At 57.9% G+C, this 112,559-nt stretch carries 113 protein-coding genes and 1 tRNA gene (2 of these 114 only partly in view); 54 read left to right on the forward strand and 60 right to left on the reverse strand.

Annotation, left to right across the window (positions count from 1 at the left end; all coding sequences use genetic code 11):
- The 8 genes from ACR0NN_RS00280 to ACR0NN_RS00315 form a co-directional block, all read right to left on the reverse strand.
- Nucleotides 1-157: the 5' end (the start) of a 2'-deoxycytidine 5'-triphosphate deaminase gene (locus ACR0NN_RS00280; RefSeq protein ID WP_170718574.1), read on the reverse strand. Its footprint begins 923 nt before the window's first position; only the first 157 of its 1,080 coding nucleotides appear in the window; it begins with the start codon at nt 155-157; its stop codon lies off the left edge, out of view.
- Nucleotides 158-218: 61 nt separating this feature from the next.
- Nucleotides 219-295, reverse strand: a tRNA-Pro gene (locus ACR0NN_RS00285).
- 61 nt (nt 296-356) lie between these two features.
- Nucleotides 357-947: a MerR family transcriptional regulator gene (locus tag ACR0NN_RS00290; protein ID WP_170718576.1), complete on the reverse strand. Its 591-nt coding sequence runs from the start codon at nt 945-947 to the stop codon at nt 357-359.
- Between the two features lie 18 nt (nt 948-965).
- Nucleotides 966-1,268, reverse strand: a complete 303-nt coding sequence (ihfA, locus tag ACR0NN_RS00295) for an integration host factor subunit alpha (RefSeq protein ID WP_008755922.1) — start codon at nt 1,266-1,268, stop codon at nt 966-968.
- A 96-nt stretch (nt 1,269-1,364) separates the two neighbouring features.
- Nucleotides 1,365-2,336, reverse strand: a complete 972-nt coding sequence (locus ACR0NN_RS00300; protein WP_170718578.1) for a beta-ketoacyl-ACP synthase III — start codon at nt 2,334-2,336, stop codon at nt 1,365-1,367.
- A gap of 24 nt (nt 2,337-2,360) precedes the next feature.
- Nucleotides 2,361-3,446, reverse strand: a complete 1,086-nt coding sequence (plsX, locus tag ACR0NN_RS00305) for a phosphate acyltransferase PlsX (protein WP_170683563.1) — start codon at nt 3,444-3,446, stop codon at nt 2,361-2,363.
- A gap of 24 nt (nt 3,447-3,470) precedes the next feature.
- Entirely contained in the window at nt 3,471-3,677 is a 207-nt protein-coding gene (rpmF, locus tag ACR0NN_RS00310; RefSeq protein ID WP_170683564.1) for a 50S ribosomal protein L32, read from the reverse strand.
- A gap of 205 nt (nt 3,678-3,882) precedes the next feature.
- The gene (locus tag ACR0NN_RS00315; protein ID WP_170718580.1) at nt 3,883-4,419 is read right to left on the reverse strand and encodes a DUF177 domain-containing protein; all 537 of its coding nucleotides are present in this window, start codon (nt 4,417-4,419) and stop codon (nt 3,883-3,885) included.
- Between the two features lie 83 nt (nt 4,420-4,502).
- Here ACR0NN_RS00315 and ACR0NN_RS00320 point away from each other — a divergent pair, with 83 nt between their 5' ends.
- The 3 genes from ACR0NN_RS00320 (at nt 4,503) to ACR0NN_RS00330 (ending at nt 7,665) form a co-directional block, all read left to right on the forward strand.
- Nucleotides 4,503-4,979, forward strand: a complete 477-nt coding sequence (locus tag ACR0NN_RS00320) for an outer membrane protein assembly factor BamE (protein WP_170683566.1) — start codon at nt 4,503-4,505, stop codon at nt 4,977-4,979.
- 84 nt (nt 4,980-5,063) lie between these two features.
- Entirely contained in the window at nt 5,064-5,798 is a 735-nt protein-coding gene (locus ACR0NN_RS00325) for a GNAT family N-acyltransferase (RefSeq protein WP_170718582.1), read from the forward strand.
- Between the two features lie 52 nt (nt 5,799-5,850).
- Entirely contained in the window at nt 5,851-7,665 is a 1,815-nt protein-coding gene (locus ACR0NN_RS00330; protein WP_480683681.1) for an ABC-F family ATP-binding cassette domain-containing protein, read from the forward strand.
- A 273-nt stretch (nt 7,666-7,938) separates the two neighbouring features.
- Here ACR0NN_RS00330 and ACR0NN_RS00335 read toward each other — a convergent pair whose 3' ends face one another.
- The 6 genes from ACR0NN_RS00335 to ACR0NN_RS00360 form a co-directional block, all read right to left on the reverse strand.
- The gene (locus tag ACR0NN_RS00335) at nt 7,939-9,384 is read right to left on the reverse strand and encodes an adenylate/guanylate cyclase domain-containing protein (protein ID WP_170718584.1); all 1,446 of its coding nucleotides are present in this window, start codon (nt 9,382-9,384) and stop codon (nt 7,939-7,941) included.
- 357 nt (nt 9,385-9,741) lie between these two features.
- Nucleotides 9,742-10,296 carry a sugar O-acetyltransferase gene (locus tag ACR0NN_RS00340; RefSeq protein WP_170718586.1) on the reverse strand — a complete coding sequence of 185 codons (555 nt, stop codon included), beginning with the start codon at nt 10,294-10,296 and terminating at the stop codon, nt 9,742-9,744.
- Nucleotides 10,297-10,306: 10 nt separating this feature from the next.
- Complete coding sequence (locus ACR0NN_RS00345; protein ID WP_170718588.1) at nt 10,307-11,062, reverse strand: SDR family NAD(P)-dependent oxidoreductase; 756 nt, start codon at nt 11,060-11,062, stop codon at nt 10,307-10,309.
- 182 nt (nt 11,063-11,244) lie between these two features.
- The gene (locus ACR0NN_RS00350) at nt 11,245-11,802 is read right to left on the reverse strand and encodes a hypothetical protein (protein WP_170718590.1); all 558 of its coding nucleotides are present in this window, start codon (nt 11,800-11,802) and stop codon (nt 11,245-11,247) included.
- Between the two features lie 277 nt (nt 11,803-12,079).
- Nucleotides 12,080-13,330 carry a tyrosine--tRNA ligase gene (gene tyrS, locus ACR0NN_RS00355; RefSeq protein WP_170720141.1) on the reverse strand — a complete coding sequence of 417 codons (1,251 nt, stop codon included), beginning with the start codon at nt 13,328-13,330 and terminating at the stop codon, nt 12,080-12,082.
- A 298-nt stretch (nt 13,331-13,628) separates the two neighbouring features.
- Nucleotides 13,629-14,708, reverse strand: coding sequence for a Hint domain-containing protein (locus ACR0NN_RS00360; protein WP_170718592.1), 1,080 nt, complete (start codon nt 14,706-14,708; stop codon nt 13,629-13,631).
- Nucleotides 14,709-15,310: 602 nt separating this feature from the next.
- On the opposite strand from ACR0NN_RS00360, the gene ACR0NN_RS00365 reads away from it, so the two are divergent.
- A complete protein-coding gene (locus tag ACR0NN_RS00365) occupies nt 15,311-16,438 on the forward strand; it encodes an anhydro-N-acetylmuramic acid kinase (protein ID WP_170720143.1) in 1,128 nt (375 codons plus the stop codon).
- Nucleotides 16,439-16,502: 64 nt separating this feature from the next.
- Here ACR0NN_RS00365 and ACR0NN_RS00370 read toward each other — a convergent pair whose 3' ends face one another.
- The gene (locus ACR0NN_RS00370) at nt 16,503-17,393 is read right to left on the reverse strand and encodes a fatty acid desaturase (RefSeq protein WP_170718594.1); all 891 of its coding nucleotides are present in this window, start codon (nt 17,391-17,393) and stop codon (nt 16,503-16,505) included.
- A gap of 4 nt (nt 17,394-17,397) precedes the next feature.
- On the reverse strand, nt 17,398-17,817 hold the full coding sequence (locus tag ACR0NN_RS00375) for a cupin domain-containing protein (RefSeq protein ID WP_170718596.1): 420 nt from the start codon (nt 17,815-17,817) through the stop codon (nt 17,398-17,400).
- Nucleotides 17,818-17,903: 86 nt separating this feature from the next.
- Here ACR0NN_RS00375 and ACR0NN_RS00380 point away from each other — a divergent pair, with 86 nt between their 5' ends.
- From ACR0NN_RS00380 to ACR0NN_RS00405, 6 genes are all read left to right on the forward strand, one after another.
- Entirely contained in the window at nt 17,904-19,322 is a 1,419-nt protein-coding gene (locus ACR0NN_RS00380) for a protein adenylyltransferase SelO (protein WP_170718600.1), read from the forward strand.
- A 202-nt stretch (nt 19,323-19,524) separates the two neighbouring features.
- Nucleotides 19,525-20,229 (forward strand): endonuclease/exonuclease/phosphatase family protein, encoded by a 705-nt coding sequence (locus ACR0NN_RS00385; RefSeq protein WP_170718602.1) that lies wholly within the window; start codon nt 19,525-19,527, stop codon nt 20,227-20,229.
- Nucleotides 20,230-20,300: 71 nt separating this feature from the next.
- A complete protein-coding gene (locus ACR0NN_RS00390) occupies nt 20,301-20,714 on the forward strand; it encodes a Fur family transcriptional regulator (RefSeq protein WP_170683579.1) in 414 nt (137 codons plus the stop codon).
- A 131-nt stretch (nt 20,715-20,845) separates the two neighbouring features.
- Entirely contained in the window at nt 20,846-21,724 is an 879-nt protein-coding gene (locus ACR0NN_RS00395; RefSeq protein ID WP_170683580.1) for a DMT family transporter, read from the forward strand.
- A 135-nt stretch (nt 21,725-21,859) separates the two neighbouring features.
- Nucleotides 21,860-23,137 carry a phosphopyruvate hydratase gene (gene eno, locus ACR0NN_RS00400; RefSeq protein WP_170683581.1) on the forward strand — a complete coding sequence of 426 codons (1,278 nt, stop codon included), beginning with the start codon at nt 21,860-21,862 and terminating at the stop codon, nt 23,135-23,137.
- Nucleotides 23,138-23,430: 293 nt separating this feature from the next.
- Nucleotides 23,431-24,132 carry a hypothetical protein gene (locus tag ACR0NN_RS00405; RefSeq protein WP_170718604.1) on the forward strand — a complete coding sequence of 234 codons (702 nt, stop codon included), beginning with the start codon at nt 23,431-23,433 and terminating at the stop codon, nt 24,130-24,132.
- 79 nt (nt 24,133-24,211) lie between these two features.
- Here ACR0NN_RS00405 and ACR0NN_RS00410 read toward each other — a convergent pair whose 3' ends face one another.
- On the reverse strand, nt 24,212-25,492 hold the full coding sequence (locus ACR0NN_RS00410; protein ID WP_170718610.1) for a serine hydrolase domain-containing protein: 1,281 nt from the start codon (nt 25,490-25,492) through the stop codon (nt 24,212-24,214).
- 790 nt (nt 25,493-26,282) lie between these two features.
- Between ACR0NN_RS00410 and ACR0NN_RS00415 the strand changes: the two genes are divergently transcribed.
- Together ACR0NN_RS00415 and ACR0NN_RS00420 are read left to right on the forward strand one after the other, a co-directional pair.
- Nucleotides 26,283-26,600, forward strand: coding sequence for a hypothetical protein (locus tag ACR0NN_RS00415; RefSeq protein ID WP_170718613.1), 318 nt, complete (start codon nt 26,283-26,285; stop codon nt 26,598-26,600).
- A 101-nt stretch (nt 26,601-26,701) separates the two neighbouring features.
- Nucleotides 26,702-26,869, forward strand: a complete 168-nt coding sequence (locus ACR0NN_RS00420) for a hypothetical protein (protein ID WP_170683600.1) — start codon at nt 26,702-26,704, stop codon at nt 26,867-26,869.
- On the opposite strand, the gene ACR0NN_RS00425 is transcribed toward ACR0NN_RS00420, so the two are convergent.
- The 3 genes from ACR0NN_RS00425 to mazG all read right to left on the reverse strand — a co-directional run bounded on the left by ACR0NN_RS00425 (nt 26,866) and on the right by mazG (nt 29,171).
- A complete protein-coding gene (locus tag ACR0NN_RS00425) occupies nt 26,866-27,315 on the reverse strand; it encodes a GNAT family N-acetyltransferase (RefSeq protein ID WP_170718615.1) in 450 nt (149 codons plus the stop codon). The genes ACR0NN_RS00420 and ACR0NN_RS00425 overlap by 4 nt on opposite strands.
- The gene (locus ACR0NN_RS00430) at nt 27,312-28,250 is read right to left on the reverse strand and encodes a nucleoside hydrolase (protein WP_170718618.1); all 939 of its coding nucleotides are present in this window, start codon (nt 28,248-28,250) and stop codon (nt 27,312-27,314) included. Before ACR0NN_RS00430 ends, ACR0NN_RS00425 begins: the two co-directional genes overlap by 4 nt.
- Nucleotides 28,251-28,313: 63 nt before the next feature.
- Nucleotides 28,314-29,171 carry a nucleoside triphosphate pyrophosphohydrolase gene (gene mazG, locus ACR0NN_RS00435; protein ID WP_170720145.1) on the reverse strand — a complete coding sequence of 286 codons (858 nt, stop codon included), beginning with the start codon at nt 29,169-29,171 and terminating at the stop codon, nt 28,314-28,316.
- A 66-nt stretch (nt 29,172-29,237) separates the two neighbouring features.
- Here mazG and ACR0NN_RS00440 point away from each other — a divergent pair, with 66 nt between their 5' ends.
- The 4 genes from ACR0NN_RS00440 to ACR0NN_RS00455 are packed head-to-tail and all read left to right on the forward strand — an operon-like array spanning nt 29,238 to nt 32,848.
- Entirely contained in the window at nt 29,238-30,401 is a 1,164-nt protein-coding gene (locus tag ACR0NN_RS00440) for a M20 aminoacylase family protein (protein ID WP_170718621.1), read from the forward strand.
- Nucleotides 30,402-30,413: 12 nt separating this feature from the next.
- The gene (speB, locus tag ACR0NN_RS00445) at nt 30,414-31,382 is read left to right on the forward strand and encodes an agmatinase (RefSeq protein WP_170540230.1); all 969 of its coding nucleotides are present in this window, start codon (nt 30,414-30,416) and stop codon (nt 31,380-31,382) included.
- A 59-nt stretch (nt 31,383-31,441) separates the two neighbouring features.
- Nucleotides 31,442-32,389 (forward strand): agmatinase, encoded by a 948-nt coding sequence (speB, locus tag ACR0NN_RS00450; protein ID WP_170718625.1) that lies wholly within the window; start codon nt 31,442-31,444, stop codon nt 32,387-32,389.
- Nucleotides 32,390-32,446: 57 nt separating this feature from the next.
- On the forward strand, nt 32,447-32,848 hold the full coding sequence (locus tag ACR0NN_RS00455; RefSeq protein ID WP_170718627.1) for a DUF1499 domain-containing protein: 402 nt from the start codon (nt 32,447-32,449) through the stop codon (nt 32,846-32,848).
- Here the strand turns inward: ACR0NN_RS00455 and ACR0NN_RS00460 are convergent.
- Complete coding sequence (locus ACR0NN_RS00460; RefSeq protein ID WP_170683607.1) at nt 32,774-33,076, reverse strand: hypothetical protein; 303 nt, start codon at nt 33,074-33,076, stop codon at nt 32,774-32,776. The genes ACR0NN_RS00455 and ACR0NN_RS00460 overlap by 75 nt on opposite strands.
- Before the next feature lie 62 nt (nt 33,077-33,138).
- Between ACR0NN_RS00460 and prfA the strand changes: the two genes are divergently transcribed.
- From prfA to ACR0NN_RS00475, 3 genes are all read left to right on the forward strand, one after another.
- Complete coding sequence (gene prfA / locus ACR0NN_RS00465) at nt 33,139-34,194, forward strand: peptide chain release factor 1 (protein ID WP_170720147.1); 1,056 nt, start codon at nt 33,139-33,141, stop codon at nt 34,192-34,194.
- Nucleotides 34,191-35,048, forward strand: coding sequence for a peptide chain release factor N(5)-glutamine methyltransferase (prmC, locus tag ACR0NN_RS00470; protein WP_170718629.1), 858 nt, complete (start codon nt 34,191-34,193; stop codon nt 35,046-35,048). The genes prfA and prmC overlap by 4 nt, the downstream gene beginning before the upstream one ends.
- Before the next feature lie 228 nt (nt 35,049-35,276).
- Nucleotides 35,277-35,855 carry a DUF4167 domain-containing protein gene (locus tag ACR0NN_RS00475; protein WP_170718636.1) on the forward strand — a complete coding sequence of 193 codons (579 nt, stop codon included), beginning with the start codon at nt 35,277-35,279 and terminating at the stop codon, nt 35,853-35,855.
- Between the two features lie 59 nt (nt 35,856-35,914).
- Here the strand turns inward: ACR0NN_RS00475 and rsmA are convergent, their stop codons facing one another.
- The 5 genes from rsmA to lptG form a co-directional block, all read right to left on the reverse strand.
- The gene (gene rsmA / locus ACR0NN_RS00480; RefSeq protein WP_170718638.1) at nt 35,915-36,757 is read right to left on the reverse strand and encodes a 16S rRNA (adenine(1518)-N(6)/adenine(1519)-N(6))-dimethyltransferase RsmA; all 843 of its coding nucleotides are present in this window, start codon (nt 36,755-36,757) and stop codon (nt 35,915-35,917) included.
- A gap of 81 nt (nt 36,758-36,838) precedes the next feature.
- The gene (gene pdxA, locus ACR0NN_RS00485) at nt 36,839-37,804 is read right to left on the reverse strand and encodes a 4-hydroxythreonine-4-phosphate dehydrogenase PdxA (RefSeq protein ID WP_170718643.1); all 966 of its coding nucleotides are present in this window, start codon (nt 37,802-37,804) and stop codon (nt 36,839-36,841) included.
- Nucleotides 37,801-39,054 (reverse strand): peptidylprolyl isomerase, encoded by a 1,254-nt coding sequence (locus tag ACR0NN_RS00490; protein ID WP_170718645.1) that lies wholly within the window; start codon nt 39,052-39,054, stop codon nt 37,801-37,803. Before ACR0NN_RS00490 ends, pdxA begins: the two co-directional genes overlap by 4 nt.
- Nucleotides 39,045-41,210: an LPS assembly protein LptD gene (locus ACR0NN_RS00495; protein WP_170718647.1), complete on the reverse strand. Its 2,166-nt coding sequence runs from the start codon at nt 41,208-41,210 to the stop codon at nt 39,045-39,047. The genes ACR0NN_RS00490 and ACR0NN_RS00495 overlap by 10 nt, the downstream gene beginning before the upstream one ends.
- The gene (lptG, locus tag ACR0NN_RS00500) at nt 41,210-42,310 is read right to left on the reverse strand and encodes an LPS export ABC transporter permease LptG (protein ID WP_170684220.1); all 1,101 of its coding nucleotides are present in this window, start codon (nt 42,308-42,310) and stop codon (nt 41,210-41,212) included. Before lptG ends, ACR0NN_RS00495 begins: the two co-directional genes overlap by 1 nt.
- 220 nt (nt 42,311-42,530) lie before the next feature.
- Here lptG and ACR0NN_RS00505 point away from each other — a divergent pair, with 220 nt between their 5' ends.
- The 3 genes from ACR0NN_RS00505 to ACR0NN_RS00515 are packed head-to-tail and all read left to right on the forward strand — an operon-like array spanning nt 42,531 to nt 45,539.
- A complete protein-coding gene (locus ACR0NN_RS00505) occupies nt 42,531-43,997 on the forward strand; it encodes a leucyl aminopeptidase (RefSeq protein WP_170718649.1) in 1,467 nt (488 codons plus the stop codon).
- Nucleotides 43,998-44,003: 6 nt separating this feature from the next.
- Nucleotides 44,004-44,462, forward strand: a complete 459-nt coding sequence (locus tag ACR0NN_RS00510) for a DNA polymerase III subunit chi (protein ID WP_170718652.1) — start codon at nt 44,004-44,006, stop codon at nt 44,460-44,462.
- Nucleotides 44,463-44,492: 30 nt separating this feature from the next.
- Nucleotides 44,493-45,539: an aldo/keto reductase gene (locus ACR0NN_RS00515; protein WP_170718654.1), complete on the forward strand. Its 1,047-nt coding sequence runs from the start codon at nt 44,493-44,495 to the stop codon at nt 45,537-45,539.
- A gap of 75 nt (nt 45,540-45,614) precedes the next feature.
- On the opposite strand, the gene ACR0NN_RS00520 is transcribed toward ACR0NN_RS00515, so the two are convergent.
- On the reverse strand, nt 45,615-46,601 hold the full coding sequence (locus tag ACR0NN_RS00520) for a GlxA family transcriptional regulator (RefSeq protein WP_170718656.1): 987 nt from the start codon (nt 46,599-46,601) through the stop codon (nt 45,615-45,617).
- 132 nt (nt 46,602-46,733) lie between these two features.
- Here ACR0NN_RS00520 and bcoG point away from each other — a divergent pair, with 132 nt between their 5' ends.
- Nucleotides 46,734-47,651: a 3-dehydrocarnitine:acetyl-CoA trimethylamine transferase BcoG gene (gene bcoG / locus ACR0NN_RS00525; protein ID WP_170718658.1), complete on the forward strand. Its 918-nt coding sequence runs from the start codon at nt 46,734-46,736 to the stop codon at nt 47,649-47,651.
- A 63-nt stretch (nt 47,652-47,714) separates the two neighbouring features.
- The gene (locus ACR0NN_RS00530; RefSeq protein ID WP_480683691.1) at nt 47,715-49,196 is read left to right on the forward strand and encodes a carnitine 3-dehydrogenase; all 1,482 of its coding nucleotides are present in this window, start codon (nt 47,715-47,717) and stop codon (nt 49,194-49,196) included.
- A gap of 66 nt (nt 49,197-49,262) precedes the next feature.
- On the opposite strand, the gene ACR0NN_RS00535 is transcribed toward ACR0NN_RS00530, so the two are convergent.
- Both ACR0NN_RS00535 and ACR0NN_RS00540 read right to left on the reverse strand, forming a co-directional pair.
- Nucleotides 49,263-49,445 (reverse strand): hypothetical protein, encoded by a 183-nt coding sequence (locus ACR0NN_RS00535; RefSeq protein ID WP_008756037.1) that lies wholly within the window; start codon nt 49,443-49,445, stop codon nt 49,263-49,265.
- A gap of 76 nt (nt 49,446-49,521) precedes the next feature.
- The gene (locus ACR0NN_RS00540; RefSeq protein WP_170718663.1) at nt 49,522-50,388 is read right to left on the reverse strand and encodes a helix-turn-helix domain-containing protein; all 867 of its coding nucleotides are present in this window, start codon (nt 50,386-50,388) and stop codon (nt 49,522-49,524) included.
- Between the two features lie 107 nt (nt 50,389-50,495).
- Here ACR0NN_RS00540 and ACR0NN_RS00545 point away from each other — a divergent pair, with 107 nt between their 5' ends.
- Genes ACR0NN_RS00545 through ACR0NN_RS00555 form a run of 3 tightly spaced genes read left to right on the forward strand, consistent with a single transcriptional unit; the run spans nt 50,496 to nt 52,518 of the window.
- Nucleotides 50,496-50,699, forward strand: a complete 204-nt coding sequence (locus ACR0NN_RS00545; RefSeq protein WP_170683622.1) for a DUF2061 domain-containing protein — start codon at nt 50,496-50,498, stop codon at nt 50,697-50,699.
- Entirely contained in the window at nt 50,692-51,594 is a 903-nt protein-coding gene (locus ACR0NN_RS00550) for a fatty acid desaturase (RefSeq protein ID WP_170718666.1), read from the forward strand. Before ACR0NN_RS00545 ends, ACR0NN_RS00550 begins: the two co-directional genes overlap by 8 nt.
- Before the next feature lie 21 nt (nt 51,595-51,615).
- On the forward strand, nt 51,616-52,518 hold the full coding sequence (locus ACR0NN_RS00555) for an EamA family transporter (RefSeq protein WP_170718668.1): 903 nt from the start codon (nt 51,616-51,618) through the stop codon (nt 52,516-52,518).
- Here the strand turns inward: ACR0NN_RS00555 and ACR0NN_RS00560 are convergent.
- The 3 genes from ACR0NN_RS00560 to ACR0NN_RS00570 form a co-directional block, all read right to left on the reverse strand.
- Nucleotides 52,515-53,867 (reverse strand): DEAD/DEAH box helicase, encoded by a 1,353-nt coding sequence (locus ACR0NN_RS00560; RefSeq protein ID WP_170718669.1) that lies wholly within the window; start codon nt 53,865-53,867, stop codon nt 52,515-52,517. The genes ACR0NN_RS00555 and ACR0NN_RS00560 overlap by 4 nt on opposite strands.
- 183 nt (nt 53,868-54,050) lie before the next feature.
- Entirely contained in the window at nt 54,051-54,956 is a 906-nt protein-coding gene (locus ACR0NN_RS00565) for a glycosyltransferase family 2 protein (protein ID WP_480683693.1), read from the reverse strand.
- A gap of 41 nt (nt 54,957-54,997) precedes the next feature.
- A complete protein-coding gene (locus ACR0NN_RS00570; RefSeq protein ID WP_170718674.1) occupies nt 54,998-56,602 on the reverse strand; it encodes a peptide chain release factor 3 in 1,605 nt (534 codons plus the stop codon).
- A gap of 109 nt (nt 56,603-56,711) precedes the next feature.
- Between ACR0NN_RS00570 and ACR0NN_RS00575 the strand changes: the two genes are divergently transcribed.
- The 8 genes from ACR0NN_RS00575 (at nt 56,712) to ACR0NN_RS00610 (ending at nt 64,120) form a co-directional block, all read left to right on the forward strand.
- Nucleotides 56,712-57,074, forward strand: a complete 363-nt coding sequence (locus ACR0NN_RS00575) for a nuclear transport factor 2 family protein (RefSeq protein WP_170718676.1) — start codon at nt 56,712-56,714, stop codon at nt 57,072-57,074.
- A gap of 71 nt (nt 57,075-57,145) precedes the next feature.
- Nucleotides 57,146-57,925, forward strand: coding sequence for an SDR family oxidoreductase (locus ACR0NN_RS00580; RefSeq protein ID WP_170718684.1), 780 nt, complete (start codon nt 57,146-57,148; stop codon nt 57,923-57,925).
- 2 nt (nt 57,926-57,927) lie between these two features.
- Entirely contained in the window at nt 57,928-59,040 is a 1,113-nt protein-coding gene (locus ACR0NN_RS00585; protein WP_170718686.1) for a hypothetical protein, read from the forward strand.
- Nucleotides 59,041-59,136: 96 nt separating this feature from the next.
- Nucleotides 59,137-60,183 (forward strand): methyltransferase domain-containing protein, encoded by a 1,047-nt coding sequence (locus tag ACR0NN_RS00590; RefSeq protein ID WP_170718689.1) that lies wholly within the window; start codon nt 59,137-59,139, stop codon nt 60,181-60,183.
- Nucleotides 60,184-60,263: 80 nt separating this feature from the next.
- Nucleotides 60,264-61,349 (forward strand): ABC transporter ATP-binding protein, encoded by a 1,086-nt coding sequence (locus tag ACR0NN_RS00595; protein WP_170718691.1) that lies wholly within the window; start codon nt 60,264-60,266, stop codon nt 61,347-61,349.
- Nucleotides 61,350-61,468: 119 nt separating this feature from the next.
- On the forward strand, nt 61,469-62,251 hold the full coding sequence (gene surE / locus ACR0NN_RS00600; RefSeq protein ID WP_170718693.1) for a 5'/3'-nucleotidase SurE: 783 nt from the start codon (nt 61,469-61,471) through the stop codon (nt 62,249-62,251).
- The gene (locus ACR0NN_RS00605) at nt 62,248-62,898 is read left to right on the forward strand and encodes a protein-L-isoaspartate(D-aspartate) O-methyltransferase (RefSeq protein WP_170718695.1); all 651 of its coding nucleotides are present in this window, start codon (nt 62,248-62,250) and stop codon (nt 62,896-62,898) included. Before surE ends, ACR0NN_RS00605 begins: the two co-directional genes overlap by 4 nt.
- 58 nt (nt 62,899-62,956) lie before the next feature.
- Entirely contained in the window at nt 62,957-64,120 is a 1,164-nt protein-coding gene (locus tag ACR0NN_RS00610) for a peptidoglycan DD-metalloendopeptidase family protein (protein ID WP_170718697.1), read from the forward strand.
- 63 nt (nt 64,121-64,183) lie between these two features.
- Here ACR0NN_RS00610 and ACR0NN_RS00615 read toward each other — a convergent pair whose 3' ends face one another.
- Nucleotides 64,184-64,855 carry a helix-turn-helix transcriptional regulator gene (locus tag ACR0NN_RS00615; protein ID WP_480683697.1) on the reverse strand — a complete coding sequence of 224 codons (672 nt, stop codon included), beginning with the start codon at nt 64,853-64,855 and terminating at the stop codon, nt 64,184-64,186.
- Between the two features lie 21 nt (nt 64,856-64,876).
- On the reverse strand, nt 64,877-65,182 hold the full coding sequence (locus ACR0NN_RS00620) for a hypothetical protein (RefSeq protein WP_170718702.1): 306 nt from the start codon (nt 65,180-65,182) through the stop codon (nt 64,877-64,879).
- 220 nt (nt 65,183-65,402) lie between these two features.
- On the opposite strand from ACR0NN_RS00620, the gene ACR0NN_RS00625 reads away from it, so the two are divergent.
- The 4 genes from ACR0NN_RS00625 (at nt 65,403) to ACR0NN_RS00640 (ending at nt 67,919) form a co-directional block, all read left to right on the forward strand.
- Entirely contained in the window at nt 65,403-65,618 is a 216-nt protein-coding gene (locus ACR0NN_RS00625) for a twin-arginine translocase TatA/TatE family subunit (RefSeq protein WP_010440381.1), read from the forward strand.
- Nucleotides 65,619-65,624: 6 nt separating this feature from the next.
- On the forward strand, nt 65,625-66,083 hold the full coding sequence (gene tatB / locus ACR0NN_RS00630; RefSeq protein WP_170718705.1) for a Sec-independent protein translocase protein TatB: 459 nt from the start codon (nt 65,625-65,627) through the stop codon (nt 66,081-66,083).
- On the forward strand, nt 66,080-66,961 hold the full coding sequence (gene tatC, locus ACR0NN_RS00635) for a twin-arginine translocase subunit TatC (RefSeq protein WP_170718708.1): 882 nt from the start codon (nt 66,080-66,082) through the stop codon (nt 66,959-66,961). Before tatB ends, tatC begins: the two co-directional genes overlap by 4 nt.
- Before the next feature lie 115 nt (nt 66,962-67,076).
- Nucleotides 67,077-67,919 (forward strand): ATP-binding protein, encoded by an 843-nt coding sequence (locus ACR0NN_RS00640; protein ID WP_170718710.1) that lies wholly within the window; start codon nt 67,077-67,079, stop codon nt 67,917-67,919.
- A 34-nt stretch (nt 67,920-67,953) separates the two neighbouring features.
- Here ACR0NN_RS00640 and ACR0NN_RS00645 read toward each other — a convergent pair whose 3' ends face one another.
- From ACR0NN_RS00645 to ACR0NN_RS00675, 7 genes are all read right to left on the reverse strand, one after another.
- A complete protein-coding gene (locus tag ACR0NN_RS00645) occupies nt 67,954-68,598 on the reverse strand; it encodes an SDR family NAD(P)-dependent oxidoreductase (protein ID WP_170718712.1) in 645 nt (214 codons plus the stop codon).
- Nucleotides 68,599-68,640: 42 nt separating this feature from the next.
- The gene (locus ACR0NN_RS00650) at nt 68,641-68,889 is read right to left on the reverse strand and encodes a hypothetical protein (RefSeq protein ID WP_170718715.1); all 249 of its coding nucleotides are present in this window, start codon (nt 68,887-68,889) and stop codon (nt 68,641-68,643) included.
- 240 nt (nt 68,890-69,129) lie between these two features.
- Nucleotides 69,130-70,650 carry an amidophosphoribosyltransferase gene (purF, locus tag ACR0NN_RS00655; RefSeq protein ID WP_170718716.1) on the reverse strand — a complete coding sequence of 507 codons (1,521 nt, stop codon included), beginning with the start codon at nt 70,648-70,650 and terminating at the stop codon, nt 69,130-69,132.
- A gap of 643 nt (nt 70,651-71,293) precedes the next feature.
- A complete protein-coding gene (locus tag ACR0NN_RS00660) occupies nt 71,294-71,866 on the reverse strand; it encodes a CvpA family protein (protein ID WP_170718718.1) in 573 nt (190 codons plus the stop codon).
- 40 nt (nt 71,867-71,906) lie between these two features.
- Nucleotides 71,907-73,271 carry a DNA repair protein RadA gene (radA, locus tag ACR0NN_RS00665; protein WP_170718720.1) on the reverse strand — a complete coding sequence of 455 codons (1,365 nt, stop codon included), beginning with the start codon at nt 73,269-73,271 and terminating at the stop codon, nt 71,907-71,909.
- A 121-nt stretch (nt 73,272-73,392) separates the two neighbouring features.
- Nucleotides 73,393-74,169 (reverse strand): DNA repair protein, encoded by a 777-nt coding sequence (locus ACR0NN_RS00670; RefSeq protein WP_170718722.1) that lies wholly within the window; start codon nt 74,167-74,169, stop codon nt 73,393-73,395.
- Between the two features lie 148 nt (nt 74,170-74,317).
- On the reverse strand, nt 74,318-74,770 hold the full coding sequence (locus ACR0NN_RS00675) for a paraquat-inducible protein A (RefSeq protein WP_170718724.1): 453 nt from the start codon (nt 74,768-74,770) through the stop codon (nt 74,318-74,320).
- A 104-nt stretch (nt 74,771-74,874) separates the two neighbouring features.
- Between ACR0NN_RS00675 and ACR0NN_RS00680 the strand changes: the two genes are divergently transcribed.
- A complete protein-coding gene (locus ACR0NN_RS00680) occupies nt 74,875-75,303 on the forward strand; it encodes an acyl-CoA thioesterase (protein WP_170718726.1) in 429 nt (142 codons plus the stop codon).
- Here the strand turns inward: ACR0NN_RS00680 and ACR0NN_RS00685 are convergent.
- Genes ACR0NN_RS00685 through alr form a run of 3 tightly spaced genes read right to left on the reverse strand, consistent with a single transcriptional unit; the run spans nt 75,300 to nt 77,856 of the window.
- Nucleotides 75,300-76,046, reverse strand: coding sequence for an ATP-binding cassette domain-containing protein (locus ACR0NN_RS00685; protein ID WP_170718728.1), 747 nt, complete (start codon nt 76,044-76,046; stop codon nt 75,300-75,302). The two genes, ACR0NN_RS00680 and ACR0NN_RS00685, sit on opposite strands and share 4 nt — an antisense overlap.
- Nucleotides 76,043-76,825 (reverse strand): MlaE family ABC transporter permease, encoded by a 783-nt coding sequence (locus ACR0NN_RS00690; RefSeq protein WP_170718730.1) that lies wholly within the window; start codon nt 76,823-76,825, stop codon nt 76,043-76,045. The genes ACR0NN_RS00685 and ACR0NN_RS00690 overlap by 4 nt, the downstream gene beginning before the upstream one ends.
- Entirely contained in the window at nt 76,822-77,856 is a 1,035-nt protein-coding gene (gene alr, locus ACR0NN_RS00695) for an alanine racemase (RefSeq protein ID WP_170718733.1), read from the reverse strand. Before alr ends, ACR0NN_RS00690 begins: the two co-directional genes overlap by 4 nt.
- Nucleotides 77,857-78,107: 251 nt before the next feature.
- Here alr and ACR0NN_RS00700 point away from each other — a divergent pair, with 251 nt between their 5' ends.
- Complete coding sequence (locus tag ACR0NN_RS00700) at nt 78,108-78,647, forward strand: GNAT family N-acetyltransferase (protein ID WP_170718734.1); 540 nt, start codon at nt 78,108-78,110, stop codon at nt 78,645-78,647.
- Nucleotides 78,648-78,650: 3 nt separating this feature from the next.
- On the opposite strand, the gene ACR0NN_RS00705 is transcribed toward ACR0NN_RS00700, so the two are convergent.
- The 6 genes from ACR0NN_RS00705 to ACR0NN_RS00730 form a co-directional block, all read right to left on the reverse strand.
- The gene (locus tag ACR0NN_RS00705; RefSeq protein WP_170718736.1) at nt 78,651-80,141 is read right to left on the reverse strand and encodes a replicative DNA helicase; all 1,491 of its coding nucleotides are present in this window, start codon (nt 80,139-80,141) and stop codon (nt 78,651-78,653) included.
- 201 nt (nt 80,142-80,342) lie between these two features.
- Nucleotides 80,343-81,020, reverse strand: coding sequence for an orotate phosphoribosyltransferase (locus ACR0NN_RS00710; RefSeq protein ID WP_170718738.1), 678 nt, complete (start codon nt 81,018-81,020; stop codon nt 80,343-80,345).
- Nucleotides 81,021-81,160: 140 nt separating this feature from the next.
- Entirely contained in the window at nt 81,161-82,342 is a 1,182-nt protein-coding gene (locus ACR0NN_RS00715; RefSeq protein ID WP_170718743.1) for an ammonium transporter, read from the reverse strand.
- 186 nt (nt 82,343-82,528) lie between these two features.
- The gene (locus ACR0NN_RS00720) at nt 82,529-83,005 is read right to left on the reverse strand and encodes a CinA family protein (RefSeq protein ID WP_170718745.1); all 477 of its coding nucleotides are present in this window, start codon (nt 83,003-83,005) and stop codon (nt 82,529-82,531) included.
- Nucleotides 83,002-83,499, reverse strand: a complete 498-nt coding sequence (locus ACR0NN_RS00725; protein WP_170718747.1) for a phosphatidylglycerophosphatase A family protein — start codon at nt 83,497-83,499, stop codon at nt 83,002-83,004. Before ACR0NN_RS00725 ends, ACR0NN_RS00720 begins: the two co-directional genes overlap by 4 nt.
- On the reverse strand, nt 83,496-84,626 hold the full coding sequence (locus ACR0NN_RS00730; protein WP_170718749.1) for a bifunctional 2-C-methyl-D-erythritol 4-phosphate cytidylyltransferase/2-C-methyl-D-erythritol 2,4-cyclodiphosphate synthase: 1,131 nt from the start codon (nt 84,624-84,626) through the stop codon (nt 83,496-83,498). The genes ACR0NN_RS00725 and ACR0NN_RS00730 overlap by 4 nt, the downstream gene beginning before the upstream one ends.
- Nucleotides 84,627-84,805: 179 nt before the next feature.
- On the opposite strand from ACR0NN_RS00730, the gene dusB reads away from it, so the two are divergent.
- The 7 genes from dusB to ACR0NN_RS00765 all read left to right on the forward strand — a co-directional run bounded on the left by dusB (nt 84,806) and on the right by ACR0NN_RS00765 (nt 93,850).
- Nucleotides 84,806-85,789, forward strand: coding sequence for a tRNA dihydrouridine synthase DusB (gene dusB, locus ACR0NN_RS00735; protein ID WP_480683705.1), 984 nt, complete (start codon nt 84,806-84,808; stop codon nt 85,787-85,789).
- Nucleotides 85,786-86,865 (forward strand): ATP-binding protein, encoded by a 1,080-nt coding sequence (locus ACR0NN_RS00740; RefSeq protein WP_170718756.1) that lies wholly within the window; start codon nt 85,786-85,788, stop codon nt 86,863-86,865. The genes dusB and ACR0NN_RS00740 overlap by 4 nt, the downstream gene beginning before the upstream one ends.
- Entirely contained in the window at nt 86,865-88,232 is a 1,368-nt protein-coding gene (locus tag ACR0NN_RS00745; RefSeq protein WP_170683659.1) for a sigma-54-dependent transcriptional regulator, read from the forward strand. The genes ACR0NN_RS00740 and ACR0NN_RS00745 overlap by 1 nt, the downstream gene beginning before the upstream one ends.
- 162 nt (nt 88,233-88,394) lie before the next feature.
- A complete protein-coding gene (locus ACR0NN_RS00750; protein ID WP_480683983.1) occupies nt 88,395-90,620 on the forward strand; it encodes a sensor histidine kinase NtrY-like in 2,226 nt (741 codons plus the stop codon).
- Nucleotides 90,617-92,026 (forward strand): nitrogen assimilation response regulator NtrX, encoded by a 1,410-nt coding sequence (gene ntrX / locus ACR0NN_RS00755; RefSeq protein WP_170718761.1) that lies wholly within the window; start codon nt 90,617-90,619, stop codon nt 92,024-92,026. Before ACR0NN_RS00750 ends, ntrX begins: the two co-directional genes overlap by 4 nt.
- Complete coding sequence (locus ACR0NN_RS00760) at nt 92,023-92,613, forward strand: helix-turn-helix domain-containing protein (RefSeq protein ID WP_170718763.1); 591 nt, start codon at nt 92,023-92,025, stop codon at nt 92,611-92,613. Before ntrX ends, ACR0NN_RS00760 begins: the two co-directional genes overlap by 4 nt.
- A gap of 43 nt (nt 92,614-92,656) precedes the next feature.
- Complete coding sequence (locus tag ACR0NN_RS00765; RefSeq protein ID WP_170718765.1) at nt 92,657-93,850, forward strand: MFS transporter; 1,194 nt, start codon at nt 92,657-92,659, stop codon at nt 93,848-93,850.
- Here the strand turns inward: ACR0NN_RS00765 and ACR0NN_RS00770 are convergent.
- Nucleotides 93,815-94,294 carry a hypothetical protein gene (locus ACR0NN_RS00770; protein ID WP_480683708.1) on the reverse strand — a complete coding sequence of 160 codons (480 nt, stop codon included), beginning with the start codon at nt 94,292-94,294 and terminating at the stop codon, nt 93,815-93,817. The genes ACR0NN_RS00765 and ACR0NN_RS00770 overlap by 36 nt on opposite strands.
- 96 nt (nt 94,295-94,390) lie before the next feature.
- Here ACR0NN_RS00770 and trkA point away from each other — a divergent pair, with 96 nt between their 5' ends.
- The 4 genes from trkA (at nt 94,391) to hflX (ending at nt 98,950) form a co-directional block, all read left to right on the forward strand.
- Nucleotides 94,391-95,767 carry a Trk system potassium transporter TrkA gene (gene trkA, locus ACR0NN_RS00775; RefSeq protein WP_170683665.1) on the forward strand — a complete coding sequence of 459 codons (1,377 nt, stop codon included), beginning with the start codon at nt 94,391-94,393 and terminating at the stop codon, nt 95,765-95,767.
- Nucleotides 95,767-97,308 (forward strand): TrkH family potassium uptake protein, encoded by a 1,542-nt coding sequence (locus tag ACR0NN_RS00780; protein ID WP_170718770.1) that lies wholly within the window; start codon nt 95,767-95,769, stop codon nt 97,306-97,308. The genes trkA and ACR0NN_RS00780 overlap by 1 nt, the downstream gene beginning before the upstream one ends.
- Nucleotides 97,309-97,439: 131 nt before the next feature.
- Nucleotides 97,440-97,679 carry an RNA chaperone Hfq gene (gene hfq, locus ACR0NN_RS00785; protein WP_005982826.1) on the forward strand — a complete coding sequence of 80 codons (240 nt, stop codon included), beginning with the start codon at nt 97,440-97,442 and terminating at the stop codon, nt 97,677-97,679.
- The gene (gene hflX / locus ACR0NN_RS00790; protein WP_480683710.1) at nt 97,679-98,950 is read left to right on the forward strand and encodes a GTPase HflX; all 1,272 of its coding nucleotides are present in this window, start codon (nt 97,679-97,681) and stop codon (nt 98,948-98,950) included. Before hfq ends, hflX begins: the two co-directional genes overlap by 1 nt.
- On the opposite strand, the gene ACR0NN_RS00795 is transcribed toward hflX, so the two are convergent.
- From ACR0NN_RS00795 to hemB, 4 genes are all read right to left on the reverse strand, one after another.
- Nucleotides 98,947-99,342: a nuclear transport factor 2 family protein gene (locus ACR0NN_RS00795; RefSeq protein ID WP_170683668.1), complete on the reverse strand. Its 396-nt coding sequence runs from the start codon at nt 99,340-99,342 to the stop codon at nt 98,947-98,949. The two genes, hflX and ACR0NN_RS00795, sit on opposite strands and share 4 nt — an antisense overlap.
- A gap of 103 nt (nt 99,343-99,445) precedes the next feature.
- Nucleotides 99,446-101,908 (reverse strand): penicillin acylase family protein, encoded by a 2,463-nt coding sequence (locus ACR0NN_RS00800; RefSeq protein ID WP_170718774.1) that lies wholly within the window; start codon nt 101,906-101,908, stop codon nt 99,446-99,448.
- Nucleotides 101,909-102,070: 162 nt separating this feature from the next.
- Complete coding sequence (locus tag ACR0NN_RS00805; protein WP_170718776.1) at nt 102,071-102,643, reverse strand: YSC84-related protein; 573 nt, start codon at nt 102,641-102,643, stop codon at nt 102,071-102,073.
- 143 nt (nt 102,644-102,786) lie between these two features.
- On the reverse strand, nt 102,787-103,785 hold the full coding sequence (gene hemB, locus ACR0NN_RS00810) for a porphobilinogen synthase (protein WP_170718779.1): 999 nt from the start codon (nt 103,783-103,785) through the stop codon (nt 102,787-102,789).
- Nucleotides 103,786-103,905: 120 nt separating this feature from the next.
- Between hemB and ACR0NN_RS00815 the strand changes: the two genes are divergently transcribed.
- Both ACR0NN_RS00815 and mfd read left to right on the forward strand, forming a co-directional pair.
- Complete coding sequence (locus tag ACR0NN_RS00815) at nt 103,906-104,433, forward strand: component of SufBCD complex (RefSeq protein WP_170718781.1); 528 nt, start codon at nt 103,906-103,908, stop codon at nt 104,431-104,433.
- Nucleotides 104,434-104,451: 18 nt separating this feature from the next.
- Nucleotides 104,452-107,907, forward strand: coding sequence for a transcription-repair coupling factor (gene mfd / locus ACR0NN_RS00820; protein ID WP_170718783.1), 3,456 nt, complete (start codon nt 104,452-104,454; stop codon nt 107,905-107,907).
- Here mfd and ACR0NN_RS00825 read toward each other — a convergent pair.
- From ACR0NN_RS00825 to ACR0NN_RS00845, 5 genes are all read right to left on the reverse strand, one after another.
- Nucleotides 107,904-108,581 carry an SH3 domain-containing protein gene (locus tag ACR0NN_RS00825; RefSeq protein WP_170718784.1) on the reverse strand — a complete coding sequence of 226 codons (678 nt, stop codon included), beginning with the start codon at nt 108,579-108,581 and terminating at the stop codon, nt 107,904-107,906. The two genes, mfd and ACR0NN_RS00825, sit on opposite strands and share 4 nt — an antisense overlap.
- Nucleotides 108,578-110,242 carry a tetratricopeptide repeat protein gene (locus ACR0NN_RS00830; protein WP_170718786.1) on the reverse strand — a complete coding sequence of 555 codons (1,665 nt, stop codon included), beginning with the start codon at nt 110,240-110,242 and terminating at the stop codon, nt 108,578-108,580. Before ACR0NN_RS00830 ends, ACR0NN_RS00825 begins: the two co-directional genes overlap by 4 nt.
- 58 nt (nt 110,243-110,300) lie before the next feature.
- Nucleotides 110,301-111,509, reverse strand: a complete 1,209-nt coding sequence (locus ACR0NN_RS00835) for a multidrug effflux MFS transporter (RefSeq protein WP_170683676.1) — start codon at nt 111,507-111,509, stop codon at nt 110,301-110,303.
- A 73-nt stretch (nt 111,510-111,582) separates the two neighbouring features.
- Nucleotides 111,583-112,242, reverse strand: coding sequence for a DsbA family oxidoreductase (locus ACR0NN_RS00840; RefSeq protein ID WP_170683677.1), 660 nt, complete (start codon nt 112,240-112,242; stop codon nt 111,583-111,585).
- Nucleotides 112,239-112,559, reverse strand: the 3' end of a protein-coding gene (locus ACR0NN_RS00845; RefSeq protein WP_170718788.1) for a class I adenylate-forming enzyme family protein. 1,197 nt of this gene lie beyond the right edge of the window; only the last 321 of its 1,518 coding nucleotides appear in the window; the start codon falls outside the window, past its right edge — the gene reads right to left on this strand; its stop codon occupies nt 112,239-112,241. The genes ACR0NN_RS00840 and ACR0NN_RS00845 overlap by 4 nt, the downstream gene beginning before the upstream one ends.

Raw genomic sequence — 112,559 nt, forward strand, 5'->3', positions numbered from 1 at the left:
CCGCCAGAAACGATGCGCGCACCCGGTAAGCAACTGTTCCTAAACGCAGATCAAGGCTGGCCGGTTGGACCTGAGCGGGGATGACATCGGGGCTGGCCGCGATCTCGCCACGTGCGATCATCGCTTCCAGTTGCTGGTTCGGGCATACACCTGTCATCTCGATCCCCTCTGCTGCCAGAGCGGGATCTGGCCTATGTGCCACAAACGTCGGTGTGATTTGGTCGGGCTAGCAGGACTCGAACCTGCGACCTTCCGTCCCCCAGACGGACGCGCTACCAGGCTGCGCCATAGCCCGACGTTGAGGTGTTCATAAAGACTTTCCCGGCGGGGGCAAGAGGAAATCATCGCCTTTTTTGCTATCCCGCCGTGTGGTGTTCGACGCGATCCAGCCACCTGCGCAGGTCCTTGGCGATGGGTGCAATCTGGTGCAACAGCTCATCGTCATATTCGTCACGATTCCATGCCAGTGAGGCAATGCCGCCCATCAGCGGGGCTGCATCCAGCTCGGCCGGTATCGGTTTGGGTTCGGGGGCAGCGACAGGTTTCGGAACCTCTGGGGCAGGGGATTGAGCGGGCACGCCCAGATCCATATCGATCTGGTTTGCGGATGGTTCGGGCGTTGCGGCGAACGGCACCACGGTGTCGTCGATACTGGGCGCAGGAGCATTTTCATCCAGACTGGGCGACAGCGACGCAACATGCGCGACGCCTTGTTCCCGAAGGATACGCTGAACACCTTTGATGGTTATCCCATCCTCGTGCAGCAGCTTCTTGATACCGCCCAGCAGACGCATATCATTGGGGCGATAATATCGCCGCCCACCGGCACGTTTTACGGGTTTGACCTGCGTGAACCGGCTTTCCCAAAAGCGCAGGACATGCGCCTGAACTCCGAGCCAGTCCGCAACTTCACTGATGGTGCGAAAGGCATCGGGGGACTTACTCATAACCTGGACGTCCTGAACTTACTTGCGGTTCCCGGCTGCAACGCGATCCTTCATCAGGTGCGATGGGCGGAAGGTCAGCACGCGGCGCGGCTGGATCGGAACCTCTTCACCGGTTTTGGGGTTACGACCGATACGGGCGGTTTTGTCCCGAACACTGAATGTGCCAAAAGACGAAATCTTGACCTGCTCGCCACGCACCAGCGCGTCGGACATATGGTTCAGAACGCTTTCGACCAGTTGCGCACTTTCGTTGCGTGACAGGCCAACCTCACGAAAGACGGCCTCGCTCAGATCCATTCGGGTCAGTGTTTTGTCGCCCATGCTTTTTCCTCTGTTGATGATAAAGCATATGGCGATGCGAAATTCGCTGTCAATATCAATGAATTGCAGGCGGCTTTGTAAGCCGGTTTGTGCCGGTCACCAGCGCAGGGCAACTGCACCCCATGCCAGGCCCCCGCCAATTGCTTCGGTCACGATCAGATCGCCTTGTTTGATCTGGCCATTTTGTTTGCCTACGGACAAGGCCAGGGGGATCGATGCCGCCGAGGTGTTTCCATGGTCCTGCACGGTGACAACGACATTCTCCATCGGCAGGCCCATTTTCTTGGCGGTGCCCTGAATAATACGGATATTGGCCTGATGTGGCACAATCCAGTCGACATCGGCACTGGTCAAGCCTGCACGCTCCAGCGCCACTTCGGCGGTTTTGGCCAGTTTCTCGACAGCGTGACGGAAGACCTGATTGCCTTGCATCCGCAGATGGCCGGTGGATTGCGTCGACACTCCGCCATCAACATAGAGCAGGTCTTTATACCGACCGTCCGAGTTCAGATCGGTGGAGAGAATTCCACGATCGTCAGAGGTGCCTTGGCCCTCTTGTTCTTCTAGGACCAACGCGCCCGCGCCATCGCCAAATAGCACACAGGTCGACCGGTCGGTCCAATCCATGATTCGCGAAAAGGTCTCGGCCCCGATCACCAGCACGCGCTTGGCCTGGCCCGACAGGATCAGCGCATTGGCATTGCTCAGCGCAAAAACGAATCCGGCGCAGACGGCCTGAACATCAAAAGCAAAGCCTTTGGTCATGCCTAAACGGGCCTGGACCATGGTGGCTGCCGAGGGAAAGGTCAGATCAGCGGTCGAGGTTGCCAGTACAATCGCGTCGATGTCATCAGCGGTGAGCCCGGCATCTGCCAATGCAGCTTCGGCTGCTTTGGTGGCCAGATCAGATGTCGTTTCATCCTCGGCTGCAAAATGCCGCCGTTCGATCCCAGACCGCGTTCGAATCCATTCGTCCGTCGTATCCAGCGTTTTTTCGAACTCGGCATTCGGTACAACGCGTTCTGGCAAATAATGCCCGACACCTACAACAACTGAGCGGCCTGCCATGCTGGGGTACTGCCTTTTTTGTTATTATTCCGATTGAGACACGGAATGCGCCGCATCTTGTGCAAGTGCGGCTGTTGATGCAACCCGTGCCGCCAATTTTTCGGAGAAACCGGATTCAGCCAGTGTGAAAGCCAGTTTGACCGCTGCGGAAACGCCGGTTGCGTCCGCTCCGCCATGGGATTTCACCACGGTTCCATTAAGCCCGAGGAACACGCCGCCATTGACGCGGCGCGGATCGATCCGCTTTTTCAGACGGTTTAACGAAGTGATCGCAAGGATCGAGGCCAGACGAGATAGCGGAGAGTATTTGAACGCCTCGCGTAACAAATCCCCGATCAGGTTCGCGGTGCCTTCACCGGTTTTGATGGCGACATTGCCAGTAAAGCCGTCGGTTACGATCACATCGGCTTTGTCACCGGGGATATCGCTGCCTTCGACAAATCCCACGAATTCGAAATTCGCCTGATCAGCAAAGTCCGAAATCATCGCATGGGCTTCTTTCAGCTCGGCGCGGCCCTTGTGTTCTTCGGTACCGACATTCAGCAACCCGATCCGGGGGCGGCTGAGCGCCATACCATTGCGCGCGTAGGACGCCCCCATCAGAGCGTATTGCAGCAGGTCCTTGGCGTCTGCGCGCACATCGGCGCCTACGTCCAGCATCACATTGAATCCGTGCGGGTTGCGTGACGGCCACAGGATCGCGATGGCAGGGCGGTTCACGCCGGGCAGCTTGCGCAGCCGCAACATGGACATGGCCATCAGCGCGCCCGTATTGCCGCAGGACACCGCGCCATGTGCTTCACCAGCGCGCACCGCTTCCAGCGCTGACCACATCGAGGTGTTTTTGCCGCTGCGCACAACCTGGCTGGGCTTGTCCTCCATCGTGACGACATCGGGGCAATCACGAAAAACGACGCGCCCATCAAGGACACGCCGTTTGGCAACCAGCTTGCGCAATTCCTGTTCCTGACCGTGCAGGATGAACCCGATCTTGGGGTTCTTGTCCGCCGATTTGGCAATACCCGCCACAACGACGGCAGGGCCCGAATCTCCGCCCATAGCGTCAACCGAGATGATAATCCGTCCGGTCTGCGTAGGCTGATCCGTCATGCCTTGGCCTGCGTCCAATCAGGCTTAGGCCGCGTCTTCGTCCAGGTCGATTTCGTCGGCCTGAGCGATGACTTCACGATCATCATAGTGGCCGCAGGACGGGCAAACGTGATGCGGGCGACGCAGTTCACCGCAGTTCGGGCATTCGTTCGGGTTTGCAGCAACCAGAGCGTCGTGTGCGCGGCGGTTGTTGCGACGCGACTTGGAAACTTTGTTCTGTTGGACGGCCATGGTCTCAACCTTTGTCTGATATGGGCCCACAGATTCGCTGCCGGCCGGGTTACGTTCTTTGTTTTCTCGTGGTTTGACGCGCGTTTAAGGGGCTTGCCCCGCAATGTCCAACCCAAAATCCAATGAGCGCGCGAAAATACTGCGATTCTCGTCATGTTCAAGCGGTTTTTCTGACGGCTTGCTATGACAGGAAATCCAATGCCTGTCACTCGTCTTTTTTCATCGCATCTCGCAGCCCGGCCAGCCCCGCGAAGGGTTTCACATCCTCATCAGTCAGCGCCTGTTTTCCCGGTTCGGTATAGTCTGCTTGACCCAGTTCAGCGCCGTCCTTGCGCGGATATTGGGGCAGGGCCAGTGAAAGGGCCTCGATCATGACCAGCGCGGGATCAATCTCAGGGCCAAGCGGTTCGGTCTCGTCACCTTCGGGGATCTCGAATTCGGGCTCGTCCGGATCGCTCCAATCAGCCAGATAAATGCGACTCACCGGGACATCAATGCGCGTAGTTACCGGCTCAAGCGTGACAACACAGGGTTGGATCACTGTCGCGCCCAGTTTTCCGCTTAGCGCCCAGTCACGCTTGCCTTGTGCCTGTAGTTCGCCAACAAAGCTCAGTTTGCGCAATCCCAGCAAGCCCAACTCGTTTTTGATCGCGTCCAACGCCTCGCCGGTAGGGCGCAGATCAAACGGGGTCGGAGCGTTCTGCGGCAGATCGGCGACCCGCAAAGATGTCTGGTTGCTCATTCGTGAGGTTTCCTGTGTTGAACCGGAGCCTTGGTTTCTGTAATCGGATAGGGTCCGCAAGGGGCCAAGGCAAGAGGGTGTGCATGTTGAAAGGTCTGAACAGGTTTAAGCCGGCGTCCAAAACGCTAGTATTTATGGCCTGTCTGGTGGTCGCTGGCGCATGTTCACCGATCTTCAAGAATCATGGCTACATCCCGCCGCCAGAGGATCTGGCCAAAATCCAGGTCGGTGTCGACACACGTGACAGCGTTGAGGAGGCCATCGGCGCACCCACAGCATCGGGCGTCGTGCGGGATTCGGGGTATTACTACGTTGCCTCGCGCGTCCGCCATTATGGGCCGAAACGCCCCGAGGTCGTTTCACGCGAACTGGTCGCGATCAGCTTCGATCAACGCGGCGTTGTGCGGAATATCGAAAGGTTCGGTCTCGAAGATGGCTACGTCATCACGCTGGATCGCCGCGTGACCGATTCCAACGTTGAAGACAAAGGCTTCTTGCGTCAGCTGCTTGGCAATATCGGCAACTTCAACCCGGCGAATATTCCAGGTGCAAGCAACTAACGCGCTTAAACCTCTTGCAGTGGTCACAGGACAGTCGCACATTCTGTTGTAGTGACCGGTCAGCAACCGCAGGAGGATGCGACCATGGCTGTTTTGTTGAACAAGGGCCGCTATCGGGCCCGCTTGGCAGAGTCTCGGCAAGATGTGGCGGCTGCGCAAGCCTTGCGAACCCTCGCCTTTGGTACAGACGGTCTGGATAGTGATGCCTTTGATGACCGCTGCAGCCACGTATTAATCGAAGATATGAAAGTCGGCGGTGCTTTGGTCTGCTGTTTTCGTATGCTGAAAATGCAAGCTGGCACGGAAATCGGGCGCAGCTACTCGGCCCAGTTCTATGATCTGTCCGCGCTGCGTGATTTTGCCGGACCAATGGTTGAGATGGGCCGGTTCTGTATCCACCCGCACTACAATGATCCAGACATCCTGCGGGTCGCCTGGGGGGCGATGACAGCATATGTCGATCAGAACGACGTTAAGATGCTGTTTGGATGTTCGTCCTTTGCTGGAACCGAAACCGCTGACTATCTGGATGCGTTCGCCATCCTCAAGCACCGGCATCTTGCGCCAAAGCGATGGCTGCCACGGGTAAAGGCGCCCGATGTTTTTCGATTTGCCGCACGGTTGCGCAGACGCCCCAATGTAAAACAGGCGATGCTACGGATGCCGCCCTTGCTGCGCACCTATCTGATGATGGGCGGCTGGGTCAGTGATCACGCAGTGGTCGATCGGCATATGAACACGCTGCACGTCTTCACCGGTCTTGAGATCGGAGCGATTCCCGACGAACGCAAACGCCTCTTGCGCGCGGTTGCCGGGTAGAGCGCGGCTTATGGGCGTTGACGCGTTGCCCCAGCCGGTTTAGCTGGCGGGCATGGCGAGAATTCCTTTGTTGCAGATGTCCGGTATCTCTCTGACTTTCGGAGGTGATCCGGTGTTTTCTGGTCTGGACCTAGTGGTTCAGCCCGGCGATCGTGTTGCGCTGGTTGGGCGGAACGGATCGGGTAAATCCACATTGATGAAAGTGATGGCCGGGTTGGTTGAGGCCGATCAGGGTGATATCGTGATCCCTCCAGGTAAATCAGTGGGTTACATGGAGCAGGATCCTGATATGCAGGGGTTCGCGACGCTGGGCGACTATGCATCAAGCGGGTTGGAGCCGGGGGAGCTCTATAAAGTCGAACGTGCTGGCGAAGGCCTGAAATTCGATCCCGCGCGTGCGGTTGAAACTGCGTCTGGGGGCGAGCGGCGGCGGGCGGCATTGGCGAAACTGATGGCCGAGGCTCCGGACCTGATGCTTCTGGACGAGCCGACCAACCATCTTGATATCGAGGCGATTGCTTGGCTTGAACGTGAGCTGGGCTCGACGCGTGCAGCCTATGTGCTCATTTCGCATGACCGAGCTTTCCTGCGGGCGCTGACCCGCGCGACGCTGTGGATCGATCGCGGCGTTGTAAGGCGGCAGGAACAGGGGTTTGAGGCCTTTGAAAGCTGGCGCGACAAGGTCTGGGAAGAAGAAGATCAGCAGCGCCACAAGCTGAATCGCCTGATCAAATCCGAGGCTCGTTGGGCGGTCGAAGGCATCAGCGCGCGCCGCAAACGTAACCAGGGCCGGGTGCGGGCATTACAGGCGCTGCGTGCCGAGCGGGCAGCACAGATCAAGCGCCAAGGTTCTGCAGCTATGGCTTTGGAATCTGGTCCAAAATCAGGTCGGAAGGTGATTGAGGCCAAAGGCGTATCCAAGGCGTTCGGATCGCAGCAGATTGTGCGCAATTTCGACCTTTTGGTACAACGCGGAGACCGCGTGGCCTTTGTCGGACCGAACGGTGTGGGCAAGACCACACTGCTTAAAATGCTGCTGGGCCAGGTCGAACCCGAAGAGGGCTCAGTGGTGCTGGGCACTAATCTTGAGATTGCCGTGTTCGATCAGGCGCGTGCACAGCTGGACCCGGAAATGAGCCTGTGGGACAGCCTGACGGGTGATTCCGAGATGCGGGTCTCAGGAAAGGCCGATCAGGTGATGGTGGGTGGGCAGCCCAAGCATGTCGTGGGCTATCTCAAGGAGTTTCTGTTTGACGACGCGCAGGCAAGAGCGGCTGTTAAGTCCTTGTCTGGTGGGGAAAAAGCGCGGCTGCTGTTGGCGAAGCTGATGGCGAAATCCTCGAACCTGTTGGTGCTGGACGAACCGACGAACGATCTGGATGTCGAGACGTTGGACCTGTTGCAGGAACTGCTGGACGACTATGACGGAACTGTTCTGCTGGTCAGCCACGACCGGGATTTTCTGGATCGCGTCGCCACAACGACGATCGCCATGGAGGGCAATGGGCGCGCAACCGTTTATGCCGGTGGCTGGACCGATTACATCACGCAGCGCGGTGAAATAGATCAGAAAAAAGCTGAAAAAGCAAAGCCTTCGAAGCCGAAGGTAAAGCAAGAGGCGAAGGCGAAAGCGGGGCTCTCATTCTCGGAAAAACACCGGCTTGAGAAACTGCCTGCCGAAATTGAGCGGCTGGAAGCCGAGATCGCCAAGCTTGAAGAACTGATGTCTGATCCTGAGCTGTTCACGCGTGAGCCTGTCAAATTCCAAAAGGCAACAGATGCGCTGGTGGAACGGCAGGAAAAGCTGTCGGCGGCCGAGGAAGAGTGGTTGCTGCTAGAAGAAAAGGCCGAAGCCGGTTCTGTCTGAGTTGTACACTCGTAAAAGGCTGGTTTGCATGAGTTGTACAAAACTGAGACACCTGATTTGGGCCCGATTTGTTAATCACTCTAAGCTCATTCGATAAATGTTGGTTGGCTGGTAGCAGGAGAGATCGTGAATTGACTTGGTGCCGGTGGTCGGGCGAACGCACAATCGCGTCACGAGCTGATCCTTAACAGTTTTCCGACAAAAATTATTTTAGCTGTGGGTGCCGGATATCGTGAGCACGGTGAAATGTTGCGAAAATCTTTACCGTGAGCCCTAAGCTGCCATTAGTCTTCCATTCAACCACCACGTCTCCACCTCGCCCATTCCCTTAAATTCGACGGTACCTCGTGGTTCGAACTCATATTCTTCCGCAAGCTCTTTCATAACGGCCGACGTCACCTGAATACGGCCAGGCTCTCCGTTGCTTTCCATCCTTGAAGCCGAATTTACCGTATCTCCCCAGACATCGTAGAATGGTTTTCTGTGTCCTATGACGCCTGCAACCACGGGTCCTGCATGCAGCCCGATGCGTATCTGGAGCCCCTCAGCGAAGTCGCGCGACATCTGGGCCACGGTTCTTTGCATGTCCAAGGCCATTTCGGCGACACGGTGCACGGGATCGTTGCAAGGATTCGGCATTCCTGCCGCCACCATATATGCATCTCCAATAGTTTTGACTTTCTCCAGACCGTGCTTTTCAGCGAGTAAATCAAATGCGCTGAAAATCTTGTTCAGGAACGCCACTATGTCCTCTGGCGAGAGCTTTGCAGCCCTTGGGGTAAAATCCACAATATCGGCGAACAATATGGCGACCTGCGGGAGTTTATCTGCGATTGTACCGCTGGGTTCTGCCTTCAGCCGTGCTGCGACATCTTCAGGCAGAAGGTTGTACAACAGCGCTTCGGAACGAGCATGTTCGGCTTCCAGCTCCACGCGTTGAGCCTCGACTTTGCCGTAGAGGTTTCCCAGACGCGCGCTGGCAATGTTTACGTTGTTGGCAAGTTCACCAAGTTCATCGCGATTTGGGACTGCGACGCGCGCATCAAAGTCCCCACCAGCAACTATACCTAGCGCCTTGCCAATATGCCGGACTGGCCAGATCAGAGAGGAAGAAAGGGAATAGCCGAGCAGCAATGCCAAACCTATGGCGACAAGCGCGGCGGAGAGGACATTCTGACGAGAGGTCTGGAAGGCTTCGGCTGTCGTCCTGGCGCTAAAAGCCATATCCCGTTCAATGTCCTGAACAACGGTGTACACGTCTCGCTGGATCTCGCGCAGAGGCTCAAACAGGTGTTCCATGGCGTAAGGTGCCGCCATCGGTCTACCATTTTCTCTGCGCAAGCGCTGGGTCTCGGCGGCAAACGGAATGAGGTTCTCGAGGTTGGCCTGCAATTGTGCAATGAGTTCCGCGTCTTGCATGCCAGGCTGTCCAAATTTCCGCGACCCTCTGGTTGCGAATAATCGAAGACCCTCAAGACGGTCGATAACTGGAGCGTTGAAGAAAGTTCCCATACTTCCACCAGTTTCCTGGGGCACGTACTGACCTATTGTCAGGGCGACGAGGTCTCCGACATAGGCGTGGATTTGGTTGAAATACTCGATGCGTTCCTGGTTTCGGATCATAGATTCGGTGCGGGTGTTAGCCTGTTGCAAAGAATTCAGGCCAAAGAGCGCAAGCCCGACAAGCAGGCATGTTATTCCCAAAAACGCGATCAGCAATTTGGACCGAACAGACAACCCGATTGAAGCAACGCTTCGAGTAAGGATGTTGGGCTGTTCGGACATTGTAAAAATTGTTCCTCTAACACAAAAAAAGAAACAGCATTGTCATCAACTATGCACTGCCGGTCAAAATTCTCAAACTGCGTAAACTCTTTGCGCACCAGCAAGCTGCGAACAAATTGCTAAAGCGCAATGTCGCTGAGAAACTGGCTTTGTCCCGCTAATGGCGAATTTCAATGAGAAGGCAAATCGGATTCTTTCGTGATCCGAGTTGTTTGACGCAGGATAACGCTGCTCAACGGACTTAGCGCCCGGAGAGGACGAAAACGCGCCGTAACTGACACAAGGCAGTGGCTACGTGTCGGTTCCGATCGCGTGCGCCGGTTTGCCTACAACGGTCTCTCCGGCAGGAACGTCTTTGGTGACCACGCTTCCAGCGCCGACGATGGCGCGGTCTCCGATTTTGACGCCGGGCATGATGATCGCACCGCCACCGATCCAGACGTTTTCACCGATTGTCACCGGGTAGTCGATCTCCAGCCCCTGGGCACGCAGCTCTGGGTCTTTGGCGTGTTGGGCGCAGTAGATTTGCACCGTAGGACCAAGCATCGAGTCGCTGCCGATGTGGACAGGCGCGGTGTCGAGGATGACACAGCCCGCATTCAGATACACTCGATCGCCCAGCGTCAGGTTCATCCCGTAGGCGCAGTGGAAGGGGGCCTCGACATAACAATTCTGCCCGATACCCGCGAAAAGCGACGCCAGTTCGGGCGCAATTGCCCCTCGGTCATCGGGTGGACAGGTGTTATGGGCATGAACCGCGCGGCGCGCCTTCATGCGCAGCACTTCCAGCTCCGGGTCGATGCAGCAATACCATTCGCCCGCCGCCATTTTCTGCAACTCGGTCATAAAATCCGTCTTAGCGCATGCGCAGGGCACCGTCGATACGGATGACCTCTCCGTTCAGGTAACCCATTTCGACGATGAACCCGGCCAGACGCCCGTATTCCTTTGGATCGCCCAATCGGGCAGGGTTGGGGACGTCGGCGGCAAGCTGTTGCTGCACCTCTTCGGGCAGTCCGGCCAGCATCGGGGTCATGAATATGCCCGGTGCGATGGCCATGACGCGGATACCGGTCGAGGCCAGATCGCGCGCCATGGGCAGCGTCATGCCAACCACACCGCCCTTGGAAGCAGCATAAGCCGCTTGACCCTTTTGCCCGTCAAAAGCGGCGATCGAGGCGGTGTTGATGATCACACCGCGCGCGCCATCCGGTTCGGGATCGTTCTTGGCCATTTCGGCAGCGGCCAGCCGCGAGATGTTGAACGTGCCGACCAGATTGATATCGATGGTGCGCTGGAAGGCGTCCAGAGGGTGTGGGCCGTCTTTGCCAACGGTTTTGGCCCCGATCGCGATTCCGGCACAGTTTATGGCAGCGGTGATGCGGCCCATCTTATTCATCGCCCGTGCGATGGCTGCTGCGACCGAGGCTTCATCCGTTACGTCGGTCTGTGCGAAATGCCCGCCGATTTCAGCGGCGACCTTTGGGCCACGCTCGGCGTCGCGGTCAAGAATGGTGACCTGCGCGCCGTGTTCGGCAAAGTGGCGGGCGGTGGCTTCACCCAGGCCAGAAGCTCCGCCGGTGATCACAGCAGCTGTGGTTGAGAGTTGCATGGCGGGTTCCTTCTTGATCTGAACACTTGTTCAGATAATCGCAACCGTGGCCTCCTGTCCAGTCTGAGCTTTGGTCAATCAAGCCTGCTACACTGTTGCTCAGGATATGCACGAGCAGTGGCTGGCGCATTTGATTTTACACCCCGATCGACTTTTACGTGCACTCAAATCGCTGCCACTGCTTAGTATCTGACGCAGGTTTCTTCATAAGGCACTCCGGCTGCTCTGATTTTCTCGGCCAACCATGACAAGCTAACCCCCGAATACGATCGGAGCTGTACGGGGTCGCGCGAATGGAAGTGTATCCAGTACTCTCGTTCATCGATGCCTTCGGTTTTTTCGATAGTTCTGATCTCGATCTGGCTCAATTCCTCAAGCGGCACTTCAAAACCCTCTTCAGTCCCATGCGCATGTTTAGGGACGTGCCACAGCAAAGAATGATCTGTGAGGCGAAAGTGCCATTCACCTTTCGTAGAAATGGCGCGAATGGCAAAAATTAGTTCTTTAAATAGTCGGTAGATTCCGCTGCCAATGCATACCAATCCTAAAAAAGACCAAGCCGACCAAGTTTCGATGGATTCAATGCGCAGCTGCAGAACCGTTTCTTCTGGGATGAGGAGAAACCCAATCCAGATCAGAACAACAGAAAGCAGAGGCGCTATGACGAGACGGAGGATGTTTCGCATTCGGACGGATTGTCGAACGTCAAAATACAGATCGCCTTGGTCGGTCTCTGTCAACTTTTTCTCCCAGGCGACGATTGTAACTGTCGTCAATTAAGTATCCGAACAGGATGTCGTCCGAATGACCGATGTTTCACCTAACGTTGTATAAACATTCTAAAAATTGACGTCCGACTCAACTTAGCCTCTCGGGCTATTTAAGGAGGCTTGTCGCAGGTCACGATGGCCGGAATGTGGCAATTGCCAAACGTGCGCCAAATACCGCATATCGAGTTTTTTGATCGGTAAAATATGCGAATAAGGTGGCAACCCGAAAGGCTGCCACCTGTCTGGATCAGCCCAGTTGCACCAGCGCGTGACGTTTCTTGCCTGCGCTCAGCTTGATCGGCGAGGATAGTGCGCCTGCGTCGATCATCAGGCCCGCATCGGTCAGCGGGGCGTCGTCCATCTTGGCGCCGTTTTCGGCGATCAGGCGTTTGGCTTCTTTGCCGGATTTGGCGAGGCCGGATTTGACGATCAGCTGGACGATGGACATGCCTTCACCCAGTTCCGAGGCGCTCAGCGTCAGGGTCGGGAGGTCGCCGCCTACGCCGCCCTTCTCGAATACCTCGCGCGCGGTGGCTTCGGCGGTTGCAGCGGCATCGGCCCCGTGCAGTAGGGTGGTGACCTCATTGGCGAGACGGATTTTGGCCTCGTTGATCTCGGACCCTTGCAGCGCGGCCAAGCGGTCGCATTCGTCCACAGGAAGCTCGGTGAAGATTTTCAGGAACCGGCCCACATCTGCGTCGGTCGTGTTGCGCCAGAACTGCCAGAACTCATAGGCGCTCAGCATGTCGCCGTTCAACCAAACCGCACCGCCCTGTGATTTGCCCATCTTGCGGCCATCGCTGGTGGTCAGCAGGGGGGTCGTGAGGCCATAGATCTCGTGATCCAGCACCCGGCGGGTCAGGTCGATACCGTTGACGATGTTGCCCCATTGGTCCGAGCCGCCCATCTGCAGAACGCAGTTATATCGGCGGTTCAGTTCGAGGAAATCATAGGCCTGCAGGATCATGTAATTGAATTCGAGAAAGCTCAGCGACTGTTCACGATCCAACCGCGATTTCACCGATTCAAAGCTGAGCATCCGGTTGACCGAGAAATGCCGCCCAATATCGCGCAGGAAGTCGAGGTAGTTCAGGCTATCCAGCCATTCGGCATTGTTCAGCATCAACGCGCCGGTCTCGCTGTCATCGTAAGACAGGTATTTCGAGAACACCTGTTTCATGCCTGCGATATTGGCGTCGATCTGTTCAGGGCCTAGCAGGGGCCGTTCGTCTGACCGGAACGAGGGGTCGCCCACCTTGGTGGTGCCGCCACCCATCAGGGTGATCGGTTTGTGCCCAGTCTTTTGCAGCCAGCGCAGGACCATGATGTTCATCAGGTGACCCACGTGCAAAGACTGCGCCGTGGCGTCATAGCCGATATAAGCCGTCTGCACCCCAGAGATCAGCGCGTCGTCAAGGCCCTGATAATCGGTGCAGTCGGCGAGAAAGCCGCGCTCGATCATCGTGGCGATGAAATCCGATTTGGGGTGGTAGGTCATGACGCTCAACAGGCCCTGTGTTCTGGCCCTCTCTGCAAGGGCTGGTGTAAGTCTTAGGTCAGTAAATTCAAAACCGAACCCGCTTGGTTGCACGACGGTAGTTACATTCATGCGACTGGCCTTCTAATTCCCTAAGTCTCGCAGAATGTCCAGTCATTGCAGAGCAAGTGCAGTCCGTACCGAAACCATCGTGCGGGTAAGTTTTGGGAAAGAAACATAAGGAAACAACGCATAGCGTAGCGCAGAATGTTACTTCAATCTTTGAAGCGCAGAAAATCCTGCCGGAGAACCGCTGCTTCTAGCGTTCAGCGTGTCCAGACAGAAGCGGTTTTTCATTCTTGATGTGGCGTTCAATCAATTGCTTTTGCAGCTTCGCGGACGGGATCGGGCAGGCGGGTCTGGGGGTAAACTCCAGTTCTGCGATCTCGGGAAAGATGCTCAGAATTTCTGTTCGCGCTTCCGCACTGATGGACTTGAGCACTTCCGGTCCGGTAAACAGGCTTTCCGATGGTGCGCCTTCGGCATAGATCACCTCGTGCTGCCCGAAAAGGAGATGAAAATACTCGACACTCCGGGCATCGTGATCGATGAAAATACCGGGCAGCGAAGTCAGATTAACGGCGGGCACCAGAACTTCGGAAGTCCTGAACATACGCTCGACGATCTTTGAAGACACCAGCATCCGGTGCTGCCGGGACACCACAAGATCATGCTGGGGCAAGCCCAGACCCAACGCTCCGGCGCTGATGCGAACCGGGCGAAGCTTGGGGTTCGCGGCCAGTTCCGAAGCAGATATCGTGCGGCGAAACACCCGCAGCAGGGTTGCAAATCCGGGCCCCTTACCTGCGGGATCAAACACTTCGACCTCATCGCCGGCTTGCAGATCTTCGACCGCCTTCTGACCGCCCCTTACCCGAATATTCGTGCCACTGGTGAAACAGGGAACAAAGTCGTCAACGGGCAGATTTACGACTGGACTGGTGAAGGCACCGTCACCCAGCGCCGTGATCGTCAGTGTTGTGTTGAGCGGGGGGACATCCCCCAAAAAGCCGATGAAGAACCCTTGCTCGGCCCCGCCGCCAAACGCGTCGTCGCCGCTGGAATCATAATCGAAAACGCCAATCGTATAGGTATTGGTGCCATCCGTGACTATGTAATTGTAGTCCCAGGCAATTGCATTCCCCAGATAGGTTTGCGTGGGGTCGTCGGGGAGTTCGTTGGTTACACCGTCTCCTTCGATGGTGCTGGGGTCAACGCCATCGGTAATTTCGATCGTATTATATGCGGAGATCTCAAATGTCGTTCCAACGCCGCCGAATTGGGCCTGGTTCGTGGTAAGAGTCGTGTCCGTCCGAAATGCACCGTATACGTTTGGCATAAACCCTGTTCAGGCCAATTCACTGCCGCTTTTTACTAAGCGTTATGAATCTACTCACCTGTCCTCAATTTGTTGTCTGTGCTTTGCTGCATATTAGTATCTCATCTATGAGGATTGGTGCAACATCTGCGAATGTCCGGAGTTTTGAGCCTGCGCTTTTATTGCGCTCAACATCCCAAAGTACCCGCCGTTATTCAGTCGCTATGATTCAATGCAAATCTGACGAAGCTGAGCAATATGGAATGATCGAAGGTGCGTCAGATCAAGCGGAACATTGAAACCGGCGACGGGCATTCTTGGGAGAGCTTGGCACCTGCTGTAGCGATCTGCGAACATGTGGTGATCGGTTTTGTACAGCTCTTTCATGAGCACTCGGAACTGCGCTGCGTTTGAGAACGCCCTGTTGCCGTCATTCGTGGTCTCATGCCTTGCAGAACACTGTAGCGGGGCACGGTACAGGCGCGGGCAGGGGCAAGGAAAAGGCTCCATTTCCAAAAAAAACGCCGCTCGCGCAGGATGTGTCTTGCCTTGGCTTTGCATTACCGTGCAGGTTGTGCTCAGAACCCGGCAAAACGGGTGGAGAGACGCAATACGAGGTCAGCGTGGGCAGGGTCATCAGCAAATCGGGGGCGATCAGAGCGTTGGGGGCCATGTCGGGCACATCGCTGGACGGTGTGGATGCGGCAGTGGTCGAAACCGACGGGCAGAAGATATATGGCTTTGGTCCCAGTGCCTACCGTGCCTATTCGGATGGTGAGCGTGCCACATTGCGTGCGGCATTGGGGCAATGGCATGGACCGGATGTCGATATCTCGGCCGAGTTGGTGACGCATGCACATGCCGAGCTGCTTTCAGAGTTCGAAGAGGTCGACCTGATCGGCTTTCACGGTCAGACGCTGGCGCATGAGCCGCGCGGGCGTGGTACATTGCAGGTGGGTGACGGGCTTGGTCTGTCGCAGGCCTTGGGGCTGCCGGTGGTCTGGGATTTCCGCAGCGATGATGTGGCGCTGGGGGGAGAGGGTGCGCCTCTGGCCCCGTTTTTTCATTTCGCCTGCGCCAAATGGATCGGCGCGGAAGAGCCGCTGTGCTTCCTCAATCTGGGCGGTGTTGGGAACCTGACCTATGTTGACCCGTCTTTTGACGGGCCTGAAGCGCCGGGGGCGTTGCTGGCGTTTGATACCGGGCCGGCCAATGCTCCGGTCGATGACCTGATGCAGGAGCGGCTGGGGCTAACGATGGATCGGGACGGAGCGCTGGCCCGCGAGGGTACGGTCGAGACCGGCGCACTGGAGCTGTTTCTGGCCGAGCCCTATTTCAATCGGATGCCGCCGAAATCGCTGGATCGGAATGATTTCTCGGAAATGATCGGTTTGGTGACGGAACTGAGCGATGCGGATGCGGTTGCTACACTGACCGGAATGAGCGCTGCTGGTGTGCTGCAGGGGATGGAGCATTGTCCCAAGCCCCCCGCCCGCATGCTGGTGACCGGGGGTGGACGGCACAACCCGGTGCTGATGGAAATGCTGCGTGTGTCGCTGGATTGTCCAGTGGAGCCGGTGGAGGCTGTTGGGCTGGATGGCGATATGCTGGAGGCGCAGGCCTTTGCCTATCTTGCCGTGCGTGTGGCGCGGGGATTGCCGACTTCAGGCCCCGGAACAACCGGGGTGAGCGCCTTGGTTGGGGGCGGTGTTGTCTCGTCACCGGCGCGGGGTGCTGTGGTGACCGGGTAGGGGGCTCTGCCCCCGTCGCTTTGCGACTCCCCCGGGATATTTTTGGCCAGATGAAGTAGCGGATCTAGTGCCGGAGGGTATGCGTGTAATCCTGCGTGAACTCGGTGTAGCCGTCAGAGGTGGATTTCAGATGGGCGTGTGTCCAGCGGTGGAACGCTGGGAGCTGGTGAAAGGGCACGTTCGGGAAGGCGTGGTGTTCTGCGTGGTAAGGCATGTTCCACGCCAGAAATCGGACGATCCGATTGGTGAAAGTGGTGCGTGAGTTTTCCAGCATATTGGCGACGGGAGGGCAGAGGCCGTGTTCGGCAAGCAGGTAGAGACGTAGGAACGGTTGGCCGACAATCACGGGCAAGAGCCAGAGCCAGAATATTGCCGGTGTGAAGAACAGGCTGAACCCAGCGAGGGCATATAGGGCGAGCAGAAGTCGCGCCTCGGTCCGGATGGCGCGATGCTGTCGGGCGGGCAAATAGTCGGCATCGATCTTTCCCCGCGCGTTTCTGACCAGAGTGCTTGCCATAGCGGACCAGTAGAGCCAGCCGGTCAGGTAGACGGCAAGGCTGCGCCAAGTGTCGGGGCGGGGTTTGCCATCAAGCTCGGGGTCTTTTGTCGGGTGGTTGGTCCATTTGTGATGCGCCAGGTGGAAATAGCGAAACCAAGTAAACGGTAGGCAGATGGGGATTGAGACCAGATGCCCGATCACATCGTTCAGCCATCCCGTTTTGAACGGTGTCTTATGGGTGCATTCGTGGCTGAGCGTGAACAGGAAGACCAGCAGCAGGCCTTGGGGTAGGATCAGGAGGGGCCAGAAGGGAAGTTGCAGGGCGATGCCGGTTGAGGTCGCGGCCAAGGCTCCTAAATAGATCGCGAGATGTTTTAGGCCCGCGAAGTCCGAGCGCTGTTGCAGCTTGTCCTTGGCCTCGGGCGGGATTTCCGCGATCAGAGAGCGGTGGTCCATTTGACTACTTTCCTGGAATGTCAAAGCCTGGCTCGGCCAGTTCAAACCCGTCAAATTCAAAGCCGGGCGACACTGTGCAACTGACCAGCGTGTAGTCGCCGCTGCTGCGAGCGGCTTGCCAGTGGCCTTTCGGCACAATGAGCTGTGGCGCGCCTTGGGTCAGGTCGGGTGTCAGCACGTGGTCCTTGGCAGGGCCGGTATCGGTGGCGCTAAGGGAAAGGATCAGCGGAGCGCCGGAGTGGTAGAGCCAGATCTCGGTCGCGTCGACCTTGTGCCAATGGCTGCGCTCGCCTTCAGCCAGCAGGAAATAGATACATGTGCCCGTGGCACGGCCGGGATTGTCGGCGCGCCAGGTTTCTTTGAACCAGCCACCTTCTGGATGCTGTTGCAGGTTTAGATGCTTGATGATGTCTTGCGCAGTCATTGTGCCCTCGGGTTGATTGCCGGGATTATGCACGGGCGGGCGCGATCTGCTATGGCAATTATGCGGGCAACACATATGTTTGCCGCATGACCTTGATGATCCCCTTCGACAACAGCTACGCGCGGCTGCCTGACAGCTTCTTTGCCCAGCAGGACCCTGTTCCCGTGCGCGCGCCAAATCTGATTGCCTTCAACAGTGACCTTGCGCAATTGCTGGGGATATCTCCCGGTGATGTGGAAGAGATGGCGCAGGCCTTTGCGGGCAATGCCGTGCCCGATGGTGCGCAGCCCCTGGCGCAGCTTTATTCCGGGCATCAGTTTGGCACCTATAACCCTCAGTTGGGGGATGGGCGTGCGGTTTTGTTAGGTGAGACGATCGGATCGGACGGGATCCGGCGGGATATCCAATTGAAGGGCTCGGGGCAGACACCGTTCTCGCGCCGGGGGGACGGACGCGCCTGGTTGGGGCCGGTGCTGCGTGAATACGTGGTGTCCGAGGCGATGCATGCGCTGGGCATTCCCACAACGCGGGCCTTGGCAGCGGTCGAGACCGGAGAGATCGTGCTGCGCGAAGGTCCGATGCCCGGAGCGGTGCTGACCCGCGTGGCCCAGAGCCATCTGCGGGTGGGCACGTTTCAGGTGTTTGCAGCGCGGGGACAGTTGGAAAACCTGCGACAGCTGACGGAGTACGCCATTCAGCGGCATTACCCCGAAGCTGAGGGGCCAATGGGCCTGTTGCGCGCAGTTCGGGATGCGCAGGCGCGGCTGATCGCGCAATGGATGAGCGTGGGCTTCATTCATGGGGTCATGAATACCGACAATAGCTCGATCGCGGGGGAGACCATCGATTACGGGCCTTGTGCGTTTATGGACAGCTATCACCCCAACACGGTCTACAGCTCGATCGACCGGATGGGGCGCTATGCCTATTCCAACCAGCCCGATATCGCGGTCTGGAATCTGGCGCAGTTGGCGACGGCCCTGATTCAGCAGTACGAAGATAAAAACGCCGCCGTCGAAGAGGCGACTGAGGTTGTTCATGCCATGCCCGAATTGATGCAGGAGCATTGGCTGCAGCGGTTCCGGGCCAAGATCGGATTGGTACGGGCAGAGGAAGGGGATCTTGAAATGATCTCGGACCTGTTGACCCGGATGGCGCAGAATCAGGCGGATTTCACCAACACGTTCCGTGCACTGGGCGACGAGCGTGCGCGGGATCAGTTTACCGATCCGGCTGCTTTTGACGAGTGGGCCACGAGCTGGCGGGTGCGACTGGCGCGTGAGGATGCGCCGTCAGATGTGATGGTCGCAGCCAATCCGGCCTTCATTCCGCGCAACCACCGGATTGAGCAGATGATTCAGGCCGCTGTGCAGGGGGATTATGCGCCGTTCCATCGGCTCAACGAGGTATTGGCGCGGCCCTATGAGGATCAGCCGGAAGCGACGGATCTGCAGCGGCCACCTGCGGAGAATGAGGTTGTACACGCGACTTTTTGCGGGACGTAGGATGCCGGGCGCGGTCGGTTTCTTGAAAAGAAACCGGGCCTGAAACTTTGAAAGTTTCAGGTTCCTTGAATTAGTTGAGCGTCAATGAGGTATTCGCCCTAGATTTAGAAGCACATGAGGACCAAGGCCCGTCTGCGTTCGCTTCGGCTTGCACTTGCCCTGTCAGTTGGCGATCTTGTGACAAACCAGTATTAGTGTACCGATGACCAATCACCCGACGTTGCGCCTTGCCAGTTACAACATTCAGAAATGCCTGGGCCTCGATTTTCGGCGGCAGCCGCAGCGAATCTTGCAGGTCATTGAAAACATGCGGGCCGATATTGTCGTGCTGCAGGAAGCGGACAAGCGTTTGCCTCCGCGTCCCGCCGCTTTGCCGCATTTCATGCTGGATGAAGCCGGGTGGCAGATCGTTGATCTGGGTGGTGCAGGCAGTCTAGGGTGGCACGGCAACGCGGTGATCTGGCGGGGGGATGCCATTCAGGTGCGCCAGACCGGGCATCACGATTTGCCGGGGTTGGAGCCGCGGGGTGCCGTCCGGGTGGAATTTGATACCCCTATCGGGCCATTGCGCGTGATGGGAATGCATCTTGGGCTGTTCCCCGCATCACGTCGCCAGCAGATTACCCATATCCGCCGCTGTGATTCTGATCTGGACGAGATGCCTACCGTTTGGGCCGGGGATTTCAACGAATGGTCGCGCCAGCCGGTGCTGGATCATTTGGCGCCCAATATGCAGTTTTTGCCCCCGGTACCCAGTTTTCCCGCCGCACAACCGCTTGGAGCGCTGGATAGAATCGCTCTGGGGCAGGGGCTAGAGGCGACATTACATGGGGTGCATAACGCGAGGCCTGCGCATATCGCCTCGGACCATTTGCCAGTTTGGGCGGACCTTCGCCGCGCAGCCTGAGGCAAAATCGTCTGTGGCGCCGCGCGCTTTGACATATTAAGACAGAGGTCCGAACAGATCCGGGGGTCACCATGTCCGATACGATTATCGCCCGTTGCGAAGCCAAGGGCTTGCGCATGACCGGCCAGCGCCGGACCATTGCTCAGGTCTTGCAGCAGAGCGCGGATCACCCGGATGTGGAAGAGCTGTATGCGCGCGCCTCGGCCGAGGATGCGGGCATCTCGATTGCCACCGTCTATCGCACCGTCAAGCTGTTCGAAGAGGCAGGCATTCTGGAGCGGCTGGAGTTCGGTGACGGCCGAGCGCGTTATGAGGATGCTGAGCGTGATCACCATGACCATCTGATCGACATGCAGTCCGGCGCGGTGATCGAGTTTGTTGATCCCGAGATCGAAGCGCTTCAGGAAAAGATCGCGGCCAAGCTGGGATACAAGCTGAAAGGCCACCGGCTGGAGCTTTATGGCGTGCCGCTGGAGAAAGACTGACCCATCACGAAACGCGATAGATCAGCACACATGAATTCATCAATCTTGTCGCAATAGCGCTTGCGACGTCGGCTGCGTTACGATTTTGCTGCAGGAATGCCTGAGGGCGGAATATTCCAACGGAAACGCGCATGAACAACGTACACGGCATTTTGCTGATCATCGGCTCGATGGCGGCCTTCGCGATCGAGGATATGTTTATCAAATACCTCTCGGTCAGCGTTCCGACCGGTCAGATTCTGATTGCTCTGGGCGTCGTTTGCGGCTTGAGTTTTGCCGTGTTGTCGGTAGCGACGCGTAAGCGGATTTTTGATCCGGCAGCATGGACATTATTGCCGCTTGCACGCGCCGCATCCGAAGGCGTGGGTGCGGTACTCTTCGTGACCGCGTTATCCCTGATAGATCTCTCCACCGTTGCTGCAGTGTTTCAGGCTTTGCCGTTGGCTGTGACGATGGGGGCCGCGCTGTTTCTGGGCGAGATGGTTGGGTGGCGCCGATGGAGCGCGATTGGTGTCGGTTTCCTGGGTGTTCTTATGATCATTCGGCCGGGCTTGGCTGGGTTTCAGCCCGAAACTCTGTTGGTTGTCGCGACCGTTTTCCTGATCGCCGCGCGCGATCTGATCACACGCAAGCTGGATGTGCGGGTGGCATCTTCGGTTGTTGCGATGCAGGCCTATATCGCTGCAATCGTGGCAGGGGTTGTTTTGATGATCACCACCGGCCAGTCTGTCGTGCCCGTGCAATCATCGCAGGTTCTGCCTTACCTGGCTGCGTTTGTCTTCAGCATGTTGGGCTATTACGGAATCGTCGCCGGAATGCGGTTAGGTGAGGCCTCGGCCATGATGCCGTTTCGCTATACGCGCCTGGTGTTTTCGATGATCGCCGGTGTGCTGATGTTCAATGAACGTCCGGATGCGATGACGCTGGCAGGGGCCACGCTGATCATTGGTTCAGGTCTTTACACCTTTGTCCGCGAACGCCGTCTTGCGCGTGAAATGGTTCCGGCCTGAGCCGTGTTGGCGCAAACAGTAAGCTGTTAGCCCTAAAGGTCAGCCAATACCTGTGTTAGCGATAACGGAAACGGTTTACTTTTCGTCGGGTGCTGCTATGAGGCATGCAACCGTTGCCATATTGGGACCCGTATCATGAGCACCATCATCGACATCCACGCACGCGAAATTCTGGACAGCCGGGGCAACCCGACTGTCGAAGTGGACGTGATCCTGGAGGACGGCACCATGGGCCGCGCCGCAGTACCTTCGGGGGCGTCTACGGGTGCTTATGAGGCGGTTGAAAAGCGGGACGGCGACAAATCCCGTTACATGGGCAAAGGCGTGCTGGAGGCCGTCGCTGCGGTGAACGGAGAAATCGCAGAAGAGCTGGTGGGCTTTGACGCGACCGAGCAGGTGGCCATCGATCAGGCGATGATCGAACTCGACGGGACCGAGAACAAAGGCCGTCTGGGTGCCAACGCCATTCTGGGTGTCTCGCTGGCGACCGCAAAGGCGGCGGCGGATTTCACCACCCAGCCTCTGTATCGCTATGTCGGCGGTACGTCGGCCCGTGTTCTGCCCGTTCCGATGATGAACATCATCAACGGAGGTGAGCACGCGGATAACCCGATCGACATTCAGGAATTCATGATCATGCCGACCTCGGCCGCGAATATCCGCGAGGCGGTGCGCATGGGGTCCGAGGTGTTCCACACGCTGAAACGTGAGTTGTCGGCGGCCGGTCTGGCCACTGGTGTGGGGGACGAGGGCGGTTTCGCTCCCAATATTGCGTCCACCCGCGAAGCCTTGGATTTCATTCTGCAAGCCATTGAAAAAGCAGGATACAAGCCGGGTGATGAAATCCACCTTGCGCTGGATTGTGCTGCCACCGAATACTATCGCGATGGAAAGTATGTGCTGGCTGGCGAGAACATCACCCTGAGTTCGGAAGAAAACGCCGAATATCTGGCGACCCTGGCCAAGGACTATCCGATCATCTCGATCGAAGACGGTATGTCCGAGGATGACTGGGACGGCTGGAAAGCCCTGACCGATGCCATCGGCGACAAGGTTCAGCTTGTGGGCGACGATCTGTTCGTGACCAACCCTGCACGTCTGGCCGAAGGGATTGAGCGCGGCTGCGCCAACTCGATGCTGGTCAAGGTGAACCAGATCGGTTCGCTGACCGAAACCTTGCGCGCCGTAGATATGGCCCACCGTGCTCGGTACACCAACGTGATGTCGCACCGCTCGGGCGAGACCGAAGATGCCACGATTGCCGATCTGGCGGTAGCGACGAACTGTGGTCAGATCAAAACCGGCTCGCTGGCGCGCTCAGACCGGTTGGCGAAGTACAACCAGTTGATCCGCATCGAGGAATCTCTGGGTGAGGTCGCAGAATACGCAGGTGCGTCGATCCTGAAGCGGTGATTTGGCCCCACTTGCGAAGCCCCGATCAGGCCCCGGTCCCACGACCGGGGTCTTTTCTTTTCGTGGACGACTTTCAAGTAATTTAACCAATGCTGCTGTCGCTAAGCTTGTTCTCTGATGGCAGGTTTGAGCCCTAAGTTCAATTTTCTGCATCGTGCATCAATGCCGGAAGTGCAGAAGAAAGCTGTCGTTGAGTGTTCTATTCAAACCGCACCTTCTTCACTTTTTGGGTTGTGCTTTTGCTTCCAAGGGGTGTCTCATACAAATTGTAATGTGATCATTGGATCTTAGCCGTGTTCGACGCGTCGACATACCTTGCGATAACTTCGATTGCAGTCATCGGCACTGTTCACGTCTTCTGCGTGTCTTTTTACCGGAGATTCCCCGCCCTGGCAGGCTGGCTTTCTGATTTTTCATCTGGGATCGGACTTGGCTATGCTTTCCTTTTCTTACTGCCAAAAATCGGTGAGTTGTCGGCCGATTTGGCTGCAAATGGGAAATGGGAAAACTCGCTGTTCGGTTATTCGCTCCTAGGATTTCTCATTTACTACTTGCTTGAAGCCAGTCGCGACACGGGGGCCGATAACAGGTTGTCGCTTGGCTTGGACACGGTGGCACTTGGAACCTATAACTGCTTGCTTGCCATTACCGTCATGCAAACGACGGGAACATCACCTGAGCTGTACGCTGTTGGAACGTTGGCCTATTCATTGCATTTGTTTGGGGTGAATATCTTTCTCTATAAGACCCACCCCGGACACATGTCTGGATGGCTACGCGCATACTTTGTCGCGTCGCTCGCAGTCGGCATATTGATCGGTCTCAACGCGGACAAAAGTAGTATGATCTATTCAATTGCGACTGGGTTAACAGGGGGTGTGATAATAGCCCTGTCTCTTCGGATTAAACTATCCAGCCTTTCGGCAGTGAATACAAAAGCTCTGTTAACTGGTGTGGTGTTTGCTGCGGTCGCAGTGGAGGTCACCCGGTACTAACCCGACGACACTATTGAGCCCTTCTTTAGTATAAGCCGAGCCATTTGGCTCAGCTTACTAGATTAAGACAACCTGAAATTCATTTGCTCAAAGTCTCTGCAATGCCTTTCATCGCAACCATCGAGTCCAGGTACATAGGTGTATTTTGAACGTCTGGCTGGCTTGATAGCTTCACCATAACCACATTGGCTTTCTGGTTCACATACAATAGCTGCCCATAGACACCAATGCCGTAGAACGCACCATTTTCTCTATCTTTGACCCAGACTTGGTTACGGTAGTGGAAGCCTTCAAACACCTCTGCATATGCGCTTTTCTCATAAGCTGCGATAACGTCATCATTTGCTTGAATCGTGTCAGCTATCCAATCAGGAGGAATAACTTGAGTGTCGTAAACCTTTCCGTTGTCCAGCATCATTATGCCAAATCGCAATAGGTCACGAGAGCTGGTAAATAACCCACCACTCGTTTGCACAATCCTTTTGGGCCCTAGTTCGCTATATGCAGGGTCCTGAGCACCGATGTCCTGCCACAACTCGGCCAGTACATCCAGATAGCTTTCTCCAGTTGCCGACTCGATAACCATACCCAGCAACGCAGATAGCACTGAACGGTAACTATAAACTTCACCGTCTTCTACCAAGGTCTCGCGATCACTAAGAGAGATCATGTACTCCTTAACGCCCGACTCTGTATCACAAATTTCAACTTTTTCAGAGAGGTCCTGACCAAACGCACAGAACAGATCACCGGCATCGTCTAAGTAGCCGCTAGAAGCATCTTTCCAATCAACAGCAGCGGTCATATCAAGTAGGTGTCTAACCGTTGTATTTTTGAATGCTGGGCCTTCCAACTCTGGCAGGTATTCGGTGATCAGCTTTTTAGGATCTAATTCTCCCGCCTCAACCGCCAGCCCTGCTGCCATACCCAACACTGTCTTGGTGATCGAGTGAATGCGGTGAGGCGTATCAGCTCTCATACCATTGAAGTACTTTTCAGCGACCAATTTGCCATCGTGATAAATCAAAAAGCTATCGGTATGCGTTTGATGCAACCAATCGTTGATGTTCCGTTCTTCACTATTGCTAGCTGTGAAAACAAAAGTCTCAAGCTCAGTTGGGTATGCCGCTTTTTCCAAAGCACGTACCCAATCTGACGGTGGAACTCGTGCTAATTCGCCAAAAACATTTGTGCCTTCGAATATCCAAGGGCTTCTATCTACGGACTCAACGGTTTCATCCCAGAAATAACCAGCCTCTGCGCTTACTGGTTGTGTAGAAGCAGTAAATACCGCACCGGAGGCCAAAAGAGCGATAGCAATAGCGGAAGTCACTAACAGCTTGTTTGCATTTCTTTTCATTTTGGGGATCTCCGTCCGACTAGACAATCTCTGAACAATCCAGCCATGCTTCAGCTCTGGTGTCTAGCCTCTTGTGTTTGGGCCACAGGCTATCAGACGACTGCGAATTAATCTCTGGTAGGGCAATTTAGTAGTCGCAAGCGACGGATGGCAGATACTGTGCGTTAGTCGCCTTGAGCAATGCCCGTTTCGTGCGCATTTCGGAGGATGTAAAGCTCGAAATGAAGGCCCGCTTCGGTGTGAGACCAGTCACCAGAAAGCGATGAGCATAAGGCGGCCTTAGTCCGCACAGCCGACATTGATCGAAAGCCAATGCTACATAATTTGTTTGCGCTTCGTACGGCGGAATCTAGGTCAAGATAAAGCTGATCACCGGCCTTGCGTAGGCCCTTTCTTTTTCGTGCCTGTCTGAATGCTGAATCACCGAGTGCCGCCTCGGTATGCGCCGGTCAAAGAGGGTGCCTTTATTCACTGCCAGTCGTTCCCATCAAGACGCGCGCGCCCACTCGACGGGCAATGATGGCGACCCAGCCATCATGCGCCAGGGTTTGAGCATGAGTTTGCGGGTAACGGTCGAGTCGGTTTTCTAATCGACCCTCAACCCTGGCAACCAACCGCGATTTCCCATGTCGCTCTTTGACAATGCTGGAGACCCCTTTGTTTGAAATATCCCGGCATCGCATGAGCAGCGCCGCCGTGCGGTATGGAATTTTTTACTTTGTCTTCAGCGCGAACTGTCTAAGCTGCTTGAGGCAGGCCAGTGCTGCTGGCCGATAAGAGGGGGTATCTTATGACCGCATACAAATATCTTGTTGGTGCAATCGCTTTGACGGTGCTGCCTCAGTTTTCGTGGGCTGATCGGCCACCTGAGGCCGTGTGCCAGAAGATGGTGGAGGGCGATCCCAGTGGGCAGATCACGATGGAGGAATGCCTGTGCACCTATAACGTCGCCGATACGGTGCTGGACGATGACATCAAGACGCTCTTGTTCGACTCCTGGTACACGGGCGAGAATATCACCGAGAAGTTGAACGCGCTGCCGCAGCCCAAGCGGGTACCGAGGCAGTTAAAGACCATGGAGCGGACCTTCAACAAAAACTGCCTCTAATTTCGAAAGCCACCGACATAAAAATTGTTATGTGTGAACTTGTTCCTATAACGGAACCGTGATCCCCAATAGTCTGCATGTATTGCAGAAAGGGGGACGATATGTCTGCTTCAAAGGTCTTTCTTGTAATTTCAATGCTTTCCGCAGGGCTGTTGGCCGCTTGCTCAGAGCCAGGGACCTATCCGATCACGGGGATGGAGGTCTCACAGGATGATCCGGTGCAGGAAATGGCCAATCCGGCTGTTATTTTCCGGGGAGAGTCGCGTTAAAGCGATTTGCTCATCAGCATGTAGCGATCGCGCGGATTGAAACCTGAGCGCAGATAAAGCTTTTGCGCGGTCTCATTGGTGCGGTCGACCTCAAGATGCAGGGCGGTCAGACCAGCCTCGGCCAGCGCTTTGGGGAGATCATGCAGGACTTCGGTGGCGATGCCACGGCCGCGAACGGCGGGGCGGATGTAGATTTCATCGACAAAGGCATCCATGCCACCAAACTCGACCGACCAGCCGAAGGTGAGGATGACATAGCCCAGCGGCGCGCGTCCCGGCCCGATCAGATATACGCACCCATGCGGTATGCCGTCCAAAAGAGGGGCCAGCGCGTTGCGGCGTTTCTCGTCATCTTGCGCGATGCCGGATTCCGAATGAAACGCTGCAACCAGCGTCATCAGGCGGTCCAGATCGTCGGGGCGGGCGAGGCGGAGTGCGGCGGTCATAGGCGGGCAAGTCTTTCTGTCAGCAGGTCGAAGAAACCCTGAGCGTCCACATCGCCCATGAACATGGCATTTGGTGCGCGGTCTGTGACCCGCCACCAGTCGGCCACTGTCATGCCTAAGGTCAATTCTGACTGAGTTTCGATCTCAACATTGATGTGGCGGCCCGAGAACAGCTCGGGGCGGATCAGATAGGCGGTGACGCAGGGATCATGCAGCGGTGCGCCTTCTGATCCGTATTTTTCCTTGTCGAAGCGTTCGAAAAAATCGGTCATCTCGGCGACGGCATGACCAACCTTGCTGTCCAATGCCCGGAACGCATCGTTGCGATGGGGCGTGACTAGCGCATCATGGGTGACATCCAGCGGCATCACCACTATGTGCGCGCCGGATTTAAACACGATATCAGCGGCTTCTGGGTCGACATAGATGTTAAACTCGGCAGCCGGTGTGATGTTTCCAACCTCGAAATACGCACCGCCCATCAGGACGATTTCTTGCACGCGCTCGATGATGTCGGGCGCTTTTTGGAAAGCGGAGGCGATGTTGGTCAGCGGCCCCAGCGGGCAGAGCGTTACCGTGCCGGGCTCATGTGTGCGCAGGGTATCGATGATGAAATCAACCGCGTGGCCTTCGGAAAGCGACATCTCGGGATCAGGGAGAACGGGACCGTCGAGCCCGGTTTTGCCATGCACATGTTCGGCAGTGACCAAAGGCCGATTCAACGGGCGATCGCACCCGGCATAGACTGGAATATCGGTATGGCCCGCCAGTTCGCATACGATAAGCGCATTCTTGGCGGTCAGTTCCAGCGGCACGTTTCCGGCGACGGCAGTGATGCCCAAAACCTCGATCTCTTCAGGGCTGGCAAGGGCCAGTAGAATAGCGACGGCGTCGTCCTGGCCGGGATCGGTGTCGATGATTATCTTGCGGGGCATGGGGGTCTCCGGGGGCGGTGAAGATCGGACACTCGCAAGTGTCGAGCGACTTGTCTAGCCGAATTACGTAGCTGCCGGCGCATCCACCGGCGGGAGTTTGCCATTGGCGCGGTGTTCTTCGATTTTCACTTCATCCCACAGCGCGTCCATTTCGGCCAGATCGCTTTGGGTGGGGGTTTTGCCGCGCTCCGCGAGCCGTTCTTCGATTTTTTCAAAGCGGCGGGTGAACTTGGCATTGGTGCGGCGCAGGGCGGCCTCGGGCTCGATGCCTAGGTGGCGGCCAAGGTTGACGATGACGAACAGCAGATCGCCGAATTCATCCTCAAGCGCGTCGGCATCCATGCTGTCGCGCGCCTCTTCCAACTCGGCGGCTTCTTCGGTGATCTTGGCAAGCACATGGCTGGCGTCGGGCCAGTCAAAGCCAACGCGCGCGGCACGTTTCTGCAGTTTGTGCGCACGCAGCAGGGCGGGCAGGTTCGCGGCGACGCCATCCAGTGCGCCTTTCTGTTCTTTGCCCGCGCGTTCGGCGGCTTTGATTGTTTCCCAGTCTTTCGTCTGTTGGTCGGCAGACTTGTCGCGGGATTCGTCGCCGAAGACATGCGGATGGCGGGCGACCATCTTGTCGGACATGGTACGCACCACATCCTGAAAGGTAAAATGCCCAGCCTCTTCAGCCATTTGCGCGTGGAAGACGGATTGGAACAGCAGGTCGCCCAGCTCTCCCTTCAACTCGTCATACGCTTCGCGCTCGATGGCATCGGCAACCTCATAGGCCTCTTCGATCGTATAGGGGGCAATCGTTGAAAAATCCTGCTCGATATCCCACGGGCAACCGGTTTGCGGGTCGCGCAGGCGGCGCATGATTTCCAGCAAACGCTCGATACCCGCGTCCGTGTCGTGGATCAGAGGATTTTCGGCCATTGCGAACCCTTTCGTTCCGGTGTCAGATGCATCCATCCCGCAGTCAGGATCAGGAGTCCAGCCCAGATGCCCGTCGTCAACCGAATTGCCGATTACGCCGCCGATATGGCCAAGTGGCGCCAGCACCTGCATACGATCCCCGAATTGGAGTTCGAATGCTATGAGACCGCCGCTTTTGTGGCTGAGCGTCTGCGCGAGTTTGGGGTGGATGAGCTGCATGAGGGGATCGCCAAAACCGGAATGGTCGCGATCATCAACGGGCAGGGCGAGGGGCCAACCATTGGTCTGCGCGCCGATATGGATGCGTTGCCGATCACCGAGGAGACGGGCGTAGAATACGCCTCAAAAAACCCCGGTAAGATGCACGCATGCGGTCATGACGGGCACACCACCATGCTGCTTGGTGCGGCGCGCTATTTGGCCGAAACACGGAATTTCGCAGGCCGCGTTGCGCTGATCTTTCAGCCTGCCGAGGAAGAAGGCGGTGGCGCGGGCGTGATGGTTGAAGAAGGCATCATGGATCGGTTCGGCATCTCTCAGGTCTATGGGATCCACAACACGCCGGGCCGACCTGAGGGCTTGTTCGAGACCACGCCGGGGCCGCTGATGGCGGCTGTCGATACGTTCGAGATACATATTCAGGGCGTTGGTGGCCATGGGGCCATGCCGCATGAGACCAAGGACCCTGTGATGGCGGCCTGCGGGATGGCGCAGGCGATTCAGACCATCGTCAGCCGCAACCACTATGCGTTGGATGATCTGGTGGTCTCGGTGACGCAAATTCACACTGGGACGGTGAATAACGTAGTCCCTGATACGGCGTATCTGAACGGTACCGTTCGCACCTTTGATCCGGCCGTGCAGAGGATGGTCAAAGAGAGAATGGCGCAGATCGTGGCGGGTCAAGCGGCATCGTACGGTGTTGAGGCCACGCTGGAGTATCAAGAGGGCTATCCTGCCACCATCAACGATGCCGAAAAGGCCGCGTTTGCGGCTGATGTGGCGCGGGATGTGTCGGGCGCGGAGCGTGTCGAGGCGAATGCCGGGCGCGAGATGGGGGCCGAGGATTTCTCATACATGCTGCAAGCGCGCCCGGGCGCTTACTTGTTTCTGGGGCAGGGAGAGGGGGCCGGGCTGCATCATCCGAAATACAACTTCAATGACGAGATCGCACCGGTCGGGGCATCGTTTTTCGCAAGGCTCGTCGAAACAGCGCAGCCCGTGAGCTGATAAGGAATAGACATGGCTCTGGAAGATGCAAAGAACCAGGTGGATGAGGCGTTCACCAACCCCGATCTAAAGGGGCTGTCTTATGAGAACACCTTTGGCGGCGCGACCTCATTCCTGCGGCGGCTCTATACCAAAGACCTGACGGGCGTTGACATCGCTGTAACCGGTGTGCCTTTCGATCAGGCGGTGACCAATCGGCCCGGAACGCGGCTTGGCCCCCGCGCGATCCGCGAGGCAAGCGCGCTGCAATCGCCTGATGCGCCCTATGGCTGGCCGTTTGATGCGCTGAGTGAACTGGCCATCGTTGACTACGGCGACATGGCTTATGACTACGCCAATATCCCAGCCTTTCCCGATACGCTGACCGACCATATTCGGACCATTCTGAAGGCCGATGTCGCTTCGGTCACGCTGGGCGGGGATCACTATATCAGCTTCCCGATTCTCAAGGCTTATGCCGAGAAATATGGGCCGATGTCTCTGCTGCAATTCGATGCGCACACGGACACTTGGGCCGATGACGACATGTCCCGCGTAGACCATGGGACGATGTTCTACAAAGCGGTGAAATCGGGGATTGTGGACCCGAAACGCTCGGTTCAGGTGGGGATACGCACGACGAACGAGGACACGCTGGGCGTCAACATCATCGATGCACGCGAGGTTTATGAATCCGGCCCTGCCGCCGTGGCGCAGAAGATCAAAGGAATACTGGGCGATAGACCCGTTTATCTGAGTTTCGACATCGACGGTCTTGATCCGGCCTTTGCCCCCGGAACCGGCACGCCGGTTTGGGGCGGGCTGAGTTCGATTCAGGCGCAAATCATCCTGCGGGACATTGCAGGGATCAATATCAAGGGTGGTGACGTGGTCGAGGTCTCTCCGCCCTACGATACCTCTGGAGCGACCGCGATCGCTGGGGCGCATGTGGCGACTCAGATCATTTGCCTTTTGGGATGGAACAAGCTGGTGAAACCTTAACCTTTGGTTAGGCATAATCCCGGTATCTGCTTGTTGAGGCACCGGATCGGAGACATCACATGACCCAATACAACCAACCCATTGGTGGCAATGATCTGGCACGGTTTTCGGGGCCGAATACGTTCATGCGTCTGCCACAGGCCTCATCGCTGGACGGGCTGGATGTGGCGATCCTGGGGGTTCCGATGGATATCGGCACCTCTTGGCGGTCGGGCACACGGTTTGGACCCAAACAGATTCGCAGCGAAAGCGCGATGATCCGGCCTTATAACATGGCCAATGGGGCGGCGCCGTTTGACCACTTGCAGATTGCAGATATCGGGGATTTGGCGATCAACACCTTTTCGCTGGCCGATAGTCTGAAGATCATCAAGGACAGTTATGACGGCATTCTGGCGCAGGGCGTGATCCCGGTTGCGATGGGTGGGGATCATTCAATTACCCTGCCGATCCTGCGAGCCATAGCGGCCAAACACGGGCCGGTAGCGCTGGTGCATGTGGACGCTCATGCGGACGTGAATGATGAGATGTTCGGCGAGCGCGAAACTCACGGTACGGTTTTTCGCCGCGCCTATGAGGAAGGCCTGATTGTCCCTGACAAGACTTTCCAGATCGGAATTCGTGGTTCGGGTTATGCCGCCAGCGACTTCTCCGAGGCGCAGGGTTGGGGGTTCCGCCAGTATCCCGCATGGGAGCTTTGGCAGCAGAACCTGACCGAGATTGGTTCACTTATCCGCAAGACGGTTGAGGATCACCCGGTCTACATCACCTACGATATCGACAGCCTCGACCCGGCTTATGCACCGGGCACTGGAACGCCCGAGATTGCAGGGCTGACGACGCCGCAGGCGCTGCAGCTGATCCATGCGCTGGCGGGCATGAACGTGGTGGGCTGTGATTTGGTCGAGGTGTCTCCGCCCTATGATCCGTCGGGCAACACGGCTCTGACGGCGGCGAATCTGCTGTTCGAGATGCTGTGCATTCTTCCCAGCGTGACGTCACGATAGGGGTGATGGCTACGCCCGTCACGGATAGGGTTGACGCGAGTTGGACTGGACGGGCTGATGAAAATGGCGCTTTGGCTTTTGATAGCAGTGGTGATCGCGGTGGGCGGATATATCCGCTTGGCGCCGTCTGACCCCACGCGTTGGCATGTGGCACCGCAGGGGGCTGAGCGAGACATGCGGCGCGGTGTCGTTCGAGTGGTCGAAACCGGCCCGGACGGGTTGGAACGGCTGGATGCGATTGCTCGTGCAGCGCCGCGCACCACCGTACTGGCCGGGTCGGTCGGAGAGGGGATGATCACGTATATTACCCGCACAAAACTTTTCGGTTTTCCCGACTACACCACTGCTCAGCAAGACGCCGAAACGCTGCGAATCTACGCTCGGTCAAGATTTGGTCGGAAAGATTTCGGCGTCAATCGGGACCGGATCACCCAATGGCTTGCTGTGCTGCAGCCCTGACGACAAACATCCCTCTTGCACCTCGCGCCACATGGGTACGTTCAGCGACATCTGGCATTGGGCCATGAACATGCGGCCGTCGACCTGCAGGCAGATCATCTCTCCCAACTCCACGCGACTGCCGGATTTGTCGGTGCAATAACAGTCCTGCACCTTGCCTCCGGGGCCAACAACGTCGGCCATACCGGGTGCGGCGCAGAGGGTCAGAATAAAGATCAGACGTTTCATACGTCAAACCTAGCACAAGGCGGGGCCTTGACCAAAGCCCCGGATTGTTAGACACCGCCCGGATGATCCCCGAAGAACGCCTTGAACAGATAACCCAGCGATTCCAATACCTCGAAGCAGCCATGGCAGATGGTGCCTCGGGCGGCGATATTGCGGCTTTGGCCAAGGAGTATTCCGACCTCAAGCCGGTGGTCGATCAGATCATGGCGTGGCGTCAGCTGGTCGGTGATTTGGCTGAAGCCGAGGCAATGCTGTCTGATCCCGATATGAAGGAACTGGCCGAGGAAGAGATACCCGAACTGCAGGCGCGCATCCCCGAGGCCGAACATGCGTTACAGCTGGCCCTATTGCCCAAGGATGCTGCAGACGCGCGCCCAGCGATGCTGGAAATCCGGCCTGGCACCGGAGGGGATGAGGCCGCGCTGTTCGCCGGAGACCTGCTGCGCATGTATCAGCGATACTCCGAGGCGCGCGGTTGGCAGTTTGAGATCATCGAAGAGCAGGCCTCGGACCTTGGCGGGATCAAGGAGGTGGTGGCCCATATCAAGGGTGATAACGTTTTTGCGCGGATGAAATACGAATCCGGTGTCCATCGGGTACAGCGCGTGCCTGAAACCGAAAGCGGCGGGCGCATTCATACATCGGCGGCGACCGTGGCGGTTTTGCCCGAGGCTGAGGATGTCGACATCCAGATCGACGCGAATGACATTCGGATTGATACGATGCGGAGCTCCGGCGCGGGCGGGCAGCACGTTAATACAACGGATTCGGCAGTACGGATCACACACTTACCTAGCGGCATTGTGGTAACCAGTTCCGAGAAATCCCAGCACCGTAACCGCGAGATCGCGATGCAGGTGCTGAAGACGCGGCTTTATGATCTGGAACGACAGCGGATTGACAGCGAACGCTCGGCAGATCGTGCCAGCCAGGTGGGATCCGGTGATCGGTCAGAACGGATCAGGACCTATAACTTCCCGCAAGGCCGCATGACGGATCACCGCATTAACCTGACGCTCTATAAGCTGGATCAGGTGATGCAGGGCGATCTGGATGAGGTGATTGACGCGCTGACGGCGGATGATCAGGCCCGGCTGTTGGCCGAGATGTCCCAATGATTGCGGCGCTGACAGCGGCTCAGGCCATGGTTGCCGCGACCGCGCGTTTGCGGGCAGCGGGTGTACCTGATCCTGCGCGGGATGCACGGGTTTTGCTAGCCCATGCAGCGCGGATTGAGGCCAGCCGGGTGACCTTGATCGCGCCCGAGGAACTGCCGGTTGATATCGCGGAACGCTATGATCAGTTGATCTCACTGCGGGCTATCCGAGTGCCGGTGTCGCATCTGTTGGGCGAGCGTGAATTCTATGGCCGCCGGTTCCGGGTCAGTCGCGATGTGCTGGACCCGCGCCCCGAGACGGAAGCGCTGATCGAGGCAGCGCTGAGCGAGCCGTTTGACCATGTGCTTGATCTGGGTGTGGGCTCGGGCTGTATTTTGATCACTCTGCTGGCGGAGCGGGCCAGCGCCTCGGGCATCGGGGTGGACCTGAGCGAAGCGGCCTGCCTGCAGGCCAGCGCAAATACGGTTCAGCATCAGGTGCAGGCGCGGGTGGAGATTCGGCAATCCAACTGGTTTGAGAACATTGCGGGTCAGTTTGACCTGATTGTTTCGAATCCGCCATATATCTCGGCAGAAGAGATGGACGCGCTTTCCCCGGAAGTGCGTGAGCATGAGCCGCGCATGGCGCTGACGGATGAGGGCGATGGGCTGGATTCTTATCGCCAAATTGCGGCATCAGCCCCCGATTTTCTGATCCCCGGCGGACGCATTCTGGTTGAGATCGGGCCAACGCAAGGTGCTTATGTCTCGGCGTTATTTGACGCGGCGGGTCTAACCGGTACGCAGGTAATCCCCGATCTGGACGGACGGGATCGCGTCGTGGGGGCCAGAATGCCGCCATCCAAAGGAATCTGAGGCTGAAAAGTGCCGATAGATGTAAAAAAGCTGCGACAATTGTGAGAATCCCCTTGTCTGAGCGCTCAGGACATGTTTACTCAGGATTAGTCGGCGAGGTTGACGCTGTTTCAGCGCACCCCTGACGCCAAGCCCAAAAAGTCGATAGCGCGTAACGGCACAAAGCCACTGAGCAGCGTTAGATACGGGCTGATCGACAGTGAATTGATAAGGCTGACGTAAAGTAAGATGAGATCTTCCAAATCCCGCTCGCGGGCCAAGAACAACCGCAATCGCCCTTCTGGCGGCAACGTCGTTAACCGGGTTTTTGACAGCTCGGGTCCTGAAGGCAAGGTTCGTGGCACGCCGCAGCAGATCATTGATAAGTACAATCAACTGGCCCGTGACGCGCAGTTGTCGAATGACCGCGTGGCGGCTGAAAACTTTCAGCAGCACGCCGAGCATTACCTGCGCATGCTGAGCGAAGCGCAGCGCGAGATTGAAGCGCGCCGCGAAGAGCAGGAGCGCCAGAACCGCGAACGCCAGGCCGAGCGTGACCGTGAACGCGCCGAGCGTCAGGAACGCGAAGCGGCCCGTCAGGCGGACCCGGCAGAGGCTCCGCAGCCCGATGTGATGGATTTTGCCGCGCCTGAGGCCGCGCCTGAGAGTGGCCTGGTCGAGACGCCGGAAAGCAAAGAGGCCGAAGCCCCCGCGCCGGAGAAAAAAGAGAAGCCTGCGCGAAAACCACGGGCGCGCAAACCGAAGGCAGCGCCTGCGGCTGAGGAGACGCCCGCGGATACAGGTGATGCGCCTGAGGCGGCTGAATAAGTTTCCATAAGAGTATCGTGAAACAACGAACCCCGGGCATTGGCCCGGGGTTTTTTCGTTCAGGTCTTCCGAACTTCTCGGGCCAGCGCGCAGAAGGCCTCGAGCGATATCTGCTCTGCCCGGTCGGTTGGTTTGATGCCCGCAGCCCGCAGACGGTCTTCGATATCCGGTGCGACCCCTTTGAGCGAGGCGCGCAGCATTTTTCGGCGCTGATTGAAAGCTGTGGCAACGACGCGTGACAGGGTAGCAGCGTCTGCCGGGTAACGCGGTTCGGGCAGCGCAGTCAGATGGACCACGGCGCTGGAGACTTTGGGGGGCGGGGTAAAGGCCCCGGGTGGCAGAGACAGGGCAATCCGCGCCTCGGATCGCCACTGGGCAAGGATGGCCAGGCGGCCATAGGCTTTGCTGCCGGGCTGGGCGACGATACGCTCGGCCACTTCGCGCTGGAACATCAGGGTCAGGCTTTGCCAGAAGGGCGGCCATTCGGGTGGTGTGAGCCAGCGGACCAGAAGTTCCGTCCCGACATTGTAGGGCAGGTTGGCAGCCACGCGGATGGGCTGGGTGAGGTGCGCCAGCGGATCGATTTCCAGCGCATCGCCATTGATCACCTCAAGCCTGCCCGGATAGGCGGCGGCGATTTCGTTCAAGGCAGCGATACAACGGGTGTCTTTTTCCACCGCCACCACTTTGCGGGCACCTTCGGACAGTAGCCCTCGGGTCAATCCGCCGGGGCCTGGGCCGATTTCGAGCACATCGCATTGGGTCAGGTCCCCAGCCTGACGCGCGATCTTGGCGGTCAGGTTCAGGTCGAGCAGAAAGTTCTGGCCCAGCGATTTGCGGGCTGAAAGCTGGTGGGTTGCGATGACCTCGCGCAGCGGGGGAAGGGAGTCGATGGCGCTCATGTTCTTACCGTCGCGCGGGTTGCGGGGAGAGCGCCAGAGATTTCTTGCCTCCGGCGGGGATATTTTGGGCCAGATGAAGCATTAGCGGGATTGGGTCATACGCTGGGCGAGTTTCAGGGCCTCGATCAAGCTGGTTGGGTTGGCGATGTCTTTGCCTGCAATGTCCAGGGCGGTGCCGTGATCTGGCGAGGTTCGGACGAAGGGCAAGCCCAGCGTGACGTTGACGCCGCGATCGAAATCCAGCGTTTTGATCGGGATCAGCGCCTGATCATGATACATCGCTATTGCGGCATCATACCGGGCGCGGGCGGCTGCATGGAACAAGGTGTCCGCCGGGTGGGGGCCCGTCACTGTATAATCGGTGGGATCAAGACCGGCGATCAGCGGCGCGATCCAATCAAGCTCTTCCGTCCCCATCTTTCCGCCTTCACCCGCGTGGGGGTTGAGGCCTGCGATGGCGATCCTGGGGGTGGAGATACCAAATTGGTTGCGAAGGCCGTTTGCTGTAATCTCGATGGTCTCGAGCAGCAGTTCTGGGGTCAGCGCACTGGGGACTTGCGACAATGGGATGTGGATGGTGGCGGGAACCACGCGCAGTTGAGCGCTGGCCAGCATCATCACCACGCGTGAACGGCCTGCCAACGCGGCAAGAAACTCGGTATGGCCGGGGAATGCGAACCCGGCGCCGTCGATAAGCGCCTTTTTATGGATCGGGGCCGTGCAGAGCGCGGAGGCCGCGCCAGATTGGACCAGTTCAACGCCTTGTTCGATCGAATCGATGACCGCCACGGCATTGGCTGGATCGGGGGTACCCGACGTGTTCGGCGCAGGAAAATCGACATGCAGAACGGGCAGGGCCGAAGCGCTGGCTTCTATTGCTTCGGCGGGTGAGCCAATCCTGACTGCGGGAGTGCTGGAGGGCAGATGTGATGCGTCACCGATGTAGAAAAAGGGGCAGGTGTCGCGCAGGGCTGCCCAGGCTTTCGCTGCAATTTCAGGACCGATCCCAGCGGGTTCGCCACAGCTTAGCGCAATTGGGGCTGTCATTGTTCGATGATGACTGCGTCAGCCCTCAGCTGTTCCAGCAGACTGTCGGCAAGGGCTTGCAGCCGTTGCTGTGTCAACGCGTTTGCGATGTCGACGCGGGTGGTATCTTCGCCCAGATCGCGGGTCCGGTTGCACAGCATCAGGTACATCAACGTCTGACCATTGTTCCGCGTGAGCGTCGCCGACGCCTCGTTCGGATCAAGCTTGGCCAATTCCAGCGCTACATCACGTGGGATTTCGGACGGGCTTGAGGTGATGCGGTCCAACACATCAGGGGATTGATCTTTGGCGAGGCCATAGAGATCATCGCAGGTATCAATTTCTTCCTTCAGCTTTTCCGCCCTGGCAAGCGTGTCTGCACTGCGACCACCAGGCAGGTAATAGATGGCATAGTCGATCTCGGAATAGGTCGGGGCGCCGGCAGGAGTTTCGCGGATGCCGCGCATTTGGAAGAGGGCCACGGCATTCGGTAGGGTCAGCGGCGTCGTGATCTCACCAATGTTGAGGCCCAGAATCACGGGCTGCAGCGCTGGTGGAAGATTAGTGAGCGGCAGCCATTCCAAGCGACCCCCATCTTCGCGTGTTGCCGCAGCGGAATATTGAGCTGCGGCGGACGAGAAGCTTTCCTGATCCTCAAGCAGAGATATTTCTTCGGCCAAGGCCTCTGCCTGCGCCAGTGTCTCGGGTGTCACCGGAATAATGATCTCGGACAGCAGAACCTGCAGCCCGCCACCACCACCCTGACCCAAGGCGCGATTGATCTCATCTTCCGAGGGGCGGGCCTGAGACAGGAAACGCGCGCTGACATAGTCGCGCCAGGACAGTTGGTCGGCCACGAAATCGCGCACAGTCTCATTCGAAACGCCCGCCTCATTGAGCAGTCGCAAGAACTCTTCGCTGCTCAGGTCGCCGCGTGAAGCAAATTGATCGATCCCCGCCTGGACATCTTCAGGCGCGGCCTCAATCCCGGCATCGCGCATGGCCTGTTTGCGAAGACGGTCGTCAATCAGCGCCCGGCGCACGTCGGTTTCCGAGCTTCCAGGAACGCCGAGCAGTTCCAGAAACTGCTGGCGTTGCTGCAGTTCATACCAGGTTACGATGTCCTGATTGACGCGGATTGCAGGCGAGAAAAGGCTTTGTGCAATCGCCTGAGGTGCGGCCAGAGCCATAAGCGCGGTGGCCAGCAACGGTAGGGCCGATCTGCGGCAACCCGAGCGAAGAGATTTTGTGAAACCTGAGATCAACTGCATCTTCTCTTAAACTTCTGTCCATCGCCTTCGACGGAATACCCTGTCAGGGCAACGGTAAAGCCGAATTCTGTCGAAGGCTCAATACTTGATGTTGAGGTAAACCGCCGGTTGACGTTCACATTTACCTGCACACACTCGTTTTCGTAGGTCACACCGAACCCAAGGCGGAGCGGTTCGGATTCGCTGAAATCATAACGTCCGCTGGCGCTGGTCAGCCAGTTCTGATCGACTCGGTAGCGCCCAGCAACCCGAAATTCTGATATTTCGTCATTGTTTGCCTCGGCCGGATCGGGTTCCAGCCAGATATAGCCACCGGAGATGACGGTGTCTCCTTTGACCCACGATGCGCGAAGTTCGGCCTTGGTCACGCTGAAATCGCTGTTCAGCAATCCGCGGGCGGCAAGGCTGAGCCCCCTGCCGTTGTTCAACTGCCCGGCAAGCAAAAGGTCTGACGTGGTGCCCTGAAGCCCCGACGTAAGGGTAAAGTCCGGATCAGCGTCAGATCGGAAGACTTGTCCGATGGTCGCCAGAGCACGCCAGCCATCGGCGTTGTAGCGCGACCAGTTCAACCCAACCACAGCCGTTGTTCCATCTTCGCGACGGTCGGGGGCGGGGAAGCGCGACAGGGCCAGAAGGTTGCCCTGATCAAATTCCTGAAACGTGCTTTCGTCGTTGGGCAGGTCGTTGTCGGAAACATGCGTCCAGCCAATTTGCGCAATTGGTTCAAGAATTTGCGTGGCACCACTCTGCTCACGCCGCAACATGGGATAGCGCAGCGTGAAAGCCGCACGTGGGGTCGAACGTGTTATATTGTTCGGGAAACTGCTGTCATTGCGAATATTGAACGTGTCAACCGAGGCACCAACCAGCGCTTCGGCGCGCAAACCGGTTGCAAATGTCCAGTTGCGCAACCATTCCGCATCAAACGTGGCACGCGCGACGTCGCGGCCCACAATATCCTCGTCGCTGGTACGTGTATGGGTGTGACCGTCAAAGCTTAGCTCTACTTCACCGCCTAACGCATTGGGAAAGAAACGTTTGCGGTAGTTGATATCAAAGATGCGGGAGGGGATTTCGTCCTGATTTTCGCTGTCGCGGAGGGTTTTGTAGTGAATGAAGCTGGTTCTGAAGGCGGTATCGCGCTTGATCCGTTCAAGTGCGATTTCACTGCGCAAACGGTCGAAATCAGGCAAGCCATAGTCGGCGAGATAAGAATCGTCCGAAGTTGTCTTGATATCGAATGTCAGCCGATATCCGTTCCCAAGGGCAAATCGCCCGTCTGCGAAGAAATATCCGCGATCCCGACCGGGTTGAACATCGTCACGCGTGAAGGCCCCTTGCAATCGGATGCGCCCCCGTTTGAAGGCCTGTCTGTATCGGAGCCCAAGTGTCCGGGTTTTGGACGAAAAATAAGGCGTTACGGTCAGATCCTTGTGATCGCCGATCTTGAAGAAATACGGGACCTGAAGGCCAGTACCCAGCTGTGAAGTGGTGCGGATAGACGGCACAAGAAAGCCGGTCGCCCGTTCAAGCGTTGGATCAGGCAGGCGCAAGGTGGGAAAATAGAAGACCGGTACATCCAGAATCCGGAACTGCGCGCCCTCAAAATATAGCTGCCGCTCTAACTGGTCGTGGGTCACTTTTCGGGCGCGTATCTGCCAGAGAGGCGGGCGGCCATCCGCACAAACGTGGCACGAGGTTGCCGCGACCTTGCTGAACTGGGTGTATCGCCCCGCTGCGCGTGTGGCCTGGACGGACGCGATCTGAACCTGCTGATCAAACACCATCCGCGCGCCCATCAACAGCCCGTTCTGAATGCCACTATCCAGCTGTGCGGAATCGGCCAGCAGCGTGCTGTTTCCGCCCTGATCGATACGGATCGGACCAACAAGGGTCAGTTCACCAGTTTCGCGATCATAGGTGACGCTTTGTGCCGTAAGCTTCACGTCACCTTGAAAGGCTTCGACATTCCCCTCGGCGACCAATTTGCGATCCGGTGTGATGAATATCTCATCAGCGACCAGCAGGGCGGGTTGATTTTGTTCTGCCGTGGCAGAGCCTTCGTCGGTCCCGCCACTGGTTGATTGCGCCGCCCCAGTCATTGGCAGTGAAAAGACCAGAGCGCTGGAAAGCAGCAAAGAAAGGAGGGGGCGCATCAGCCATCCTCCGCGTGTAGCAGTAGGCCTAAAGACAGTAGAATCCCGGCAAATGGTGGCGCCCAGGCGGAAACGAGAATTGGCAATTGCCCGTTTTCGCCAAGGATTTGCGCAAAGTTTCGTATAAAGTAGATACCGAACCCCAGCAGGACTGCGGTCAGTACAGCGACACCGGTACCGCCAAACCGGACGTGGCGCATGGTGAAGGCAGCCCCGATCAGGACCATCGAGACCAGAAACAGCGGCCGCGCAAGCTGTACTTGCAGCCAGACCTCGTATTGCTTGGTAGAAAAACCGGCCTCGCCCAAATCTTTAATCAACTGTGGTAAATCATAGACCGAGACCGAATCCTTCTGGCCGAGCGTGTCGAGAATACGATCGCGGGTCAGCGTTGTGGGCAGGTTCAGAATCTCGTGGGTTGTCGCGTTTACTTCGGGGTTGAGATCATCCTGAATGGGCCAGATTTTGGCCTGATGCAGGGTCCAGAATCCATCCTCAAGATCAGCTTGCTGCGCCGAGATCTGTTGGTTCGGCTTACCATCAGACGAAAACGTGGTGATTGTCACATCCTGCAGCGCAAACCGGTCGCCGTTGACTGTGCCGGTGGCATGAATCACGGACTGGCCATTTTCTGAACCCTGACGCAGCCACAGCCCTTCGCGGCTGATCGACAGGGCTGAACTGCCCTGATTGCGGTAATCATCGGATAGCCGCTGAAATTCTTCCGACGTCGCAGCGGCGATGGGATTCAGCAAGGCAACCGCAAGCCCGCCGATGACCAGCGCCAGCAAAACAGGTGCCAACAGGGCGCGAATGCCTGAGCGTCCGATGGCGCGGGTCACCACAAGTTCGGAGCTGCGCGCAAGGCCCACGAACAGCGCGATTGTGGCAAGGATCATCAGCAAGGGCAGCATTTCGCTGATCGCGGCGGGTATATTCAGCAGTGTCAGTTGCAGCAATTGACCGAAGGAAAGGCCTATGCCATCGAACCGACGTACCTGTTCGATCAGATCGATCAGGATCATCAGGGTCAGAAAAATACCGCCGATCACAAGAAAGCTCTGGATAAACCGGCGCGCAAAGTAGCGGTCGAGGATCACGCGACAATCCCCATCAGGCCCCGGCACCCGAGAATCACGACCGGGCATGGAATCATGCGCGACGGCCTGTAGCTGCCGATTGATCTCACGTTCTCTCCCCCGAGGCCTGCCGTTATTTTCGCGCGACCATAATGCAATTGCCCGGCGGGGAAAACTGCTATCTGGTCAATGGGGGCTGCGCGGGCTAGGTCTTGGGCAACGCATTTTTCAGGAGAATGATATGAGCAGTCTTGCGCCCGTCCGTTTCACCCCCTTTGATCTTGATGCGATGGCGCAGGCCGAAGGGCGGGTGGCCATTCTTATTCCCGCCGATGGCAAGATGAGCCCCGCCGCGCGTCGGGCCAATCGCCTGACCAAGGGCGCTGTTGCACGGCTTGTCGAAAGCGAGCGGTTCAGCAAAGCCAAGTCAGGTAATGTGATCTCGCTGGCTTGGCCTGCCGGAATGGCGGCCGAAGCGTTGGATATTCTGGTCCTGCCGCGCCGTCCTGATTCTGAAGAGGCGCGCAAGGCTGGGGCCAATCTGGCGAAAGCTGCTGCGGGCAAACCTGTTCTGATCATGGCCGCCAATCACGCGCGTATCGAAGAACTGGCCTTGGGTATGGTGCTGCGGACCTATGATTTTGATGTCCACAAGACCAAGGAGGCCGATCCGGCAGGCGAGATCACCATCGGTCATTCTAAACCGGAAGAGGCCGAGGCCACATTTGCGCCGCTCTATGCCGTTGCAGATGGCGTCCGCATGACACGCGATCTGACCAATGAGCCCGCGAACGTGCTGACAACAACCGAGTTCGCGGACCGGCTGGTTGAGATGGAATCGCTGGGCCTGAAGGTCGAGGTTCTGGAAGAGGACAAGCTGGCCGAACTGGGCATGCGCACGCTGTTGAGCGTCGGGCAGGGCTCGGTCAGCCCGTCGAAAGTTGTGGTGATGCAGTGGGATGGCGGCGACAAAGATGATGCGCCGCTGGCCTTGGTCGGCAAGGGCGTGGTGTTCGATACTGGGGGTATCTCGCTGAAACCTGCGGGCGGCATGGAAGACATGACCATGGATATGGGCGGCGCCGGCGTTGTCGCCGGAACCATGCGGGCGCTGGCCAAGCGTAAGGCCAAGGCAAACGTGGTGGGGCTGGTGGGGCTGGTCGAAAACATGCCGTCAGGCAATGCTACCCGTCCTGGTGATGTGGTCACTTCGATGAAAGGCGACACGGTTGAGATCATCAACACCGATGCCGAAGGCCGCTTGGTTCTGTGCGATGTCATGTGGTACGCGCAGGATCGGTTCCAGCCTGTGGGCATGATCGATCTGGCTACGCTGACGGGCGCGGTGATCATTGGCCTCGGGCATGAGAATGCCGGGGTCTTCTCGAACAATGACACGTTCTGCGACGCCTTCCTGAAATCAGCCAAGGCCGAGGATGAGGGCGCATGGCGGCTGCCCTTGGGAGAAGGCTATGACAAACAGCTTAAATCGCGCATCGCGGATATGAAGAACGTGGGCGGACGGCCTGCGGGTTCGATCACCGCAGCACAGTTTCTGCAGCGGTTCGTGAAGGAAGAGACACCGTGGATACACCTGGATATCGCAGGCGTGGCCTCGGTGTCGTCCGAGACGTCTTATGCGCCGAAAGGGGCCACTGGTTGGGGCGTCCGCGCGCTGAGCAGGTTCGTGCAAGACAATTTCGAGTAATCCAAGATGGGAGCCGTCTATTTCTACCACCTGACCCGTCAGCCGTTGGAGCACACATTGCCTGTGCTGCTGGACAAGGCGCGGCAGGCCGGGTGGCGGATTGCCGTGCGGGGTGTTGATCCCGCGCGAATTGATTGGCTAGACGAAAAGTTGTGGCTGGGGCCAGAAGAGGGGTTCCTGCCGCATGGGCGAGAAGGCGGTGCGCACGATGCCGCGCAGCCGATCTTGCTGACGACCGGGCCTGAGGCCGCCAACGGCGCAACCTGCGTCATGGCGGTTGATGGTGCACGGGTTGAAGCCGAGGAGGTCTCGGGCCTTGAGCGGGTCTGTATTCTGTTTGACGGGAATGATCCGGATGCGGTTCAACGTGCGCGCGGGCAGTGGAAAGAGCTGACCGGGGCGGGGTGCTCGGCACAATATTGGTCAGAAGAATCAGGACGTTGGGAAAAGAAGGCCGAGGCGTAATCGGCCAAATGATTTCAAGGGAGATTTAAGATGCAAATGAAGCCTTTGGGCCGAACAGGGATTATGGTGTCTGACTTATGTTTAGGCACGATGACATTTGGCACTCAGACCTCGGAAACCGAGGGGCACCGCCAGATGGACATGGCATTGGCAAATGGGATCAACTTTGTAGACGCGGCTGAGATGTATCCGGTCAACCCGATCTCGGCCGAGACGGTGGGGCGGACCGAAGAGATTCTGGGCAACTGGAATGCGGCCAACAAGTCCAGACGTGGGGACTATGTGCTGGCAACCAAGCATTCGGGCGAGGGGTTTGTGCACGCACGCAATGGCGCGCCGATATCGAAAGAGACGATCCCCGAGGCCATCGAAGGCTCGCTTCGGCGGCTGCAGACGGATTGCATCGACCTTTATCAATTTCATTGGCCCAATCGCGGCAGCTACATGTTCCGCCAGAACTGGGATTTCGCACCAACCGGGCATAACCGCGATGAGGTTGTGGCCGAAATGCAAGAGAGCCTGATCGCGCTGCAGGCACAGGTCGATAAGGGTAATATTCGCGCCTTTGGCCTGTCGAATGAAAGTGCCTGGGGCACAGCGCAATGGTTGCGCGCATCCGATGAGGTTGGCGGGCCGCGAGTCGCGTCGATCCAGAACGAGTATTCGTTGCTCTGCCGGTTGTTCGATACCGATCTGGCCGAGTTGTGCCTATTCGAAGATGTCGGATTGTTGGCCTTTTCGCCTTTGGCCGCCGGATTCCTGACCGGCAAATATCAGGGTGGCGCGGTGCCCGAGGGATCGCGTATGTCTCTGGTCCCTTCGATGGGCGGACGCAATTCGGATCGTGTGCTTGATGCGGTGGCAGCCTACCTGGAGGTCGCCGAACGGCACGGGTTGGACCCGGTGCATATGTCATTGGCGTGGTGTCAGAGCCGCCCGTTCATGGGCTCGACCATTTTTGGTGCGACGACCGTGGCGCAGTTGGAGCATATTCTGGCAGGCAAGGACCTGGTGTTGCCACAGGATGTTATGGACGAGATCAGCGCGGCGCATAGAGCTTTTCCGATGCCTTACTAAAGGGGTGGGGGCTCTGCCCCCGTCGCCTTTGGCGACTCCCCCGGGATATTTATGGCCAGATGAAGCAGGATCCCGTTAGTGATGGGTGGGTTGCGTTCGATCTTGCCGGAGATCGCGCGCCGAAAGGCCATGGGCGGTGCGGAAAGCACGGGCGAAGCTGGATTGCGAGGCAAAGCCTGTTGCAAGTGCCACATCCATCAGCGGCATGTCGGTATCGGTGACCAGACGGCGGGCCTCGGCCAGTCTGAGCTGCAAGTAGTGATCCTGTGGGGTTGTATTCAGACGCAGGCGGAATTGTTGCTGTAGGGTACGTGTGCTGGTGCCCAGGGTGTCGGCGATATCAGCCAGTGGCAAAGGTTCGTCCAGCGAGGATTCCATAAGGGAATTGGCCTTGGCCGTGAGTGCTGTGTGGCGGTGTGGGGCGCCGGTGCGGCTTTGCGGTTTTGAAGGCTGCGAGGCACCCTCGTAGAGGAACAGGCCTGAGACGCGGGCGGCAAAACCTGCACCATGGCGGGCCGCGATGATGTGGAGCATCATGTCGATGGCCGGGACAGCCCCGCCCGAGGTCAGGCGGTTTTCAGAGACGGTGAACCGGTCTGGGCGCACATCGACATTTGGGAAGCGTGCGGCGAAGTTTTCCAGATCCTCCCAATGGGTCGTCGCTGCATGGCCGTCGAGCAGACCAGCCTCGGCCAGAAGCCAGGGGCCGCCATCGATCCCGGCGATGGCAGCACCGGTGGCGGCGATGCGGCGCAGTCCGGCGAGAAGGCTTGGTGTTGCGTGGCGCGCCAGTTGGAACCCCGCGACGACGATCATCAGATCGCATCCTTGAAGACGGGCCAGCGGGATGCCTTGTACATTCAGAGCGCTTGTCAGCATCGCGGGCTCTGCCGTGGCTGTGACGTAATCCCAGTCAAACGCTGGTCGATCCGCCAAGCGGTTGGCCGCGCGCATTGGATCGACAGCGGCGGCAAAGCTGAGCGTGTTGCATTCATCCAGCACCAGAACCGCCGTATTCAGGGCGCGATGTTCGGGCTGCAATATGTTTTTTGCGGATTTCATCAAGTCTGATTCGCATTCTGCCAAGTGGTTTGGCTAAGGCTGCGTCAGAGTTGGGATTGACGCAAATCGGAATCCGGGGAGAAGCCTGGGGAAAACCCATGGTAGAACCGGGTATAAGCTGGGGATAACACCATGCCTTTAGAAATGAACCGCGAAGTCTTTATCACATGTGCCGTGACCGGGTCGGGCGGGACGCAATATCGCAGCCCTCATGTGCCACGCTCGCCCAAGCAGATTGCCGACAGCGCGATTGCTGCCGCCAAGGCGGGTGCAGCGGTGTTGCATTGCCATGTGCGCGACCCCGAGACCGGCGCGCCGTCTCGCGATCTGGCGCTGTACCGTGAAGTCACGGATCGCATTCGCGATGCCGAAGTAGACGCGGTGCTGAACCTGACCGCAGGCATGGGTGGTGACATGGTGTTTGGCGGAGTTGAGAACCCTCTGCCCTTGGCCGAGGCCGGAACTGATCTGGTGGGCGCGACTGAGCGGGTGGCGCATGTGGCGGAGTGTCTGCCGGAAATCTGCACGCTGGACTGTGGCACGATGAACTTTGCCGAGGCCGATTACGTGATGACCAATACGCCCGGTGCGCTGCGGGCAATGGGGCAGATGATGACTGATCTGGGTGTGAAGCCTGAGATCGAGGCGTTTGACACCGGCCATCTTTGGTTTGCTAAGCAGTTGGTGAAAGAGGGCGTGCTGGACAGCCCCGCCTTGGTTCAGCTTTGCATGGGGGTGCCCTGGGGTGCGCCCGATGATCTGAATACCTTTATGGCGATGGTGAATAACGTGCCTGAGGATTGGACGTTCAGCGCGTTCTCGCTGGGGCGGAATGAGATGGCGTATGTGGCGGCCTCGGTTCTCGCAGGCGGCAATGTGCGGGTTGGACTGGAAGATAACCTTTGGCTTGAGAAGGGCGTTCTGGCTGAGAACTGGCAATTGGTGGAACGCGCGGGCAACATCATCGAGAATATGGGAGCGCGCGTGATCGGGCCGCAGGAAGTGCGTGAGAAACTGGGGCTAGTGAAGCGGGCGCCGGCTGCGAAGTAAGTGCGGATTGGGGGCCAGCCCCCAAACCCCCGGGATATTTTTGGCCAGATGAAGAGGCGGATCGTGGGCGAAGAGCAACAAGCAAAAACAGCTGCAATCATAGGTGGCGGTGTTATCGGCGGCGGATGGGCTGCGCGATTCCTGCTGAACGGGTGGGACGTTCGGGTGTTTGATCCAGATCCGGAAGCTGAGCGGAAGATTAGTGAGGTGCTGGCCAATGCGCGGCGCTCCTTGCCGGGCCTAAGTGATGTGCCTTTGCCGCCCGAGGGCGATTTGACTTTTCACGGCGAGTTGGCGGATGCGGTTCAGGGTGCGATCTGGATTCAGGAGAGCGTGCCCGAGAGGATCGACCTGAAACTGAAGGTTTACAAAAGCTTGCAGGAGGTCTGTGAACCAAGCGCGATCATCGGGTCATCGACCAGCGGGTTCAAACCGTCCGAGCTGCAGGAGGGCGCCTTGCGACCCGAGCAGATCGTGGTGACGCATCCGTTCAACCCGGTATACCTGCTGCCTCTGATCGAGTTGGTGCCGACCGAGAAGAACCCGCCCGAAATGGTCGAACGGGCGCAGGGGTTGCTGAGGTCGGTTGGGTTTTTTCCGCTGCATATCAAAAAGGAAATCGATGCGCATATTGCGGACCGGTTCCTTGAGGCGGTCTGGCGCGAGGCTTTGTGGCTGGTCAAGGACGGTATCGCGACGACCGAGGAAATCGACGAAGCGATCCGCATGGGCTTTGGCATCCGCTGGGCACAGATGGGGCTGTTTGAAACCTATCGCGTGGCCGGAGGCGAGGCCGGGATGCGACATTTCATGGCGCAGTTTGGGCCAGCCTTGAAATGGCCCTGGACCAAGCTGATGGATGTGCCCGAGTTCACCGATGAGCTGGTTGATCTGATCGCCGATCAATCGGATGCGCAGTCGGGAATGCACTCGATCCGCGAATTGGAACGTATCCGCGACAACAACCTCGTCGGCATGATGCGCGCGCTCAAGGCGCAAGATTATGGGGCGGGGGCGGTGCTGAACCAGTATGATGCGGCCCTGAAACCGGGGGCGCTACCGACACTGGATGAGGCGGATCTGAGCCAGCCGATTCTGACCCTGGCGCGCGCAGTGCCGCTGGATTGGACCGACTACAACGGCCACATGAACGAGGCCAAATACCTAGAAGCCTTCGCCGCCGCGACGGATCGGTTCATGGAGATCATCGGCTGCGATATGGACTACATCGCCACGGGTGGCAGTTATTTCACCGCTGAAAACCACATCCGGTATGTGCAAGAAGCGCATGCTGGCGCGCGGATTGAGTGCCGTACGCAGATGCTGTTGGGGCAGGGCAAGAAGTTGCATGTCTTCCACAGCATGTACGAAGGCGAGACTTTGCTCGCTACGGGCGAGAGTTTCCTGCTGCATGTCAGCCTTGAAACGCGACGCCCCAGCCCGCCGTCGCCCCAGATCGAAGCTGCGATGGCCCGAATTGCACAGGCCCAGGCCGGGCTGCCTTATCCAGACGGTGCAGGTGCCGCGATCCGTAGGCCGGAATGAGAAACGGATTCAGCCCCCGTCGCGAGGGATCGCGCCGGGGGATAGGTCAAGATTAGGCTTCGCTATTCAGCCCTGATTGGGTCCGCGAATCTGGCGGATTGCACCGCGGACGGCTTGCCAGTCCTGTGCCTCTTGCTGGTTTCCGGCGGCTTCGCATTCGCGCATCTTCTGAGCGGCTTCGGCTTCGGCGCGGTCGCCATGGGCCGTGTACAAGGCACGTGCGTATTGAGCGGTTTTGAGAGCATCCATTCCCGTCATCCTCCGTTTGTGATCGGAATGTCTGTGGGTTCGCGCCAATGGACTATACTACAGCTTACGGTCCGGGTCATGCCCCAGAGATTTCGCCCCGCAATTGGCGCAGATGAGCGGGGAAATCGCGTGCAGTCATGTCTGCCTCGCGCACCAGACGGTCGAAATGGAGCGTAAACACTTCGATCCGGTCGCGGTCACGGAAGGCCATATAGTGACTGCCAGCATAGAACACACATAAGAGCGGGCCGAATATCGTTACAGGGGCCGAATAAAGCCTTTTCGCATCAAAGAGATAGATGCGCAGGCGTGGGTAAAGCTGTTCGCAAAGTTGCAGCAGGTGATCGATCTGATCCAGCCGGTCCTGAAGGGGCAGGCCTTCGTAATATCCGGTCGCATGCGCAAAGCTTTGGATTTCGAACAATGGCATCGCGATTTCATAGTCGGACTGCGCACTGCGCATCCACGCGAGGCGGTCCGCCGAGGCCCCGATGGCCTGATCCGCCGTGCGCCCCAGGTGCGGGGCATATTCCCATTCCAGCACCGCGCGGGTTTTGAGCATGTCGGGCAGGGCAGCGGGGACATGGCGAATCTTGTAACCTGCGGCCTCCTGATGCCATTCAAAGATGCGCTCATCCACCAGCGCGCGGGCGGCCTCGGTCAGGGTCAGCGAACTGGCCAGCAGTTCCGCCGCGCTTTCTGGCCTGTCCGAGAGCCCAAGCAGCCAGTCGGCCGAGACCCCAAGCGCCGAGGCACAGCTGCCGACCACATGGGCATTCGGCAGGCGTGCACCCGCACCGGTCAGCAATTGCGACACGGTGGAGCGATCAACACCGATGCTGCGCGCCAACGCGCTTTGACTGATGCCTTGGTCCTGCATGGCGCGCGTCAGTCGCTTGCGGAAGCGTGAAGATCGGTCGCGTTTGTCGATTTTTTCAAGCATGTGGTGATAAATAACATCATTGTTGAGAATTGTTAATCATATTCAGAATTCCCGACCCATGGGTCTGTCTGTAACGCTGATGTTACAAAACAAGAATGGGGTCTGGAATGGAAACGCGACGCAGGTCGGTCGTGAAGGCGCTGGTGTGGAATGCGATGGGGCTGGCGATGATGACGCTGGTTGGTTTGATCGCAACGGGTTCAGCCGCGCTTGGGGGGATGGTGGCACTGGTCAATACGGCCATAGGCTTGACCTTATACGTGATTTACGAACGCGTTTGGGCCGGAATTTCGTGGGGTCGGAATGGCTGAGCCGGTCACACCCAAATCACCCGAATGGGTGACGTTTGCCCTGATCGTGGCGTGTTATTCCGCTTGGCTTGGTGCGATATATTGGCTGGCGGGCATATCATTGTGGCTAGCGATCCCTTTCATGGGTCTAGTGGCCTCGTTGCATTCATCGTTAACGCATGAAGCGTTGCATGGGCATCCGTTCCGTCAGAAATGGTTGAATGAAGCGCTGATGGCGCTGCCGCTCACCTTGTTCATTCCGTTCAACCGGTTTCGGGACATGCATTTGGCGCATCACTGTGATGCTAACTTGACCGATCCTTACGATGATCCTGAATCCAATTACCTCGACCCACAGGTTTGGGCGTCTCTGACAGGGTGGCAAAGGCGGATGTATCAGGTGAACAACACTCTTCTGGGGCGGATGGTACTTGGGCCCGCAATCGGGCAGGTGGCATTCTTGCGGGATGAACTGCGGGGAGCAAAGCGTGGAGATCGTGCGATTCTGTTGGCATGGGCGCTGCATATCCCTGGCGTTGTTGCGGTGCTTTGGGTCGTCGCGCTTTCGAACATGCCGATCTGGGCCTACGTCTTGTCAGCTTATATCGGGCTGGGGTTGGTCAAGATTCGCACGTTTTTGGAACATCGCGCGCATGAGAAATCTCGCGCTCGGACGGTGATCGTCGAAGATCGGGGCCTCTTGGCATTTCTGTTTCTGAACAATAACCTGCACGTAGTTCATCATATGAATCCGTCGGCACCATGGTACAGATTGCCTGCGCTCTACCGCATGGGCAAAGAACGGTATCAGGCCTGCAACGAGGCGTATGTTTACCGATCCTATGCGCAAATTTTCAGGGAGTACTTCTGGCGCGCCAAGGACCCGGTAGAGCATCCGCTCTGGCCAAAGCCTTGATTTGACGACAAAAGGGAAGCCATGAGTTTATGGATTCCCGTCACCATCGCAGCCGCATCGTTCCAAACGGTGCGGTTTATGCTGCAGAAATCACTGAGCAGCACCAAGCTCTCAGCCGCCGGGGCGACATTCGCGCGATTTGCCTATTCGATGCCTTTAGCCCTGCTGGGACTTCTCATAGCGTTGGGCGCGACCGGGTACGAACTGCCGACACTGACGGCGAAGTTCTGGATCTTTGCCGTCATCGGCGGGCTTTCACAGATATTGGCCACGATTTGCGTTGTGGCCTTGTTCAAACAGCGTAATTTCGCTGTCGGGATAACGTTCAAGAAAACCGAGGTAATTCAAACCGCTATTGTGGGGTTCCTCATCCTTGGCGATCAGGTTTCGACCGGGGCGCTTGCAGCAATTTTGCTTGGGCTGATGGCTGTCCTGTTGTTGTCAAAAACACCCGGTGGCAGCGGGGCTTGGTGGCAACATCTGACAAACAAGGCCTCGCGCCTTGGACTTGGGTCAGGTGTGTTGTTCGCCTTTTCTTCGGTCAGCTATCGCGGTGCCTCATTGCAATTGGGCGATATCGATGCGTGGTTCCGGGCGCTTGTGACACTGGCCGCCGTGGTGACGTTTCAATTCCTCAGCATGTGGCTTTGGTTGCTTTGGCGGGACAGGGCCGAGCTGCGCGCGGTGTGGGAAACACGCCGGACCGGCGTTTTTGTCGGCCTGACCAGCCTTTGTGGCTCGTTCTGCTGGTTCTTTGCCTTTACGCTTCAGAATGCGGCCTACGTAAAGGCCTTGGGGCAGATCGAGCTGATCCTCAGCCTGTTGGCCTCGCTGCTGTTTTTCCGTGAAACCATCACCCGGCGCGAGATCGCCGGGATGACTTTGCTTGGCCTGTCGATACTGGCGCTTGTTCTGACGATTTAGCTTGCGCGACGCTCGTCAAAGCTGAGTGCGATAAAGCTGGGCATGTGATCGCCCATGCCCACAACAGCCGGCCCGCTATCTTCACGACGACCACGGCCACGGGATTTGGGCTCACGCTCTTTCCGGCTTTCGTTTTTCTTACTGTCCGCGGTCTTGGCCTTTTTCTCAGGCTTTGGCGCTTCGGGCTTGGGCTCGTCTGCCTTGACCGGATTGTCGATGCGCGGAATGTCTTTCTGAATCAGGCTTTCGATCGCGGCCAACGCCTTTTCATCGCGGCCCGAGCAGATCGTGATCGCCTTACCCTCGCGCCCAGCACGACCGGTGCGGCCGATGCGGTGGACGTAGTCCTCGGCATGGCCGGGAACGTCGAAATTGAACACATGGCTGACCGAGGGGATATCCAGACCCCGTGCCGCAACGTCCGAGGCCACAAGCAGCCGCAGTGATCCATCGCGGAATCCGTCCAGTGTTTTCATTCGCTGCGACTGGTCCAGATCACCATGAATCGCGGCGGCATTGTAGCCGTATTTCTTCAGTGATTTGGCGCAGATATCCACATCCGTCTTGCGGTTGCAGAAGATGATGGCGTTGGTGCATTTGTCACCTTCGGCATCGATCAGCGCGCGCAGGGTTTTGCGTTTCTGGCTGGCCTCACGATCCCGACGACCGCCTTTGAACATCACCACGCCCTGTTCGATGGTTTCCGAGGCGGTGGCCTGACGCGCAACTTCAACCCGGGTTGGGGCTGACAGGAAAGTGTCAGTGATCCGTTCGATCTCAGGCGCCATGGTGGCCGAGAAGAACAGCGTCTGGCGGGTGAATGGCGTCAGCGAGAAGATGCGTTCAATATCGGGGATAAAGCCCATGTCGAGCATCCGGTCGGCCTCATCCACAACCATGATCTGCACGCCGGTCAGCAACAGCTTACCGCGTTCGAAATGGTCCAACAAACGGCCCGGGGTGGCGATAAGAACGTCAACACCGCGATCAATCAGAGCATCTTGCTCTTTGAACGAAACGCCGCCGATCAGCAGCGCTTTGGTCAGCTTGAGGTGCTTGGCGTAGGTGTCGAAATTCTCGGCCACCTGTGCTGCCAGTTCCCGCGTCGGGCACAAGACCAACGAACGAGGCATCCGCGCACGGGCGCGCCCGCGGGCCAGCAGGGTGATCATTGGCAGTGTGAAGCTGGCGGTTTTGCCGGTGCCGGTCTGGGCGATCCCCAAAACATCGCGCCCTTCCAGCGCGGCTGGAATTGCGCCTTCCTGGATCGGTGTCGGAGTTTCGTATCCGGCTTCCTCAATGGCTTTGAGGACCTTCGGGTTCAGGTTCAGTTCGTTAAACTTTGTCATGTATGTCCGGTTCAAGCGGACACTAGACCTAGCCCGCGCGTCAGAAAATGCCGGGCCCGGATGGCCATGCGCCCCATGCGCGTTTCGGCTGTGGCGCGGGCATAACAAAAACGTGGGGCAGGGTCAAATGAAGTCAGCTTAACCTGCTCCATATCCGCCGGTAGCAGGGATTTCCGCAACAATTCAGATGCTTCCGGGAAAGTGTTTCGCGACTTTACGGTCCAGATCCAGCGGGCGGTGGCGGATCATGTCATTATCTTCAAGCCGTTCCAGAACTTCAGGGTCAGCGGCACTGATTTCATCGTAGAATTCTTTCAGGCCATCGACCCCGTATTCGGTTTCCAGAAGGGTGAACAATTCGAACCTATCTAGCGCGCCGATCTTTCGCGGGCGATCCGGGCTGGCCTGGTACGAGCCGCGTTCAAGGCGGAAGCGGTAATGCGCCAGCCAATGCCCCCAATCGGGAGCGTGGCGGTGGCAAAGATCGATCTGCGGCAGCTCGGTTCTGACTGGAAGAAACTCGCCGTGCTGATAGAGGTTGTGGATGCGGTCGCTCAGTTTTTTCAAACCACCGCGCACGAACAGCTTGCCCTGAATATGGCTCATGAAACCGGCCAGAACATAAGCGCCGAAATTCGGGTAGAGCGTTTCGACCAGCGTCTGCCGGTTGTTCCCTTCGGGAATGAAGGCTTTGTAGAGGTCTTGCCCACCCGCGAGCGCTTCAATCGGGCGGACACGGACGGCGGGGATATCTTCGGGAACGTTGCGCAGCAAATCGGGGATCGGGGACATCGGCCACAAAAACTCATCCACGTCGATATGAGCGATCCAATCCAGATCGGTCCGGTTGTAGATCAGATTCGCGTTCGAGGATTGCCGGACCTGATGTTTGTCCGGCCTTTCACGCCCGCGCCGTTTCCAGAACGCAGCATCGCAGGTGCGCACCCGGATCCGAGGATGTTCGCGCAGGGCGGTGATGTCACCCTGAACGGGCTCGTCCAGAAATATGTGAACTCGGTCCACCCCGATATCGAGGTGGTGGGCGGCAAAGCGCAGAATATCCTCACGCGGGGCGCGGATGGTGGTCACAATTCCCCATGTGGTCTTTTCTGAATTGGCCGCAGATTCCGTCAGGTCATCATTTCCTTCGTCGCGGTCAGGTTCAGCGCTGGATAGTCACGAACCACCCGGTCGATATCCCATTGCAGACGCGTCAGATAGACGATGTCGCCGTCATGGTCATGCGCGATGTGCTGCTTGTTGGCGTTTACGAATTTGTCCACCGCCAGCTTGTCGCCACTGACCCAGCGGGCCGAAGTGAACTGAGACGCCTCGAACCGAACGGGCAAGCCGTATTCCATCTCAATCCGGCTGGCGAGCACTTCGAATTGCAGCGCGCCGACGACGCCAACAATAAAGCCCGATCCGACAGAGGGTTTGAATACCTTTGCCGCACCTTCTTCGGCGAACTGCATGAGGGCCTTTTCCAGATGCTTGGCCTTCATCGGGTCGCCCGCGCGGACGGTCTGCAGTAGTTCCGGTGCGAAGGACGGAATACCGGTGACTCGGATTGCTTCGCCCTCGGTCAGAGTATCGCCGATGCGCAGTTGGCCGTGGTTGGGGATGCCGATAATGTCGCCCGCCCAGGCCTCTTCGGCCAGTTCCCGGTCTGAGGCGAGGAACAGAACAGGGTTAGAAATCGCCATCGGCTTTTTCGACCGCACATGGGTCAGCTTCATGCCACGCTTGAAATGGCCCGAGGCCATGCGCACAAACGCCACCCGGTCACGGTGTTTGGGGTCCATATTGGCCTGAACCTTGAACACGAACCCAGCAACTTTCTTTTCATCCGGCGCGATCTGGCGGGGTTCAGCGGACTGAACCTGCGGCTGTGGACCGTAAGCGCCGATGCCTTCCATCAATTCCTTGACGCCAAACGAATTAATGGCAGAGCCGAACCAGATCGGGGTCATATGGCCTTCCAAAACGGCTTGCGGGTCCAGCGCAGGCAGCAACTCGCGTGCCATCTCAACCTCTTCCAGCAATTTCTCAAGCAGATGCTCGGGCACGTGTTCGGCCAGGTTGGGGTCATCCAAACCGTCGATCTTGATGCTCTCGGCCACTTTGTTGCGGTCTGCGCGGTCCATCAGTTCCAGCCGGTCGCGCAGCATGTCGTAGCAGCCGATGAAATCTCGACCCACGCCAATCGGCCAAGCGGCAGGCGTCACGTCTATGGCCAGCATTTCCTGAATTTCGTCGATGATCTCGAACGTATCGCGGCTTTCGCGGTCCATCTTGTTACAGAAGGTCAGGATCGGCAGATCGCGCAGGCGGCAGACCTCGAACAGTTTCTGCGTCTGGCTCTCCACACCTTTCGCGCCGTCAATCACCATCACAGCAGCGTCTACTGCGGTCAGTGTGCGATAGGTATCCTCGGAGAAATCCGAGTGGCCGGGCGTATCCACCAGATTGAACCGGAAGTTGCCGTAGTCGAACGACATCGCTGAAGCCGAAACCGAGATACCGCGATCCTTCTCCATCTGCATGAAGTCCGACCGCGTGCGCCGCGCCTCACCTTTGGCGCGGACCTGACCGGCCATCTGGATCGCGCCGCCGTACAGCAGAAACTTTTCGGTCAGCGTCGTTTTGCCTGCATCTGGGTGCGAGATGATGGCGAAGGTCCGGCGCCGGGCGATCTCGGGCGGCAGGGTGGGTTGGTTCGAGGTATCAAGCATATTCGCGCGTATAGGCGGGGAATCCTGCCGAGGCAAGACAAAGGGGCTGGTTCGAATCATGTGGCTATGGCAATAAGAACATATAGTGAACAAAATATGGAGTGGACCAATGAATTTGAAAGAAATCGCTGACGAACTGGTCGCAGGATGCCGAGAGAACAGGGCCAAAGAAAACCTTGAGAAACTTTATGCAGCTGATGCTGTCTCGGTCGAAGGGCAGGACTATGCGGGCATGGGGCGCGAGACGCATGGCCTTGAGGCTATTCGCGGCAAGCATGACTGGTGGGAAGGGGCGCATGAGGTATCGGGCGCGTCGGTCAGTGGTCCTTATCCGCATGGTGACGACCGTTTTGCCGTGATCTTTGAGGTTCAGGGCAAGGTCAAGGAAACCGGTGAAAGCTTTGATATGAAAGAGGTCGGTGTCTATCACGTTGCCGACGGCAAGATCGTCCGGGAAGAGTTCTTCTATTGATTTGACGATCCCATTCTGGCCTTCCTTGCCGGGCCGGTGCTAGATGAGTGGCAAGGTTAGGGAGTGTCAGAATGGACTTGGGAATTCGCGGAAAACGTGCGCTGGTTTGTGCCAGCAGCAAAGGTCTGGGCTTGGGTTGCGCCGAAGCGTTGGCCGAAGCAGGTGTTGACCTTGTGATGAACGCGCGCGGTGCCGAAGCGTTGGAGGCCGAGGCCACGCGCCTGCGGTCGTCATATGGAATTGCAGTGCAAACTGTTGCTTGTGACGTCACCTCGTCAGAGGGCCAGGACAAGGTCATAAACGCTGCACAGAATGTTGATATCCTTGTGACAAATGCGGGTGGTCCCCCTCCAGGCCTGTGGTCGGACTGGGATCGTGAGGATTTCATCAAGGCATTGGACAGCAATATGCTGACACCTATCGCGTTCATGAAAGCGTTGCTGCCAGCAATGATCGACAAAGGTTGGGGGCGCGTGGTGAACATTACTTCTCAGTCCGTCCGTGCGCCGATTCCGGCCTTGGGATTGTCCAATGCCGCACGAACCGGTTTGACCGGATATGTTGCAGGCACTGCTCGGCAGGTTGCGCCATTTGGGGTGACAATCAATAATCTGCTACCGGGTATTCACGCGACCGATCGTGCGGATGTTTTGGACGGTGGCGTATCTGCGCAAACGGGGATTTCCATCGACGAGGCGCGCGCGCAACGCGCAGCTACGATTCCGGCCCGCCGCTATGGGACGCGGGAGGAGTTCGGCGCAACCTGCGCGTTTCTTTGTTCGCAGCAAGCTGGTTTTATCGTCGGGCAGAATATTCTGCTGGACGGTGGATCAAACAATCTGACGATGTAGTTATGTCTCAAGGGTTTTCGCTGAAAGATCAGCTATTTAATGCGGAAAAAACGAGCTACCTCAGTGGGTTGTTCGCAGAGGCTGATCCTAGTTTCGATAGGTCTGCGTTCGAGTCTCAGGTGATCTCACGCCTGCCGGAGCTGGAATTGAAAGAGCGTATGGCCTGGATCGCGGAATGTTTGCAGCAAGCCTTTCCGGGTGATTTGCCTGTGGTTGCTCCGGTGATCCTACGCGCGCTGCCTGAGCCGCTGGATCCCAATAAAACAGATGACGATTTTGGCGATTTCATCTTTGCACCGCTGGGTGATTGGGTCGTCGCGGTTGGGCTTGATCATCCTGCGTTGGCATTGGATGTTCTGGAAGAACTGACCCAGCGATTTTCGATGGAATGGGCGATCCGCCCCTTCCTGAACCAATGCCCAGAGCTGGTATTGGAGCGGATGCACGACTGGTGTGTGCATCCCAGTTACCATGTGCGCCGTCTGGTCAGCGAAGGCACGCGGCCGCGCTTGCCCTGGGGGCAGGCGGTTGGTCTGGGCATGTCAGACCCATTGCCTTTGCTGGATCGCCTGCATGGGGATAAGACACGTTACGTTACGCGCTCGATCGCCAATCATCTTAACGACATCACAAAGAAAGAACCCGATATCGTGCTGGAGCGCCTGCATGCTTGGGGCGAGGCCGGGCAACAGGATCACGAAGAGCTGAACTGGATGACCTCACACGCGCTGCGCGGGCTCGTGAAATCGGGGCATCCGGGGGCGATGAAAGCCCTGGGGTATGATCCGGACGTCGATATCGCGGTCGAGGTTCGGGTGAACGGAGCAGCACGGATCGGGGATGCGCTGGAGTTTGAGACTGAATTGAGCGGTGTGAATGACCAACCTGTACTGGTTGATTATATTATTCATTTTCAACGGCCTGGCGGGAAAATTTCACCTAAGGTGCATAAGCTGAAACAGTCTGAGCTGAGCGATGGTCAACTGACGCTTGGCAAACGTCATAAGCTGAAGGGCAATGCGACCACGTTCAAACTAGTCCCTGGTCCGCACCGGCTGGAGATTCAGGTGAACGGTCGTGTGCGCGCAGGCGTGGATTTCGAACTGCTCGCCTGAGCGCTGTCACGGTTTCGTTAGATCGGGTGCTGGTGGATTGCGCGGTGCGACTTGCTGCACTAGCTCAAATCAACCAGTGACAAGAGGATTGCCCCGATGAAGCATGAAGCTGTGCAGAATTACTATGGCGAGGTGCTGCAAGGCAGTGCGGATTTGCAAACGAATGCCTGCTGCACTCCGGACGACATGCCAGACCACGTCAAGAGAATTTTGTCGCAGATTCATGATGATGTGCTGACACGTTACTATGGTTGCGGATTGATCGCGCCTCTGGATCTGGAAGGGATGCACATCCTTGATTTGGGCTGCGGTGCGGGGCGGGATGTCTACGCTCTGTCCGCGATGGTCGGCGAAACCGGCCGCGTTGTCGGGGTTGACATGACTCCGGAACAACTGGATGTCGCGCGTGCGCATCAGGACTTTCATGCGCAGGCTTTTGGACACGCCAAAAGCAACGTGGAGTTCCATCACGGCTATATCGAAAAGCTGGATGCGCTGAATCTTGAGCCCGGTTCGTTTGATATCATCGTCTCGAACTGCGTGATCAATCTGGCAACTGACAAGGCCGCTGTACTGCGCGGCGCGCATCGGTTGCTGAAAGAGGGCGGAGAGATGTATTTCTCAGACGTCTACTCGGACCGGCGGGTGCCCAAACACATGGCTGAGGACGAGGTGCTGTATGGCGAGTGCCTTTCGGGTGCGCTCTATTGGAATGATTTCCTGTCGATGTCGCGCGCAGCCGGGTTTGGTGATCCGCGCCGGGTCACGCATCGGCCATTGACCATCGAAAACCCGATTCTTGAGGAAAGGGTCGCGCCGCTCAGCTTTATCTCGGCCACCTACCGTTTGTTCAAATTGCCCGAACTCGAGCCTGCCTGCGAAGATTACGGCCAGGCCGTGATTTACAAGGGCACCGTGCCGCATGCGCCGCATGAATTTGTGCTGGACGATCATCACGCCATCAAGACGGGTAAAGTGTTTCCGGTTTGTGGAAACACATGGATGATGCTTCAGGACACACGGTTTGCGCGGCATTTCGAATTCATCGGTGATTTCGCCACCCACTACGGGATTTTCGAAGGATGCGGCGGGGATAGCCCTTTTGTGGTTCAAGGCGAGGCAGCCTCAACCGGGTGTTGCTGATCTCTTGCGCCTGATGGGCGGGGTTGATATCCCCGCTCAAGCCCGATGAATTTGATCGGGAAAGGCAACGGGGTCCATTGGTGACAGGTACGACAACTCCTCCTCGGCTGGAGATTCGCAATCTTGTGGCGCGCTTTGATGGGCGTGCGGTTGTAGATGACGTGTCGCTGAGCGTTCAGGCGGGGCAGGTGACCTGTCTGCTGGGGCCATCGGGTTGCGGCAAGTCGACCACCTTGCGCATGATCGCAGGGGTCGAGATGCAGACCTCGGGCGAGATCTATGTCGATGGTAAACTGATCTGCGACACGGTGTTTCGCGTGCCGCCTGAGCGGCGCGAGATTGGTCTGATGTTTCAGGATTTCGCGCTATTTCCGCACCTCAGCGTGGCAGACAATGTTGCTTTTGGCCTGAAAGGCAGCAAAGAGCAAAAGCGCGCACGGGTTGAAGAACTGCTGACCAAGGTCGACTTGATGCGCTTTATCGATGGATATCCGCATCAGTTATCAGGCGGTGAGCAGCAGCGTGTGGCTTTGGCGCGGGCTCTGGCGCCACGCCCGCGGATCATGCTGATGGACGAGCCATTCTCGGGCCTGGATAACCGTTTACGGGACGGCATCCGGGACGAGACCCTTGCCGTTCTCAAAGAAGAAGACGCAGCCGTTTTATTGGTCACGCACGAGCCGGACGAGGCGATGCGGATGGCGGACGAGATTGCGCTGATGCGGCGCGGCAAGATCGTGCAGCAAGGGGCGCCGTACAACGTCTATACCAGGCCAGCGGATAAGGCTGCGGTGGCATTCTTCAGTGATGTCAATGTGTTGAAGGCGCAGGTTAATGGCGCTTTGGCCGATACGCCGTTCGGTCGGTTTCTTGCGCCGGGCGTGCCAGATGGGACGGACGTTGAGATCGTGTTCCGACCTCAGCACGTTAAACTTGATTTTGACCGCAATGGTAAAGGACCAATGCCAACGCCCACTGATGGCGTCGCCGCCCGTGCGGTGGTAGAACGCGCGCGTTTTTTGGGCAATGAGAGCCTTGTTGAATTCCGCATGGATTACGATGGCTCGATCCTTAAGGCGACGGTTCCGAATGTTTTTGTTCCCAAAGAGGGCCGGGTCATGTGGCTGACCATCCGCCGCGACCGGTGTTTCGTGTTTCCGGCCTGATGCCTTGATCCCGTCGTTTTCGCCCAAGTGGTGCGTGAAAGCCTCAGATTGCACGCGTGCATTGCTTGTCGCAGCGCAGAGGCGGGTCTATCAAGGGCAAAATGAGGGGTGGACCGGGCATGCGAATTCTTCTGACCAATGATGACGGCATCAATGCGCCAGGGCTGATCGTGCTTGAAGCGATTGCCGCTGAGTTGGCTGGTCCGGATGGCGAGATTTGGGTGGTTGCCCCGGCCTTTGAGCAATCGGGTGTTGGCCATTGCATCAGCTACACGCACCCGATGATGGTCGCCAAATTGGGCGAGCGTCGTTATGCCGCTGAAGGATCTCCTGCAGATTGCGTCTTGGCAGGCCTGCACGACGTGATGAAAGATACACCGCCTGATCTGGTGCTGTCAGGGGTGAACCGGGGCAACAATTCGGCTGAGAATACGCTCTATTCCGGAACGATTGGCGGAGCGATGGAGGCGGCATTGCAGGGCGTGCCCGCAATTGCCCTGTCGCAATATTTCGGGCCACGCAATTTGGGGTTGGACGATCCGTTTGAGGCAGCCGCCCGCCATGGTGCGGCGCTGGTGCATCGCATTTTGGATGCAACTCCGGACGAACAGGACGATTATCGGCTGTTCTATAACGTGAACTTTCCCCCGGTTCCGGCAGACGAAGTGCTGGGTACACGGGTGGCACCACAAGGGTACCGGCGCGATACGCATTTTTCGGTTGAACCGCACAGCTCACCCTCGGGCCGCCGGTTCCTTTGGATCAAGGGCGGCTATCAGCACAACCCGACAGCACCGGGCACGGATGCGGCAGTTAATCTGGAAGGTTATATCTCGGTTACGCCCATGCGGGCTGACCTGACGGCCCACGACACGCTTGAGGCGATGAAGGTCATCGAATGACGGGACCAAGCGCCGAAACCATCATGCAATTCCTGTTCGCCCTGCGATCGCGTGGGGTGACGGATGCGCGTGTTCTGGCCGCGATGGAGCAGGTTGATCGGGGACGGTTTGTCAAAGGCCTGTTCGCAGATCGGGCGTATGAGGATACTCCGCTGCCTATTGCCTGCGGTCAGACGATCAGTCAGCCCTCGGTAGTAGGGCTGATGACGCAGGCGCTGCAGGTGCGTCCAAGAGATACGGTTCTAGAGGTTGGAACCGGTTCGGGCTATCAGGCTGCGATCCTGTCCAAGCTGGCGCGCCGAGTCTACACGGTTGAACGTCACAAGCGCCTTGTGCGCGAAACGGGTGAGCTGTTTCGCGAACTGGGGCTGACAAATGTGACCTCAATGCTGTCGGATGGCTCGTTTGGTTTGTCCGAACAGGCCCCGTTTGATCGTATCATTGTGACCGCTGCCGCCGAAGATCCTCCGGGGCCGCTCTTGGCGCAGTTGAAAATCGGCGGTATCATGGTGTTGCCGGTGGGACAGTCGGATGCGGTGCAGACCCTGATCCGGGTCACACGCACCGAAACCGGTCTGGACTACGACGAATTGTTGCCGGTCCGTTTTGTGCCCCTGCTTGAGGGGCTGGGAAAAGACGGAGCGTAAAGGTATATTCAGAGGCGCCGGAACCCCGAAAACAGGGGCAGGTGTTGAGGACAGTAAAATGAGAGCAGTTTCCAAATCCACAATGCGCCGTTGTGCAACGGGCGTGGCGGCGTTGGCAATTTTGGCCGGGTGCGAAGGACCGTTAGACTATGACCTGCGGGGAAATGTCGGCGGGTTTTCAACAACGGATGCCGCCCTTGCGGCGACCGCGAGCCGCCCGACGCCAGATGCGCGCGGCGTTATAACCTATCCCAACTATCAGGTGGCTGTGGCTCGTAACGGAGATACCGTAGGCGACGTCGCCGCCCGTATCGGCATGCCCGTGGCCGAGTTGGCTCGGTTTAACGGTTTGCAGCCCAATGACTCGCTGCGCGATGGTGAAATTCTTGCTTTGCCGCGCTCGGTTGGTGGAACAAGCAATGTCGATATCGCAACGATTGCGGGAACCGCGATTGATGAGGCCCCGGACACAGGCGGTGTGCAAACATCGACATTGGAGCCTGCGCGGCCCGCTGCAGCCCCTGCACCCGCCGCGTCTGGCCCCGAGCCGATCCGGCACAAGGTCAAGCGGGGTGAGACAGCCTATACAATTTCGCGTCTCTATCAGGTGTCTGTGGAATCCCTGGCCGAATGGAACGGGTTGGGGTCGGACTTTACCGTGCGCGAAGATCAGTACCTTCTGATCCCGGTCAAGAACCAGCCCGCACCAAGGGCTGCTGCGCCAGCAGCTTCAGCGACCGGAGTGACCCAACCGGGCGAGGGGTCACCGACGCCCACGCCGCCAAGCGCGACGCAGCCGTTGCCGGATGAAAAAGTGGCAGCCGCAACACCGGCACCCGATGTCACCGCCGAGGCACCGACCAATTCAAGCAGCTCTGCACTGGCGATACCAGTGAATGGAACGATCATCCGAACCTATAAGAAGGGCAAGAACGAGGGGATCGATATCTCTGCAGCGTCTGGCGCGCCGGTCTCTGCGGCCGAAGCAGGTACGGTTGCCGCAATCACCGCAGATGCGGATCAGGTGCCGATCATCGTGGTCAAGCATAACAGTGATTTGCTGACGGTATACGCCAACGTCGATAACATCACGGTGAAGAAGGGTGATCGGGTGCGGCGGGGGCAAAAGCTTGCGTCGCTGCGTGGGGGCGACAACGCTTATGTGCATTTTGAGGTGCGCAAAGGGTTCGAATCTGTTGATCCAGAGCCCTATCTGAAGTGATCAGAATGGCCCGTTCCGGGCCATGCCTCCGGCGGGGATATTTTTGGCCAGATGAAGGGCGGATCACCCGTGCGGGTCGTAGTCGCTCAGCCGTTTGCCGGGTTCATCTGTGAAAAGTTCAGGCAGAGGGGTGATGGTTTCGATCAGGTCGATCCGGAAGACGCGGAACCCGTCGCGGAGTTCGCACCATGCGGTCAGCGTCCAGACGCGACCCCAGTATTCCATATGAAGCGGTCGGATGGTGCGTTCGGTCAGAGCGCCGTCAATGCGACGGTAGCCGAGATGGAGTTTCTGGCGTGATTTGATCGCGGCGCGGATGGGGGCCATATGGGCCAGACCGCGCGCGGCATCGGCAAAGGGGTAGACCGCGAATTTCCAACTGTCGGCTTCGGAGATGACTTGCGTAGGCAGAACGGCGTCAATCTTTTCGGCCAGAGATTCGGCGGCGGATTTGAGATCGGGATCAGCGGCCTCGGCCACGATGGCCATGCCGAGGTTCAGTGCCTCAAGCTCGGCCGGTGTCAGGTTCAGTGGGGGCAGGGTGATCTGTTCGCGCACCATATAGCCGACGCCGCGCTCGCCCTCGACCGGGACGCCCGAAGCCACCAGCGTGTCCATGTCTCGGTATATCGTGCGGACCGACACCTCGAGCCGGTCCGCGATATCCTGCGCGCGGTGCAGTTTGCCGTCGCGCAGGATCTGGATGATGTCGAACAGACGATCAGTGCGGCGCATTCTGCGCTGCCCTGACCGCGATCAGGCGGTCATTTTCCATAGGATATGCTCGTGGCGCATCTGAACGCTGTCTGGATTGATTGCAGCCATCAAGGCAGGTGCAAAATCCTGTTGAGGGAACTTTGCTGCAACGTCTTGGGCGGCTTTCATATCTTTCCAGATTACATAATCTGTCCAACGCCCATCTTCGCCTTGGCTAAGCTGCCGGTGGGTGAAGCCCGGGGCAGCACGAACGAACGCCTCGGTGGTTTCGCTGAGTTTGACAAACTCTTCGGGCGTGGTGCCGTCGGTGAGCGTGAAGGTGACGATTTCTGCAACATGGGTCATGTGAATCTCCGTTGGTCTGGTTTCGATACCCACTGCCTAGTGCTTTCCAACTGACATAAACCTGTCAGTTGAGAAAAGCCAGTCCGGAAAAAATGCGCAGCGCCCGCAAATTTGAACCCGGATTTGGCCTGACTCACTTTTGTGATCGCTTTTGCGCGCGTAGACACGGGGGCAGATCATTTTCCCGGCGTTCTGCGCCGTCGTAGAAGGAGACAAAGATATGCTCAACAATATTGGCCTTCCGGGCATCCTGCTGATTGCTGTTGTGGTTCTGGTCCTGTTTGGACGCGGCAAGATCAGCTCGTTGATGGGTGAAGTGGGCAAAGGCATCACCTCGTTCAAGAAAGGCATCAAGGAAGGTTCGGAAGAGCTGGAACAAGACGCGTCTGAGCTGGCCAAGGACGTCACGCCTGAGACTGACAAAGACAAGGTCTGAGCCTAGATGTTTGATCTGGGCTGGACCGAGCTTCTGGTCATCGGCATCGTCGCGCTGATCGTGGTGGGGCCGAAGGACCTGCCTGTGCTGTTTCGCAATGTCGGGCGGTTCGTCGGCAAGGCGCGCGGTATGGCGCGCGAGTTCAGTACGGCGATGAACGAGGCTGCGGATGAGGCTGGCGTTAACGAGATCAAGAAGGGCTTGAATGCGGCGACCAACCCGGTCGGCTCTGCCATGGACGGGATCAACGAAGCCGCGCGCGATGTTGCAAAAAGCCTGGACCCAACCAAGTTCGACCCTGACAGTGAGACCGGCAAGCTGGCAGCCGAGCGCGCCGAACAGGCCAAAAAGATCCAAGCCACCACAGCCCGCGCCGCCGCTGAACGCAAGGCCAAAGAAGCCGCTGATGCGCTTGCCAAGGCGGAAGAGGCCGAAGCTGCGTTGAAAACCGAAAGCAAAACATGACAAAGACCGACGAGATCGAGGACAGCTCGGCCCCACTGATCGAGCATCTGGCCGAGCTGCGTACACGGCTGATCCACTGCGTTGTGGCGTTTCTGATCGGCATGATCATCTGCTTCACCGTGGCCACACCGATCTTCAACTTCCTGACACAACCTTTGTGCGAGGTGCTGACCGAGCGTGGGCAGGATTGCGGCCTGATCTTTATCTCTCCACAGGAAGGCTTCTTTGTCGCCATCAAGGTCTCACTGCTGGGCGGGTTCATTCTGGCCTTTCCCTATATCGGGATGCAGATGTGGCGGTTCGTGGCGCCGGGCTTGTACAAGTCCGAGAAGAACGCGTTTCTACCGTTCATGCTGGCCTCGCCCTTCATGTTCCTGCTGGGCGCGAGCTTTGCCTTCTATGTCGTCACACCACTGGCCTATGACTTCTTTCTTGGGTTCCAGCAGTTTGGGGCCGAAGGTGAAGCCGTTGCCGATGACGCAACCGCCGCGCCGCTGAGCGTTGTGTTCCAGGGATCGGCGCAGGAGTATCTGAACCTGACGATCAAGTTCATCGTGGCCTTTGGCCTGTGCTTTCAGCTGCCGGTTCTACTGACCCTGATGGGCAAGGCGGGTCTGGTCAGCGCCGAAGGTCTGGGCGCGGTACGCAAATATGCCGTGGTTGGCATTCTGGTGCTGGCGGCGATTGTCACTCCGCCGGACGTGATCACGCAGATTATCCTGTTTGTGGTGGTCTATGGTCTTTACGAGATTTCGATCTTCCTCGTCGCTCGTGTCGAGAAAAAGCGCGAGGAACAGCTGCGCGCCGATGGCTACTACGACGATGAAGAGGCCGAGGCCGACGCAGACATGATGCGGGATTACGAAGAAACCAAGTAATCCGATCCAAACTCAGAAAAGGCGCGTTCTGATTTGACGCGCCTTTTTCGCGTGTTGCCCTTGTTGTGCTGCTCGGAACATGTTTGAACTCCGCCGGAATATCCCGGAGGAGCCGATGGACGATCAAGCCTTGAACCGCATCGCCGACGCGCTGGAGCGCATGGCGCCCGCGCCGCTGGCCACACCCGATTTCAACGCAGCCCCGGCCTTCGTCTGGCATGTCGAGCCTGACCGGCTGGAGCCGGTCACTCAGGTCAACCGGGTTGATCTTGATCTGCTGGTGGGGATCAACCGATCGCGTGATACTCTGCTGGACAACACACGCCGCTTCGCCGCCGGCTACAAGGCTAACAACGCGCTGCTTTGGGGGGCGCGAGGGATGGGAAAGTCGAGCCTCGTCAAAGCGGTGCATGGGACATTGCAGGATGAGCATCCGTACCTGAAACTGGTCGAACTCCAACGCGAAGACATGTCGTCGGTTGCCCGTCTGCTGAACCACCTGCGCGCAGCACCACACCGGTTTATCCTGTTCTGTGACGACCTGTCGTTCAGCCATGATGACCAGCACTACAAGTCGCTCAAGGCAGTTTTGGATGGCGGCATCGAAGGCCGCCCGGAAAACGTGGTTTTCTATGCCACATCGAACCGCCGCCACCTGATGCCGCGTGATATGATCGAAAACGAACGCTCCAGCGCCATCAATCCCTCGGAGGCAGTGGAAGAAAAGGTTTCGCTTTCGGACCGTTTCGGGCTGTGGCTGGGCTTCCATCCCTGTGATCAGGACGAATACCTAGCCATGATTGATCGCTACTGCGCCGCCCATGATGTCAAGGTTGACCCCGAAACCCTGCGTGCCGAGGCTATCGAATGGCAAGCCACCCGAGGCGCGCGATCGGGTCGCGTGGCCTGGCAGTTCTTCGTCGATCTCGCCGGTCGTAACGGCGTTCACATCGGGTAACCTGCTGGAGGCTTGGCCCATCAGGGCCATCTCGTCAAAGCTGCGCCAGTATCCGCGCCGCCGCATCCGTTGTGCTGGTCAAAGCATCACGGTCTTCGCCGGGATGGAACCGTGCACGCACGGCTGTGGGCATCGGTGCAGGTTCAACAATCGATACGCGAGGGCCTGTGCGTGCGGTTTCGGCCGCCCAGCTCCGCGCCAGCGCCATCTGCGCCGCTTTGGTGGCGCCGTAGATGCCATAGAACCGCTCACCGGCCTTTGGGTCGTCGAAAAAGACCGCATGCCCGGTCTCTCCAAGCAATGGCGTGACATACGGAATCAGAACCGAAGTGGCGGTCGCATTTGTGTTGAGCGCTTTGGTCCATTCCTTGGGGTCGACAAAATGCACGGGTGTCAGGGCAGAAGTATGGACTGCCGTATGGAGCCAAAGATCCACCTTGCCCCAGCGGTCGTGAATGCCGCGGCACAGCGTTGCCATCGCATTGGGATCGGTGATGTCCATTGGGGCCAGAGTGGCCGAGCCGCCCTTGGCCTGAATGCGATCGTCCAGCTCTTCCAGCCCGCCTTGGGTGCGGGCGACTGCAACGATGTGATACTCCGGCGTAAGGGCTTCGGCCAATGCCGCGCCCAATCCACGTGAGGCCCCGGTAATCAGGGCAATTTTGGTCTGATCGGTCATGAAAGGGGTTTGAACCTGTCCGCGCAGAGCGTCAAGTCAGGATCAACCGCCGGGAATGTCGATCCGGCGGTTCTGGCCGCTTTGTCGCAGCACGATGCCCGTTTCATCAATTGCAACCACCTTGCCAGAGGCCACGCGGCTGCCCGGTTTCACTTTTCTCACTCGCCCGGAGGATAAGCGAACAAGCGCTTTTAGCTCGGCCTTGGGGCCAAAAACGCCCAGGACTGAAACCGAGTTCTTCTTGAGCGCACCCGCTTGCGTGGCTGCGCCTTTGACTGTTGTGTTTGGCATGATCTGTGGCCGGGCTTCTCGCCCGTACCCCGTTTTTGTGAGTGGTTGTGGACGTCGCGTATCACGGCATCTAAGCGGCCTGAAGTGATCCACAAGGGTGCCGCAACGTCGTAAAAATCCCAGCCCGCAAGGTATTCCACAATCAGCAGAATTCGTCGGCGGATTTTCACCGATCAGTATGACCGTCCTAGGTCAGAACCAGCAGGGTCAGCGCATCACGAATCGCGTGCTAGATACTGCTTAGCCCGAGGCCAATTTCGCCGCGTTCCACGAGCTGCCGACGACCTGCATATCCTCACGCTTTTTACTAACGCGGCTGCTGTTTTCGAGGCTGCCCAGATATTCTTCGTCGACACCTGTGACGTAGTTGCCGTCGAAACAGGAACAATCAAAGGCCTCAATCTCGGGGTTGCCTTCTTTGGCCGCCCATATCAAGTCATCCAGATGCTGATAGAACAGCGCATCCGCGCCCAGTTCTTCGCGGATTTCCTCGACCTCTTTGCCATTTGCAATCAGTTCGGTCTTGGTGGGCATGTCGATGCCGTAAACATTGGGGTATTTTACCGGCGGTGAGGCGCTGGCGATGTAGACTTTCTTTGCCCCGGCCTCGCGGCACATCTGAACGATCTTTTTGATCGTATTGCCGCGCACGATCGAGTCGTCGATCAACAGCACATTATGCCCGTCAAACTCCAGCGGCACAGCGTTCAGCTTGCGGCGCACAGATTTCTGGCGTTCGGCCTGACCGGGCATGATAAAGGTCCGACCCACATAGCGGTTTTTTACGAGCCCTTCGCGATAGGGGATGCCGGTGATCTTGGCAGCCTCAAGCGCGACGGGGCGGGCGCTGTCGGGCACTGGAATGATCCGATCAATTTCCAAACCTGAATCCTGAATTTGCTTGGCCAGCGTTTGGCCCATTCGCATCTGGGTTTTGTACACCGATACGCCATCCAGCAGCGAGTCGGGCCGTGCGAGATATACATATTCAAAAATGCAGGGAGTCAGTTTGCCTTCAACGGCCTGGAACTCGTGCATATTGCCGTCGAGATCGATTAGGATCGCCTCGCCAGGGCGCAGATCGCGCAGCTTTTCAAAGCCGTTGATGCCAAAGGCCACATCCTCGGACGCAAAGGCATAGTCATCGCCAGCACCTGGCGCTTCTCGCTTGGCGACTGAAAGCGGGCGGATTCCATAAGGGTCACGGAAGGCGAGCATACCGACACCCGCGACCAGACAGATCACGGAATAGGCACCCTGTACCCGCTCCATTGTCATTTTGACGCCAGCAAACAGGTTGCGGATCGGGTCGGCATTTCCGTTGACCTTGATCGCATCCGCCACCTTATCGGCCAGAACGTTCAGCAGCACCTCGGAATCCGAAGTCGTGCGCAAGTGGCGGCTATATTTCGCGGTGACCTTTTCGCGTTGTTCCTCGGTATTGGTGATGTTGCCGTTGTGGACGAGGTAGATGCCATAAGGCGCGTTTACGAAGAATGGCTGGGCCTCGGACGCGCTGAGCGAGCCTGCCGTGGGATAGCGGACATGGCCCATGCCGACCTTGCCCAGAATGGTCTCGGCATCACTGGCATTGAAGACGTCCTTGACCAGGCCGTTGGCCTTCTTTTCACGGAAGAATTCACCGTTGTAGGTGACAATCCCCGAGGCATCCTGACCTCGGTGCTGTAGCATCAGCAAGCCATCATAGATTTCCGCAAAGACATCATGTGTCCGGCTTGCGATCCCCAAAATCCCACACATACACGGGCTCCAATTTCTATGATTTGTTCTGGCTGCTGTTTCGGTCGGATCGGCTGCAGACGGGTATCTGTATGGCGTGTTTCAGGCCGTTTGAACGGCACATAAGCACAAGCGCATGCGCGGCAAGTGCGAAGAAAAACAGATACAGCAAGGTCGGCAGCTCCGATTCCATGTCGGTACGGCCTCCACATACTGCCTAATGTCGCGCGTGTCATCAAAGGATCACAATCGTGAATTGACGCAGGCCATATTCCTGCGTGAGCCGGGTAATTAATGACAAAATGGCCGACCTGTGCTGTCATTGTTCTCAGGCGCTAGGATCATATACGCCAGCAAGTTTGGACGGGAGGCAGCCATGTGGCAACACAAGCAGAACTCTCCAAAGGAACAGCCAGTCAAGCGGCGGTGCCATCGGTGCCGCGGGGCAGGGCGTGCGCCCTGCGAGATCTGCAAGGGCACTGGAGAAGTGATCAAGAGCCGCGATCAGTACGGTAAACCGGTTTCAAGTCGGTGTGACGGATGTTTCGGCTTGAAGACAATCAGATGCAATATCTGTGGTGGCGAAGGCTTCATTTAGCCAATACGTGCCTAAATCGAAAAAGCCCGGTCGAGACCGGGCTTTGTTTAAAAATACAGCTTTGATTCAACCTTCCGAAGCGTTGTCGGCGGTGCAGCTTGCAACCAGTGCTTCGTACTGAGAGGTCACCCAACCCAGTGCCGCCTCGGGGTTTTGTTCTTCGATCTGTCCGCTGAACTGTTCGAACACTTTGGCCGAGCGGCTTTCATCGACCATGGTGTAAGACTGGCCGGTCATCACCGTGTCGTAGACAAAGAATGCGATGGCAACCAACAGGATGCCGCGGGCGATGCCGAAGAAGAAGCCAAGCGCCTGATCCAGCCCGCCAAGCGCGGAACGCTGCACCAGCGACGAAAAGAGCGGTGTGAAGATGCTGACCACAATCAGCGCAATCGCAAATACTGCGGCAAACCCGGTAATGACCGAAAGCTCGCAGCTATCACGCAGGAATTCTCCAACCACCGGGACCTCTTTGACCAGTGGTACGGCCTGCGGTGCGAAGATGAATGCCAGAACGGCGGCGGCGACCCAGCCAGCGATCGCCAGCACTTCGCGCATGAGACCGCGCGAGTAGGCCAACAAGCCCGACAGCACGATGATCAGGGCCACAACCCCGTCAATTATTGTAAAACCTTCCATGGCCCTCGCCTGTTCGTTTACTGCCCCTCGGGGCGCGACCTTAACCTGCTCCGAAGGTTTCGCCAACAAACCCCACCAAATCAGAGGGTCGGGTGAGTGTCAGACCTGCCACAGTGCCGGTTTTGCCACCCGCCGGAGCAATTGCCGCTGTGAAACCAAGTTTTTGCGCTTCTTTCAACCTGTTTTCTGTCTGTGGGGCCGGTCTAAGTGCCCCTGATAGCGAGATTTCTCCGAAAACGACGGTGTCGGCGGGCAGGGCGGTATCTTCTCGCGCGCTCAGCAGTGCGGCGGCGACTGCGAGGTCAGCGGCGGGTTCGCTGACTTTCAGCCCTCCGGCGACGTTCAGATACACATCGAGCCCCGCGAAGGGGATGCCGCAGCGGGCTTCGAGTACTGCAAGGATCATGGCGAGCCGCCCGCTATCCCATCCCACAACCGTGCGGCGGGGTTGAGAATGAGGGGACGGGGCGACCAAAGCTTGCAGTTCGACCAGCACGGGGCGGGTGCCTTCGATGCCCGCGAATACGGCTGACCCGGGGCTGGGTGTGCCGCGTTCCGACAAGAACAGGGCCGAGGGGTTGGTGACTTGTGCCAGCCCTTTACCGGTCATCTCGAAGACGCCGATCTCATCCGCTGGACCAAAGCGGTTTTTAACGGCGCGCAGGATGCGGAACTGGTGTCCGCGTTCGCCTTCGAAATAGAGTACGGTATCGACCATATGTTCGACCACGCGCGGGCCAGCGATCTGGCCTTCTTTGGTGACATGGCCGACCATGATGATCGATACCCCATGTCGTTTCGCGAACGTGGTCAGTTCATGGGCAGCAGCCCGGACCTGACTGACCGAGCCCGGCGCGCTGTCCACATTGTCGGCCCACATGGTCTGGATCGAGTCGATTATGGCAAGGCCGGGTTTTTCCGCCTCTAGCGTCGTGAGGATGTCCCGAAGGTTGGTTTCAGCGGCCAATTGCACCGGCGACTCTTCCAGACCTAAGCGGCGCGCTCGCATCCTAACCTGCGCGCTGGCCTCTTCGCCCGAGACGTAGATGGTTTTAATTCCATTGCGCGCGAAACGCGCAGCAGCCTGAAGTAGAAGGGTCGATTTGCCGATGCCGGGGTCACCGCCCACTAGCAGCGCCGATGCAGGGACAAGGCCGCCGCCGAGGACACGATCTAGCTCTTCAACCCCGCACAAGGTGCGGGGCGGGGGTGTTTCTTCGGTCGAAAGGTCGGTGAGCGCGATGGATTGACCGCGCTTGCCGCCGAGCGATTTCTTGGCAGGTCCTGCCGAAAGCGGTGCTTCCTGAACGATAGTGTTCCATTCACCGCACGCATCGCAGCGGCCCGACCATCTAGTGTGAGAGGCCCCGCAGGCCGAGCAGGAGAAGGAGTGTGTCTTTGCCATGTCGCCCTTCGTGCCCGAGGAAGGGCGGTTCTTCAAGCCCTTGCGGGCTTTCCTCACCGCCGGTGGCGCGCCGCGTCGTCAGGCCCTTCGGGCCATCCTTCGCAGCGGGCGCTGAGAGCGCCTATTCCGCAGCGCGCGGCGGGGTCATGGCGACGACGCTGGCAGGTTTGGATTCGTCGGTCGAAGATTGCAATTGCGCCGACAGCTCGGGCAGTAGGTCAAACAATTCGTCCCTAAGGCGCACGAGCTGGGATTTGGCGATGGATTCCTCGATCTCGATATCGCGGGTCCATTGGCGCAGTTCATGCTGGATGATCTGGGCTTCTTCGATGCGCTGCTGGAATTGCTCAATCTCTTCCTGCCGTTGCTGCAGGAAGGTCCGGGCGCGCAGGACCTTGGCCTCTGAATAGGTCTCGGCGAGTTCCTGACTGATCTGGCTCATCTGAGCGGCCAGTTCCAGCACCTGCGGCTCGAGCGATTGCAGATCGGGATGGTCACGCAGAAAGGCCATTCGTTCCTTGACCGCATCGAATTCGGAGGACAGCGCAAAAGCTCCGCTGCGGTCGGCGGCATGGGCGACCTGATAGGCCCCTGCAACGTCCTGCATGTTCATTGTGAACTTCCGATGGGTATTCTCAAGCGCCATCATGCGGGCGTTCGAGGGCAGATAGAAGGCCAGCATCAGGATCAGGGCGGTCAATCCGACCTGCACGTAGATGCCCGCGTCAACTGTTGTGCCGTTGCTGAGACCGGCCTGTAAGGAAAGCCAGGGCAGGATGCCAAAGGCGGATAAAACTGTGGTTGCCACCGCGAACAATGCTGCGGCGCAGATCAGGAAAAAAGTCAGTGTTAATAATGCATTCTGAAATTGCAATGTTATTGTGTGGAGGGCGGCCATGATCGTCGTTCTCCTTCTTCAACCGGTACTGGACCGGGCCGGAAGCGGAGGAAATAACAGACTTAAGGTGATCCGCTGCGGACCCGAAAACTTTGAAACTTACTGCTCGAAATATTAAGATGATACTCAGAAATCTGTTTTCAATCAATTAGGTCTGAGGTTTTCGTGATCCAAATGTCATCTCTGTAATATGACCTAAGGTCAACGAAGCAATGATGCAGCCGGTGAACAGGTAGAGACCCCACGCGGTTTCGATCGTGGCGTAGGAGATGCCCTTGGCCAATGTGATGTAGAGCGCGATGAGGAAGATATCAGCCATGGCCAGTTTGCCGAGGATGTTGAGCGCGGGCTGCACGCGCGGGTCCAGCAGGTTCCATTGGATCAGCGCGGTGCCGATGGTTTTGATGTAGGGCGCAAACAGGGCGAAGATGGTGACGACCAGCGCGAGGAAGATGTCAGATTTCCACAAGGACTGGAGCCCGGTGATGACGCTGATTTCACTGAGGCCGAAGATCGGGAGGAGACCGGCGCGCATCAGCGGGGCGAACCACGCGATGGGGTAGAGGATCAGGAGGGATAGGGTGGCGAGGCGGAGGATCATATGTACTTTTTAGGTGTTCCGCCGCCTATCGGGCGACGCGTTTCAGTTATGTGTTAGCCTAATTCAAGAATTCAAACTCGTTTTTGTCAGTGGGGAGACCTCAGATGCCAGCTTTTGTGGCTTTCAAGTCAATTGTTGATCCTTCGGATTGCGATTTTCTGGGGCATATGAATGTCTCGCGGTACTTTGCGGCTTGCTCAGATTCGGTGTTTGCTATCCAATCGGAGATGGGATTGAACGCAGACGATATGCGTTCGGGACGGAAGCTATCATTTGCGGTGGTACATGCGGAGAGTAGTTTCCTCGCCGAACTTCGGGCGGGGGAGGCTATTCAGATGGAGAGTGAGGTACTCGAGATAGGCGGGAAGTCGGTCACCTTCCGACACAGATTGCTGCGCTCTGCCGACAGAAAAACTGTATTCTCAACAGTGTTCAAATGCGTCTTGTTAAATCTCGAATCTCGAAAGGCCGAATTGCTTCCAGATGAGGTTGTCGCAAGCGCGAAAAACTGGCTAGCGAGTGAGGAAGATTAGCGCACCGCCTCAATCGGCCCCTCTGCGTTCCCGCTGATGAACTGCTCCACATAAGGATCTCCCGAGGCATCCATCTGGTCGACCGGGCCGGCCCATTGAATGACGCCTCCGTGCAGCATGGCGACGTTATCGGCAATGGCACGAACCGAGCTCATGTCGTGGGTGATGGTCATCGCGGTGGCGCCCATCTCGGTCACGATTTCTCGGATCAAGTCGTTGATGACGCCGGACATGATGGGATCAAGGCCCGTTGTGGGTTCGTCAAAAAAGATGATCTCGGGGTCGGCGGCGATGGCGCGGGCGAGGCCGACGCGTTTTTGCATCCCGCCTGACAGCTCGGCCGGGAAACGGTCGGCGACGTTGGATTTCAGGCCGACACGGCGCAGTTTCTCGATCGCGATCTCGCGGGCGTAGTCAGATGGCAGTTTTCGTGGACCGCGCAGCAGGCGGAAGGCGACGTTTTGCCAGACGGGCAGCGAGTCAAACAGCGCCGCTCCCTGGAACAGCATCCCAAAGCGGGCCAGAAACGCATCCCGGTCGCCTTTGGTGGCGTCCTTGCCGTCGACGTAGATCATGCCGCTGTCGGGTTTGATCAGGCCGAGGATACATTTCAGCGCCACGGATTTGCCGGTGCCGGAGCCGCCGATGATGACCATCGAGGTGCCCTGTGGGATATCAAGGTTCATGCCTTGCAAGACGTTGTTGTCGTCAAAGGCTTTCGTTACGTTCTCCATCCGGATCATAGCGAGAAGAACACCCCTGTAAGAACGAAATTGGCGGCGAGGATCAGCACGGCGGCAGCCTCGACCGAGCCTTTGGTAGCGCGGCCCACGCCTTGTGCGCCGCGGCCCGAGGACATGCCGTAGTAGCAGCCCATGATGGCGGCGATCACGCCGAAGGCGGCACCTTTGACCAGTGACGATACGATGTCTCGCGCTTCTAGGAAATCGACGGTGTTTTTCAGATAAGCCGCCGGGTTGAAGCCCAGATTTTGCGTGGCGACGGTGTAGCCGCCTGCGATGCCGATGATATCTCCGACCGCAACCAACGCGGGCACGGTGATCAGCGCCGCCAGCACGCGCGGAGCGGTGAGGTATTTCATCGGATGCGTGGATAGCGTGACCAGAGCATCAATCTGCTCGGTCACTTTCATAGTTGCGATCTCGGCCGCGATCGAGGAGGTCACGCGGGCGGCGATCATCAGGCCGACCAGAACCGGCCCAAGCTCACGTACCATTCCGATGGCGACGATCTGTGGGACCACGGCTTCGGCGTTGAAACGCGCGCCGCCTGCATAAATCTGCAGTGCAAGCGCGCCGCCGGTGAAGATGGCGGTCAGGCCAACCACAGGCAGAGATAACCAGCCGATATTCAGCAGGGCGATGCCAAACTCGCGCGGATAAAATGGAGGCCGGAAAATATGCGAAACCGCTTCAAGCGCAAACAGCGCGACGCGGCCAAATGCGGCCAGAATATTCAGGATGGTCCGCCCCAGCTCACCCAGCAATGAGATGGGGTTCATTCCACGTAGCCCCGCGAATAGCGGTTGCCGAATGAGGTCAGGATTTCATAGCCGATTGTTCCGGCGGCCTCGGCCAGATCATCGACAGTTTGGTGTCCGTTCAGGATACGCAGGCGATCAGGTTTGTACGGCAAGTCAGTCACATCCACGGTGATCAGGTCCATTGAGATACGTCCTACCACCGGGCAGGGCTGATCACCAGCGAATGTATCGACACCGCCTCCGATGGCACGATGCAGCCCATCGGCATACCCTGCCGCAACGGTTGCAATCTTTGACGGGCGGCGTGCGGTCCAGCTGTTGCCATAGCCGACAGTCTCGCCCACGGCGACGTCTCGCACCTGAATCACGGGCAGATCGACGGTGACGACCGGTTTTGCCCCCGCGAATGGCATCCCGCCATAGAGCCCGATCCCAGGGCGGCAAAAGTCGAAATGGAAATCTGACCCAAGCAGCGTACCACCCGTTGCGGCCAATGAGCGGGGCACGTCGACACCGTCGGTCATCTGCTTAAACGTCTGCAGTTGCTGCCGGTTCATCGGATGCTCGGGCTCGTCCGAGCAGGCCAGATGTGACATCACCACCAGCGGTTCCAACGCAAGGGCTTCGTGACGTATTTCGGCCCAGTCCGCCGGTTCGAGGCCAAGGCGGTTCATACCGCTATCAAGCTGAATACCGAACTGGTGATCGGGCAGGGCTTCGCGATGACGTTTGAATTGCTCGGCTGAATTGATCAGGGGCGTCAGCTCGTGTTTGCGCAGCAGATCCGCGTCACCGTCCATATGGCCCGAGAAGACAGCGACCAAGGGTCCGGGGCCTACCGCCTCGCGAACAATTGCACCTTCTTCAGCGGCAGCAACGAAAAACTTGCGCACGCCTTCTTCGGCCAAAGCCCAGGCGACAGGCTCGGCGCCCAGCCCATAGGCATCCGCTTTGACCACCGCGCCGGTTTCGACTTTGGTTTTCGCGTCGAGCGCGCGCCAGTTTCGGGTCAGCGCGTGCAGATTTATAGTAAGATGTGCCGTCGTCATGGCTGTTGTTCAAGCCACTGCACTTTGCGACGTCAAGAGGGAAAAAGGTGTTTGGGCCTTGGTTTTATGGCGTTGGACGGCAGAAACAGGCTGGATTCATTAAAAATTGAGGGATTCTGGCAGTTTGTCGCGTTTTGATACTTTGCTTCAGATTGTATTCACTTGGGTGTTAAACGCGGCAATCCGGACGTATCGTTCTTGGATATGAAGCGGCTAAAATGTTGCGTTGCTGCCCGAATATCGGAGGTCACATGGAGTTCGTAACGGGATATGCACAGCAAGAGGCAGAAATCGTGGGCCTGTTTCGCGAGGTCTTCGCCGCTTCGGAAGGTCCCGAAGAAGGCGCTTTGATTGAAACCCTGACACGGAACATGTTGGCGACGCCTCAAAAGGACGATTTCTATGTTTTCTCAGCGCGCGACGGTGAGGTGCTTTTGGGCTGCATCATCTTCTCGCGAATACGTTTTGCCGAAGATGACCGACAGGTCTTTATCCTGTCACCTGTGGCCGTTCGGACGGACCGGCAAAGATCGGGTGTGGGGCAGAGGCTGATCCAATTCGGCCTGCAAAAACTGCGTGAGGACGGTGTGGATTACGCGCTGACCTATGGCGATCCGAATTACTATTGCAAAACCGGTTTCCAGCCCATCACAGAGGCTTTCGCGCAAGCGCCTTTGCCGCTGAGCCATCCGCATGGCTGGCTTGGGCAAGCCTTGTTGGAACGCGGGGATGCTCCGCTGAAAGGTACGTCTCGCTGTGTCGAGGCATTGAACCAGCCCGAGCTTTGGTAAGGGTCAGTACCCTTCTATCTGACCGTCCTGTTGCCAGGGTTTCACCAGGTTACCAAAGCGGGTGAACTGGGCCTCGAACGAAAGCTCAACCGTGCCGATGGGGCCGTGGCGCTGCTTGCCGACGATGACCTCGGCTTTGCCATGCAGGCGTTCCATTGCCTGTTTCCACTCTTCCATTTTCTCCAACTCGTGGTCGCCGGGTTTTTCGCGTTCTTTGTAGTATTCCTCGCGGAACACAAACATGACCACGTCGGCGTCCTGCTCGATCGAGCCCGATTCCCGAAGGTCTGACAGCTGCGGGCGTTTGTCGTCACGGTTTTCGACCTGACGCGACAGCTGGGACAGGGCGATCACCGGGATGTTCAGTTCCTTGGCGATGGCCTTCATGCCCATCGAGATCTCAGCGATTTCGTTGACCCGGTTGTCGGACATTCCGCGGCAAAGCTGAAGATAGTCGATCACTAACAGGTCCAGCCCATGGGTTCGCTTCAACCGCCGCGCGCGCGCTGCGAGTTGCGAGATTGGTAGGGCGGGGGTGTCGTCAATGAACAGCGGGCAGGCTTCCAGTTCCTTGGCGGCGTCCACGAAACGGCGGAACTCGGCCTCGGTCATGTCGCCTTGACGGATTTTGTGGCTGGAGATTTCTGATGCCTCGGCCAGAACACGGCCTGCCAACTGCTCGGCGCTCATTTCCAGCGAGAAAAATCCGACCACGCCACCGTCAATTGCGCCCTCGCTACCATCTGGTTTCTGCCCACGCTTATAGGCCTTGGCGACGTTGAAGGCCACGTTGGTCGCCAGCGAGGTCTTCCCCATCGATGGGCGCCCGGCAAGAATGATCAGGTCCGACGGGTGCAGGCCGCCAAGCTGTTTGTCGAGATCGGCCAGACCGGTGGAAATCCCTGCCATGCCGCCACCGCGCTGGTAAGCCTCGTTGGTGACGTTGACGGCTTCTGTGACCGCTTTGAGGAAGGATTGGAATCCTTGTTCGGTCTGGCCCTGCTCGGATAGCTGATAGAGCTGCTGCTCGGCCTCGACGATTTGTTCTTTGGGCTCGCTGCTGACCTCGACCCGCGCGGCCTTGTCCGAGATGTCGCGGCCCAGCCGGATCAACTCGCGCCGGATGGCGAGGTCATAGATCATCTGGGCATAATCATGCACCGCAAAAGCACTGATCGAGGCCCCGGCCAGCTTGACCAGATAGGCCGGGCCACCCAATTCCTTTAGGCCTTCATCTTCGGCCATGAAGGATTTCAGGGTCACGGGTGAAGCCAGCGCATTCTTGGCGATGCGCGCGGCCGCCACCTCATAGATGCGGGTGTGGACCGGATCATAGAAATGCTCGGCCCCGATAATCGAGGCGACCCGGTCATACAGATCGTTATTGGTCAGGATAGCGCCCAATAGCTGCTGCTCGGCCTCGATCGAGTGCGGCATTGTTTCCGGATTTTGAATCTGTGCGGCGGCCTGCTCGATACTGCTGATCTCGTTCATTGCTGCTCTCTATGTCCCTTGGACAAACGCCATAGCTCAGCGCCGTGAGTCGGCGCAAATTGTATGTTTTCTGGGGATATGCTGTGCATATCTCACTGCCCCATCATATTGAAGGATGTGGCAGCCTTTCGTCAACATCTAGCGGTTGGAACTACTGGCCCGAGGGCTAGTGTTTCCGTTCTGAAAACAGTTTGCGCAACGTCAGGCTTTGTGCGTTTCCTGCCATCCACGCGGGTCGTTCAGGAATGCTTCGACACCGTTAAGGGTATCTTCGTCAAAGGCCTTTTGCGCCTTTGCCTCGGCCAGAACATCCCACCAGGTGCACAAGGAGTGCAGCTTCACGCCATGGTCGCCCAACGTCTTTTCTGTCTCGGGGAAAATACCGTAGTAGAAAATCACCGCCGTATGGCCACAGGTCGCGCCGGTTTCGCGGATTGCATCGACGAAGGACAGCTTCGAGCCGCCATCGGTCGTCAGATCCTCGACCAGCAGCACCCGTTCGCCTTCGCCCATCGCGCCTTCGATGCGAGCGTTGCGGCCATAGCCTTTTGGTTTCTTGCGCACGTAGGTCATCGGCAGTGCCATGCGCTCGGCAACCATGGCTGCAAACGGAATGCCTGCAGTCTCGCCACCGGCGATGTTATCGAACGCTTCGAACCCTGCGTCACGCATCACGGTGGCGGTCAGAAAATCCATCAGGGTCGAGCGGATGCGCGGGTAGGAGATCAGCTTGCGGCAGTCGATATAGGTCGGGCTGGGCAGGCCGCTCGCCAATGTGAACGGCTCGCGCGAGTTGAAGTGCACGGCCTTGATCTCCAGCAGCATCCGCGCTGTCAGGCGGGCGATTTCGGTACTGTCAGGGAAAGAACTGGGGATCATGGCGCAAACCTCTGGGCTGAAAGGGTGTCGCAGGCTGATAGCCCGACGTAAGGTCCAGAGTCGAGAGGGCTGACCAAAAGAAAAGCGGACCCCCAAGAGGTCCGCTTTGCCCTTGCGGGCGGCAGAGCGCCAAGGTGGGCTTAGCTGCTCATGTCATAGGCGCGCTCTCCGTGTACCGACAGGTCGAGCCCGTTTGTTTCAGTCTCGGCGTCTACGCGAAGCGGAGTGATCAGCGCAACCACCTTGATCAACACAAATGTGACAACTGCCGTAAAGATACCCACGATCACCAGGCCGCCAAGCTGTGCGGTCCAGGTGCCCAAGCCAAACAGTGCGATCATCAACGTGCCAAAGATGCCTCCGACACCGTGCACGGCGAAGACGTCCAGCGTGTCGTCGATGTTCAGCTTGTTGCGGATCACATTGACGGCCTCTTGGCATAGGATACCAGCAACGGCACCGATGATCAGCGCCTGAACCGGACCCACAAAACCCGACGCGGGTGTGATCGAGGCCAGGCCCGCGATGGTACCGGTGACCAGACCAACCATCGAGGCTTTGCCAAAGCGGATGCGTTCCCACAGGGCCCATGTCAGCGATGCCGTCGCTGCAGACAGATGCGTCACGGTCATGGCCATTGCGGCGCCGCCGTCAGCGGCCAGCTGCGATCCGCCATTGAAGCCGAACCAACCGACCCACAGCATCGCCGCACCCACCATCACGTATCCGGGATTGTGCGGGGGGGTCGTGCGATTGCGGCGCGGGCCGAGGGCCATTGCAATGATCAGCGCTGCCAAACCGGCGGTTTCGTGCACAACGATTCCACCGGCAAAGTCGCGCACGCCGATCTCGCCCAGAATGCCGCCGTCGGCTAGCATGCCGCCACCCCAGATCCAGTGAACCACTGGCGCATAGCACAGCAGCATCCAGAGGGCCGAGAATGTCAGGACGAACCCGAACCCGACGCGTTCTACATATGCGCCGACGATCAGCGCCGGAGTGATGATGGCAAAGGTCATTTGGAACGCGAAGAAGAGGATCTCGGGCAGGGTGCCTGCAAGGCTGTCAGCATCCACTCCGTTCAGGAACGCCTTGCCCAGCCCACCCCAGAGGCCGCTTTCACCCGGGCCAAAGGCGATCGAATACCCAGCGACCAGCCACAGAATGCTCATCAAACAGGCAATCGAGAAGCAGTGCATAAACACGCTGAGTACATTTCGGGCACGAACAAGCCCGCCATAGAACAGGGCGAGGCCCGGCAATGTCATGAACAGGACCAATGCTGTTGCCACAATGATCCACGCTGTATCGGCTCCGTTCATGGGCCGCTCTCCTTTCCCTGAGGGCGCCGGGCATGCAAACCCCACGCGTCGTGAGTGGTGTGCGGCGGGTTGAAGCCGAGCTAAGTCGGGGAAAAAAGAGGCAGAGGTGCAAAAAGTCGCCTGTTTTGGCGGCTTTTTGTCAACTGGTGATCAAATTTGCGTCCATACGGTGTTTGTGCTGCAAAATTAGGCGATCTGAGAAAGGCTAGTTGCCAGCATCTGCAGCGCATGGTCGCGCGCGGCAATACGGACGTTCTCTCGACCCAGTGCGCCGAATTCCACGGTTTCGGTGCGCGTAGGCTGATCAACCGCTGCGAGCCCAAAGCACACGCGACCTTCGGGTTTATGTTCGGACCCACCCGGGCCCGCGATGCCTGTGATCGAAACCGCCAATTGCGCGTGTGAATTGCGCAGCGCGCCCTTGGCCATCTCGCGCGCGACTTCTTCTGAGACAGCGCCGTGTGCCTCAAGCGTATCGGTGCGCACGCCCAGCATTTCTTGCTTGGCGGTGTTGGTGTATGTGACAAAGCCACGTTCCACCACAGCAGAGCTGCCCGGGATGTCGGTCAGTGCGGCGGCAACCATGCCGCCCGTGCAGCTTTCAGCAGTGGCGATCATGACGCCTTGCGCTTTGGCGCGGTTCAGAAGTTCAGTCACATTCATAGGCCCATCACTCCGTGTGCGATCGCAGCAAGGATGATGACGCCGATCGCGGCAAAGACACCGGCGATCACGTCATCCAGCATGACGCCCATTGGGTCTCCGCGCCGATCAGCCCAGCCGACGGGGCCGGGCTTGGTGATATCGAATAGCCGGAACAGCAGGAAACCTGCGATCCAACCGGGCCAGAGCGCTGTGATCTCGATCCCATGCGCCCAGGATGGGTAGGAAATCGCCCAGATTGCAATGAATTGGCCTGCGACCTCATCTATGACGATCTCGGAAGGGTCGTGGTCTTGCTGGCCTGCGGTCATGACGCGCGTGGCCCAGAGGCCACCGAAAAGGGCTGCGAAAGTTCCAATGACCAGCAAGGGGAAGCCGCCCAGGGTATGTAGTACCCAAGCCAGCGGCAGCGCGGCGAGCGATCCCCATGTACCGGGGGCAGGGCGCAGATAGCCAACACCGCAGACAGTTCCTATCAGGCGGGCGGCGGTCATGATTTCACCAAACAGGCTGTGGCGAGCGATGCTATGCCTTCGCTGCGGCCGGTAAAGCCCAGTCGTTCAGATGTGGTGGCTTTGACCGAGACCTGATCGCTGCGCAGGCCCATGATCCGAGCCATTTCAGCGCGCATGGCGCCGGCGTGCGGGCCGATCTTGGGGTATTCGCAGACCAGCGTGCAATCGACATTCGAAATCGCATAGCCCATCTGCGCGGCCAGATCGACCGCGTGGCGCAGAAAGATCTCGCTGGCCGCGCCTTTCCACTGCGGGTCGGAGGGCGGGAAATGTTGCCCGATATCGCCCCGTGCCAGTGCGCCGTAGATCGCGTCGGTCACTGCGTGCATTCCCACGTCCGCGTCTGAGTGACCTTGAAGCCCGCGATTATGCGGCACCTTCACACCGCAGAGGATCACGTGATCTCCATCGCCAAAGCGGTGCACGTCATAGCCGTTACCCAGCTTTACATCCATATCTTTACCCACTATGCGTTCAGCCCGGGCAAAATCCTCGGGCCGGGTGATTTTTAGGTTATCCGCCTCACCGGGAACAATCGCCACGTCTATGCCTGCTGCGCGGGCGACTTCAACATCATCCGCAGCTCCGCCGGGGTGGTTCGTATGTGCGTCGGCAATTGCTTTATAGAGAAATCCTTGTGGCGTTTGCGCAGTATAAAGACCGGACCGATCTTTGGTGCCAGTCACCAGCGATCCGTCGCCCCTCCAAAGCGCATCCGTCACCGCCAAACCCGGAGCGGCGGCAGGATAGGTATCAAGCGCATCCAGAACATCGCCAATCACCTGCGCGCTGACGCAGGGGCGGGCGATATCGTGAATCAGAACCTTTTCAACGCCATACGGCTGCAATGCCTGCAGGCCGTTACGGACGGATGCCGCTCGGTCCGGGCCTCCCGGAGTGAGAATCAGATCAGTCGCGCCGAATTCATTCCACGCCGCAGTATCCTCTTCTGCAAGTACCAGAACTAAGTGATCAACCAAGCCCACAAAGCGGTCGATGGTCCAATCAGCGACCCGTCGCCCAGCCAGTGCGCGCCATTGTTTTGGCACTCCGCCTCCGGCGCGTTGGCCGCGTCCGGCGGCGACGATGATAGCTGCTGTGGTCAACTTCGGGTTCTCCTGATTGAGGCAATGTTTAGGGGGCGGTGAATGCAGAGGCAATCACCCGCGTCAATGTGCCTAAAAATTAGTCAAGTGATGATTTTGCAGGCTTGAGTGCCACCGATTTGTTGTTCATACGCTGCGATTTCGATATCAAATGCGCAACTGCTCAAGGATTAGGCACATTGACCCTGCGTCTAGCTGAAAAGGATCTGACCCCTCCGGTGCTGCTGGCACCCATGGCCGGAATCACCGACCGGCCATTCCGTGATCTTGTGATGCGTTTTGGCGCGGGCATGGTTGTCAGCGAAATGGTGGCGAGCCAAGAGATGGTGCAGGCCAAACCGGGCGTGCGCGAACGGGCCGAACTGTCGGCGGATGTGGAAAACACCGCCGTACAATTGGCGGGACGCGAGGCACATTGGATGGCTGAGGCCGCCCGGCAGGTCGCAGACCGGGGAGCGCGCGTGATCGACATCAATATGGGCTGCCCCGCCAAGAAGGTCACCAATGGCTATTCAGGTTCGGCGTTGTTGAAAACACCCGACCACGCGCTGACGCTGATCGAGGCCGTTGTGGAAGCGGTGGACGTGCCGGTGACGCTGAAAACGCGGCTGGGCTGGGACGACAAACTGCTGAACGCACCCGACGTGGCGCGGCGCGCGCAAGACGCAGGTATTCGGATGGTCACCATCCACGGGCGTACACGATGCCAATTCTACAAGGGCCGGGCCGATTGGCAGGCGATCCGGGCGGTGAAAGAGGTGGTCTCGATCCCCGTTATCGCAAACGGCGATATCGTGGATACCGAGGCTGCCCAAGCGGCGCTGGATCAATCCGGGGCCGACGGCGTAATGGTGGGCCGGGGGGCGCAGGGCAAACCGTGGCTGTTGGCGCAGATCTGTCATGATCTCTATGGCGCTGACGCTCCGACCATTCCGACGGATGCAGATCTGATTGATATGGTGCGGGGTCACTATCAGGCGATGCTGGAATTCTACGGCACCGATCTGGGCCTGCGCGTCGCACGCAAGCATCTGGGCTGGTATATGGATGAGGCCGGAACGCCAGCCACCTTGCGGCGGGCGATCCTGACGTCGCGCGATACGGATGAGGTGTTCAGCCTGCTGGCGGATGCGCTGAATGGCGCGGCGGAGGTGGAAGCATGACCTCGGATCAGTGCATCTGGAGCTCGCTGCCGGTTCCGGCTTTCATCATCGATGCCGAAGATCGGATATCGGATGTCAATTCCTCGGGCGAGGGGTTTCTGAACGCCTCGCGCAAGGCGGTGGTCGGGCATCCTGTCTGGGATCAAATCGCGGTTGATGCGCCGCTGGAAGAAGCGTTCCTGCGTGCCCGGCAACAAGGGACACCGCTGTTCGTAAACGATGTGGATGTTGGATCGGGCAATCGCGCTCCGCTGCAATGTGCGCTGCAGATCGCACCGCTGATGGGGTATCCTGGGTCGATGATCATGATCATCTCACCCCGTGAGCTGGCGGGCCGGATGACACGCGGCAATACGGTCAAATCGGCGGCGCAATCTGCGATTGGCATGGCCGAGATGCTGGCGCATGAGATTAAGAACCCTCTGGCAGGAATCACTGGCGCGGCGCAATTGTTGAGCATGAATATCTCTCAGCAAGATCTTGAATTAACAGATCTTATCGTCGAAGAGAGCCGCCGCATCGTAAAGCTGCTTGAGCAGGTCGAGCAGTTTGGCAATCTGTCACAACCAGATTACAAGCCGGTTAATATTCACGACGTTCTGGACCGCGCGCGCCGGTCAGCACTGTTGGGCTTTGGCGCACACATGACCATTATCGAGGATTACGACCCCTCGCTGCCCTTGGCCTACGGGGACCCGGATCAGTTTCTGCAAGTGGTTCTGAACTTGTTCAAGAACGCTTCGGAAGCTGCTGAAGGTAATGGCGTAATTCGGCTGCGTACTTATTTCGAGCATTCGTTCCGTCTGCGACGTAGCGATGGCTCGGGCCACTCGCTGCCCTTGCAGATCGAAATCATCGATGACGGGCCGGGCCTGCCCGAAAATATTCGAAGTGATATTTTCGATCCCTTCGTGTCGGGCAAAGAGAATGGCACGGGTCTAGGTCTGGCTTTGGTCAGCAAAATTGTTTCCGACCATGACGGCTGGATTTCGGCGGAGTCGGTGCCCGGGCGCACGGTATTCCGCCTGTCCCTGCGGCGCGCGCCGCCGGACGCATATGAAAAGGAGAGCACCTGATGGATGGCACAGTTCTTGTTGCCGATGACGACCGCACGATCCGCACGGTTCTGACGCAGGCCCTGACGCGGGCCGGCTGCAAGGTGCATGCGACTTCGTCGCTGACGACGCTGATGCGCTGGGTGGCCGAGGGCAAGGGAGACGTGGTGATCTCGGACGTGGTGATGCCGGACGGGAACGGATTGGAGATGCTGCCGAAGATTGCACAGGATCGTCCAGGTTTGCCTGTCATCGTTATCTCGGCCCAGAACACCATCATGACGGCCATTCAGGCGGCTGAGGCGGACGCTTATGACTATCTGCCCAAACCCTTCGATCTACCAGATCTGATGAAGCGGACGGCGCGCGCGCTGGATCAGAAGCAACGCGCGCAAGTAGAGCCAGTCGATTCTGGCGAAGAGCGCCCGGACGAGCTGCCTTTGGTCGGTCGTACACCAGTGATGCAGGCGCTTTATCGATTGGTGGCGCGGGTGATGAATACCGACCTTTCGGTGATGATTTCGGGTGAAAGCGGTACGGGCAAGTCATTGATTGCACGGGCTATTCATGATTTCTCGGACCGTCGGACATTGCCATTTGTCACCGCAACCGCCGCTGATCTGAGCGATCTCGAAGGTCCGGCGCGTGTCATGGCGCGGGTGCGAGGTGGTACGCTGTTGATCGACGAGATCGCGGATATCGATGACGAGATTCAGGCCCGCATCGTGCGCATGATGGATACTCCGGGTGACCACGTGCCGCGTTTCATGGCGACCAGCCAATCTGATTTGACCGACGCGATGGAGAGCGGTCGGGTGCGGCAGGACCTGTATTACCGCCTCTGCGGTGCGACGATACACGTTCCGGCGTTACGGGAACGGGTCGATGATATCACCTTGCTGACCGATCACTTTCTGGCGCGCGAAGAACGAGAAAGCGGCACGCAGCGCCGCCTCAGCCCCGAAGCTATCGAACTGGTACGCCGCTATTCCTGGCCCGGCAATGTGCGTCAGCTGGAAAATGCGATCCGACGTCTCAGCTTGACCAGCCGAGCCGATGAAATCTCACGCACCGAGGTTGAAATGGTGCTGGGCAGTCAGCCCGAGGCCGAGCCGGTGCTGGGCGATGGCGAGCGGGAAAAGCTGTCATCCTCAGTGGGGCGCCACCTACGCCGGTATTTCGATTTGCACGGGAATATTCTGCCGCCGCCGGGGCTTTATCAGCGCATTTTGCGCGAAGTTGAGGCACCTCTGATCGAAATCGCGCTGGATGCGACCGGGGGCAATCAGGCAAAATGTGCTGATCTTCTGGGGATTAACCGGAATACGCTGCGGAAAAAGATCACCGACCTCGATATTCAGGTGACACGTCGCCGCAAACTGATGTAATATCGCCACACAAACCGTGGCATTCGGGTTCATACCTGGGAACGACCACGACATATGGCGGTAAGCCGCGCAAGCGGCACATCAGTAAGAGGGCAGACGGTGGCAACCCGGGCACAGAACGGGCCGATCCTATCGATCAACCGGTGGCGCAAGTCGCGGCGGATGCGCAATTTCAGTACCTTGGGCTTGGTTATGCTGGGCCCGGTTCTGGCGCTGGCGACTTATCTTGTCATTGGTCCATTCGATCTTGGCGCCGCAGCTCCTACACTGCGGCTGATTTTGTTGGCCGATCTGGTTTACGTACTGGTCGTGGCCGCGCTGGTGCTGGGGCAATTGTTCAGCCTGATCGCCGCCCGACGCGCGAAATCGGCTGGTTCACGGCTTCACCTGCGCTTGATCGGCGCGTTCACGCTGTTGGCTCTTGTGCCCACGGTCACCGTTGCGATTTTCGCCGGGCTGACCGTGAATATCGGCCTTGAGGGCTGGTTCTCGGACAGGGTTCGGCAGGTTGTCGGCTCGTCTTTGACGGCGGCTGAAGCCTATGAGCAAGAGCACCGCGAAGGCCTGACGCAAGATGCGGTTGTTCTGGCACGGTTTCTCGATAACGCACGCTCCTTAGATTTCTATATCTCCGATGCGGAACTGCGGGAAGTTCTGGCGCAAGGACAGGCACAAATTCAGCGCGGTTTGCGTGAGGCTTATGTGATTGATGGGAGTGCAGAAATCCGATCTCGCGGTGACCGGTCCTATCTGTTCGATTACGAGGCACCGACCCCGGAAGAGATGATCGAAGCCAATGATCAGGGTGTGGCGATTATTGCGGATTGGGAGAACAGCGAGTTCCGCGCGTTGGTGCCATTGCAAGCCTATCTGGATCGGTATCTCTATGTCAGCCGTGAGGTTGACGGCCAACTTCTGACGCTGCTGGATGAGACCAAAGAGACCGCCCAGTTCTATAGCCAGCTAGAAAGCGAGCGCGGTCGGGTTCTGTTCGAATTCGGGCTTTTGTATCTAGGCTTTGCGGTGATTCTGATTTTGGCCGCAATGTCGCTGGGCATGTGGTTCGCTGAACGTCTCTCGCGCCCGGTCGGGCGCCTAACGACGGCTGCACAGCGGGTTGGTGCAGGTGATTTGAGCGTACAGGTGATCGAAGAGGCCAGCGACGATGAAATCGCGATGCTGGGTAGATACTTCAACCAGATGACCCGGCAGCTGAAAGGACAGCGAGATACTCTGTTAGAGAACACGCGCCATATCGAGCGTCGAAGGCGCCTCTTTGACTCGGTTCTCAGTTCAGTTACATCCGGTGTTGTTGGTGTTGATTCAGAGGGTTGCGTGACCTTCGTAAACCGATCTGCCGAACGTTTGCTTGGATGGTCCGGCGGCGAACACAGCCTTGCCATTGGTATCGCTGTGCCCGAGTTCCTGCCATTGTTCGAAACCCTCAAGGATAGCGGGCAAGAGGCGGTTCAAGGCGAAGTGAAGGTGACCCGCAAAGGCCGACTGGAAAACTTGCTGGTGCGTATGGCGACGCGGCGTGGCGAGGATGGTGGGTTGGAAGGCTATGTTGTGGCCTTCGATGATGTGACCGATCTGGTCAGCGCACAGCGGATGGCAGCCTGGGGCGATGTGGCCCGTCGCATTGCGCATGAGATCAAGAACCCTCTGACACCGATCCAACTGAGCGCCGAGCGGATCAAGCGCAAATTCTCGCGCAAGCTGGACGAGGACGACTGCAGCAGTTTGGAATCGATGACCGATGTGATCGTACGCCAGACCAATGATTTGCGACGGATCGTCGATGAATTCTCGAAATTTGCACGCATGCCTGAGCCGGAGCGGCGCGAAGAAAATATCGTAATGTTGGTGCGTGAGGCAGTGCTGCTGCAGCAGGCGGGGCAGCCAGATGTCCAGATCGATGACGACCTACCGGAACAGCCGATACTGGCGGATGTGGACTCGACGATGCTGAGCCAGGCTCTGACGAACCTGATCAAAAACGCGGGCGAGGCCATTGAAACGCTGAAAGAAAAAGGTGCACCAGACAATCTGAAGCCTCAGATCAAGGTCGCCGTTTCCAGCGACGATGCTGGAACGCAAATCACCATAGCGGACAATGGCATCGGCCTTCCCGAAGATCGGGCGCGGCTGTTTGAGCCATATGTAACCACACGCGACGAGGGCACTGGCCTGGGCCTGCCTATCGTCAAAAAGATTATCGAAGAACATGGCGGAGCGCTGACATTGGAAGACGCGCCCACATTTGACGGACAGGACCATTTCGGCGCGATGGCTGTCATTCGTCTACCCGGGGCCTCAGGCGGCCCGTCAATCGCGCCGGAAAAACAGGCGATTAAAACAAACAAACTGAAAGCAGGCCAAAGATGAGCGACATTCTGATCGTAGATGACGAACGCGATATTCGCGAATTGGTGTCCGATATTCTGGAGGACGAAGGCTATTCCACCCGGCTGGCGGCAAACTCGGACGAGTGCATGTCGTCGATCAATGCCGAGCCGCCAGGATTGCTGATCCTCGATATCTGGTTAAAGGACAGCCGAATGGACGGGATCGACATCCTGAAAGCCGTTAAGCGTGATAACCCGGATGTGCCGGTCGTGATCATTTCCGGCCACGGCAATATCGAGATTGCGGTGGCGGCCATCAAGCAGGGCGCTTACGACTTTATCGAAAAGCCCTTTAATATTGACCAGTTGATGGTGGTGATCCGCCGCGCCATGGAAACCTCGCGCCTGCGTCGCGAGAATGCCTCGCTCAAGCGGCAGGAGGTTAGCTGCTCTGACATGATCGGCAATTCGGCTTCGTTCCGTGCGATGCAGGGGCAGTTGGATAAGGTAACCAAATCGAACGGACGGGTCATGCTGAGCGGGCCTGCAGGATCGGGTAAGGAAATCGCCGCGCGCTATATCCATGCGCATTCGAACCGGGCAAACGCCCCCTTTGTCACCGTCAATTGTGCGGGGATTGAGCCTGAGCGGGTCGAGGAGGTTTTGTTCGGGCGCGAATCCTCTGAGCGCGGGATCGAATCCGGCCTGCTGGAAGAGGCACACGGCGGTGTTGTCTATTTCGATGAAGTCGCCGATATGCCGCTGGGGACGCAATCCAAGATCTTGCGTGTGCTGGTTGACCAGCAATTCCAACGTGTCGGCGGTTCCGACAAGGTGAGGGTCGATCTGCGGGTCATTTCCTCGACCAACCGTGATCTGGAAGTGGAGATTGCAGCCGAGCGATTCCGCGAAGAACTGTACCACCGCCTGAATGTGGTGCCGATTGCAGTCCCGTCGCTGGAGGAGCGGCGAGAAGACATTCCGGTTCTGGCGCAGCATTTTATTGAGATGTGCAATGAAACACAGGGTCTGCCGATGCGCGATTTGTCAGACGAGGCCGTTGCCTTGCTGCAGACGATGACTTGGCCGGGCAATGTGCGTCAGTTGAAAAACCTGATCGAGCGGGTGTTGATCCTTGGCGACAGCTCTGGTCCGATCGAAGCGCGCGAGTTGCCAAACGAAGAAGAAAAATCCGACGAATCCGGGCGCGTGGTTCTGTCTGGTGCCTTGGCGACACTGCCTCTGCGCGAGGCGCGCGAAGCGTTTGAGCGTGAATATCTGCTGACACAGATCAATCGGTTCGGTGGCAATATCAGCCGTACGGCCAGCTTTGTCGGTATGGAACGCAGCGCTTTACACCGCAAGCTTAAGTCACTGGGCGTCGTGACCTCGAACAAATCGGGTGCGCGGGTGGCCCAGATTGACGAACCCGAACCAGCCGAGTGAGTGCCGCGCGGCATACGAAAACCTCAGCCGTTTCCATTGGCTTCCCGGCCTTTGGAAAACGGCTGAAGCGGCTGCGCCGGTCGGTCGGGCTTAAGCAATCGGCTCTGGCTGATCTGCTTGAGGTCGACCAGACCACGATCTCCCGGTGGGAGAACGGGGGTCAGACGCCCTCGGCGCATGTACAACAAGCTGTATTTGCCGCGCTGGGACCGGTTCGGGTTCAGGATTCAGCGTTGAAACGGCTGATCGTTCACTCGGCCGAATGCCTGCACCTTGTCGAAGAGGCCAGCCATACCTGCCTTGCCTATTCGGCCAGCCGTGCACGGGATTGGAAGACCTCACAGCGCGCCTTGCTGGGCGTGTCGCTTTGGCAGTTTGCAACGGATGAGATTAGGCAGGCAGAGGCAGAACTGCAGCAAGATGGCTGGTGGGAGCTGCATTCACCTTCGCCCAAAGCGTTTCTGACCTCCGAGGCTGTGCATGATCAAATCAGGATCAGCGCCGGGCAGATCGTGTGGGAGCGTTTGTATCTGGGTGACGGCACCCCGGTCCGTCTGGTCAGCGGGCGGCGCGAAGCCTCCGCATAATTTATGCGTTCCGCTGGTCGCGCAGGCGCGATAGACCGGCTGCATGAGTGACTCTATCCGAACATTCTTGCAGGTCATGCTGATCTGGTTCGCTGGCCTTGGTGCAGCAACCCAATTTGCAAAGATCGCCATACCATTTGCTGATGTAGGGCAATTGTACCCGGAGAACGCTGCTGTAATCGGCTGGTTGCTGTCCATTATCAGTCTAATGGGTGCCGCATTGGGCGCGATATCCGGGGCGATCACGGCGCGCATTGGGCCAAATCGTCTGCTGCTATCGGGGCTTGTACTTGGCGGTGTGTTGTCTTTGCTGCAAGCAAGCTTGCCGGGGTTTCAACTGATGTTGCTTAGCCGGGTGATCGAGGGGCTGTCGCATCTTGCCATCGTTGTTGCAGCGCCCACGTTGATCGCTCAGATCACGACCGGTCGCGCGCGGTATAATGCCATGGTGTTGTGGAGCACATTCTTTGGCGTTGCCTTCGCGCTGAACGCTTGGTTTGGGTTGCCGATTGTCGACCGTTTCGGATTGCCTGCCTATTTTGCGCTGCATGGCGGATTGATGTTGCTGATCGCTGCGTTGATCGCATTCAGTAACCTGAAAGCTGAAATGGATCACACGCAGAGTATGGGCTGGGGATTGTCTGCGATCCTTGACGTGCATCTGCGAACTTACCGCTCACCCTTCATTTCAGCGCCTGCGATCGGATGGTTTTTCTATACGCTCACCTTCGTTTCGCTGCTGGCTATCCTGCCGGGGCGATTGCCTGAAGGGCAGAGTGGGTCGATTGCGGCTCTGATGCCGTTGGCCGGGATTGTTCTGTCCTGGTTGCTGGTTCCAGTTCTCTTGACCGTCCTGTCCTGCGTCAGTGTCGTCAATCTGGGGTTTGCGTTGGGATTTGTGACGATCATTGCGTTGCTTCTTGGGGCACCGCTTGCTTTCGGGTGTATCGCGCTCTTCGCGGTACTTGGTCTTGTGCAAGGCGGCAGCTTCGCCGCCGTGCCCGAATTAAACGACACAACTGAGGCACAAGCGTTAAGCTATGGCGCGATGGCGCAGATGGGTAATGCCGGAAACCTGCTTGGAACGCCGGTTTTGTTGGCGATTTTGCTGGGTTTCAACGAGGCAAGCATGTTCATCGCTGTAGCCACGTTCTATGGCATTGCCATCATAGCGCATTTGCTGTTGGCCAACCGTCGCAGGTCAGCCGGTTTGCCCGGGCGTGATGATTTGAAATGAGCCATCGTCGAATTTCACAAAACACGACGCGCTGTTCAGCGGTGGGAGCGTTGTGGTGCGTGTCGGAAGCACAAGTGATTTGACGCCCTGTTTGCAAGGTGGAAGGCTAACCGGACGATACCCTTTTTGCGCCATGCACTGCGCTTCGACCTTGTTTCTCAGACCCTGATTCACATCGACGGTATAAACGCGCCCTGGTTCCCACCATCCGGGGTTGCGATAGCAGCGGCCGCGCCCGTCGCAATAGGTGCGCCCGGGCCAGTAGACCGGCGGGCTTTGCCGAACCTGATTGGCAACGGGGGCGTCCTTGAGGGCCTGCACCTGACAATTTGTTGTCTCGGTCTGAATCCGCGAAACGCTCTCACCCTCGCGGTAATACAGCGAAAGCGGACCACATGCAGACAGTGTCAGCAGGCAAATCAGGGCAGGTAGAATTGATTTCATACACTTACTTTGACGCAGTGTGGTTCGCATGACAATTCAATTGACCGCTTTGGGGGCATCTGTCATTCAAAGATTTCAGGCAGAAAGGCCAAGAGCATGAAGGTCATCATATGCGGTGCCGGTCAGGTTGGCTGGCAGATTGCGCGTCACCTTTCGGGCGAATTGAACGATGTAACGGTGGTCGACAACAACCCCGATCTGGTACGCCGCGCGACCGAGACGCTGGATGTGCAAGGGATCGCAGGGTTCGCCAGTTATCCAGATGTACTGGACCGGGCAGGGGCACGCGATGCGGATATGATTATCGCTGCGACGCATTCGGACGAGGTGAACATGGTCACCTGTCAGATGGCGCATTCCGTGTTCTCAATCCAGCGCAAGATCGCGCGTCTGCGGTCGAATTCTTATCTTGAGGCGATCCATTCTGACCTCTATCGCCGCGATCATCTGCCCATCGATGTGGTGATCAGTCCTGAACGCGAGGTTGCTGCGGCTGCGATGCGGCGCCTATCGGCGCCTTCGGCCTTTGACACCGAGATATTCATGGATGGCAAAGCACAGCTTTTGGGTATTCGTGTCGAAGAAGATTGCCCGATCGTCAATACTCCGCTGCGCCAGTTGACTGACCTTTTTTCAACGCTCAGTTCGATTGTGGTTGGGGTCCGCCGCGAAGGGACATTGTTTGCGCCGGAATCCGAGGATCAGCTGTTTGTGGGTGACGAATGTTATGTCTTCACCAGCGTCAAAGATGTCGACCGCACGATGGAGGTGTTCGGCAAAGCTCAACGCCAGCAGGACCGGGTTGTTATTGTTGGCGGTGGCAATGTCGGGTTGGAAGTGGCGCGCACGCTGGAAGAACGCGAAAGCCGTGTACGCGCAAAGATAATCGAGCGGGATCGCAAATGCGCCGAAATCGCCGCCGAAGCGCTGGAGCGGACGATTGTTCTGAACGGCGACGGGCTGGATTCCTCCTTGCTGAGCGAGGCCGGTATCGAACGCGCCGATGCGATGCTGGCGGTCACCGATGATGATCGCACAAACATGCTGGCTGCGGTGCGCGCCAAGGGCGAGGGCTGCGCATTGGCTATTGCCTTGATCAACGATCCCAGCATGGTCGCGCTGATGGGCCCGCTGGGAATTGACGCCTATATCAACCCGCGCGCCACAACTGTCAGTTCCATCCTGCGCCATATCCGGCATGGACGCGTGCGTCAGGTCTATTCCATTGGTGATGCCGAGGCCGAGGTGATCGAGGCCGAGGTTCTTTCGACCTCGCCCATGGCCGGGCAGAAGCTGCGTGATATTGATTTCCCCGAAGGTGTTCTGGTCGGAGCCGTGCGCAAAGGCGACGAAGTTCTGCGCCCGACGGGCAGTCTGCGCATCGACGAAAAAGACGTGGTGGCGATCTTTGCCATGGCCAAGGATGTGCCCGAAGTGGAACGCCTGATGCAGGTTTCCATCGATTTCTTCTGATGTTGCAGGCACGTGGACAGCAACGGATCGGGGTTCTGCGGCGATTGCCGCTGCTGCTGATGATCTGGGGTATTGTATCGCTGGCGATGTGGATCCCTGCGGCTTATGCGCTTTCGCTCGATGATCACCATACTTCGCGGTCGTTCTTTTACTCCGGTTTGCTGGGGATTTTCGCAGTCTCGATCATCGCGTTGGCGATGTCGAATCGAAGGCCTCGGCGTGGTACGCTTGGCCAACTCGCGGTTCTGCTGGCCGCGTTCACCGTGTTGCCGATTTTTCTGGCGATACCGTTTCATGACGCGCTGGGGACAACCAGCTTTCTGAATGCATACTTTGATATGGTCAGTGCGTCGACCACGACCGGTGCGGACTTGTTTCCCGATCCCGCGCGCCTTTCCGCTCCGCTGCACCTGTGGCGCGCATTGGTGGGCTGGATGGGCGGCCTGCTGATGTGGATATCGGCTGCAGCGATTCTTGCCCCTTTGTCTTTGGGCGGGTTCGAAGTGACTGCAAGGGGGCAACCGGGTCGACCTGTATCCGGCGTGGCGCAAAGCGAGAAGACAGATCCGCGCGGCCATTTGATCCGAGTATCTCGTACTCTGGCTCCGGTTTATGCGGGGCTCACAGTTGTGATCTGGGTCTTGCTGCTGATTGCGGGAGAGCAGGGTTTGACTGCGGTCTGCCACGCAATGTCCGTGATGGCGACGTCGGGCATCTCGCCCGTTGGCGGGCTCGAGGGATCGACGGCTGGCATCACAGGCGAAGCGATCCTGTTCCTGTTTCTCTTCTTCGCTTTATCACGCCTGACCTTTTCGACAGATACCGCGACCTCGGGCTATACGAGGTTGGATAAAGACCCAGAATTCCGGATTGGCATCTTTATCGTAGTCGCCGTCGCCGCCCTGCTTTTCGTGCGGTTCCTGGCTGGAACTGCTGAATTGGGCATCGCGGTTGAGGTGCAGCAAGCGCTTGGTGTGATCTGGGGCTTTGTATTCACGGCAATGTCTTTCCTGACCACTGCCGGTTTTGAAAGCGCCAACTGGAATGACGCACAGCAATTATCGGGTCTTGGTACACCGGGTCTGATCCTCATGGGGCTCGCGCTGATTGGCGGTGGTGTTGCGACCACGGCCGGAGGTGTCAAATTGCTGCGCGTGTTCGCACTCTATCTCAACGGCAAGCGCGAGATCGACAAACTGATTTATCCGTCCTCGGTCAGCGGTGAAGGCGGGGGTAACCGCCGCATCCAAAGTGATGGTGCCTTCATCGCCTGGATCTTCCTGATGATGTTCGCCCTTACGTTGGCTCTGTTTGATCTATTGCTGGCTGTGATGGGCGTCGGGTTTGAGCAGGCCATGGTTCTGAGTGTTGCCGCACTGAGCACGACGGGGCCGCTGATTGAACTGGCGACGGATGTTCCGATCCGATTGATTGACCTGTCGGGTGGGGCCAAGCTGACGCTGTGTGCGGCGATGGTCATCGGGCGGCTTGAGACGCTTGCCATCGTTGCGCTGATTACGCCTACGCTGTGGCGCGATTGACCCTGCGTCAGGCACCTGGTGTTACTGCCTGATTTTTCATCTGGAATATCTGTGCGCGGCACTCCATACTCTGCCGGAGGGAGCGCGTTGGTCCGCAGCGCGTAGCAAGAACAATGGCGAGATAATAAAATATGGCTTCGGACAGACAGAATCTGCAGGACGCGTTCCTGAACAATGTACGGAAAGCAAAGGTCCCGGTCACAATATTCCTGATCAACGGCGTGAAATTGCAGGGTGTGATCACCTGGTTCGACAATTTCTGTGTGCTGCTGCGCCGCGACGGACAGTCGCAGCTGGTTTATAAACACGCGATTTCGACCATCATGCCATCACAGCCGATCAACCTGTATGAGGGCGAAGACGCCTCTTGATGGAACATGAGAGGGCGTGCACCCGGGCTTGGGTGCTGCATCCCGAAATCAAATCAGATGAACAGCGCCGCGTCCCCGAACCGGCGCTGGAAGAGGCGGTGGCATTGGCTGCCGCTTTGCCCGATCTGGATGTGGTCGGGTCTGAAATCGTGCGCCTGCCGCGCGCGCAAGCCGGGTTGCTGTTCGGCAGCGGTAAGATCGAAGAGCTGGCCGAACGTCTGCATGACCATGAGATCGAGCTGGTTTTGATCGATGGGCCAGTGACTCCGGTTCAGCAGCGCAATCTGGAAAAGGCGTGGAAGGTCAAAATCCTCGACCGAACTGGCTTGATTCTAGAGATTTTCAGCGATCGTGCGCGCACCCGCGAAGGTGTGCTGCAGGTCGAGATGGCCGCGCTGAGCTATCAGCGCACGCGTTTGGTAAGGGCGTGGACCCACCTTGAACGCCAGAGGGGTGGTCTTGGGTTTGTCGGCGGTCCCGGTGAAACGCAGATCGAGGCCGACCGGCGCGCCATTGATGAACAACTGGTCCGCCTACGCCGTCAGTTGCAGAAAGTCGTAAAGACCCGAACCCTGCATCGCGCTGCGCGGGCCAAGGTGCCTTATCCGATCGTGGCTTTGGTCGGATATACCAACGCTGGAAAGTCCACACTGTTCAACCGGCTCACCGGGGCCGAGGTGATGGCCAAAGACATGCTGTTCGCCACGCTGGATCCGACGATGCGGCGGGTGGAATTGCCGGACGGCCCTGAAGTGATCCTGTCGGACACGGTGGGTTTCATCTCGAACCTGCCAACGGAACTGGTCGCCGCCTTCCGCGCCACGCTGGAAGAGGTGCTGGGCGCTGATCTGGTGGTGCATGTCCGTGATATCAGCCACGAAGAGACTGAGGCGCAAGCGCAGGATGTCGAAACGATCCTGGCCTCACTTGGTGTCGAAGATGATCGACCCCGGTTGGAAGTCTGGAACAAGATTGACTTGCTGAGCCCTGAGGACCGCGAGGCGCCGCTGGCCCGGGCCGAACGTGATCCGGCGATCTTTGCTATTTCGGCGGTCACTGGTGAGGGCGTCGAACCGTTGCTGTCAGAAATTGCGACGATCCTGCAGGGCGCACGGCATGAAACGACGCTGTCCTTGAGCTTTGCCGAAGGCCAGAAACGCGCGTGGTTGTTCCGTCAGGATGTGGTGAAGTCTGAAGAACAGACCGACGAAGGCTTTGAGATCAAAGTGCTTTGGACTGACAAGCAAGCATCTCGATTCGCGGCGCTCTAGTTGCCGTCGATTTGACGCTGATAGTCTTCGGCGTCGAACCAACCAAGGGAAGATTGGACCTTATTGTCTGCCGATAGCTCCCACTCCTCCCAACCGCGCGTTACAACACGATTGCCGGTCTCAGAATGATGGCCTTCAAGCGTCCAGACAAAGATGGCGTGACCTCCGGCCCACCGCATCATGTCGCAACGTACCTCAAGGTCTGGGAATTCGGCATAAAATCCTCGGGCCATATCGGCGATAGCTGCGTGGCCTTGCAGCGGGTCGCCACGGTTGATGCTGATCTGGCCATCAGGAGCAAAAAAGCTGGCGACTGCATCGGGATCACCCGAACTCCAAGCGATAGCATAGTCGCGTGCGAGATTGTTTATGGTATCGCGAAAACTACCCATATTGCCCCCTGTTGCACGAATGCAGTAACCAAATCAGTTTAGGCGAATATGGGCGGATGCGTCCACGCGGTGTAATAAAAGGGGCGAGGATTTGCCGATCAAGTCAGCGCGGGTTCAGCAGGGTGACACCGACTGCTGCTGCACGCGCCAGATCAATATCCAGAGACATCGGTATGTATTCACCACGTCGCCACAACTGGGCTTGATCGTCATAATAACGAGACAGGAAATGACCCGATTGCCCCGTCGCAGTGATGAAGACCGAGCTGTCGGGGTCTGCAAAATCATATACGCCGCGATAGCCCGCACCATGGACGTTCTGGAACGGATCAGGCCCTTGGCCCGAGGTGCGCCCTCGTAGCAGGGTGTTGTCACCTCCGCTGGTGGATTGTCGGATATTGACGAAGAACCGCAACACCGGAACCTCGCCCAGAACAGGATGGTCGTGGGTGGCCTGATGCGCATCGCCCCAACGCAAGGATTCAAGCGCGGTGCCATAGCGTTCAGAAATCCAGATAATCGCATCGTCCAGCGCCAGCCGTGCCATGTCGGTGCAAGTCTCAACCGGAGCGCTCTGGCGCACGTTGCACCAGATCGAGGCGCCGTCGATGTCACGATACACACGCTCAATGAACAGCGGCTCGACATGCTTGTATTCAGCAGCCAGCGGACCAAGTTCATCCGAGATCAGGCGGATTTGTAACGCGCGCAACCACGCGGCGTAGATCAACGGTTCCGGCAAATGTTCGTTCATCTCACCGTTCCAGTTGGCCAGCAGATCCAGAGCGATCTGTCGTTGCCGTTCCGGAGTGCCTTCGGGCGCGGATTCACCGGTGAACCAGAGATCAGCACCGATCAGTGGCAGCAGCGAGCGTGCCGTAAAACTGACGGTATCCAGTTGAGCTTCTATAAAGCTGTCGCGGGTATGAACCTCGCGCGACTGCATTAGACGTTCCCAGCGATTGATGCGCTGAGTGTCGCCCCATTCGTAAGAGACGTGATTGGGGAAGGGACGGTCGATGATCTTGTTATTGGTATTGCCCAGCACTCCGCCAGCCGGGGCTACGAATTCAGGATTGTCGGCATAGGGCAGGCGGCCTTGCCAGCGATTACGCTCAAGCCAGCCGGGGGTGGGAATGCGGCCACGGCTTTGATTGTTCAGATCGCGCCTTGGCATTGCACCAATCAATTTCAGGCCAATGGTATCTTTGTCGATGAGGGACAGGTTCTGCGACGGTGCGATGAAATCTTCTGCTACATCAATGGCTTCACGGACAGTATCGGCATTCATCAGCGCCAATGATGCACTCATCGATGTATCGCGCGGGCTGAGTGCGCTCCAGGACAAAGACGCTACATGACCTTGGGGTGTGATGGTTTCTAGATCATAATGCGTCCCCGGCAAAACGGGTCCATTCTCGGTCCAGAGCAGGGTCAGGGTGATCGGGGCAGCGTCCTTGATTTCGATGATCGAGGGGCGGGACTGGAATTGTTTGTAGCCGTCCGGCGTAAGGTATTCCTCCGGATTGTCCGGGTTCAGCTGTTCGATGTGAACGTCTTGATCATCCAGATAGGAGGATGTCAGCCCCCACCCCAAACGCTCACTCCGCCCTGCTGAAATCGCCGGAATACCGGGGATGGTCGCACCGATCACACCGCCTTTGGCCAACTCCAACCGGGCAAGATACCAGATGCCGGGGGCAGTGAAGCCCAGATGTGGATCATTGGCCAGCAACGTGCCTCCGCTGGCGGAACGGGACGGTGCTGCAGTCCATGCATTTGATGCGCCGGCCAAGCCGCGCTGGGGAAAGGGCGACAGGGCCACATCATGCATCGGCGCGCTTTGCGCATAGCGCGGCAGGTTGGGGAACAACGCGGCGTATTCAGGCAGCGCAGCGGTGCCGGGGCCGGGAACGTCGGGTAATATGTCGGCCAGCCGCGCAGGATCGTTCAGCATCAACGAAGTGCGCGCGCGCAATACTTCATCGGCAAGATGGCCGGAAAGTTGCAGGCTCATCAGCTTCATAATGGCCAGACTGTCTCCCGGTTGCCAAGGCGGTACGGGTGCGTTGAACAAGAACATCTCGGGCGCACCACGGCCCAACGCCTCTTCGTTGATTTCAGTCAGGCGCGCGTTGATCCCGGCGGAATATGCCCGCAATACGGCTTTGGTATAGTCATCCTGAACTTCGACTGAACGATGCGCGAGGCCGTAGAGGTCCAGTCGTCGCAGCAGCTTGTCGATCGATACGGTTCGCTGGCCGAATACTTCGGACAAACGGCCTTGCACGGTGCGGCGCAAAACAGTCAATTGCCACAGTCGGTCTTGCGCATGGGCGTAGCCAAGGCCGAAGAACACATCGGGGTCAGACTGGCCCAAAACATGCGGAACATTCGCTGTGTCGCGCACAATCTCGACCGGTGCGGTTATCCCTTCAACCTCAAGGCTTTGATTGTATTCGGGCAGGGACTGGCTGGCCAAAAAATAGACCAGCCCAACTGCGGCAACTGCCAATAGGATCAGGCCTGTTGTAAGCCTCACCAACCAGCGAAAAACCAGACCCATCTGTCCCCCAAGATTCTAGCCTATTCGTTGGTGCCGAGGTTATCGGAACCCCTGCTGAACCGAAAGAGGAATGCACTGGAAATTGTGGAAATTCATTAAAACTCAAAGCCCCGCCACAAGATGTAGCGGGGCTCATCAGAGGGGGGAGGGTGGTATCTGACGTTAGGGGATAATGCGCGTGTATTTGGTGCCTTCGACGGTTGCGCCAAATTTCAGGCCAGCCTGCCCGAAGACAGCGGCCAGCACGGGTTTGCGCAGTTGGTTCGTGTCGGTTGAAAGCGATTCACCCGTCGCATCGACGACGTAACCGATATCGGCCCCGGCGGTCCAACCGCTGGACCGGCGGAAATCATTCAGCGCCTCTTCGGTCATGAAGAACAGGACGTGCGCATATTGCTGCGCACCAATCTGCAGCCCTGCGCTGCCAGAGATCGCCGAGTAATAATCGACTGTCGCGCCGTCAATACGCAACGCGCCCTGACCGTAAGCGCCACCAAAGATAAATCCGGCATCGGTGATCAGCGGCATGACCAGCATGCCATTGGCCTTGTTGGCGATTTCCAATGTGTTTGGGTACTTGCTGTACATTTCGTTCAGCGTCGCATCGACGCGCGCGTCGAGTGTAACCGCGTTGGTGTTCCCAACGCCATTACCGCAAGCGGCGGTCAGCGTCAGCGCGGCCATGCCAAAAGCAAAACCGCGACGGCTGAGTCGGGGGGAGTTTGAACTGCTCATGTTTCTCTGTCTCTGTGTATGTGCCTGATTTGTCGGGTATTCCCGATCTTGCTTGCAAGAATACGCCGATTGCGCCTGCCTGTCACGGGAAAGCTGTGCTGCAGGCGCAGCAAATCGGCGAAAAATCGCGAAAATCTACGGTGTTAGCTTTGGAGGACGCGCGCTGCCTCGGGGGCAAAGTAGGTCAGGATGCCATCGCATCCCGCGCGCTTAAAGGCCAGCAGGCTTTCCAGCATGACCTTCTCGCCATCGATCCAGCCGTTTTGGGCCGCCGCCTGGATCATCGCGTATTCGCCTGACACCTGATAGGCATAAGTAGGTGCTCCGAAGCTGTCCTTCACTCGGCGACAGATATCCAGATATGGCATGCCAGGTTTGATCATGACCATGTCGGCACCCTCGGACAGATCGCGTTCGATCAGGCGCAGCGCTTCGTTCGAGTTTGCAGGGTCCATCTGATAAGTTTTTTTGTCGCCGGTGAGCGCACCAGAGGCACCCACCGCATCGCGGAATGGGCCATAAAAGGCACTTGCGTACTTGGCGGCATAGCTGAGGATCATGACATTGTGATGCCCGGCTGCCTCAAGTGCGTTGCGCATCGCGCCAATGCGTCCATCCATCATGTCCGATGGTCCAATGATGTCGGCACCGGCCTCGGCTTGGGCCAGCGTCATTTTAACCAGCGCTTCGATCGTCTGATCGTTCACGATCTCACCATCGACCACATAGCCGTCATGTCCGTTGATGTTGTATGGATCCAGTGCCACGTCTGTCATCACCGCGATATTCGGCGCGGCTGTCTTGATCGCGCGGATGGCGCGGTTGGACAAGTTGTCCGGGTTCCAGGCCTCGGCGCAGTCTTCAGTTTTTAGATTGGGATCGGTGTAGGGAAAGATGCAGATTGCAGGAATGCCAAGGGCTTGCGCCTCGACCGCGGCTTTTGCGATCAGATCGACCGAAAGACGCATGACACCGGGCATTGAGGGAACAGGCTGTTCTATTCCCTCACCATCACGCACAAAAACAGGCCAGATAAAGTCATCCACCGTAACCGTATTCTCGCGCACCAACCCACGGATTGCCTCGGATTGTCTTGCCCGGCGAAAGCGGGCTTTGGGATAGGGGGCAATGGTGGGTTTCATGGCGCACTCTCCTTGAACAATTCCGCATTGGGTGGCATGAATTCCCGGTGGTCTCAAGGGTAACAATGGACGCATCGTTGTGATGACGGTCCCTGCGGACGTTGAATAAAGGGCAGACGCTTGGACATATACTCTTCGATCTTCGAACTCATCGACATGCGGAGCTTTTCGAATCTTTGGTATTGGATCGGGTTGGCCGTTCTTTGGTCATCGGCCAGTCATTGGGCGATGGGCGTGCCTTACGATCTGGTGATGCGTGCGCGCCGAACCGGAGGGCAATCCGAACAGGATCTGCTCGACATTGTGCGGATAAACTCAAACCGGCTGCTATACATTGTAGATACGTCAGGTTTGATCATTTTGGCCATTTGCTGCTTTGTTTTGACCGGGCTGGCAACACTTGGGTTCTTTTATGGCGTGGAATTCGGCCAAGCCGTTTTTTTGCTGCTCTTCCCGATGTGCTTCGTCATGATGATCAATATCGCGGCTGCACGCAGGCTGGGACGGATCGAGGCGACGGTTGAAAACGTTTCGAAAATACTGATGCGCTGCCGAATATTTACACAGATCATCGGTATGTTTTCTATCTTGATCACTTCGCTTTGGGGCATGTATCAGAACGTTTCGATTGGCGTCCTGGGCTGGTAGTCTCTGAAAGGCATAATAATGACGGCTCCGAACCACGTAACTGTTGGCGGCGCCCCCGAGGGGTTTGATGCGCAGCTTGTCCTGAATGAGGTTGCACGCTCGGGCAGTCCGGTCTGCCATGTTGCGCGCGATGACAAGCGAATGGAAGCGATGCGGGCTGCGCTTGCGTTCTTTGCGCCTGACATGCCGGTGTTCATTTTCCCCGGATGGGATTGCCTGCCCTACGATCGGGTTTCCCCCAACGCGGATATTTCTGCAGCACGGGTGGCGACATTGGCTGCCTTGGTGCATCAGATGCCGCAGCAATTTGTGCTTCTGACCACGCTGAATGCGGCAACGCAACGCGTGCCTGCGCGCGAGGTCTTGCGTGAGGCCGCATTCACCGCCCGCGTAGATCAGCGCATTGATGAGGACGCGCTGCGCAATTTTTTAGTGCGTATGGGCTTTACGCAGAGCCCCACAGTCATGGAACCCGGCGACTATGCGATCCGTGGCGGTATCATCGATATCTTCCCTCCTGGCGAGAGCGGGCCTGTCCGGCTGGACTTGTTCGGCGACGTTCTCGACGGCGCACGCCGGTTCGATCCTGTCTCGCAGCGCACGACCGAAAAGCTTGAGGTGGTCGAGCTCGCACCCGTCTCCGAAGTCATTCTGGACGATGCAGCGATCACCCGATTTCGCCAGAATTATCGCATCGAATTCGGCGCGGCTGGTACGGATGATCCGCTGTATGAGGCCGTCAGCGCAGGCCGTAAACATCAGGGTATCGAACATTGGCTTCCGTTCTTTCACGAAAAGCTGGAGACGCTGTTCGACTATCTGCCGGGGGCCACGATCTCACTGGACGATCAGGTGACGCCTGCTCGTCTGGCGCGGTGGGATACAATCGCCGATCAGTATGAGACGCGAAAGCTGGCGCTGGAAAATCGCTCGCGCATGGATACGGTTTATAAGCCCACGCCACCCGGTCTACTTTATCTGGACGACACCGCATGGGAAGGCGTGGTCGAAGATCGGCGCGTACTCCAGTTTAATCCGCTGCCCCAAGCAAGCGGTCCGGGTGTCATAGACGCCGGCGGTCGGATCGGGCGCAACTTTGCCCCTGAGCGGCAGCAGGAAAGTATCAGCTTGTTCGGCGCACTGGCCAGCCATATCAGCGACAAGATGTCCAAGGGCCCGGTTCTGATTGCGTCTTATTCCGAAGGTGCGCGCGAACGTCTTACGGGATTGATCGAAGATGAAGGTCTGGCCGAGGCGATCCCAGTGACGGATGGAACTCGGATTGGCAAACGCGGCTTGCATCTTGCTGTCTGGGCTTTGGAGCATGGGTTCGAAGCGCCCAATCTGACCGTGGTCTCGGAACAGGATGTGTTGGGCGACCGGTTGATCCGCCAGCCTAAGAAACGCCGCAAGGCCGAGAATTTCCTGACCGAGACGCAATCCCTGACACCCGGCGATCTGGTGGTTCACGTCGATCATGGGATCGGGCGCTACAAAGGCATGGAGGTTGTCACCGCCGCCGGTGCAGCGCATGAGTGCCTTTTGCTGGAATACGCCGAACAGTCAAAGCTTTATCTGCCGGTCGAAAATATCGAACTGCTGTCGAAGTACGGCCATGACGAAGGGCTGCTGGACCGACTGGGCGGCGGAGCATGGCAGGCCAAGAAGGCCAAGCTGAAAGAGCGCATTCGCGAAATGGCGGACAAGCTGATCCGCATCGCCGCCGAGCGCGCCTTGCGGAAAGCTCCGGTGATGGACCCGCCGCCCCACGCATGGGAGGAGTTCAGCGCCCGTTTCCCCTATCAGGAAACGGATGACCAGTTGCGCGCGATCTCTGAAGTGATGGAGGATATGCACTCGGGCGCGCCGATGGATCGTCTGATCTGTGGCGATGTCGGGTTTGGCAAAACCGAGGTTGCGATGCGTGCTGCATTTGTTGCTGCCATGTCGGGCGTTCAGGTGGCGGTTGTTGCACCGACGACTTTGCTGGCGCGCCAGCATGCGGCATCGTTCAAGGAGCGCTTCCGGGGGTTCCCGCTGGAGGTTCGGCAATTGTCGCGTTTCGTGTCCGCGAAAGAGGCGCAGCAGACCCGTGACGGGCTGGCGCGTGGAACTGTGGATATTGTGATCGGGACCCATGCGCTGCTGGCCAAGGGGATACGGTTTAACAATCTGGGCTTGTTGATCATCGATGAGGAACAGCATTTTGGCGTAGGTCACAAGGAACGGCTTAAACAGCTGCGTTCCGATGTGCATGTGCTGACGCTGACCGCAACACCGATCCCACGTACTCTGCAATTGAGCCTGACCGGGGTGCGAGACTTGTCGATCATAGGTACCCCGCCCATCGACCGTCTGGCGATCCGAACTTATGTCAGCGAGTTTGATGCGGTGACAATCCGTGAGGCGCTGTTGCGCGAACACTATCGGGGGGGGCAGAGCTTCTATGTCGTTCCACGCATCTCTGACCTGCCAGAGATTGAGGAATTCCTGAAAGAACAACTCCCCGAGCTGACCTATGTGGTGGCCCACGGTCAGATGGCAGCAGGCGAGCTTGATGACCGCATGAACGCCTTTTACGACGGCAAGTATGATGTGCTGCTGGCCACAACGATTGTGGAAAGCGGGCTGGACATCCCGACTGCGAACACGATGGTCGTGCATCGGGCGGACATGTTCGGCCTTGCGCAGCTTTATCAGATCAGGGGCCGGGTGGGGCGCTCGAAAACCCGCGCTTATGCTTATTTGACGACTAAACCGCGCGCGCGTCTGACCGCGACTGCCGAGAAACGCCTGCGGGTTCTGGGCTCGCTCGATACGCTCGGTGCGGGGTTCACTCTGGCGTCGCAGGATTTGGACATTCGTGGCGCGGGTAACCTGTTGGGCGAGGAACAATCGGGCCAGATGCGCGATGTGGGCTATGAGCTTTATCAGTCGATGCTGGAAGAGGCGATTGCCAAGATCAAAGCAGGTGAGATGGAAGGCCTGTCGGATGCCGATGACCAATGGGCACCCCAGATCAATCTGGGCGTGCCGGTTCTGATCCCCGAGGATTATGTACCCGATCTGGATGTGCGTTTGGGCCTCTATCGCCGCCTGTCGTCCCTTTCGACGAAGGTCGAGCTGGAAGGCTTTGCAGCGGAATTGATCGATCGCTTCGGTGCGCTACCGAAAGAGGTAAACACCCTGATGCTGGTCGTCCGCATCAAAGCCATGTGCAAACGCGCAGGGATCGCCAAGCTGGACGGAGGGCCAAAGGGCGCAACGATCCAGTTTCACAACGACAAGTTCGCCTCGCCTCAAGGGCTGGTCGAATTCATCCAGAACCAGCGTGGGCTTGCCAAGGTCAAGGACAACAAGATTGTGGTGCGGCGTGATTGGAAGAAAGACAGTGACAAGATCAAAGGGGCTTTCGCGATTGCTCGTGATCTTGCCGAAAAAGTCATGGCGGTAAAGAAAAAGGCAAAAGCCTAATCCCCGGTCACAAAAGTGCAGAGCTGCCAGTCACCTGAATCGGATTTCACGAGGGCAGCGCGGTAGCCGGACATTGAGGTTAGAAAGTCGTTATATATGAAACCCGGGGTCCCATCTGTCAGCCTGACCTTTTGATAGGGATTGTCCGGTTGAAAATCGGGGACGATTACGACCTCATGGCTAACTAGACCAATGATTGTTCCGCTGATGGATGGGGACTGACGCAATGATACCCGCTCGGCCGGGACGAAATATGCAGTGAATGGGTCAAGTGAGGCGGGAAGAGTGATCTGCCAATGCGCTGGCATCCAGAATTCACCTTGATCATCGAAATACCCCGGTTGCGACAATGTATTTTGCAGGTCGGCCCAATAGGCGTCACGGAGTTCGTCGGCCTCGTCCTTGAATTCGTCGCCCAGCAATTCTGGTGGAACAGTCAGGTTCGTACGGAACTCATCAGGGCCTCCTTTGCTGCCATGGCTGAGGTAAATATCAGGGCAGGCCGCAGCCACCACTGCGTCGGTATCGCGCGCTTCAATATGTGCGCGCAGATCTGCTCTGAACGCCTGTAAAGACGGATCCTGTCCGGCTTCGTCCACCGGCGGAAAAGACTGGCGCTGCGCAAATGCCGGGCCACAGATCAGCAGGGTCAGAACCAACAGGAACAGTTTCATTCAGCAGCTTTCATCGCGGCTTGGGCGCAGAAGCAGGATGCTCCGACGGCCCGGTCTGCTCGGGCAAGAGCGAGATCCAGCCGTTGTTGAACTTGCTTAATTTCCACGTTTTCACCACGCGCTTTCAGGCAGTCATGCAGGCCCTTTAGGCTCCAGACGTTATCAGGATGGATTGAGGCGCGGCTGAGGGTTCCACCAAGGCCCAGATCCTCGCGATAGACTTCTTCGGCCTCAGCTACATGACCCTGTTCAAACAGCAGTGCCCCCAGGGCGTGGCGGGTTGGCTGCATCCATCCCCAAGGCTCGTCATAAGGCAGCGTATCGTCCAGCTCGACCGATCGGCGCAGGTGTGCATAGGCGATCTCATAGTTGCCTTTGCGATACTCGATTTCCCCGCGCAGCATTTCGCCGGCGATTTCAAGCAGATCGATAACGCGGTTGTTGTGCAGGCGGCGGGTCTCTGGCACGCAGGTTTTTGCGGCCAGAAACAGCTGTTCCTCGGCCTCGGCCTGTTCGACTTTGCCGGTGGCCGCATGGGCGACTGCACGGGCGTAGTGCGTGGTCGCGGTCAGCGTACGAAAGAGATCAGGATCATCGGGCAGTTCCAACGCCTTAGCCTCTTCCCAGCGCCCAAAGCGGATCAGTATATGCGGGCCCATGGACATGTAGCTTTCGAAGTAATCCGCCATGGGCGGACTTTCGATCCGCAGCATATCCTCGGGCGTTGTATCCCATAGTCCCTGATTGGCACGCAGGGCGGGTTCCATCTGGCCCAGGAACAAGGCACCATAGATCGTGAAGTGATAATTGTGCTGGCGATATCCGGTGTAAATGTTGAAGGCGCCTTCGCGTTCATAATACTTCAGGTCGGCCACCGAAGCCTCTTCGTTCCACTGCACTACATTGTGGTAGTGGCCGCATAGAACGTCGATATGCGTTGGCATATGCACCAGATGCCCCGCATCAGGCACCAGAGTGCGTAGGATATCCCCTGCCTTGAGGGCCTTTTCAGGTGTCGGCGACATCTCCATCAAATGGACGTAGAGATGCAGAAGGCCGGGATGAGACATCGCTGCAGGGTCTTCGGCCATGGCGGTTTCTAACGCCTTTTGCGCCTCGAGCGTGGCAGCCCCCTCGGCAGGTTGACCGGATTTCAGATCCCACATCTGCCATGGGGTCAGGTTCAGCAGCGACTCCACATAAATCGTCCGCAAATCCAGATCGTCGGCGTGATCCGCAAAGGCTGCCCGCATGGCGTCGGCATAGTCATAATCCCAACGATGCATTTCCTCGATCGGGTCCCGCTGTGGGTAGCGCGCGGGCAGGGCGCGGATTAGTGCCCGTTCCACCGGGGTGCAGGTATCCAGCAGTGCAATCGCCCGTTGTGTTGCATCATAGGCAGTTGCCAGCGCTTTGATTTGGCCTTGGTCATCACGCAAATCCCACGGCAGGTTGTAGTTTGGGCCGGCTGCATAAGCGACACCCCAATGAGCCATTGCGCAGTTGGGATCATGCTCGGCTGCCTTCTGGAAGCACGAGACAGCCTCGTCATGGTTATAGCCATAGGTCCAGACCAGCCCTCGATTGAACCAAAGCTGCGCCTCGGGTGATGCCGTGGTAATGGCACAGGAATATGTGCCCAGATCATAGTAATCACTCATAACGCCCCCTCCCGACGAATTGCGGGAAGGTTAGCGTTTTTCAGGCGCTCTGCCCAGATCAGGCAGGCAGCCGGTTTTCGATACGTCCCATATGCAGCATCAGGCCGAAGCCAAGAATGCACATGATCAGCACGGCGGTTGTAAGCGGCGTGATTGAACCATCGAACAGCAATCCGACCGGGGCCGCAATGCCAGCAGCGAGAACCGTTGCAATCGATCCGATCACCGAGGCTGCCATGCCCGCAATATGACCCATCGGCTCCATCGCGATGGCATTCAGGTTGCCCATGGTCAAACCCGCCATGAAGAACACGGTGGTCTGCCACGTCACGAACAGTGCGAATGAGGCATCCGGGGGCAAAGGCATCAGGTTCAGCACTATGACACAGCCCGTTATCAGAATTTGCGCACCCAATGCCCAGGTCACGATCCGGCGCATCCCGAGACGCACCACAAGTGCGGCGTTCAAAAGGCTGGCCGAGCCAGAAATTAGAGCAATAAATCCGAACCAGAAGGGGAAGCTATCAGCACGGTCATGGATGACATCAAAAACCGGCTGCACCATCGTCAACATTGTGAACAGCAACCCCATGCACAGGGTCTGTACGAGGATCGACAGGCGGACGGTTGGATGTGCCAACATCTCGTGTACAGCCGCGATCATCAGCGGCAGGCGGAAGGGGCGACGGTTCTCCGCAGCTAATGATTCCGGCAGGCGCATCGTCATCCAAACCACGATGATCGAGGCAAATAGGATGAATGACACAAAGATGCCCCGCCAGCCGACCAATGCGATTACGCCAGCACCCAGCAACGGCGCAGCGGCGGGCACCAATGTAAAGATCATCATCGCGATTGAGATAATGCGCGCCATCTCGCGCCCGGCATACAGATCACGAATGATCGCCATGGCCACAACACGAGGTCCGGCAGCGCCAAGGCCCTGTACGATGCGCGCAGCGAGCACGAGTTCAAGCGAGGAACTGGCCCAGGCGACGGTGGATGCGAGAATATAAAGGGCAACGCCCCCATATATCACCGGCTTCCGTCCAACCGCGTCAGAGATTGGACCCGTGAAAAATGTACCAATCCCCATGCCTAGCACAAAAGATGTCAGGATAAGCTGCGCTTTGTTGACATCAGTCGGGCTCAACTCTGCGCCGATTTCGGGCAGTGCAGGCAGCATCGAGTCGATCGAAAAGGCAATCGTGGCGAACATCATCGCGATCAGAGCAATGAATTCGCCCCGAGACATGCGATTTGTCATGGGGAACTCCTTCCCAGCAGCGCTATCACGGCACACGGGGTTGGACTAGATCAGAAATGCACAGGGTTATGTGCTATTCTGCAGAGGAAGCCTCAATTTGAGACATGATGTCTGAGATCACTTTTCCCCACAATTCAGGGGGTTGCGCGCCGGGAACCGCATGTTGGTTCGCAACGATATAGGTGGGGACCGAGTTTACGCCCATCTGGCGCGAATGACTGTCGCGGGTGCGGATATCTTCGCGGTCGGCGTCTGATTGCAGCAATTTCAGCACCACGGCGGCGTCCATACCGACACTGTCGGCGATGTCGGCCAGGACTTCATGATCGCCAATGTCACGTGCCTCAACGAAATAGGCGTTGAACAGCGCGTCGACAACGGCGTTTTGCTTACCCTCAATTCCGGCCCAGTGGATCAGACGGTGGGCATCAAGCGTGTTTGGCGTGCGTTTCATGCCTTCGAAATCGATCTTCAGACCAGCATCCTCGGCGTGTTCGACAACCGGCGCATAAGCGCGGACCGCACCGTCCTTGCCGCCGAACTTCCGCTCAAGATACTCGCGTCGGTCCATGCCCGCGTCGGGCATGTCAGGGTTCAGCTGAAAGGGGTGCCACTCGATCACAAATGGGTGGTCTGGCACTTCGGCAAGCGCTTTGTCCAGATGGGTCTTGCCGATATAGCACCACGGGCAAATCGGATCGGACATGATGTCGAGCTTTACGGTCTGTGTCATTCGGACGTCGCCTTGAAATAGGCCGGCAGGGCGCGGCGCAGGAGTTTGCCGTTGCCTCCGGTGGGCAGGGCGGACAGATAAACAAAGGCACGCGGCTGTTTGTAGCGCGCCAGCTTGTCAGACACATAGGTGTGCAACGCAGCCGCGTCCAGTTCTTCGGGGCCGGTGTAGAACGCAACGATGATCGAGCTATCTTGTTTCACTTCAACCGCTGCCGCGCCAACTTGCGTGATGCCGGGATGGGTGGACAAGGCAGCCTCTACTTCAACAGGTGAAACACGGTAGCCGCCTGCGTTCATCATGTCGTCATCGCGACC

The organism is Ruegeria sp. BA2 (genome assembly GCF_056539605.1).

Bases quoted from the DNA above. Each gene is read 5' to 3' on its own strand.
- ACR0NN_RS00670 (WP_170718722.1), bottom strand. From the start codon at position 74,169: ATGGCCGCCCTCCACACAATAACATTGCAATTTCAGAATGCATTATTA.
- ACR0NN_RS00765 (WP_170718765.1), top strand. From the start codon at position 92,657: ATGAGTGACTCTATCCGAACATTCTTGCAGGTCATGCTGATCTGGTTC.
- ACR0NN_RS00390 (WP_170683579.1), top strand. From the start codon at position 20,301: ATGTCCGATACGATTATCGCCCGTTGCGAAGCCAAGGGCTTGCGCATG.
- hfq (WP_005982826.1), top strand. From the start codon at position 97,440: ATGGCTTCGGACAGACAGAATCTGCAGGACGCGTTCCTGAACAATGTA.
- tatC (WP_170718708.1), top strand. From the start codon at position 66,080: ATGACAAAGACCGACGAGATCGAGGACAGCTCGGCCCCACTGATCGAG.
- tyrS (WP_170720141.1), bottom strand. From the start codon at position 13,330: ATGACCTACCACCCCAAATCGGATTTCATCGCCACGATGATCGAGCGC.
- ACR0NN_RS00515 (WP_170718654.1), top strand. From the start codon at position 44,493: ATGCAAATGAAGCCTTTGGGCCGAACAGGGATTATGGTGTCTGACTTA.
- ACR0NN_RS00685 (WP_170718728.1), bottom strand. From the start codon at position 76,046: ATGATCCGGATGGAGAACGTAACGAAAGCCTTTGACGACAACAACGTC.
- speB (WP_170540230.1), top strand. From the start codon at position 30,414: ATGGCTCTGGAAGATGCAAAGAACCAGGTGGATGAGGCGTTCACCAAC.
- trkA (WP_170683665.1), top strand. From the start codon at position 94,391: ATGAAGGTCATCATATGCGGTGCCGGTCAGGTTGGCTGGCAGATTGCG.
- ACR0NN_RS00640 (WP_170718710.1), top strand. From the start codon at position 67,077: ATGGACGATCAAGCCTTGAACCGCATCGCCGACGCGCTGGAGCGCATG.
- surE (WP_170718693.1), top strand. From the start codon at position 61,469: ATGCGAATTCTTCTGACCAATGATGACGGCATCAATGCGCCAGGGCTG.
- ACR0NN_RS00505 (WP_170718649.1), top strand. From the start codon at position 42,531: ATGAGCAGTCTTGCGCCCGTCCGTTTCACCCCCTTTGATCTTGATGCG.
- ACR0NN_RS00745 (WP_170683659.1), top strand. From the start codon at position 86,865: ATGGATGGCACAGTTCTTGTTGCCGATGACGACCGCACGATCCGCACG.
- ACR0NN_RS00320 (WP_170683566.1), top strand. From the start codon at position 4,503: ATGTTGAAAGGTCTGAACAGGTTTAAGCCGGCGTCCAAAACGCTAGTA.
- ACR0NN_RS00345 (WP_170718588.1), bottom strand. From the start codon at position 11,062: ATGCAACTCTCAACCACAGCTGCTGTGATCACCGGCGGAGCTTCTGGC.
- ACR0NN_RS00840 (WP_170683677.1), bottom strand. From the start codon at position 112,242: ATGACACAGACCGTAAAGCTCGACATCATGTCCGATCCGATTTGCCCG.
- ACR0NN_RS00395 (WP_170683580.1), top strand. From the start codon at position 20,846: ATGAACAACGTACACGGCATTTTGCTGATCATCGGCTCGATGGCGGCC.
- plsX (WP_170683563.1), bottom strand. From the start codon at position 3,446: ATGACGGATCAGCCTACGCAGACCGGACGGATTATCATCTCGGTTGAC.
- ACR0NN_RS00325 (WP_170718582.1), top strand. From the start codon at position 5,064: ATGGCTGTTTTGTTGAACAAGGGCCGCTATCGGGCCCGCTTGGCAGAG.
- bcoG (WP_170718658.1), top strand. From the start codon at position 46,734: ATGCCTTTAGAAATGAACCGCGAAGTCTTTATCACATGTGCCGTGACC.
- ACR0NN_RS00620 (WP_170718702.1), bottom strand. From the start codon at position 65,182: ATGACCCATGTTGCAGAAATCGTCACCTTCACGCTCACCGACGGCACC.
- ACR0NN_RS00700 (WP_170718734.1), top strand. From the start codon at position 78,108: ATGGAGTTCGTAACGGGATATGCACAGCAAGAGGCAGAAATCGTGGGC.
- mazG (WP_170720145.1), bottom strand. From the start codon at position 29,171: ATGGCCGAAAATCCTCTGATCCACGACACGGACGCGGGTATCGAGCGT.
- ACR0NN_RS00510 (WP_170718652.1), top strand. From the start codon at position 44,004: ATGGGAGCCGTCTATTTCTACCACCTGACCCGTCAGCCGTTGGAGCAC.
- ACR0NN_RS00300 (WP_170718578.1), bottom strand. From the start codon at position 2,336: ATGGCAGGCCGCTCAGTTGTTGTAGGTGTCGGGCATTATTTGCCAGAA.
- speB (WP_170718625.1), top strand. From the start codon at position 31,442: ATGACCCAATACAACCAACCCATTGGTGGCAATGATCTGGCACGGTTT.
- pdxA (WP_170718643.1), bottom strand. From the start codon at position 37,804: ATGACAGCCCCAATTGCGCTAAGCTGTGGCGAACCCGCTGGGATCGGT.
- ACR0NN_RS00720 (WP_170718745.1), bottom strand. From the start codon at position 83,005: ATGAATGTGACTGAACTTCTGAACCGCGCCAAAGCGCAAGGCGTCATG.
- ACR0NN_RS00380 (WP_170718600.1), top strand. From the start codon at position 17,904: ATGACCTTGATGATCCCCTTCGACAACAGCTACGCGCGGCTGCCTGAC.
- hemB (WP_170718779.1), bottom strand. From the start codon at position 103,785: ATGAAACCCACCATTGCCCCCTATCCCAAAGCCCGCTTTCGCCGGGCA.
- ACR0NN_RS00780 (WP_170718770.1), top strand. From the start codon at position 95,767: ATGTTGCAGGCACGTGGACAGCAACGGATCGGGGTTCTGCGGCGATTG.
- ACR0NN_RS00615 (WP_480683697.1), bottom strand. From the start codon at position 64,855: ATGCGCCGCACTGATCGTCTGTTCGACATCATCCAGATCCTGCGCGAC.
- ACR0NN_RS00680 (WP_170718726.1), top strand. From the start codon at position 74,875: ATGCCAGCTTTTGTGGCTTTCAAGTCAATTGTTGATCCTTCGGATTGC.
- ACR0NN_RS00805 (WP_170718776.1), bottom strand. From the start codon at position 102,643: ATGAGCAGTTCAAACTCCCCCCGACTCAGCCGTCGCGGTTTTGCTTTT.
- ACR0NN_RS00580 (WP_170718684.1), top strand. From the start codon at position 57,146: ATGGACTTGGGAATTCGCGGAAAACGTGCGCTGGTTTGTGCCAGCAGC.
- ACR0NN_RS00675 (WP_170718724.1), bottom strand. From the start codon at position 74,770: ATGATCCTCCGCCTCGCCACCCTATCCCTCCTGATCCTCTACCCCATC.
- ACR0NN_RS00710 (WP_170718738.1), bottom strand. From the start codon at position 81,020: ATGATCCCCAGTTCTTTCCCTGACAGTACCGAAATCGCCCGCCTGACA.
- ACR0NN_RS00605 (WP_170718695.1), top strand. From the start codon at position 62,248: ATGACGGGACCAAGCGCCGAAACCATCATGCAATTCCTGTTCGCCCTG.
- ACR0NN_RS00455 (WP_170718627.1), top strand. From the start codon at position 32,447: ATGAAAATGGCGCTTTGGCTTTTGATAGCAGTGGTGATCGCGGTGGGC.
- ACR0NN_RS00660 (WP_170718718.1), bottom strand. From the start codon at position 71,866: ATGGAAGGTTTTACAATAATTGACGGGGTTGTGGCCCTGATCATCGTG.
- ACR0NN_RS00475 (WP_170718636.1), top strand. From the start codon at position 35,277: ATGAGATCTTCCAAATCCCGCTCGCGGGCCAAGAACAACCGCAATCGC.
- radA (WP_170718720.1), bottom strand. From the start codon at position 73,271: ATGGCAAAGACACACTCCTTCTCCTGCTCGGCCTGCGGGGCCTCTCAC.
- ACR0NN_RS00555 (WP_170718668.1), top strand. From the start codon at position 51,616: ATGAGTTTATGGATTCCCGTCACCATCGCAGCCGCATCGTTCCAAACG.
- ACR0NN_RS00645 (WP_170718712.1), bottom strand. From the start codon at position 68,598: ATGACCGATCAGACCAAAATTGCCCTGATTACCGGGGCCTCACGTGGA.
- ACR0NN_RS00490 (WP_170718645.1), bottom strand. From the start codon at position 39,054: ATGCAGTTGATCTCAGGTTTCACAAAATCTCTTCGCTCGGGTTGCCGC.
- prmC (WP_170718629.1), top strand. From the start codon at position 34,191: ATGATTGCGGCGCTGACAGCGGCTCAGGCCATGGTTGCCGCGACCGCG.
- ACR0NN_RS00800 (WP_170718774.1), bottom strand. From the start codon at position 101,908: ATGGGTCTGGTTTTTCGCTGGTTGGTGAGGCTTACAACAGGCCTGATC.
- prfA (WP_170720147.1), top strand. From the start codon at position 33,139: ATGATCCCCGAAGAACGCCTTGAACAGATAACCCAGCGATTCCAATAC.
- ACR0NN_RS00410 (WP_170718610.1), bottom strand. From the start codon at position 25,492: ATGAAAAGAAATGCAAACAAGCTGTTAGTGACTTCCGCTATTGCTATC.
- rsmA (WP_170718638.1), bottom strand. From the start codon at position 36,757: ATGAGCGCCATCGACTCCCTTCCCCCGCTGCGCGAGGTCATCGCAACC.
- ACR0NN_RS00375 (WP_170718596.1), bottom strand. From the start codon at position 17,817: ATGACTGCGCAAGACATCATCAAGCATCTAAACCTGCAACAGCATCCA.
- ACR0NN_RS00360 (WP_170718592.1), bottom strand. From the start codon at position 14,708: ATGCCAAACGTATACGGTGCATTTCGGACGGACACGACTCTTACCACG.
- ACR0NN_RS00330 (WP_480683681.1), top strand. From the start codon at position 5,851: ATGGCGAGAATTCCTTTGTTGCAGATGTCCGGTATCTCTCTGACTTTC.
- ACR0NN_RS00575 (WP_170718676.1), top strand. From the start codon at position 56,712: ATGAATTTGAAAGAAATCGCTGACGAACTGGTCGCAGGATGCCGAGAG.
- ACR0NN_RS00440 (WP_170718621.1), top strand. From the start codon at position 29,238: ATGCCCGTCGTCAACCGAATTGCCGATTACGCCGCCGATATGGCCAAG.
- ACR0NN_RS00290 (WP_170718576.1), bottom strand. From the start codon at position 947: ATGAGTAAGTCCCCCGATGCCTTTCGCACCATCAGTGAAGTTGCGGAC.
- ACR0NN_RS00460 (WP_170683607.1), bottom strand. From the start codon at position 33,076: ATGAAACGTCTGATCTTTATTCTGACCCTCTGCGCCGCACCCGGTATG.
- ACR0NN_RS00825 (WP_170718784.1), bottom strand. From the start codon at position 108,581: ATGAAACTGTTCCTGTTGGTTCTGACCCTGCTGATCTGTGGCCCGGCA.
- ACR0NN_RS00560 (WP_170718669.1), bottom strand. From the start codon at position 53,867: ATGACAAAGTTTAACGAACTGAACCTGAACCCGAAGGTCCTCAAAGCC.
- ACR0NN_RS00495 (WP_170718647.1), bottom strand. From the start codon at position 41,210: ATGCGCCCCCTCCTTTCTTTGCTGCTTTCCAGCGCTCTGGTCTTTTCA.
- ACR0NN_RS00415 (WP_170718613.1), top strand. From the start codon at position 26,283: ATGACCGCATACAAATATCTTGTTGGTGCAATCGCTTTGACGGTGCTG.
- ACR0NN_RS00430 (WP_170718618.1), bottom strand. From the start codon at position 28,250: ATGCCCCGCAAGATAATCATCGACACCGATCCCGGCCAGGACGACGCC.
- ACR0NN_RS00610 (WP_170718697.1), top strand. From the start codon at position 62,957: ATGAGAGCAGTTTCCAAATCCACAATGCGCCGTTGTGCAACGGGCGTG.
- ACR0NN_RS00370 (WP_170718594.1), bottom strand. From the start codon at position 17,393: ATGGACCACCGCTCTCTGATCGCGGAAATCCCGCCCGAGGCCAAGGAC.
- ACR0NN_RS00535 (WP_008756037.1), bottom strand. From the start codon at position 49,445: ATGGATGCTCTCAAAACCGCTCAATACGCACGTGCCTTGTACACGGCC.
- ACR0NN_RS00425 (WP_170718615.1), bottom strand. From the start codon at position 27,315: ATGACCGCCGCACTCCGCCTCGCCCGCCCCGACGATCTGGACCGCCTG.
- eno (WP_170683581.1), top strand. From the start codon at position 21,860: ATGAGCACCATCATCGACATCCACGCACGCGAAATTCTGGACAGCCGG.
- hflX (WP_480683710.1), top strand. From the start codon at position 97,679: ATGGAACATGAGAGGGCGTGCACCCGGGCTTGGGTGCTGCATCCCGAA.
- ntrX (WP_170718761.1), top strand. From the start codon at position 90,617: ATGAGCGACATTCTGATCGTAGATGACGAACGCGATATTCGCGAATTG.
- ACR0NN_RS00385 (WP_170718602.1), top strand. From the start codon at position 19,525: ATGACCAATCACCCGACGTTGCGCCTTGCCAGTTACAACATTCAGAAA.
- ACR0NN_RS00835 (WP_170683676.1), bottom strand. From the start codon at position 111,509: ATGACAAATCGCATGTCTCGGGGCGAATTCATTGCTCTGATCGCGATG.
- ACR0NN_RS00585 (WP_170718686.1), top strand. From the start codon at position 57,928: ATGTCTCAAGGGTTTTCGCTGAAAGATCAGCTATTTAATGCGGAAAAA.
- ACR0NN_RS00545 (WP_170683622.1), top strand. From the start codon at position 50,496: ATGGAAACGCGACGCAGGTCGGTCGTGAAGGCGCTGGTGTGGAATGCG.
- ACR0NN_RS00830 (WP_170718786.1), bottom strand. From the start codon at position 110,242: ATGAGTGATTACTATGATCTGGGCACATATTCCTGTGCCATTACCACG.
- ACR0NN_RS00340 (WP_170718586.1), bottom strand. From the start codon at position 10,296: ATGACCGAGTTGCAGAAAATGGCGGCGGGCGAATGGTATTGCTGCATC.
- ACR0NN_RS00650 (WP_170718715.1), bottom strand. From the start codon at position 68,889: ATGCCAAACACAACAGTCAAAGGCGCAGCCACGCAAGCGGGTGCGCTC.
- ACR0NN_RS00795 (WP_170683668.1), bottom strand. From the start codon at position 99,342: ATGGGTAGTTTTCGCGATACCATAAACAATCTCGCACGCGACTATGCT.
- alr (WP_170718733.1), bottom strand. From the start codon at position 77,856: ATGACGACGGCACATCTTACTATAAATCTGCACGCGCTGACCCGAAAC.
- tatB (WP_170718705.1), top strand. From the start codon at position 65,625: ATGTTTGATCTGGGCTGGACCGAGCTTCTGGTCATCGGCATCGTCGCG.
- rpmF (WP_170683564.1), bottom strand. From the start codon at position 3,677: ATGGCCGTCCAACAGAACAAAGTTTCCAAGTCGCGTCGCAACAACCGC.
- ACR0NN_RS00625 (WP_010440381.1), top strand. From the start codon at position 65,403: ATGCTCAACAATATTGGCCTTCCGGGCATCCTGCTGATTGCTGTTGTG.
- ACR0NN_RS00315 (WP_170718580.1), bottom strand. From the start codon at position 4,419: ATGAGCAACCAGACATCTTTGCGGGTCGCCGATCTGCCGCAGAACGCT.
- ACR0NN_RS00740 (WP_170718756.1), top strand. From the start codon at position 85,786: ATGACCTCGGATCAGTGCATCTGGAGCTCGCTGCCGGTTCCGGCTTTC.
- ACR0NN_RS00725 (WP_170718747.1), bottom strand. From the start codon at position 83,499: ATGACCGCCGCCCGCCTGATAGGAACTGTCTGCGGTGTTGGCTATCTG.
- purF (WP_170718716.1), bottom strand. From the start codon at position 70,650: ATGTGTGGGATTTTGGGGATCGCAAGCCGGACACATGATGTCTTTGCG.
- ACR0NN_RS00590 (WP_170718689.1), top strand. From the start codon at position 59,137: ATGAAGCATGAAGCTGTGCAGAATTACTATGGCGAGGTGCTGCAAGGC.
- ACR0NN_RS00750 (WP_480683983.1), top strand. From the start codon at position 88,395: ATGCGCAATTTCAGTACCTTGGGCTTGGTTATGCTGGGCCCGGTTCTG.
- ACR0NN_RS00420 (WP_170683600.1), top strand. From the start codon at position 26,702: ATGTCTGCTTCAAAGGTCTTTCTTGTAATTTCAATGCTTTCCGCAGGG.
- mfd (WP_170718783.1), top strand. From the start codon at position 104,452: ATGACGGCTCCGAACCACGTAACTGTTGGCGGCGCCCCCGAGGGGTTT.
- ACR0NN_RS00570 (WP_170718674.1), bottom strand. From the start codon at position 56,602: ATGCTTGATACCTCGAACCAACCCACCCTGCCGCCCGAGATCGCCCGG.
- ACR0NN_RS00770 (WP_480683708.1), bottom strand. From the start codon at position 94,294: ATGAAATCAATTCTACCTGCCCTGATTTGCCTGCTGACACTGTCTGCA.
- ACR0NN_RS00540 (WP_170718663.1), bottom strand. From the start codon at position 50,388: ATGCTTGAAAAAATCGACAAACGCGACCGATCTTCACGCTTCCGCAAG.
- ACR0NN_RS00550 (WP_170718666.1), top strand. From the start codon at position 50,692: ATGGCTGAGCCGGTCACACCCAAATCACCCGAATGGGTGACGTTTGCC.
- ACR0NN_RS00520 (WP_170718656.1), bottom strand. From the start codon at position 46,601: ATGAAATCCGCAAAAAACATATTGCAGCCCGAACATCGCGCCCTGAAT.
- ACR0NN_RS00690 (WP_170718730.1), bottom strand. From the start codon at position 76,825: ATGAACCCCATCTCATTGCTGGGTGAGCTGGGGCGGACCATCCTGAAT.
- ACR0NN_RS00705 (WP_170718736.1), bottom strand. From the start codon at position 80,141: ATGAACGAGATCAGCAGTATCGAGCAGGCCGCCGCACAGATTCAAAAT.
- ACR0NN_RS00715 (WP_170718743.1), bottom strand. From the start codon at position 82,342: ATGAACGGAGCCGATACAGCGTGGATCATTGTGGCAACAGCATTGGTC.
- ihfA (WP_008755922.1), bottom strand. From the start codon at position 1,268: ATGGGCGACAAAACACTGACCCGAATGGATCTGAGCGAGGCCGTCTTT.